This is a genomic window from Pseudomonas sp. B16120 (assembly GCF_044218845.1).
GTDB classification, from domain to species: domain Bacteria; phylum Pseudomonadota; class Gammaproteobacteria; order Pseudomonadales; family Pseudomonadaceae; genus Aquipseudomonas; species Aquipseudomonas paracarnis.
On the sequence record NZ_CP162588.1, the window covers coordinates 452062 to 565855 of the forward strand.

102 protein-coding genes, 2 tRNA genes and 4 pseudogenes (2 of these 108 running past the window's edge) are annotated in these 113794 nt (G+C 60.5%); 52 read left to right on the forward strand and 56 right to left on the reverse strand.

Annotated features, from left to right (window positions below):
* From AB4P90_RS02440 to AB4P90_RS02470, 7 genes are all read right to left on the reverse strand, one after another.
* On the reverse strand, positions 1-1061 hold the 5' portion of the coding sequence (locus tag AB4P90_RS02440) for a tyrosine-type recombinase/integrase (RefSeq protein ID WP_395605631.1). It extends 259 nt beyond the left edge of the window; 1061 of the gene's 1320 nt are visible here — the first part of the coding sequence; the start codon lies at positions 1059-1061; its stop codon lies off the left edge, out of view.
* 162 nt (positions 1062-1223) lie between these two features.
* A tRNA-Thr gene (locus tag AB4P90_RS02445) sits at positions 1224-1299 on the reverse strand.
* 501 nt (positions 1300-1800) lie between these two features.
* Complete coding sequence (locus AB4P90_RS02450) at positions 1801-2988, reverse strand: methyltransferase (protein WP_038448510.1); 1188 nt, start codon at positions 2986-2988, stop codon at positions 1801-1803.
* Positions 2969-3658, reverse strand: coding sequence for an ABC transporter permease (locus AB4P90_RS02455; RefSeq protein WP_032803763.1), 690 nt, complete (start codon positions 3656-3658; stop codon positions 2969-2971). Before AB4P90_RS02455 ends, AB4P90_RS02450 begins: the two co-directional genes overlap by 20 nt.
* 38 nt (positions 3659-3696) lie before the next feature.
* Positions 3697-4392, reverse strand: a complete 696-nt coding sequence (locus AB4P90_RS02460) for an ABC transporter permease (RefSeq protein WP_060767894.1) — start codon at positions 4390-4392, stop codon at positions 3697-3699.
* Positions 4393-4466: 74 nt separating this feature from the next.
* Positions 4467-5219, reverse strand: coding sequence for an ABC transporter substrate-binding protein (locus AB4P90_RS02465; RefSeq protein ID WP_014716503.1), 753 nt, complete (start codon positions 5217-5219; stop codon positions 4467-4469).
* Between the two features lie 13 nt (positions 5220-5232).
* Positions 5233-6006: an ABC transporter ATP-binding protein gene (locus AB4P90_RS02470; protein ID WP_010213906.1), complete on the reverse strand. Its 774-nt coding sequence runs from the start codon at positions 6004-6006 to the stop codon at positions 5233-5235.
* Between the two features lie 555 nt (positions 6007-6561).
* On the opposite strand from AB4P90_RS02470, the gene gabP reads away from it, so the two are divergent.
* Complete coding sequence (gene gabP / locus AB4P90_RS02475; RefSeq protein ID WP_019819964.1) at positions 6562-7953, forward strand: GABA permease; 1392 nt, start codon at positions 6562-6564, stop codon at positions 7951-7953.
* Positions 7954-8001: 48 nt separating this feature from the next.
* On the opposite strand, the gene AB4P90_RS02480 is transcribed toward gabP, so the two are convergent.
* Positions 8002-8931 (reverse strand): IS110 family transposase, encoded by a 930-nt coding sequence (locus AB4P90_RS02480; protein WP_395606079.1) that lies wholly within the window; start codon positions 8929-8931, stop codon positions 8002-8004.
* A gap of 306 nt (positions 8932-9237) precedes the next feature.
* A complete protein-coding gene (locus AB4P90_RS02485; RefSeq protein WP_014716505.1) occupies positions 9238-9651 on the reverse strand; it encodes a hypothetical protein in 414 nt (137 codons plus the stop codon).
* A 158-nt stretch (positions 9652-9809) separates the two neighbouring features.
* Between AB4P90_RS02485 and AB4P90_RS02490 the strand changes: the two genes are divergently transcribed.
* Both AB4P90_RS02490 and AB4P90_RS02495 read left to right on the forward strand, forming a co-directional pair.
* A complete protein-coding gene (locus AB4P90_RS02490; RefSeq protein WP_395605632.1) occupies positions 9810-10775 on the forward strand; it encodes an arsenic resistance protein in 966 nt (321 codons plus the stop codon).
* 87 nt (positions 10776-10862) lie between these two features.
* Complete coding sequence (locus AB4P90_RS02495; protein ID WP_168223953.1) at positions 10863-12470, forward strand: glycosyltransferase family 39 protein; 1608 nt, start codon at positions 10863-10865, stop codon at positions 12468-12470.
* Positions 12471-12506: 36 nt separating this feature from the next.
* Here the strand turns inward: AB4P90_RS02495 and AB4P90_RS02500 are convergent, their stop codons facing one another.
* From AB4P90_RS02500 to AB4P90_RS02520, 5 genes are all read right to left on the reverse strand, one after another.
* Positions 12507-13178: a hypothetical protein gene (locus AB4P90_RS02500; protein WP_168223954.1), complete on the reverse strand. Its 672-nt coding sequence runs from the start codon at positions 13176-13178 to the stop codon at positions 12507-12509.
* 172 nt (positions 13179-13350) lie between these two features.
* Positions 13351-13426 (reverse strand) — tRNA-Phe (locus AB4P90_RS02505).
* A gap of 103 nt (positions 13427-13529) precedes the next feature.
* Entirely contained in the window at positions 13530-13802 is a 273-nt protein-coding gene (locus tag AB4P90_RS02510) for an oxidative damage protection protein (RefSeq protein WP_014716509.1), read from the reverse strand.
* Positions 13799-14866, reverse strand: a complete 1068-nt coding sequence (mutY, locus tag AB4P90_RS02515) for an A/G-specific adenine glycosylase (RefSeq protein WP_038448518.1) — start codon at positions 14864-14866, stop codon at positions 13799-13801. Before mutY ends, AB4P90_RS02510 begins: the two co-directional genes overlap by 4 nt.
* Entirely contained in the window at positions 14863-17079 is a 2217-nt protein-coding gene (locus AB4P90_RS02520; protein ID WP_395605633.1) for an AsmA family protein, read from the reverse strand. Before AB4P90_RS02520 ends, mutY begins: the two co-directional genes overlap by 4 nt.
* Before the next feature lie 326 nt (positions 17080-17405).
* Between AB4P90_RS02520 and AB4P90_RS02525 the strand changes: the two genes are divergently transcribed.
* The 7 genes from AB4P90_RS02525 (at position 17406) to AB4P90_RS02555 (ending at position 23229) form a co-directional block, all read left to right on the forward strand.
* Positions 17406-19067, forward strand: coding sequence for an OFA family MFS transporter (locus AB4P90_RS02525; protein ID WP_014716512.1), 1662 nt, complete (start codon positions 17406-17408; stop codon positions 19065-19067).
* 291 nt (positions 19068-19358) lie between these two features.
* Complete coding sequence (gene hisB / locus AB4P90_RS02530) at positions 19359-19955, forward strand: imidazoleglycerol-phosphate dehydratase HisB (protein ID WP_003187781.1); 597 nt, start codon at positions 19359-19361, stop codon at positions 19953-19955.
* Entirely contained in the window at positions 19955-20593 is a 639-nt protein-coding gene (gene hisH / locus AB4P90_RS02535) for an imidazole glycerol phosphate synthase subunit HisH (RefSeq protein ID WP_014716513.1), read from the forward strand. The genes hisB and hisH overlap by 1 nt, the downstream gene beginning before the upstream one ends.
* Entirely contained in the window at positions 20593-20850 is a 258-nt protein-coding gene (locus tag AB4P90_RS02540) for a DUF2164 domain-containing protein (protein ID WP_014716514.1), read from the forward strand. The genes hisH and AB4P90_RS02540 overlap by 1 nt, the downstream gene beginning before the upstream one ends.
* Before the next feature lie 39 nt (positions 20851-20889).
* Entirely contained in the window at positions 20890-21627 is a 738-nt protein-coding gene (hisA, locus tag AB4P90_RS02545) for a 1-(5-phosphoribosyl)-5-[(5-phosphoribosylamino)methylideneamino]imidazole-4-carboxamide isomerase (RefSeq protein ID WP_003187784.1), read from the forward strand.
* Positions 21628-21636: 9 nt separating this feature from the next.
* The gene (gene hisF / locus AB4P90_RS02550; RefSeq protein ID WP_003187786.1) at positions 21637-22407 is read left to right on the forward strand and encodes an imidazole glycerol phosphate synthase subunit HisF; all 771 of its coding nucleotides are present in this window, start codon (positions 21637-21639) and stop codon (positions 22405-22407) included.
* 66 nt (positions 22408-22473) lie between these two features.
* The gene (locus AB4P90_RS02555) at positions 22474-23229 is read left to right on the forward strand and encodes an ABC transporter substrate-binding protein (protein ID WP_069868907.1); all 756 of its coding nucleotides are present in this window, start codon (positions 22474-22476) and stop codon (positions 23227-23229) included.
* A gap of 136 nt (positions 23230-23365) precedes the next feature.
* On the opposite strand, the gene AB4P90_RS02560 is transcribed toward AB4P90_RS02555, so the two are convergent.
* The 4 genes from AB4P90_RS02560 to gpmI all read right to left on the reverse strand — a co-directional run bounded on the left by AB4P90_RS02560 (position 23366) and on the right by gpmI (position 28566).
* On the reverse strand, positions 23366-24139 hold the full coding sequence (locus AB4P90_RS02560; protein WP_019819983.1) for a divergent polysaccharide deacetylase family protein: 774 nt from the start codon (positions 24137-24139) through the stop codon (positions 23366-23368).
* A 2-nt stretch (positions 24140-24141) separates the two neighbouring features.
* On the reverse strand, positions 24142-25455 hold the full coding sequence (locus AB4P90_RS02565) for a S41 family peptidase (protein WP_395605634.1): 1314 nt from the start codon (positions 25453-25455) through the stop codon (positions 24142-24144).
* A 30-nt stretch (positions 25456-25485) separates the two neighbouring features.
* Positions 25486-26781 (reverse strand): murein hydrolase activator EnvC family protein, encoded by a 1296-nt coding sequence (locus tag AB4P90_RS02570; RefSeq protein ID WP_395605635.1) that lies wholly within the window; start codon positions 26779-26781, stop codon positions 25486-25488.
* 258 nt (positions 26782-27039) lie between these two features.
* Positions 27040-28566, reverse strand: a complete 1527-nt coding sequence (gene gpmI, locus AB4P90_RS02575; RefSeq protein WP_288856824.1) for a 2,3-bisphosphoglycerate-independent phosphoglycerate mutase — start codon at positions 28564-28566, stop codon at positions 27040-27042.
* 151 nt (positions 28567-28717) lie between these two features.
* Between gpmI and AB4P90_RS02580 the strand changes: the two genes are divergently transcribed.
* Genes AB4P90_RS02580 through secB form a run of 3 tightly spaced genes read left to right on the forward strand, consistent with a single transcriptional unit; the run spans position 28718 to position 29909 of the window.
* The gene (locus AB4P90_RS02580) at positions 28718-29131 is read left to right on the forward strand and encodes a rhodanese-like domain-containing protein (RefSeq protein ID WP_003187796.1); all 414 of its coding nucleotides are present in this window, start codon (positions 28718-28720) and stop codon (positions 29129-29131) included.
* A 1-nt stretch (position 29132) separates the two neighbouring features.
* Positions 29133-29387, forward strand: a complete 255-nt coding sequence (gene grxC / locus AB4P90_RS02585) for a glutaredoxin 3 (RefSeq protein ID WP_019819989.1) — start codon at positions 29133-29135, stop codon at positions 29385-29387.
* A 42-nt stretch (positions 29388-29429) separates the two neighbouring features.
* Positions 29430-29909, forward strand: coding sequence for a protein-export chaperone SecB (gene secB, locus AB4P90_RS02590; protein ID WP_014716520.1), 480 nt, complete (start codon positions 29430-29432; stop codon positions 29907-29909).
* A gap of 158 nt (positions 29910-30067) precedes the next feature.
* On the opposite strand, the gene AB4P90_RS02595 is transcribed toward secB, so the two are convergent.
* Complete coding sequence (locus AB4P90_RS02595; protein WP_003171120.1) at positions 30068-30523, reverse strand: tRNA (cytidine(34)-2'-O)-methyltransferase; 456 nt, start codon at positions 30521-30523, stop codon at positions 30068-30070.
* Here AB4P90_RS02595 and AB4P90_RS02600 point away from each other — a divergent pair.
* Positions 30522-30962 (forward strand): hypothetical protein, encoded by a 441-nt coding sequence (locus AB4P90_RS02600; protein ID WP_032901813.1) that lies wholly within the window; start codon positions 30522-30524, stop codon positions 30960-30962. The genes AB4P90_RS02595 and AB4P90_RS02600 overlap by 2 nt on opposite strands.
* A gap of 446 nt (positions 30963-31408) precedes the next feature.
* Here AB4P90_RS02600 and ntrC read toward each other — a convergent pair whose 3' ends face one another.
* The 4 genes from ntrC to glnA all read right to left on the reverse strand — a co-directional run bounded on the left by ntrC (position 31409) and on the right by glnA (position 36438).
* Positions 31409-32845 (reverse strand): nitrogen regulation protein NR(I), encoded by a 1437-nt coding sequence (ntrC, locus tag AB4P90_RS02605; protein ID WP_003187806.1) that lies wholly within the window; start codon positions 32843-32845, stop codon positions 31409-31411.
* Positions 32842-33927, reverse strand: coding sequence for a nitrogen regulation protein NR(II) (gene glnL, locus AB4P90_RS02610; RefSeq protein WP_014716523.1), 1086 nt, complete (start codon positions 33925-33927; stop codon positions 32842-32844). The genes ntrC and glnL overlap by 4 nt, the downstream gene beginning before the upstream one ends.
* Positions 33928-34290: 363 nt before the next feature.
* Positions 34291-34827, reverse strand: a complete 537-nt coding sequence (locus tag AB4P90_RS02615) for a chorismate mutase (protein WP_014716524.1) — start codon at positions 34825-34827, stop codon at positions 34291-34293.
* Between the two features lie 204 nt (positions 34828-35031).
* Complete coding sequence (gene glnA / locus AB4P90_RS02620) at positions 35032-36438, reverse strand: type I glutamate--ammonia ligase (RefSeq protein WP_003187811.1); 1407 nt, start codon at positions 36436-36438, stop codon at positions 35032-35034.
* A gap of 334 nt (positions 36439-36772) precedes the next feature.
* On the opposite strand from glnA, the gene thiI reads away from it, so the two are divergent.
* Complete coding sequence (gene thiI / locus AB4P90_RS02625) at positions 36773-38227, forward strand: tRNA uracil 4-sulfurtransferase ThiI (RefSeq protein ID WP_014716525.1); 1455 nt, start codon at positions 36773-36775, stop codon at positions 38225-38227.
* Positions 38228-38366: 139 nt separating this feature from the next.
* Complete coding sequence (gene typA, locus AB4P90_RS02630) at positions 38367-40187, forward strand: translational GTPase TypA (RefSeq protein ID WP_014716526.1); 1821 nt, start codon at positions 38367-38369, stop codon at positions 40185-40187.
* A 209-nt stretch (positions 40188-40396) separates the two neighbouring features.
* Here typA and AB4P90_RS02635 read toward each other — a convergent pair whose 3' ends face one another.
* On the reverse strand, positions 40397-40831 hold the full coding sequence (locus AB4P90_RS02635; RefSeq protein WP_003187815.1) for a YkgJ family cysteine cluster protein: 435 nt from the start codon (positions 40829-40831) through the stop codon (positions 40397-40399).
* A gap of 237 nt (positions 40832-41068) precedes the next feature.
* Here AB4P90_RS02635 and AB4P90_RS02640 point away from each other — a divergent pair, with 237 nt between their 5' ends.
* A complete protein-coding gene (locus AB4P90_RS02640) occupies positions 41069-43519 on the forward strand; it encodes a glycogen/starch/alpha-glucan phosphorylase (RefSeq protein WP_020302392.1) in 2451 nt (816 codons plus the stop codon).
* A gap of 216 nt (positions 43520-43735) precedes the next feature.
* On the forward strand, positions 43736-44746 hold the full coding sequence (locus AB4P90_RS02645; protein ID WP_003187818.1) for a class 1 fructose-bisphosphatase: 1011 nt from the start codon (positions 43736-43738) through the stop codon (positions 44744-44746).
* Positions 44747-44803: 57 nt separating this feature from the next.
* Here the strand turns inward: AB4P90_RS02645 and AB4P90_RS02650 are convergent, their stop codons facing one another.
* Both AB4P90_RS02650 and AB4P90_RS02655 read right to left on the reverse strand, forming a co-directional pair.
* Positions 44804-45127, reverse strand: a complete 324-nt coding sequence (locus tag AB4P90_RS02650) for a type II toxin-antitoxin system RelE/ParE family toxin (protein ID WP_014716528.1) — start codon at positions 45125-45127, stop codon at positions 44804-44806.
* On the reverse strand, positions 45124-45396 hold the full coding sequence (locus tag AB4P90_RS02655) for a type II toxin-antitoxin system Phd/YefM family antitoxin (protein WP_003171142.1): 273 nt from the start codon (positions 45394-45396) through the stop codon (positions 45124-45126). The genes AB4P90_RS02650 and AB4P90_RS02655 overlap by 4 nt, the downstream gene beginning before the upstream one ends.
* Positions 45397-45616: 220 nt before the next feature.
* Here AB4P90_RS02655 and AB4P90_RS02660 point away from each other — a divergent pair, with 220 nt between their 5' ends.
* Complete coding sequence (locus AB4P90_RS02660; RefSeq protein ID WP_003187823.1) at positions 45617-45871, forward strand: hypothetical protein; 255 nt, start codon at positions 45617-45619, stop codon at positions 45869-45871.
* 30 nt (positions 45872-45901) lie between these two features.
* Entirely contained in the window at positions 45902-46471 is a 570-nt protein-coding gene (locus AB4P90_RS02665) for a lipocalin family protein (protein WP_014716529.1), read from the forward strand.
* Between the two features lie 126 nt (positions 46472-46597).
* On the opposite strand, the gene AB4P90_RS02670 is transcribed toward AB4P90_RS02665, so the two are convergent.
* Positions 46598-47962, reverse strand: a complete 1365-nt coding sequence (locus tag AB4P90_RS02670; protein WP_395605636.1) for a formimidoylglutamate deiminase — start codon at positions 47960-47962, stop codon at positions 46598-46600.
* 147 nt (positions 47963-48109) lie between these two features.
* On the opposite strand from AB4P90_RS02670, the gene hutC reads away from it, so the two are divergent.
* From hutC to AB4P90_RS02775, 21 genes and pseudogenes are all read left to right on the forward strand, one after another.
* Positions 48110-48820, forward strand: a complete 711-nt coding sequence (gene hutC, locus AB4P90_RS02675; protein ID WP_224796965.1) for a histidine utilization repressor — start codon at positions 48110-48112, stop codon at positions 48818-48820.
* A complete protein-coding gene (locus tag AB4P90_RS02680) occupies positions 48817-49377 on the forward strand; it encodes a HutD family protein (RefSeq protein ID WP_014716532.1) in 561 nt (186 codons plus the stop codon). The genes hutC and AB4P90_RS02680 overlap by 4 nt, the downstream gene beginning before the upstream one ends.
* A gap of 401 nt (positions 49378-49778) precedes the next feature.
* On the forward strand, positions 49779-51449 hold the full coding sequence (gene hutU, locus AB4P90_RS02685) for a urocanate hydratase (protein ID WP_038448530.1): 1671 nt from the start codon (positions 49779-49781) through the stop codon (positions 51447-51449).
* 148 nt (positions 51450-51597) lie between these two features.
* On the forward strand, positions 51598-53043 hold the full coding sequence (locus AB4P90_RS02690) for a cytosine permease (RefSeq protein ID WP_014716534.1): 1446 nt from the start codon (positions 51598-51600) through the stop codon (positions 53041-53043).
* Between the two features lie 69 nt (positions 53044-53112).
* Entirely contained in the window at positions 53113-54078 is a 966-nt protein-coding gene (locus AB4P90_RS02695; RefSeq protein WP_282399005.1) for an ABC transporter substrate-binding protein, read from the forward strand.
* A gap of 71 nt (positions 54079-54149) precedes the next feature.
* On the forward strand, positions 54150-55001 hold the full coding sequence (locus AB4P90_RS02700) for a proline/glycine betaine ABC transporter permease (protein ID WP_014716536.1): 852 nt from the start codon (positions 54150-54152) through the stop codon (positions 54999-55001).
* Positions 54998-55822 (forward strand): glycine betaine/L-proline ABC transporter ATP-binding protein, encoded by an 825-nt coding sequence (locus AB4P90_RS02705; protein WP_014716537.1) that lies wholly within the window; start codon positions 54998-55000, stop codon positions 55820-55822. Before AB4P90_RS02700 ends, AB4P90_RS02705 begins: the two co-directional genes overlap by 4 nt.
* Positions 55823-55943: 121 nt before the next feature.
* Entirely contained in the window at positions 55944-57452 is a 1509-nt protein-coding gene (gene hutH / locus AB4P90_RS02710; protein WP_032901817.1) for a histidine ammonia-lyase, read from the forward strand.
* Positions 57453-57478: 26 nt separating this feature from the next.
* Positions 57479-59017: a histidine ammonia-lyase gene (gene hutH / locus AB4P90_RS02715; RefSeq protein ID WP_093114373.1), complete on the forward strand. Its 1539-nt coding sequence runs from the start codon at positions 57479-57481 to the stop codon at positions 59015-59017.
* Between the two features lie 164 nt (positions 59018-59181).
* Positions 59182-60591, forward strand: coding sequence for an amino acid permease (locus tag AB4P90_RS02720; protein WP_014716540.1), 1410 nt, complete (start codon positions 59182-59184; stop codon positions 60589-60591).
* 15 nt (positions 60592-60606) lie between these two features.
* Positions 60607-61812 carry an imidazolonepropionase gene (gene hutI, locus AB4P90_RS02725; RefSeq protein ID WP_395605637.1) on the forward strand — a complete coding sequence of 402 codons (1206 nt, stop codon included), beginning with the start codon at positions 60607-60609 and terminating at the stop codon, positions 61810-61812.
* A 12-nt stretch (positions 61813-61824) separates the two neighbouring features.
* Complete coding sequence (gene hutG / locus AB4P90_RS02730; protein ID WP_019820006.1) at positions 61825-62625, forward strand: N-formylglutamate deformylase; 801 nt, start codon at positions 61825-61827, stop codon at positions 62623-62625.
* Positions 62626-62771: 146 nt separating this feature from the next.
* Positions 62772-62891, forward strand: a pseudogene (locus AB4P90_RS02735) (alpha/beta hydrolase); the annotation flags it as partial.
* 103 nt (positions 62892-62994) lie between these two features.
* Positions 62995-63966, forward strand: a complete 972-nt coding sequence (gene pip / locus AB4P90_RS02740; protein WP_014716544.1) for a prolyl aminopeptidase — start codon at positions 62995-62997, stop codon at positions 63964-63966.
* A complete protein-coding gene (gene dtd / locus AB4P90_RS02745) occupies positions 63963-64400 on the forward strand; it encodes a D-aminoacyl-tRNA deacylase (RefSeq protein WP_014716545.1) in 438 nt (145 codons plus the stop codon). Before pip ends, dtd begins: the two co-directional genes overlap by 4 nt.
* Before the next feature lie 267 nt (positions 64401-64667).
* On the forward strand, positions 64668-66404 hold the full coding sequence (locus AB4P90_RS02750; RefSeq protein WP_014716546.1) for a glucan biosynthesis protein G: 1737 nt from the start codon (positions 64668-64670) through the stop codon (positions 66402-66404).
* Positions 66397-68975: pseudogene (gene mdoH / locus AB4P90_RS02755) on the forward strand (glucans biosynthesis glucosyltransferase MdoH); the annotation flags it as partial. The gene AB4P90_RS02750 and the pseudogene mdoH, both read left to right, overlap by 8 nt.
* A gap of 179 nt (positions 68976-69154) precedes the next feature.
* Positions 69155-69955 carry a transporter substrate-binding domain-containing protein gene (locus AB4P90_RS02760; protein ID WP_395605638.1) on the forward strand — a complete coding sequence of 267 codons (801 nt, stop codon included), beginning with the start codon at positions 69155-69157 and terminating at the stop codon, positions 69953-69955.
* A gap of 219 nt (positions 69956-70174) precedes the next feature.
* Positions 70175-70972 carry a transporter substrate-binding domain-containing protein gene (locus AB4P90_RS02765; RefSeq protein WP_014716549.1) on the forward strand — a complete coding sequence of 266 codons (798 nt, stop codon included), beginning with the start codon at positions 70175-70177 and terminating at the stop codon, positions 70970-70972.
* A gap of 130 nt (positions 70973-71102) precedes the next feature.
* Positions 71103-72062, forward strand: a complete 960-nt coding sequence (locus AB4P90_RS02770; protein ID WP_014716550.1) for an amino acid ABC transporter permease — start codon at positions 71103-71105, stop codon at positions 72060-72062.
* Positions 72055-72789: an amino acid ABC transporter ATP-binding protein gene (locus AB4P90_RS02775; RefSeq protein ID WP_014716551.1), complete on the forward strand. Its 735-nt coding sequence runs from the start codon at positions 72055-72057 to the stop codon at positions 72787-72789. Before AB4P90_RS02770 ends, AB4P90_RS02775 begins: the two co-directional genes overlap by 8 nt.
* A gap of 113 nt (positions 72790-72902) precedes the next feature.
* Here the strand turns inward: AB4P90_RS02775 and AB4P90_RS02780 are convergent, their stop codons facing one another.
* The 12 genes and pseudogenes from AB4P90_RS02780 to ubiE form a co-directional block, all read right to left on the reverse strand.
* Entirely contained in the window at positions 72903-74810 is a 1908-nt protein-coding gene (locus AB4P90_RS02780; RefSeq protein ID WP_395605639.1) for a methyl-accepting chemotaxis protein, read from the reverse strand.
* 135 nt (positions 74811-74945) lie between these two features.
* Positions 74946-75818 carry a methyl-accepting chemotaxis protein gene (locus tag AB4P90_RS02785; RefSeq protein WP_395606080.1) on the reverse strand — a complete coding sequence of 291 codons (873 nt, stop codon included), beginning with the start codon at positions 75816-75818 and terminating at the stop codon, positions 74946-74948.
* 33 nt (positions 75819-75851) lie between these two features.
* A pseudogene (locus tag AB4P90_RS02790) lies at positions 75852-76862 on the reverse strand (methyl-accepting chemotaxis protein); the annotation flags it as partial.
* 217 nt (positions 76863-77079) lie between these two features.
* Positions 77080-77787, reverse strand: a complete 708-nt coding sequence (locus tag AB4P90_RS02795) for a 16S rRNA (uracil(1498)-N(3))-methyltransferase (RefSeq protein WP_014716554.1) — start codon at positions 77785-77787, stop codon at positions 77080-77082.
* Positions 77784-78575: a twin-arginine translocase subunit TatC gene (gene tatC / locus AB4P90_RS02800; RefSeq protein WP_003187874.1), complete on the reverse strand. Its 792-nt coding sequence runs from the start codon at positions 78573-78575 to the stop codon at positions 77784-77786. Before tatC ends, AB4P90_RS02795 begins: the two co-directional genes overlap by 4 nt.
* A complete protein-coding gene (gene tatB, locus AB4P90_RS02805; RefSeq protein ID WP_003187876.1) occupies positions 78572-78979 on the reverse strand; it encodes a Sec-independent protein translocase protein TatB in 408 nt (135 codons plus the stop codon). The genes tatC and tatB overlap by 4 nt, the downstream gene beginning before the upstream one ends.
* A gap of 10 nt (positions 78980-78989) precedes the next feature.
* Positions 78990-79268 (reverse strand): twin-arginine translocase TatA/TatE family subunit, encoded by a 279-nt coding sequence (locus AB4P90_RS02810; protein WP_003187877.1) that lies wholly within the window; start codon positions 79266-79268, stop codon positions 78990-78992.
* Positions 79269-79295: 27 nt separating this feature from the next.
* Positions 79296-79628 carry a phosphoribosyl-ATP diphosphatase gene (locus tag AB4P90_RS02815; RefSeq protein WP_003187881.1) on the reverse strand — a complete coding sequence of 111 codons (333 nt, stop codon included), beginning with the start codon at positions 79626-79628 and terminating at the stop codon, positions 79296-79298.
* A 2-nt stretch (positions 79629-79630) separates the two neighbouring features.
* Complete coding sequence (hisI, locus tag AB4P90_RS02820) at positions 79631-80023, reverse strand: phosphoribosyl-AMP cyclohydrolase (protein WP_003187884.1); 393 nt, start codon at positions 80021-80023, stop codon at positions 79631-79633.
* Between the two features lie 41 nt (positions 80024-80064).
* On the reverse strand, positions 80065-81669 hold the full coding sequence (gene ubiB / locus AB4P90_RS02825) for a ubiquinone biosynthesis regulatory protein kinase UbiB (RefSeq protein ID WP_019820016.1): 1605 nt from the start codon (positions 81667-81669) through the stop codon (positions 80065-80067).
* Positions 81666-82289, reverse strand: a complete 624-nt coding sequence (locus AB4P90_RS02830; protein ID WP_014716556.1) for an SCP2 domain-containing protein — start codon at positions 82287-82289, stop codon at positions 81666-81668. The genes ubiB and AB4P90_RS02830 overlap by 4 nt, the downstream gene beginning before the upstream one ends.
* A complete protein-coding gene (ubiE, locus tag AB4P90_RS02835) occupies positions 82289-83059 on the reverse strand; it encodes a bifunctional demethylmenaquinone methyltransferase/2-methoxy-6-polyprenyl-1,4-benzoquinol methylase UbiE (protein ID WP_395605640.1) in 771 nt (256 codons plus the stop codon). The genes AB4P90_RS02830 and ubiE overlap by 1 nt, the downstream gene beginning before the upstream one ends.
* 145 nt (positions 83060-83204) lie before the next feature.
* On the opposite strand from ubiE, the gene AB4P90_RS02840 reads away from it, so the two are divergent.
* From AB4P90_RS02840 to AB4P90_RS02850, 3 genes are all read left to right on the forward strand, one after another.
* Entirely contained in the window at positions 83205-83480 is a 276-nt protein-coding gene (locus AB4P90_RS02840; protein WP_014716557.1) for a polyhydroxyalkanoic acid system family protein, read from the forward strand.
* A gap of 104 nt (positions 83481-83584) precedes the next feature.
* Complete coding sequence (locus AB4P90_RS02845; RefSeq protein WP_014716558.1) at positions 83585-84007, forward strand: phasin family protein; 423 nt, start codon at positions 83585-83587, stop codon at positions 84005-84007.
* Between the two features lie 12 nt (positions 84008-84019).
* Positions 84020-84961 carry a phasin family protein gene (locus AB4P90_RS02850; protein ID WP_288855900.1) on the forward strand — a complete coding sequence of 314 codons (942 nt, stop codon included), beginning with the start codon at positions 84020-84022 and terminating at the stop codon, positions 84959-84961.
* 93 nt (positions 84962-85054) lie between these two features.
* On the opposite strand, the gene AB4P90_RS02855 is transcribed toward AB4P90_RS02850, so the two are convergent.
* The 6 genes from AB4P90_RS02855 to AB4P90_RS02880 all read right to left on the reverse strand — a co-directional run bounded on the left by AB4P90_RS02855 (position 85055) and on the right by AB4P90_RS02880 (position 91420).
* On the reverse strand, positions 85055-85570 hold the full coding sequence (locus AB4P90_RS02855; RefSeq protein ID WP_288855899.1) for a fimbrial protein: 516 nt from the start codon (positions 85568-85570) through the stop codon (positions 85055-85057).
* 17 nt (positions 85571-85587) lie between these two features.
* Positions 85588-86544, reverse strand: coding sequence for a fimbrial protein (locus AB4P90_RS02860; protein WP_014716561.1), 957 nt, complete (start codon positions 86542-86544; stop codon positions 85588-85590).
* Positions 86541-89105 carry a fimbria/pilus outer membrane usher protein gene (locus tag AB4P90_RS02865; protein WP_395605641.1) on the reverse strand — a complete coding sequence of 855 codons (2565 nt, stop codon included), beginning with the start codon at positions 89103-89105 and terminating at the stop codon, positions 86541-86543. The genes AB4P90_RS02860 and AB4P90_RS02865 overlap by 4 nt, the downstream gene beginning before the upstream one ends.
* A gap of 144 nt (positions 89106-89249) precedes the next feature.
* Positions 89250-90008, reverse strand: coding sequence for a molecular chaperone (locus tag AB4P90_RS02870; RefSeq protein WP_020302376.1), 759 nt, complete (start codon positions 90006-90008; stop codon positions 89250-89252).
* Between the two features lie 6 nt (positions 90009-90014).
* Entirely contained in the window at positions 90015-90788 is a 774-nt protein-coding gene (locus tag AB4P90_RS02875; protein ID WP_060767916.1) for a molecular chaperone, read from the reverse strand.
* Between the two features lie 53 nt (positions 90789-90841).
* Positions 90842-91420: a fimbrial protein gene (locus tag AB4P90_RS02880; RefSeq protein WP_014716565.1), complete on the reverse strand. Its 579-nt coding sequence runs from the start codon at positions 91418-91420 to the stop codon at positions 90842-90844.
* Positions 91421-91758: 338 nt separating this feature from the next.
* Here AB4P90_RS02880 and AB4P90_RS02885 point away from each other — a divergent pair, with 338 nt between their 5' ends.
* Positions 91759-92454, forward strand: coding sequence for a response regulator transcription factor (locus AB4P90_RS02885; protein ID WP_014716566.1), 696 nt, complete (start codon positions 91759-91761; stop codon positions 92452-92454).
* A gap of 7 nt (positions 92455-92461) precedes the next feature.
* Here AB4P90_RS02885 and AB4P90_RS02890 read toward each other — a convergent pair whose 3' ends face one another.
* The 10 genes from AB4P90_RS02890 to AB4P90_RS02935 form a co-directional block, all read right to left on the reverse strand.
* Positions 92462-93082 carry a TetR/AcrR family transcriptional regulator gene (locus AB4P90_RS02890; protein WP_020302373.1) on the reverse strand — a complete coding sequence of 207 codons (621 nt, stop codon included), beginning with the start codon at positions 93080-93082 and terminating at the stop codon, positions 92462-92464.
* A gap of 27 nt (positions 93083-93109) precedes the next feature.
* Complete coding sequence (gene phaC / locus AB4P90_RS02895; RefSeq protein WP_395605642.1) at positions 93110-94792, reverse strand: class II poly(R)-hydroxyalkanoic acid synthase; 1683 nt, start codon at positions 94790-94792, stop codon at positions 93110-93112.
* 90 nt (positions 94793-94882) lie between these two features.
* Entirely contained in the window at positions 94883-95728 is an 846-nt protein-coding gene (gene phaZ / locus AB4P90_RS02900) for a poly(3-hydroxyalkanoate) depolymerase (RefSeq protein ID WP_019820034.1), read from the reverse strand.
* Positions 95729-95893: 165 nt separating this feature from the next.
* Complete coding sequence (phaC, locus tag AB4P90_RS02905; RefSeq protein WP_103452089.1) at positions 95894-97573, reverse strand: class II poly(R)-hydroxyalkanoic acid synthase; 1680 nt, start codon at positions 97571-97573, stop codon at positions 95894-95896.
* Between the two features lie 249 nt (positions 97574-97822).
* Positions 97823-98200 carry a gamma-butyrobetaine hydroxylase-like domain-containing protein gene (locus AB4P90_RS02910; RefSeq protein WP_019820036.1) on the reverse strand — a complete coding sequence of 126 codons (378 nt, stop codon included), beginning with the start codon at positions 98198-98200 and terminating at the stop codon, positions 97823-97825.
* A 160-nt stretch (positions 98201-98360) separates the two neighbouring features.
* Positions 98361-99698 carry an ATP-dependent protease ATPase subunit HslU gene (gene hslU, locus AB4P90_RS02915; protein WP_003171208.1) on the reverse strand — a complete coding sequence of 446 codons (1338 nt, stop codon included), beginning with the start codon at positions 99696-99698 and terminating at the stop codon, positions 98361-98363.
* Positions 99699-99735: 37 nt separating this feature from the next.
* Entirely contained in the window at positions 99736-100266 is a 531-nt protein-coding gene (gene hslV / locus AB4P90_RS02920; protein WP_003171209.1) for an ATP-dependent protease subunit HslV, read from the reverse strand.
* Positions 100267-100486: 220 nt separating this feature from the next.
* Positions 100487-101188, reverse strand: coding sequence for an SPOR domain-containing protein (locus tag AB4P90_RS02925; protein WP_003187899.1), 702 nt, complete (start codon positions 101186-101188; stop codon positions 100487-100489).
* Between the two features lies 1 nt (position 101189).
* Positions 101190-102926, reverse strand: coding sequence for an arginine--tRNA ligase (gene argS, locus AB4P90_RS02930; RefSeq protein ID WP_014716573.1), 1737 nt, complete (start codon positions 102924-102926; stop codon positions 101190-101192).
* Positions 102927-103130: 204 nt separating this feature from the next.
* The gene (locus tag AB4P90_RS02935) at positions 103131-105350 is read right to left on the reverse strand and encodes a primosomal protein N' (RefSeq protein ID WP_395605643.1); all 2220 of its coding nucleotides are present in this window, start codon (positions 105348-105350) and stop codon (positions 103131-103133) included.
* A 325-nt stretch (positions 105351-105675) separates the two neighbouring features.
* On the opposite strand from AB4P90_RS02935, the gene rpmE reads away from it, so the two are divergent.
* The 3 genes from rpmE (at position 105676) to AB4P90_RS02950 (ending at position 108178) form a co-directional block, all read left to right on the forward strand.
* Positions 105676-105906 (forward strand): 50S ribosomal protein L31, encoded by a 231-nt coding sequence (gene rpmE, locus AB4P90_RS02940; protein WP_014716575.1) that lies wholly within the window; start codon positions 105676-105678, stop codon positions 105904-105906.
* Positions 105907-105920: 14 nt separating this feature from the next.
* A complete protein-coding gene (locus tag AB4P90_RS02945; RefSeq protein WP_395605644.1) occupies positions 105921-106727 on the forward strand; it encodes a thermonuclease family protein in 807 nt (268 codons plus the stop codon).
* A gap of 182 nt (positions 106728-106909) precedes the next feature.
* A complete protein-coding gene (locus tag AB4P90_RS02950; protein ID WP_014716577.1) occupies positions 106910-108178 on the forward strand; it encodes a malic enzyme-like NAD(P)-binding protein in 1269 nt (422 codons plus the stop codon).
* A 219-nt stretch (positions 108179-108397) separates the two neighbouring features.
* Here the strand turns inward: AB4P90_RS02950 and AB4P90_RS02955 are convergent, their stop codons facing one another.
* Positions 108398-110860 carry a penicillin-binding protein 1A gene (locus AB4P90_RS02955; RefSeq protein ID WP_395606081.1) on the reverse strand — a complete coding sequence of 821 codons (2463 nt, stop codon included), beginning with the start codon at positions 110858-110860 and terminating at the stop codon, positions 108398-108400.
* 233 nt (positions 110861-111093) lie between these two features.
* Here AB4P90_RS02955 and pilM point away from each other — a divergent pair, with 233 nt between their 5' ends.
* From pilM to AB4P90_RS02975, 4 genes and pseudogenes are all read left to right on the forward strand, one after another.
* Positions 111094-111750, forward strand: a complete 657-nt coding sequence (gene pilM, locus AB4P90_RS02960) for a type IV pilus assembly protein PilM (protein ID WP_032873526.1) — start codon at positions 111094-111096, stop codon at positions 111748-111750.
* Positions 111747-112298, forward strand: coding sequence for a PilN domain-containing protein (locus tag AB4P90_RS02965; protein WP_395605645.1), 552 nt, complete (start codon positions 111747-111749; stop codon positions 112296-112298). Before pilM ends, AB4P90_RS02965 begins: the two co-directional genes overlap by 4 nt.
* Complete coding sequence (locus AB4P90_RS02970) at positions 112295-113266, forward strand: pilus assembly protein PilP (protein WP_395605646.1); 972 nt, start codon at positions 112295-112297, stop codon at positions 113264-113266. Before AB4P90_RS02965 ends, AB4P90_RS02970 begins: the two co-directional genes overlap by 4 nt.
* A gap of 138 nt (positions 113267-113404) precedes the next feature.
* Positions 113405-113794, forward strand: a pseudogene (locus AB4P90_RS02975) (type IV pilus secretin PilQ) (its annotated part continues 867 nt past the right edge of the window); the annotation flags it as partial.

Genomic DNA, 113794 nt, shown 5'->3' on the forward strand with positions numbered 1-113794 from the left:
GCTCGGAACCCGTGGCCGCAGATATCCACTTTGGTGTCATAGCCCATCGTCCTTAGCGCGGCATTTACCGTGTTCTCAGACATCGGTTTCCACGGTTTGGCATCTCCCGCGAACACCAGCTCGAACTTGCCGGTGATCGCGTGGATCTGCTCAAGCAAGCCCACTGCTTGCGGCGATAAGGGTACAACGTGAATGTCTCCGGCCATTTTCGTACCCCTTGTGGAAAACGGTACGCCGTCGAGCGCCGGGCGAGTGTCGGGGATCTCCCAGATGCCGCGATTGAGGTCGAACTCGTTCCAGCGGGCGAAGCGCAGCTCACTGGAGCGTACGAACACGTGCAGCGACAGCATCACGGTAAGGCGTGTGAGTGGACGACCTTTGTAGTCGTCGATGCGTGCTTGCAGCTCTGGCAGCCGCGATAAGGGTAGTGCGGGTCGATGTGTAACCCGTGGTGCTCTGATCGAGCCGTCGAGGTCGTGAGCCGGGTTCGCGGTGATCAGCCGCAGCCGTTTGGCTTCGCGCATGATGCTTTGCAGGTAGTTCTTGATCCTAAGCGCCACGTCGATGGTGCCGCGTTTCGTCACGGCTTCTAGAGGCTGCATGAGGTCGTGGGTATCGAGCTCGACGATTGCCCTGGCACCGAGCAAAGGGAATACGTGAGTCTTCAACCGGCTGAGCACAGTCTTGGCGTGGCCCGGCGCCCACTTGGGCACCATCCCGGCATACCAATCGAGCGCGACGCTTTCGAAGGTACGGCCATTGATTACGGCTTGCACCTTGGCCTGCTGCTTGGATTGGATGGGGTCAATGCCGTTGGCGAGTTGCTGTTTGAGCTCGAAGCGCTTGTGGCGAGCGTCAGCCAGCCCGACCACCGGGTAATTGCCGAGTGAGGTCAGGCCCTCGCGACCATCGAGCTTCACGTACCTGAGCCGCCAGCCTTTGCGACCGTTGGGCTTCACGAGCAGGTAAAGGCCATCGCCGTCAAAAAGCTTGTACTCACGTTCGCGAGACTTTGCAGTGCGGCAGGCGTTGTCGGTAAGGGGAGCCGTTGTGCGAGCCATAAGGGTACTTTCCAATGTCGAATTGGTAGGTATCCTTAAAAGTACCCTTATTAGCGCTGGCTACCCTCGGAATCCGACGGAACGCCAAAACGAAAAAACCCGCCAGAAGGCGGGTTTTTCGGGGGTTCCAGAGATTTTGAAAGCTTTCTATGGAACCTTGAATGGTGCCGGCACCAGGAGTCGAACCCGGGACCTACTGATTACAAGTCAGTTGCTCTACCAACTGAGCTATACCGGCGTGTTAGGGCGACGATTATAGCGATTGGAAAGGTTCTGTAAACCCCTGAATTCTGACTATTTTTGCAAAGTCGGAGGTTTCTCGCGATTAGGGCGTTTTCCCCGTGTCTTCACAGGTTGAAGAGCGCGTGCAAAGTACGGGTCCAACTCCATGCAGTAGACGAGATCGATAGGGTTCAAGCATCCCTTGGACAGACCCCCTCGTAACCTGATGCACAACGGGCTTTACCCCTTGCCAAACGCGCCAAACAGCCCGCACAAAGAGCCCGTTATGCGTCTGGCGCCAGATGCTTATGCACAATCGGTTGGTAACGGTTGTCCCGAAACAGCCATTTTGTGCAGCAGTTCTCAACACGCTGCAACTGCCTGTTTTGTGTGCATTTTATTTTGTGAACAAAAAATAACCAGGCCGGCTTTGGGTGTGAAGTGCCTATATCTAGGGCCTCTGCAAACTATTCATCAACAGAGTTATCCACAAGGCGCTTGTAGGATTTTTTGCCCTTTATTCGCGCTCGGCCAGCACCATCAGGTTGCGAGGGGTCAACGATGGTTCGCAGAAGCTGCCGACCTCGACGTTGTAGCCCTGTTCCACCATGAACAGTGCCCGGTCCAATACCAACCATAGTTCCAATGGGCGTCGAAACAAGCCTCTCACTAACTCAAGGTTGCGCACTTCGGCCAGGCGCTGCCAGCCGTGGGCTTCCAGCGTCGTCCAATCCTGTTCACCTGTGGATAAGCCCTTGAGGCTCGCCAGTTCCTGGCAGTAGTCGGCAAAGGATTTATCCAGCCAACTGGCGGGCAGGGAGGGTGTCGGCAGGTAGTCGTCGCAGCCGCGCACTTGCCGCTGTAGTTGGTCAAAACCCAGGCGCCGCGCCATGGAGGTGTCTCGTTGTTGGCGTACACGGTTGCCGGCGGTGACGGTTTCGCTCAGGGGCAGGCCCAGGTCATCAATCGACAGTTGCAGCATGGAGGCGCGCCCGGCGGCGGAGAGGGCTTGATAACGGTCGGCGGTGATGCGGTTGTAGCAGCAGGGCGCCAGGGCCAGTTGTTTGCAGCCGGCGGCGCTGGCCCGTTGCAGCAGGCGCACGTGCAAATCGCCGCAGGCGTGCAGGGCGACCGGTGTGTGTTCGGGCTGGATCGCGACATCCGCCATCACGTCTTGCAGGTGATGGGTCGCGGGGAGGCCGTGGCGATCGCTCAAAGCTTGGCCGGAGGCGATGAGGGCGGGGTCGTACTCCAGGCAGGTCAGTTGTTGACCGGGTTGCAGCAGGCGGCGGCCTAGGTGGCCTTTGCCGGCGCACCAGTCCAGCCAGTGGGCAGGCGTTTGGGTAAAGGTCAACGCGGCGCCGAAGGCTTCAATCTGTTGCCACTTACGTCCGGGCACATCCACATTCAGCCGGTGGCGAGCGGGGTCAAGGGCGTGGACGGGTAACTTATCCACAGCACTCAGGTGCAGCGCTTGAGCGGCCAGCTGTGGAAAAGGGGCGGGTGCCGGCAGTTCATGGGGTTGGTTGTGACTGGCTTCAGCTTCGGCCAGCGAACGCTTGCGCAGCCATTGGGATAACGCTGGATGCTCGGTTTCCCAGGGCAACTGCAAATGAGTAAAGGGCCGTGGTCGCCACAGCCCTTGGTGTTCGGTCAGGAATGCATCCAGTGCCTGGAAGCGTGCCTCAACGTCCTTGGCACGCATCGACGCGCAGCCATTTTTCCAGCAGTTTGAAGCCGCGCACCAGCACGTAGGCCATCAGCAGGTAGAACAACCCCGCAGCGAAGAAAATCTCCACCGGCAGGTAAGTGCGCGCAATGATGGTGCGCGCCATGCCGGTCAGTTCCAGCAGGGTCACGGTGCTGGCCAGGGCGCTGGCCTTGAGCATAAGGATCACTTCGTTGCTGTAGGCCGGCAGGCCAATACGCGAGGCGCGTGGCAGAATGATGTAGAACAGCGTCTTGGGCTTGGACATGCCCAGGGCCCGCGCCGCTTCGATTTCTCCCGGCGGGATGGCCTGGATCGCACCGCGCAGGATCTCGGCGATATAGGCGGCGGTGTGCAGGGTCATAGTGGCGGTGGCGCACCAGAACGGGTCGCGCAGGTACGGCCACATGAAGCTGTTGCGCACGGCGTCGAACTGCGCCAGGCCGTAATACACCAGGAACAACTGCACCAGCAGCGGCGTGCCACGAAAGAAGAAAATGTAGCCGTAGGGCAGGGCACTCACGTACCAGCGGCGCGAAGAGCGGGCGATGCCGAGTGGGATCGCCAGCAGCAGACCGGCGATCACGGCGATTGCCACCAGCTCCAGGGTCAAGGTTGCGCCCTGGGCCAACTTCGGCAGCCACTTGATGATCACGGCCCAGTTCAGGCCCAGGTCAAAGTGCGATAGCCAGCTGTAGTCGCCGCTCATTGGGTGCTCCTTGCAAAGCCGAGGGCGGCGCGTTTTTCCAGGAAGTGCATGCTGGTCATCGCCAGTACGGTCAGGCCCAGGTACATGAATGCGGCGACCATGAAGAAGGTGAAGGGTTGCTTGGTCACGGTCACGCCGATCTGCGCGTGGCGCATGATTTCTTCCAGGCCGATCACCGACACCAGCGCGGTGTCTTTCATCAGGATCATGAACAGGTTACCCAGGCCCGGCAGGGCGATACGCCACATTTGCGGCATGATCAGCCGGGTGAAAATCCGAAACTTCGACAGCCCCAACGCCACACCGGCTTCGCGGTGGCCCTTGGGAATGGCGAGGATCGCGCCGCGGAACACTTCCGTTGCGTAGGCGCCGAAGCACAGGCCCAGGGCGATGACGCCAGCGGCGAAGGCGCTCAGGGACAAGTCTGGGTTGCCGAAGAACTCACCCAGGGCACGCATCAGATTGACGGTGCCGAAGTAAATCAGCAGCACCCACAGTAATTCGGGAATACCGCGAACGATGGTCGAATACGCACCGCCCAGCCATTGCAGCGGCTTGTACGGCGAAGTCTTGGCCAAGGCGCCGGCAAGGCCGAGCACCAGCCCCAGGCACAGGGCCGTGAGCGCCAGTTTGACGGTCATCAGCGCGCCGGCGGCGAGCGCCGGGCCGAATCCGTAGAGATCGAAATTCATGGTGTTTTCATATCGCGGCAGGCATTGCTAAAAGCCAGCGCGCTCGCAGGAGCGCGCCGGGCAGGCCGTTCAGATCATTCGATGCTGAACGGGAAGTACTTGTCGTTGATCTTTTTGTAGGTGCCGTCTGCCTTGATCTCTGCCAGGGCTTTGTTCAGGCGCTCGCGCAGCGGGTCGCCCTTGCGTACGGCGATACCGATCTTGTCGCTTTCTACCACCGGGTCGCCTTTGAATTCATAGGCCGAACCGTCTTTGCTCTTGAGCCATTCGTACTGCACGTACTTGTCAGCCAGGATGCCGTCGAGGCGACCGGAGGTCAGGTCGAGGTAGGCGTTTTCCTGTGTGTCGTAGAGCTTGGCTTCGGTGTCCGGCAGCTTGTCTTCCAGGTAGGTACCGGCCAGCGTTGCGCGCTGTGCACCGATCACCTTGCCTTTGAGGTAAGTGGCGTCGGTCTTGAAATCCGCAGTGGCTTTGGGCGCAATGAACTGCAGCTTGTTGGAATAGTACGGGTCGGTGAAGTCAACCGCCTGCTTACGCTCGTCGGTGATCGACAGCGAGGACACCAGGAAGTCGAACTTCTTGGCGTTCAGGGCAGGGATGATGCCGTCCCAGTCGGACACATACACTTCGCACTTCTCGACTTTCATCTTGGCGCACAGGGCGTCGCCGATGTCCTTGTCGAAGCCGACAACGTTACCGCTGGCGTCTTTATTGTTGAACGGCGGGTAGGCCGCTTCGATCCCCATTTTCAAGGTTTCTGCCATGGCCGTGGCGCTGAACGCCATCGAGACGGCCGCGGCCAGAAGGAATTTCTTATAGGTCTGCATGCATGTTGCTCCGTTAGCGGTTGCTGGACATGAATTGTTTGCAGCGCGCCGAAAGCGGGTTTTCAAACACCTGCTGTGGCGATCCTTGCTCTTCGACCAGGCCCTGGTGCAAAAACACCACTTCGCTGGATACCTGACGGGCGAAACCCATTTCGTGGGTGACCAGCAGCATGGTGCGGCCTTCTTCGGCCAGTGCGCGGATCACATTAAGTACTTCCTGAACCATTTCCGGGTCAAGCGCCGACGTCGGCTCATCGAACAGGATGACTTTAGGTTGCATCGCCAGGGTGCGGGCAATCGCCGCCCGCTGTTGCTGGCCGCCGGAGAGTTGCGCAGGGTAAGCGTGGCGCTTGTCGGCAATACCGACCTTGGCCAGCAGGGCCTCGGCCACTTCTATGGCTTCTGCCTTGCTTTGGCCGAGCACGCGACGAGGGGCCTCGATGATGTTGTCGAGGATGCTCATGTGCGGCCACAGGTTAAAGTTTTGAAACACAAACCCGATTTCGCTGCGCAGGCGGTTGATCTGCTTGCCGTCGGCGGCCATCAGTTCGCCGTTTTTCGCGGCCTTGAGCTTGAGTTCTTCGCCGGCCACCAGGATCTGGCCCTGGTGCGGGTTTTCCAGCAGGTTGATGCAGCGCAGGAAGGTGGACTTGCCGGAACCGGAGGAACCCAGGATCGAGATCACATCGCCGTCGCGAGCGGTCAGCGAGATACCCTTGAGTACCTCAAGCTCACCATAGCGTTTGTGCAAGTTGCGGATTTCAAGCGCGGGCGTGGCCTCGGCCATGTGCGGTCCTCATTGTGTTCGTTGCGATCTTCGCTGTTGGGCCGCCTTCCTGGCGAGGCGCCAAGCTAGCATAGCGTTTGGATGACAGCCAACAGCGCTGCGGACGGTTAACCGATGGTCTGCGGCAGGGTGTCGCATCGGCGCAGTAGCGTGTCGCGCCATCAACAACCTACAGACGTTTGAACCGGAAAGATCCACAGGCTTCGCGTAAAAAAGGGCGCGATGGTGCCAGCTTTGGCCGGGTGTTGGAAGGGTTAACCGGGCAAACGGTCCATATCAGCCCGTTTATGGGGCGTCACGTACTTTTTGTGTGTGTTTTTGGTGCGTCGGATTGGCTGAAAGGTGAGTCGCACGGTAACGCTATAGCGGAATGCCATGATTCTCAACGACTTGCGAGTGCTGACGAATTGTCCTACAGCCCGCGTCAACTGCGGCTCTGTTACATTTTGGCGCAAATCTTGCGTAAAAAATAAAGAACGCCCTGTTGGATTCTTTTCACGAGAAAGGCTGCAGGCCGGGCGAACCGTTTTCGCAATTCCTCGCAAAGGTGTGTCAATGAGTAGTACGCAAAGCTCCAATGACCTCGAACAGGGGCTCAAACCGCGTCACGTCACCATGCTGTCGATTGCCGGTGTCATCGGCGCCGGTTTGTTCGTCGGCTCCGGCCATGCGATCGCTGCTGCCGGCCCGGCTGTGCTGTTGGCCTATGCAGCCGCCGGTACGCTGGTGGTCTTGGTGATGCGCATGCTGGCCGAGATGGCCGTTGCGTCACCCGATACCGGTTCGTTCTCTACCTATGCCGACCGGGCAATCGGCCACTGGGCCGGTTTCACCATTGGCTGGCTCTACTGGTGGTTCTGGGTGCTGGTGATTCCGTTGGAGGCCAACGCAGCGGCGACCATCCTGCACGCCTGGTTCCCCGACGTGGCGATTTGGGCGTTTACCCTAGTCATTACGTTGTTGCTGACTGCAACCAACCTGTTCAGTGTGAAGAACTACGGTGAGTTCGAGTTCTGGTTTGCGCTGATCAAAGTCGTTGCGATCGTCGGCTTTGTGATCCTCGGCCTGGCCGCGATCTTCGGCTTCTTGCCCACCAGCCAGGTCAGCGGTGTTTCGCACCTGTTCGATACCCAAGGGTTCATGCCCAACGGCATGGGCGCGGTGTTGGCGGCGATCCTGACCACCATGTTCTCGTTCATGGGCACTGAGATTGTCACCATTGCTGCCGCCGAATCGAAGAACCCTGGCCAGCAAATCACCAAGGCCACCAATTCGGTGATCTGGCGGATTGGTTTGTTCTACCTGTTGTCGATCTTCATCGTGGTCTCCCTGGTGCCTTGGAACGATCCGACCTTGGCTGCCGTAGGTTCCTACCAGACTGTGCTGGAACGCATGGGCATTCCGAACGCCAAGCTGATTGTCGACCTGGTGGTGCTGGTTGCCGTGACCAGCTGCCTCAACTCGGCGCTGTACACCGCGTCGCGCATGCTGTTCTCCCTGGGCCGTCGCGGTGACGCACCGGCCGTGGCCAAGCGTACCAACAAGAGCGGCACGCCTTACTGGGCAGTGTTGCTGTCTACCGGCGCTGCGTTCCTGGCGGTATTTGCCAACTACGTCGCCCCGGCGGCCGTGTTCGAATTCCTGCTGGCCAGCTCCGGCGCCATTGCGTTGCTGGTGTACCTGGTGATTGCCGTGTCGCAACTGCGCATGCGTCAGAAGCGTGCGGCGGCGGGCGAGAAGATCGTGTTCAAGATGTGGTTGTTTCCTGGCCTGACGTACGCGGTGATGGTGTTTATCGTCGGTACGTTGACCATCATGCTGTTCCAGGAAGCGCACCGGGTCGAGATCATCGCCACCGGGATTCTGAGCTTGCTGGTGGTGTTGGCGGGGTTGGTGGTGGCGAGCCGTCGCAAGGCTCAAAGAGTGGGGGCTGCGGCGCTTAACTGATACGCCGCTATTCAAACTGTGGGAGATTCTATGGTTGAGGGGCAACCCTCAACCAACTTTTGGCTGATATTCGCTTTGCCCTTTCAGCAGAGCGAACACCACCCGAGCAAGCTTGCGGGCCAGTATTACCAACGCCTGTGTGGTGCTATAGCCTCGCGCCCTCTGTGCTTGATAAAACGCTTTCCATGTCTCTGTTCGGCTAGCCGCCATCGCTGCGTTATGCAGCAGGCGCCGAGCTTCTGAGTCGCCGCGCTTACTTAAACTACGACGACCATCCTTCTGTCCTGACTTGTTGACGCGCAAATCCATACCAAGAAAGGCGATAAACGCGTCCGAATTCCTGAACTCTCCCCGTTGGAAGGTGGCAATCAAACGCGCGCCAGTCAAAAAACCGATGCCTTCGACTTTCAAGCAACGCTTCAACTGACCCAGTAAACCTGCTTCTTTCAGGCAGTCACTGATCATTTTTTCGATTAACCCTTCCAGTCTCTGCATCGACTTCACCTGCTCGGCAAACGAGGGCTCGTTCGCCCAGCTTTGCGTCAGGCTGACGCGCGCCTGAACCAAGGCTGCGCGCCGACGAAACAGGCTTAGAAGATGGCGATACAGCGGTGATGGAGGTGTCCAGGGACGCAGTTCGTCTGCCTCCTTTCTCAAATAGCGGACGAGCAACTTGGCATCCAAAGCATCGGTCTTGGCCCGGATCTTCACGCTTTCGCGGTAATGCTTGAGCTCATAACCTCCAACCATGTAAACCACGCAACCAGCTTCATGAGCTAGATCAGCAAACTCCAAGTGGTAGATATTGGTGGCTTCAATTGCGATGGCCACTTTGCAGGACAAGGCCTTCAGCCATTTTTTGATAGCGGCTTTGGTGTTTGGGATTGTTTCTAACAAATCGACTTCAGCGTGATAAATCACCAGTTCATTCTTAGCGACATCGACGCCTACGATTGGCTTTGAGACAGAAACTGGCATTGCCATGGGGCTTCCTCCGGGCTAAGGTTTTGAGCACTTGAAGGGCTCACCCAGAGGCGCAGGCTTGTTCCTATCGTCGGTCATAGCCAGATGCATTCTTTATCGGCGCTTGGGTGAAAGGAGGAGGGGCGAAATCTCCCACGGTCTGTACTGCGTCAACAGTCAGAATCGGGCTTTGTCCCTTCTCCTCCCTTCAAGTCCTAGCATACAAGCGGGCTTGCTCGCGAATGCGCTAGACCAGTCAATAATTGAGTGACTGTCAGAATGCATTCGCGAGCAAGCCCGCTCCCACATTTTTATTTTGCGTCAGTCGGGGGCGTTGGCCAGCGCCTGGGACGCCGCCACGTAGTCGGCCTGGAACTGCGGCGACTCAATCCACGCCAATGCGGCGGCTTCATCATCGCTGTCCGTCGCCCACTGCCGATACTCGATCAGCGCCGCCAGGATAAAGTCGGTCGCTTCCTCTTCGCCTTCCTGCTCCAGCACCAACGCCAGCAACGGGTGCGCCAGGAACACCGCACACAGCGCCTGCTGGCTGATCTCGCCGGCGGTACGCATTTCGACGAACAGTTCAGTCAAATCCACCGACTCAAGGTCGATGCGGCTGTCGTCGCCAGCAAAAGCATCCGGCTTGTGCGCCACGGCGCGCTGGGTGCGGTTTTGCTTGGCCTTGGCTTTTGCCCGGTGGGCGCGTTTTTGCTGCTTGTTTGGCGAGGCCATGGGCTTAACGTCCTTGGGGTCTGGGTTTAGAGGGTGTATTGAAGCGCAGGTTGGGGTAAATCCCAAGGGTTTCTCGGGCGGCAATGATTGCTGTAGTGCTCGACCTTATCTGCGCGGGTACTTAGGCTGACAGTCTATGGATCCACCAGAGCCCGCCCATGACCCGTGACACCCTGGAACACCATCAGGTCCCGATCTACTTCGTTGCCGTCTTTGCGGCCGTCACGCTTGGCCTGCTCTGGCCCTTGTCGGCGCAGGGCCTCAGCCTTTGGGTGACCCCTGCCATCGCCGTGCTGATGTATGCGATGTTTTTGCAGATACCCTTTCTTGAGCTGCGCCAAGGCTTGGGCAACAAGCGCTTCATGGGGGCCTTGCTGCTGGCCAATTTCATCCTGGTGCCTTTACTGGTGTGGGGGTTGACCCGCGGCCTGGTGGAGCGCCCGGCGTTGCTGGTGGGCGCTCTGCTGGTGTTGCTGACGCCCTGTATCGACTACGTGGTGGTGTTTACCCATATCGGCAAGGGCGACTCGCGGTCGATGCTGGCGGCAACCCCGCTGCTGCTGTTGCTGCAACTGCTGCTGTTGCCGGTATACCTGGGGCTGATGTTGGGCGAGCAATCGGCCGTGGTGGTGGCTGCGAGGCCGTTTGTCGAGGCGTTCTTGGGGCTGATTGTGGTGCCGATGCTTCTGGCGGTTTTGACCAGCACTCTTGCGCGGCGGTCGAGCATAATCAGTCATTGGAACAGTGCCTGGGCGTGGTTGCCGGTGCCGGCGATGGCGTTGGTGCTGTTTGTAGTGCTTGCTTCGCACATCACGGCGGTAATGCAGGATATCAATGTGTTGCTGCCAGTTATTCCGGTCTACGTGGCCTTTGTGTTGCTGGCGCCGTTGATGGGCATTGGGGCTGCGCGCCTGTTCGCACTGCCAGCTTTGACGGCGCGGGCGGTAACGTTCAGTGCGTCGACCCGTAATTCGCTGGTGGTTTTACCGTTGGCGCTGGCCCTGCCGGAGGATGTGCGCGGCTTGGCCGCAGCGGTGGTGGTTCTGCAGACCCTGATCGAGTTGGTTGCCGAGTTGGCCTACGTTCGCCTGATCCCGGCAGTGGTGTGGCCCTCCAGTCGGTAACCGCGTGAATGTTCAGGTCTGTTCAGGCGCCATTCAGGGGCGCGTTCGGCACCATACGCCAGCGCTTCCCACCTGACAGGTCACCCGATGGATCACCGCAACCGTTTTCGCCTGGAGTCACTGGGTATTTTCCTGGTCGCTCTCTTGTTGTTCACAGTAGGCATCTGGGATCAGCAGCCCCAGGGTTTTGACGGGCGTTGGGCGCTGTTCCTGCAGGAGATGTATCGCCATGGCGCGAGTCTTTTCCCCACCACCTACGGCCAGCCCTATGCGGATTACCCAGGCACCGCGACCTTCTTCAGTTATCTATTCGCCCGCTTGTTCGACGCGCCGAACCACTTGGCGAATGTGCTGCCCACGGCGCTCGCCTCGGCGGGTGTGATCGCGCTGATGTATCGTCTGCTGGCACCCTACAGCCGTGCCTGGTCGCTGCTGACGATGCTGCTCACGCTGCTCACCGCCCAGTTGCTCGAAAAGTCGCGCTCGGTGTGCCTGGACCAGATGGTCGCATTGTTATGCGTGGGCAGTTTCTATCTGCTGCACACCGGCGAACGCCTCGGGTCACGGCTGAGGCAACTGGCGGTGTTCCCGTTGTTCATCCTGGGTTTCGCCATACGTGGGCCGCTGGGGTTGATTGAAGTCTGCGGGGTGGTGTGTGTGTATTGGGCGTTGGGCAAACCGGGGGTGCGTGTCCGGCAGATCCTGATCCACGGCGTTGTCGGCCTGGTGTTGCTCGCCGCGTGCTGGTGGTTACTGATGAAGCTTGCGCGGTTCAGTGGTGGCAATGCGTTTGCCGATGAAGTCTTCAAGATGCAAGTCGGTGGGCGTCTGGATGAGTCGGGTGAGCCGTTTTACTTTTACTTCCAACTGAGCTTGTACCGCTACTTCCCGGTGGTTCCGCTGGCGTTTGCGACCCTGTTTGCGTTGCGCCATCGCTGGCCCGAGCGTTGGGGCAATGAGCACCTGCAATTGCTGGTGCGGTTCGGGGGCTGCGGCTTGATGATTCTGCTCGGCCTGTCGGTACCGCACTTCAAGCGCGCTTATTACATTCTGCCGATGGTGCCGATGTTTGCGGCTGTCGCTGCCTATGGACTGCTGCATGCGCAAGGCTGGCTGGTGGGCGTGCGTCGTGGCTACGAATGGCTGGTCGCGGCGCTGCCGGCGTTGTGCGTGGTGGTGTTGCTTGTGTGTCGACACGCCTGGCACAAGCAGGGCTACTGGCCGGAGATTTCCTTGCCGTTGATGATCGGCGTGCTGGTGGTGCTGCAAGCCGCAGCGTTGATTGCCTGGCAGCGAGCATGGCGGTTGGTGTGGCTCAGTCTGATCGCCCTGGCGGCGCAATGGCTGTTGCTGGTGACGGTGATAGAGCCGGCCAAGGACCTGCAATTCGATACTCGGCGGTTTGTCAGCCAGGTGGAGGCGTTGCGCCAGGCGCAGCCGGGCCCTTTGGTATTTGTCGACCTGGCACGGGATACCTGGGCGGTGCGCTACATGATGAACCTGGATCACGATGAACAGCCGCTGTTTGTCGGGCGACACGAGCTTGAGAAATTGGCGGCGCTGCCCCGGCCCTCGTGGGTGATCGTGTCGCGCAAGGAGACCGCGCTGTTGAAGGGGTCGCCGGTGGAGCACTTGGCGCCGAGCTATCAAGGGCGCTTGAATGACAACCCATTGATGGTGTTTTTGCTCAGGTAAGAAGGCCCTTGAGCCAAGGGCCTGCCGAGCAGCTGATTACTTGCAACGGAAGCCTTCAGGCATCGTGACCGTATAGTTGCGCTGCACGCGATCCTGGAAATTCAGATTCTGCAAACCCTGCTGTACCAGGAAGGCTTCGACCTTGGCGGCTTGGCAGTCGTCGTTATAGGACGACGCCCGTAGCAGGTAGACAGCGCGCCTGCTCACTTCATCACGAGCGGTGACCCGGAAGGTGGTGAGCGTGGTGTAGCCGGTGCGCTCCGAGGTCCCTACCGGGCCGTAGGAGGTGTTTGGAGTGCTGGTGCAGGTTAGTTGGTCGGTCTTTTTCTTGTTCTTCTTGCATTGGGTGGTGGTGCTGTTTGCCACCTGCCCGTATTCGGTGGCGGTATAGCGATAAGTCACCTGCTTGCTGTCGACATCCAGGGTGACGGTCATTTTGATCGGTGCATGGTTCTTGGGCAGCGTGGTGTCGGTGAAGACATTGCGAAAGCCCTGATCCTGCATGGCGCGGACCATGTCACGCAAGTAGTAGCGGGCGTTGAGCGAGTTTTCGTCACTGCCGCCAGTGGAGGTCACCAGCACGGTTGCCTGTCGGTCAAAGTGGTAGTCCGGGTCAGGCGTTGCGTTGATTGCTACGTCCAACTGCGTGGCACACCCACTGAGCAGGGCGGTCAGTATGAATAGGGTGCAAAGCAAGAAGCGGGTCATGAAAAAACCTTACAACTGAGATTTGGGTAAAGGCTGAACGATTGAGTCCAGCCAAAAATAACCCTCAATCGTCTTCCTGCGACATCGTGTCCGTAAATGCGTGAGTCGTATTAAATCGCAGGCAATAAAAAACCCCAAGGAACACATTGTTCCTTGGGGTTTCTCGGTATTTTGGTGCCCAGAGACGGAATCGAACCGCCGACACGGGGATTTTCAATCCCCTGCTCTACCGACTGAGCTATCTGGGCAACGGGGCGCATTAAACGGGTTTTTCAGGGGGTCGTCAAGCAAGTTTTCAAAAAATATTTAATTATTACCGTCGCTTACGTGCCGACCCCGGTTTTTGATCAATTATTGAGCAGGTGGGACGTAGCCTTCGGCCTGGGCGTATTCCTCGCCGGAAAAGAACTTGTCCATTTCGCCCTGCAGGTATTTGCGGTCTTCGGCGTTCATCATGTTCAGGCGTTTTTCGTTAATCAGCAGGGTCTGGTGTTTTTGCCAGTCGGCCCACGCCTGGGCGGAAACGTTATCGTAGATGTCCTGGCCTTTGGCACCCGGAAAAGGGGCACGTTCCAGGGCTGGCAGTTCTTCTTTGTACTTACGGCACATAACGGTGCGGGTCATGACGAAACTCCTGCGTTCAATACGTCGGCCGCGCGCTTCAGCAGTTTTTTCACCGGGGCGGCAAGGCCCAGGCGCGGCGGGGTGGCGAGGTTATACCAGAGCCAGTCGGCCTCGGCCACGTGATGGGCGGTTTCCTCGACCTGGACCAGCCAGGGTTCGATGGCCAACTGGAAGTGGCTGAAGGTGTGGATCAGCCCCGGCAGTTCCTGATGCTTGCCCAGCGCGAGTGCATGCTGGTTGGCCAGGTGGTCAAGGTCGCCCAGGTCATCCAGCTCCGGCAAGCTCCACAAGCCGCCCCACAAGCCCGTAGACGGGCGACGGTAAAGCAGGATCGCGCCCTCGGCGTTCGCCAGCATGGGCATCAGCGTGCGCTTTTGCGGAATGGTCTTGCGCGGCTTGGGGATCGGGTAGCGCGTCTCCAGGCCGAGCATGTGGGCTTCGCAGCCTTTTTCCAGCGGGCACAACAAGCAACTGGGTTTGCTGCGGGTGCAGAGCGTGGCGCCCATGTCCATCATTGCCTGGGTGTAGGCGTTGACGCGGGTATGGGGTGTAAAGCGCTCTGCGGTGGCCCACAGCTGCTTGGCCACCTTGGGCTCGCCAGGGTAACCCTCTTGCGCGGTAAAGCGCGCCAGCACGCGTTTGACGTTGCCGTCGAGGATCGGCGCGCGCAGGCCCATACTCAGGCTGGCAATCGCGCCAGCGGTGGACAGGCCGATGCCCGGCAGCTCGGTGAGCTTTTCGACGTCGCGGGGAAACTCACCGCCGTATTCGGCGACAACGATCTTGGCGGTTTTTTGCAGGTTACGCGCCCGGGTGTAGTAGCCCAGGCCCGTCCACAGGTGCAGCACTTCGTCTTCCGGCGCGGCGGCCAGGGCTTCGACCGTGGGCAGAGACGCCATGAAACGGTCGAAATAATTGAGCACGGTGCTCACCTGGGTCTGTTGCAGCATGATCTCCGACACCCACACCCGATACGGCGTGATGCCCTGTTGCCAGGGCAGGTCGTGGCGGCCGTGGCGGTCGTACCAGTCCAGCACCGCCTGTGAAAACTGCTCGTTTTTCATCGGTTGAACAGGCCTTTCAATGCGTCTTTGAGCTTGGGATTAACCTTGTCGAGTTTCTCTTCCAGCTTCTCGTTCAGGCGATTGCCGGCCGCCTTGAGGGCGACCTGGCCGAGGCCGTCCTTGTCCAGGCGGCAGGCCTTGGCGCCCAGCTCCAGCGGGCCACGGCAACGCAGCGGTACCTCAATGCCCTGGAAGTTGGCGCCGACCTGGCAAGCCGGGTCCGGCACGTCGCGCTTGTCGCCTTCAACGATGATGCCGACGCGGTAGTCCATACCCAGCACACGTAAATCCACATCACCGTTGCCGTTGAGCGTCAGGCCAGGAATGCGCACTTTCAGGTCGGGGTTGCTGGCCACGCCGTTACGGAACGTGAGGTTGCCGCGCAGTTCCTGGAAGGGCGTGTCCTTGCCGCCTGGCGTGGTGCTCAGGGTCTTGCGGTTGAGCAGGGCGATGCCGGTACACAGTTGCTGCTCAATGTTGGCATTGAGCAGCACACCGTTGTTGATCACGAGGCTGGCGGTGCCGTTGAGGCTGTCGATCAGGGCCTTCTGGCTGTTGCCGCGGCCGCTGAGGTTGCTGTCGAGGGTGAGCTGGCCTTTGACCGGCGGAGTTTTCCCTTGGGCCTGCAGGATGCGTTCAACAGGTACCTGCTTGATGTGGCTTTGCAGGGCCAGCACTGGCGTGTCCTGGCGCACGTCGAGTGTGCCGTTGGCCTGGAACGTGCCGTTGTAGAGACCGCCGCTAAGGGTGTCGAGCTTGAGTTGCCCGTCAATGCCGGAGGCTTTAAGCACCGCATTTTGAATGGGCAATTGGCTAAGGGTCAGCTCGCCAAAGGCCAGGTCTGCATTTACGTCCAGGCTGCGCAGGCGCGTCAGCGGCAGCAGTTTGTCATTGCTCCAGGCACCTTTGGTCGGCGCCTCGGGCAATGGTGTGTTGCCGCCTGCCGCCATGGCGCCGGCCTCGCTGCTCTGTACTTCGGCCTGGCGTGCAGCGGTTGCACCTTTAGCGGCTTCGGATTTGGTCGGCAGGTAATTGTCGGCATTGAAGGTATCGCCTTTGAGCTGCACACGCAGGGACTGCTTGGCGAAATCATCCACGGCGACGCGGCCGGTGAAGGTGCTGCCATCGAGCTTCAGGTTCAGGTCTTCCAGGGCGACGCTGGTGGGCGTGCCCTTGAGGCGGCTCACCAGCTCGACCTTGCTCAGGCTACCTGGGGCCATGGCTGGCAGTGGGTGGCCGATGCTCTCAAGAAACTTGGCCAGGTCAAACTGGGCAACCGACAGGGCGCCGCTGATTTGCGGGGTTTTGTCCAGGTCATTGGCCTTCAGTTCGCCCAAGGCGCGCAATTGGTTGGCCGCCAGTTTCAGGTTGGTCCATTCGGCGACGTTGGCCGCCAGGTCCACCAGCAGTTGGCCCTGGGTAGAGAAGCTCACGGTCTTGCCTTGCAGCGGCTCGCCGGTGGCTTCACCGCTAAAGCGCATGTCTTCGAACTGGTAGCGCTTGAGGGCACGCTGGATGCGCAAGTTGCCGTTCAGCTCGGTCTTGACCCGCATCAGCGGCTGGTTGCTACCCAGGAACGCCGTGAGTTTCAGCGGAATGCTGGCGCCTTCGTGGATGGCTCCGGCGCTCAGTTGGATGCTCTCGGCACTCAATTGCTTGCCGGTCTGTTCATCGGTGTACTCAACACGAGCGTTGTTGATGGTCAGGCTGTCGATGTCCAGGCGGATCGGCTGCGGCGGCTTTTCCGGCTTGGTTTCAGCCACGGGTTCGACTGGCGCGGGAGCGGGGGTGCCTGTGGTTTCGTCGGGCAGGTTCTTGCCGATGTCTTCCCAGTTGCCGTGGCCCTGTTTGTCGCGGTTCAGGCGCAGGTTCAAGCCCTCGACACGCACATCGCTCATCTGCACTTCGCGGCGCAGCAGTGGCAGTACGCGTACCGACAGGCCGAGCATCTGCAAGTCGGCGAAAGGTTGGGTGGGTGCGGTCAGGGTCGCGACGCTGGCCTCGTGCAGTTCCAGGCCCAGCCAGGGGAAAAGGCTCCAGCCGATATCGCCATTGAGCGTCAGCTCGATGTGGGCCTTGTCGCGGGCTATCTGGCGAATTTCTTCTTTGTAGTCGTTGGGATCGAAAAGGTGGGTCAGGGCAAAGCCGAGCGCCACAATGATCAGCAACAGCCCCAGAAGTACCAGACCCAGGATTTTGCCGAACGCTTTCATGGGCGAGTCCTTGTATGTCGAATTCAAAATTTAGCCGCAGAGTATAACGCCCGAAGGCCGGCGTCAGTTCACGGATCGTTACATTGTATCCACCGGCGTGGAAATGGGATTTTGACGTCAGAAAAATACAGATAATCCAAAAAAGGTAGTGGCAGTTTGATTTTTCTGTCATCCACTGGTGCTAATCTCTGCACGTTCGTCCGCCTTCTGCGACTTAAGGTCGCGCCTAAAAGGGAGCTTCACTCAACAAAACGGCCACGCTTTGCGTGCAAGGCCGAGGGAGAGAGCGCCTGACGGACGCATACCAATAACTGGGGGAAACACCAATGAGCACTAGCACTGTGGCCGGCACTGCCGCCGCACAGCCTGCGTTCCTGTCCAAGGAGCGCATCATCGCCAAGCCGGGCTTCAACCGCTGGCTGGTTCCACCGGCCGCCCTGGCCATCCACCTGTGCATCGGCATGGCCTACGGCTTCTCGGTGTTCTGGCTGCCGTTGTCCAAGGCGCTGGGTATCACCGCACCGGTGGCCTGCGCGCCGGACATGAGCTTTATCGCCCAAGTCTTCTCGTCCCAATGTGACTGGCCCATCTCCATGCTGGGCTGGATCTACACCCTGTTCTTCATCTTCCTGGGCTGCTCGGCAGCGATCTGGGGCGGCTGGCTGGAACATGCCGGGCCACGCAAGGCCGGCGTTGTCTCGGCGTTGTGCTGGTGCGGTGGCCTGCTGATCTCGGCGCTGGGTATCTATACCCACCAGATCTGGCTGATGTGGATCGGCTCCGGTGTCATTGGCGGTATCGGCTTGGGCCTGGGCTATATCTCGCCCGTTTCGACCTTGATCAAGTGGTTCCCGGACAAGCGCGGCATGGCGACCGGCATGGCGATCATGGGCTTCGGCGGCGGCGCGATGGTGGGTGCGCCCCTGGCTGCGGCACTGATGGGCCATTTCTCTTCGCCCACCAGCGTGGGCGTATGGCAGAGCTTTGTGGTCATGGCGGCGATTTATTTCGTGTTCATGATCGGTGGCGCCCTGCTGTATCGCGTACCGCCGACCGGCTGGAAGCCTGAGGGCTGGACCGCGCCGGCGAAAAAAGCCAGCAATGCGATGATCACTCACCGTCACGTGCATGTGAATGTGGCGTGGAAAACCCCGCAGTTCCGCCTGGTATGGCTGGTGCTGTGCCTGAACGTGTCTGCCGGTATCGGCATCTTGGGCATGGCCTCGCCGCTGCTGCAGGAAGTGTTCGGCGGTAAGTTGTTGGGTGTTGATGTGCCATTCGGCCAATTGGATGCGGGCCAGTTGGCCTCCATTGCAGCCATTGCCGCTGGTTTTACCGGCCTGTTGAGCCTGTTCAACATCGGTGGCCGGTTCTTCTGGGCCTCGTTCTCTGACTACCTGGGGCGTAAAAATACCTACTTCGTGTTCTTCGCCCTGGGCTTTGCCCTGTACGCGCTGATCCCGAACCTGGGGCATCTGGGCAACGTGGCGCTGTTTGTGGCGGCGTTCTGCATCATCCTGTCGATGTACGGCGGTGGTTTTGCCACGGTTCCGGCCTACCTGGCCGACCTGTTCGGCACCCAGATGGTTGGCGCGATCCACGGTCGCCTGTTGACCGCCTGGGCCGCTGCGGGCGTGTTGGGCCCGGTGCTGGTGAACTACCTGCGTGAATACCAGTTGAGCATCGGCGTTGAACGCGCCGCGGCCTACGACATCACCTTGTACATCCTCGCCGGCTTGCTGGTGCTGGGCTTCATCTGCAACCTGCTGGTGCGCCCGGTGGCCGATAAGTACTTCATGACTGATGCAGAACTTGCCGCCGAACAGGCGCTGGGCCATGACAAAGGTGCCGATGCCACCACCGTGCTGGAGTGGAAGGCCTCCGCCGCCAGCAAGCCGCTGGCGATTGCCGCGTGGCTGGTAGTGGGTATTCCGCTGGCGTGGGGTGTGTGGGTGACCCTGCAGAAGACGGCGGTACTGTTCCACTGACACCGCAATAAGGGGGGCCCGGCTCCTGTGGGGCCGGGCTAATGTGGGAGCTGGCTTGCCTGCGATACAGGCACCTCGGTGTACCAGTTGCCTCGCAGTGATGCTATCGCAGGCAAGCCAGCTCCCACAAAAGCCAGCTCCAACATAAGCCCATGCTCACATGTATGCACATGTCTATCCCCGACATTCCTCGCTCCAACTCGTCAGTCTTATCCCCTTCGTTGTTTCTGTTTAGCGCCTGCGCCCCTATAATGGCTGCCTTTTTCGCCCAATGATTTTGCGGAGCTGGTGATGGCCGAACGTAAGGCATCTGTCGAGCGCGACACTCTGGAAACCCAGATCAAAGCCTCGATCAACCTGGATGGCACCGGAAAGGCCCGATTCGATATCGGTGTCCCTTTTCTTGAGCACATGCTGGACCAGATCGCCCGTCACGGGCTGATCGACCTGGATATCGTCGGCAAAGGCGACCTGCATATCGACGACCACCACATGGTGGAAGACGTGGGCATCACTCTCGGCCAGGCGTTTGCCAAGGCCATCGGCGACAAAAAAGGCATCCGTCGCTACGGCCATGCCTATGTCCCGTTGGATGAAGCGCTGTCCCGGGTGGTCATCGACTTCTCCGGCCGCCCTGGCTTGCAGATGCACGTGCCTTACACCCGCGCGAACGTGGGCCGTGGCTTTGACGTTGACCTGTTCCAGGAATTCTTCCAGGGCTTTGTCAACCACGCACTGGTCAGCCTGCACATCGACAACCTGCGCGGCACCAACACCCACCACCAGATCGAAACCGTGTTCAAGGCTTTCGGTCGCGCGTTGCGCATGGCTGTGGAAGTCGATGAGCGCATGGGCGGGCAAATGCCGTCGACCAAGGGCGTTCTGTAATGCAGACGGTCGCGGTTATCGATTACGGCATGGGTAACCTGCACTCGGTGGCCAAGGCCCTTGAGCATGTAGGTGCCGGCAAGGTGCTGATCACCAGCGATGCCAACGTGATTCGCGAAGCCGACCGCGTGGTGTTCCCCGGCGTTGGCGCGATTCGCGATTGCATGGCCGAGATCCGCCGCCTGGGCTTTGACAGCCTGGTGCGCGAAGTCAGCCAGGACCGCCCCTTCCTCGGTATCTGCGTGGGCATGCAGGCTTTGCTCGACAGCAGTGAAGAGAACGGCGGTGTCGACTGCATCGGGGTGTTTCCGGGCCAGGTGAAGTTCTTCGGCAAAGACCTGCATGAAGAGGGCGAGCACCTCAAAGTCCCGCACATGGGCTGGAACGAAGTGCGCCGCACCGTCGACCACCCGCTGTGGCACGACATTCCGGACATGGCGCGTTTCTACTTCGTGCACAGCTACTACATCGCCGCCGGTAACCCGCGCCAGGTGGTGGGTGGCGGGCATTACGGCGTCGATTTTGCCGCCGCGCTGGCCGATGGTTCGCGCTTTGCCGTGCAGTTCCACCCGGAGAAGAGCCATACCCATGGCCTGCAATTGCTGCAGAACTTCGCCGCTTGGGATGGTCGCTGGTAATGGCCAAGAAACCGAAGCCGCCGATCTTGAACCTCACGCCCGAGCAGGAGCGTGCGGCCACCGACAAGATCAAACGTTTCATGGAAGACCGCTTCGAGCTCAAGCTGGGTTCGTTCGAGGTCGCCGAGATTCTTGAGCTGTTCACCACCGAAGTGGCGCCGCATTATTACAACAGGGCGGTTTTCGACACGCAGACGCTCCTTAAGGAAAGGTTCGAAAGCATCGAAAGCGACTTGTGGTCGCTTGAGAAACCCTGATTTCCCAAGCATTGCTGAATATCGAATAAGGTTTGCCAGATGCTGATTATCCCCGCTATCGATCTCAAGGACGGCGCTTGTGTCCGCCTGCGCCAAGGCCGCATGGAAGATTCCACGGTGTTCTCCGATGACCCGGTGAGCATGGCTGCCAAATGGGTAGAAGGGGGCTGCCGTCGTCTGCATCTGGTGGACTTGAACGGCGCCTTCGAAGGCCAGCCGGTCAATGGCGAGGTGGTCACCGCCATCGCCAAGCGCTACCCGAACCTGCCGATCCAGATCGGCGGTGGTATCCGCTCCCTGGAAACCATCGAGCACTACGTCAAGGCGGGCGTGAGCTACGTGATCATCGGCACCAAGGCCGTGAAAGACCCGGCCTTCGTCGCCGAAGCCTGCCGCGCGTTCCCCGGCAAGGTTATCGTCGGCCTGGATGCTAAAGACGGCTTTGTTGCCACCGATGGCTGGGCTGAAATCAGCACCGTGCAGGTGATCGACCTGGCCAAACAGTTCGAAGCCGACGGCGTGTCCGCCATCGTTTATACCGACATCGCCAAAGACGGCATGATGCAGGGCTGCAACGTTCCGTTCACCGCAGCCCTGGCAGCGGCCACCAAGATTCCGGTGATCGCCTCGGGCGGCATTCACAACCTGGGTGACATCAAGTCGCTGCTGGACGCCAAGGCTCCCGGCATTATCGGCGCCATCACCGGCCGTGCGATCTATGAAGGTACCCTGGACGTCGCCGAAGCTCAGGCTTACTGCGACGCCTACAACGGCTGAGGACTGACCATGGCGCTGGCCAAACGCATCATCCCTTGCCTGGACGTCGACAACGGTCGTGTGGTCAAGGGCGTCAAGTTCGAGAACATCCGTGATGCCGGCGACCCGGTAGAAATCGCCCGTCGCTACGATGAGCAAGGTGCCGACGAGATCACCTTCCTCGACATCACCGCCAGCGTCGATGGCCGCGACACCACGCTGCATACCGTCGAGCGCATGGCCAGCCAGGTATTTATCCCGCTGACCGTGGGCGGTGGCGTGCGCACCGTGCAAGACATCCGCAACCTGCTCAATGCCGGTGCGGACAAGGTCTCGATCAACACCGCCGCCGTGTTCAACCCCGAGTTTGTCGGCGAAGCCGCGCAACACTTCGGCTCGCAATGCATCGTGGTGGCTATCGACGCCAAGAAGGTGTCCGGCCCGGGCGAAACCCCGCGCTGGGAGATCTTCACCCACGGCGGGCGCAAGCCTACCGGGCTGGACGCGGTGGAGTGGGCGATGAAGATGGAAGGCCTGGGCGCCGGTGAAATCCTGCTGACCAGCATGGACCAGGACGGCATGAAAAACGGTTTCGACCTGGGCGTCACCCGCGCCATCAGTGATGCCCTGGGCATCCCGGTGATCGCGTCGGGCGGCGTCGGCAACCTGCAACACTTGGCCGATGGCGTGCTCGAAGGCCATGCCAGCGCGGTGCTGGCGGCGAGTATTTTTCACTTTGGTGAATACACCGTGCCCGAGGCCAAGGCCTATATGGCGGCGCGCGGTATCGTCGTGCGCTAAACGCTGCTGGACACCATGGCAGGCTCGCGGCACTCTCTGCGCTTGCCATGGATTCCGGTAGCCTTCATGTTCAAACACCTGCTGCTCGCCCTCGCCAGTTCCTCCATGTTCATGGCGGCTACGGCACACGCCGAACAACCGTCTGACGCCTCCCTGGTGTTGCTGACGGAAAATTTCCCGCCCTACAACATGGCGAAAAACGGCAAGAACTTCGCCAAGGACGAGAACATCGAAGGCATCGCCGTAGACATCATGCGCGAAACCTTCCAGCGTGCCGGCATTTCCTACAACCTGACCCTGCGCTTCCCGTGGGAACGAATCTACAAGCTCGCCCTGGAAAAACCCGGTTACGGTGTGTTTGTGATGGCGCGTCTGCCAGACCGTGAAGCCTTGTTCAAATGGGTCGGCCCCATCGGCCCGGATGATTGGGTAATGCTGGCCAAGGCCGACAGCAAGATTCAGCTAGAAAGCCTGGAGCAAGCGCGCCGCTACAAGATTGGCGCCTACAAAGGCGACGCCATTGCCGAAAGCCTCGACAAGCAGGGGCTCAAGCCGATGGTCGCCCTGCGTGACCAGGACAATGCGCAAAAGCTCATGGAAGGCCAGATCGACCTGTGGGCCACCGGCGATCCTGCCGGGCGTTACCTGGCGCGGCAGGTGGGGGTAAACGGGCTCAAGACGGTGTTGCGGTTCAACAGTGCGCAGCTTTACCTGGCGTTGAACAAGGACGTGCCGGATGAGGTGGTGGCCAGGCTCCAGGCCGCATTGGATGAGTTACGCAACAGCGGCCGTATAGACGAAATCATGGCGCGTTACCTCTGAAGTCGGCAGGATGAACATGATCAACAATGTGGGAGCGGGGTTGCCCGCGATAACATTGGATCAGCCAATACCTGTGTGACCGACACTCCGCCATCGCGGGCAAGCCCGCTCCCACAGTAGATCTTTGCGATCTTCCTTAACGGTAAATACCGTCCTTGCCATGCCCGGCCATCGCCCGATTACTGCGCACGCTGATCATCAACTTGATATCGATCCACTCCACGCCCTGGGCCTTGAGCTTGGGCAATTCGCGCTCCAGCACCGCCAGCGTCTGTGGGTAAGGATGCCCGATCATGACTGCCGAACCCTGCTTATGTGCCAGTTTGATCGCGGTCTGCAGTTGCGTGGTAATCGCTGCCTCGGTGCGTTCGTCATCGAGAAATACATCCCGCGACACATGGGCCAAACCGATCTTCTGTGCCTCGGCGGCGGCGACGGTTTGCGCACTGGTGCGGCTGTCGACGAAGAACTTGTGACGCCGTTGCAACTCACCCATCAGCCAGGCCATCGCTACCGGTTGTGCAGTCATGCGGCTGCCCATGTGGTTGTTGATACCGGCGGTGTAGGGCACGGCTTCAAATGCCGCGTCCAGGCGCTTGCCCAGTTCTTCGATGGACAGCTCCGGGTGCCAGGCGAATGGGCCGGTGGCCGGGTCCATAGGCATGTGCAGGATCACGATCTTGCCAGCCTTGTGGGCCTCACGGGCGAATTCGGCGGCGTGGGGCGTGTCCGGCATGATGGCGGCGGTCACCGGGCCGGGTAGCGCAAGCACGCGACGATCCCGAGGCAGGTTTTGCCCCAGGTCGTCGATGATAAGCGTCAGGTAGGCTTTGTGCGGTTCGCCGGCAGGGGCCGCTTGAGCGACCCCTGCCAGGCTGCACAGCACAGCGAAGATCAGGGCAAAGCGCATGATCAACGGCTGCGGGTGATGCTCAAGCCCTTGAGCAGGCTGAGTGCCTGGGCCAGTTGGTAGTCATCGTCCTGGGGCATCGGCTTGGCCTTGGCGCGGCTGCCGGTTGGCTGGTCGGCGCCGCCGTTGCCATTGCTCAGGTGACCTTGCAGATCGGCCTCTTTGTAGTATTCGCCATCGATCTCGTTGGTGATCTTGGCGCGGCGTACTTCGATGTCCGGCACGATGCCCTGGGCCTGGATCGAGCGGCCGTTAGGCGTGTAGTACAGCGCCGTGGTGATCTTCAGTGCGCGTTCGTTGTTCAGCGGCAATACGGTCTGCACCGAGCCTTTGCCGAAGCTGGTGGTGCCCATCAGCACGCCGCGCTTGAGGTCTTGCAGGGCGCCGGCGACGATTTCCGAGGCCGAGGCGCTGCCGCCGTTGATCAGCACCGCCAACGGCACGTTTTCGCTCAAGTCGTTGCCGGTGGCCGAGAAGCGCAGTTCGGAGTTGGCAATCCGGCCTTTGGTATAAACGATCAGGCCCTTGGTGACAAAGTGGTCGACCACTTCAACCGCCGACTGCAACACGCCGCCTGGGTTGTTGCGCAGGTCAAGCACGATGCCGTTGAGCTTCTTGCCGTTGTCTTTGCGCAGCTTGGCCAGGGCCTTGGCCACTTCGTCGCCGGTCTTGACCTGGAACTGGGTGATACGGATGTAACCGTAGCCCGACTCCAGCAACTGGCTCTTCACGCTCTTGACCGTGATGGTCGCACGGGCCAGGGTCACGTCAAACGGGTTGCCGCCGTCGCGTACCAGGGTGAGGGTGATCTTCTGGCCGAGCTTGCCGCGCATCTTGTCGACGGCTTCGGTCATGGTCTGGCCACGGGTCGGCTGGCCATTGATCTTCACGATCAGGTCGCCGGCCTGGATGCCGGCCTTGGACGCTGGGGTGTCGTCGATGGGCGAGACCACTTTGATCTGGCCGTCTTCGGAGCCCACTTCGATGCCCAGGCCGCCGAACTCACCACTGGTGCTTTCCTGCAGCTCGGCGAAATCTTCCGGGCCCAGGTAGGCGGAGTGCGGGTCGAGGTTGCTGAGCATGCCCTTGATGGCATTTTCCAGCAGGGCCTTGTCGTCTACGGGTTCGACATACGCTGCCTTGATCCGGTCCATGACCTCGGCAAAGGTGCGCAGCTCGTCCAGCGGCAATGGCGCCTTGGTCGTCGCAGCCGTGGCAGGTGCAGCCGGTGCGGCCTGGTCGGCAAAAGCCAGAGGCGCGCCGATCACCAGAGCGATCGTCAGGGCCAGCGAAGTGAGGCGGGACAAATGCAGCATGTCGAACGAACTCCTAATGTAGATGCGACCCTATCCTTGGGACCGGCACCATTGTGCAGGGTCGCTCGGGCGGCCCTGCTGACGAATAGCAAAGTACAGCGCCGGGGTGTCCTGGCCACCACTGTTACCGACAGTGGAGATGGATTCACCGGCTTTTACAACATCACCTGCCGACTTGAGTAGTGTCTGATTGTGGCCGTAAAGGCTCAAATAGCCATTACCGTGGTCAAGAATCACCAGCAAGCCGGCGCCCCGCAACCAATCGGCGAACACCACGCGCCCACCATGCACGGCGTGGACCTGGCTGCCGGCAGAGGCGCTGATCATCACGCCGTCCCACTTGGCACGGGTGTCATCGCCACGGGTTTCCCCAAAGCGTGCCAGTAATCGACCATCAACCGGCCATGGAAGTTTGCCCCGAGCTGAAGCAAAAGGGCCACCGAAGGACTCGCCACTGCTGGAAACCAGCGGGCCAGGGGCTGCACGCGCCGGTTTGCGCGGGGCCGGAGCGTCGCTGGTGGCAGCCAGTTCGGCCTCACGCTGACGCTTTTTTTTGGCTTCCTGCTGGGCGATCAGCGCTTTTTGCCGCGCTTCTTCGGCCTCGCGTGCCTGGCGGGCCAGGGTTTCTTCGATAGTCTTGAGGACTTTGGCCAGGTCGGCCTGGTCCTGCTCGCGTGCCTGGAGCTTGGCGTCGCGGGCTTTTACGTCGCTGTTGAGCTTGGCCAGGGCCTGCTGGCGTTCCTTGCGCACCTTGTCCAACTGATCACGCTGGGTGTCGAGGGCGGTTTTCTGGTCGAGCAGTTGCGATTGCTGGTCGGCAATCTCCTGCTCGACATTGGCCAATTGGCGCAGGGTTTCGTTAAACCCCTTCAATTGCGCCAGGCGTGCCTGGCTCAGGTAGTCGTAATAGGTGAGGGTACGGGCGAATTTTTCCGGGTTCTGCTGGTTGAGCAGCAGCTTGAGGTACTCCTGGCGGCCGCTCTGGTACGCGGCACGGGCCTGGATCGCGATCAGGCGTTGCTGTTCAACGCGTGCGCTCTGGAGTTTTTTTTTCTCAGCGTCGAGTCGCTCCAGTTCCGACTCGCTCTTCTTTAGTTCTTTTTGCAGCTCCTGGACCTGCTTCTCCAGCTTGCCCATCTCGGTTTCCGTGCCGCGCAGGTCTTTCTGCACCCCGGATTTTTCTTCCTGGAGCTTGCCGAGCAGTTTTTTCAGCTCGGTAATGTCCTGACGCGTAGCGTCCAACTGTTGTTGGGTTTGTGCGCGCTCATCGGCAAATGCCGGTTGGAGCAGGCAGACAAGAGCAAGGGTGATCAAGGCGCGAAGCATAGAGGCGGGCGACACCAGGGGAAAAGGACGGCCTAGTATGCCCGCCAAGCGCTGCAAAAAAAACGCCCAATTGGGGCGGTAGGGCAAGATAGCCGCCGAGTGGCGATGGTATGGCAAAAAGACATCTATCAAACACCACAAAACCAATGTGGGAGCGGGCTTGCCCGCGATTGCGGTGGGTCAGCGACATAGATGTCGACTGATTAGCCGCTATCGCGGGCAAGCCCGCTCCGACACTGTTTTGTGGCGCACTTTGGATCAGACCAGGATCGAGGTCCCTGTCATCTCCTTCGGTTGCTCCAGCCCCATCAGTTTCAGCATGGTCGGCGCCACATCCGCCAGCACGCCACCTTCCCGCACTTTCAGGTCACGTTTGCCGACATAGATGAACGGTACCGGCTCGGTGGTGTGGGCTGTGTGAGCCTGACCAGTGGATTCGTCGGACATCTGTTCGCAGTTGCCGTGGTCGGCGGTGATCAGTGCTTCGCCGCCGACTTTTTCCAGCGCGTCGACGATGCGGCCAACACATTTATCCAGGCATTCCACGGCCTTGACCGCCGCTTCCAGGTTGCCGCTGTGGCCAACCATGTCGCCGTTGGCGTAGTTGACGACGATCACGTCGTAACGCTGGTGATCAATGGCGTCGACGATCTTGTCGGTCACTTCCGGTGCGCTCATTTCCGGCTGCAAGTCGTAGGTAGCGACTTTTGGCGACGGGATCAGGATGCGCTCTTCGCCGGGGAACGGCTCTTCGCGGCCACCGGAGAAGAAGAACGTCACGTGGGCGTATTTCTCGGTTTCGGCGATGCGCAGCTGGGTCTTGCCGTTTTTAGCCAGGTAGTCGCCCAGCACGTTTTCCAGGCTGCCCGGGGCGAATGCCGACGGGGCCGGGATGTTGGCGGCGTATTGGGTAAGCATGACGAACTCGACCTTTGGCTGGCGTGCGCGCTCGAAGTCCTTGAAGCCTTCATCGACGAACACATGGCTCAGTTCACGGGCGCGGTCGGCGCGGAAGTTCATGAACACCATGGCGTCGCCGTCTTCGACCTTCACCGGCTCGCCGATGGTGGTGGCCTTGACGAACTCATCGCTCTCGCCACGGGCGTAGGCTGCTTCCAGGCCTTCCTGGGCGTTGGCCGCGTTGAATTCGGCCTGGCCTTCGACGATCAGGTTGTAGGCCTGGGCGACACGGTCCCAGCGGTTATCGCGGTCCATGGCGAAGTAACGGCCCACCAGGCTGGCGATGCGGCCCTTGCCCAGGGCGGCGAAGGTGGCGTCGAGCAGCTCGATCGACGATTGCGCGCTTTTGGGCGGTGTGTCGCGGCCGTCGAGGAAGGCGTGCAGGTAGATCTTGTCGGCACCGCGCTTGAACGCCAGTTCGGCCATGGCGACCAAGTGATCCTGATGGCTATGTACGCCGCCGTCCGACAACAGGCCCATGAAGTGCACGGCTTTACCGGCGGCGACGGCTTTATCGACCGCCGCGCAGATGGTCGGGTTCTCGAAAAACTCACCCTCGCGGATCGCTTTGGTCACACGCGTGAAGTCTTGATATACCACTCGTCCGGCGCCGAGGTTCATGTGGCCGACTTCCGAGTTACCCATCTGGCCCTCCGGCAGGCCCACGTCCATGCCGGAACCTGAGATCAAACCGTTGGGAACCGTTGCAGTCAGGCGGTCCAGCACGGGCTTGTTGGCCGAGTACACGGCGTTGTCGTGGTGGCTTTCACTGTGTCCGAAGCCATCGAGAATTATCAGGACCAAAGGTTTAGGCGTGGTAGTCATAGATCCTCTCGCGGCGGTAATAAAGGAAGACAATGGAAAAGGGAGTGGCAGTTTAAAGCGAAGTTCCGAGCGCGTCACCGCTTTACGGGGGTTGGCCCTCCTTGGCGGCTGTGTATACTTACCGCCATTTTAACGCCCTGGAACCTCCTTGATGGTTGATCACCTGATTGCATTTGCCACTGCCCACTACCTGCTCGTGGGTGCCTTCGTCATCCTGCTGGCGCTGCTGATCGCGCATGAACTGAGCCGCGGTGGTCGCAGCCTGAGCACGTCGGAGCTGACCGCCCTGGTCAACAAGGATGAGGCCGTTGTCGTCGATATTCGCCCGGCCAAGGATTATGCCGCCGGCCATATCGTTGGTGCCCTGAACATTCCTCAGGACAAGCTGATCGCGCGCTTGGCCGAGCTGGAAAAATACAAGGCCAAGACCATTATCCTGGTCGACGCCCAAGGCCAGCACTCGGGCACCCACGCCCGCGAGATGCTCAAGACCGGCTTCACCGCCGCCAAGCTGTCGGGTGGTATCAGCAGCTGGCGTGGCGATAACCTGCCGTTGGTGAAGTGATATGAGCCAGGTTGTCGTATATTCCAGCGATTATTGCCCGTTTTGCATTCGAGCCAAGCAGCTGCTGCAGAGCAAGAAGGTCGCCTTCGAAGAGATCAAGGTTGATGGCAAGCCTCAGGTGCGCGCCGAAATGGCCCAGAAGGCTGGCCGCACGTCGGTCCCGCAGATCTGGATCGGCACCCGGCATATCGGTGGTTGCGATGACCTGTTCGCTCTGGAGCGCGCCGGTAAACTTGATGCGCTGCTGTCCGTCTGACTGCCAACCCCTTAAGAACCCCAAGATAAAGAAGGATCTGCGATGACTGATCAACAGAATACCGAAGCAGCAGAAGCTCAAGGCCCACAGTTTTCGCTGCAGCGCATCTACGTGCGCGACCTGTCGTTCGAAGCGCCGAAAAGCCCGGCGATCTTCCGTCAGGAATGGACCCCAAGCGTTGCGCTGGACCTGAACACCCGTCAGAAAGCCCTGGAAGGCGACTTCCACGAAGTCGTGCTGACCCTGTCGGTCACCGTCAAGAATGGTGAAGAGGTCGCTTTCATCGCTGAAGTGCAACAGGCCGGTATCTTCCTGATCCAGGGCCTGGACGAAGCGTCCATGAGCCACACTCTGGGCGCGTTCTGCCCGAACATCCTGTTCCCGTATGCCCGTGAGACCTTGGACAGCCTGGTCACCCGTGGTTCGTTCCCGGCCCTGATGCTGGCCCCGGTGAACTTCGATGCCCTGTACGCCCAAGAGCTGCAGCGCATGCAACAGGAAGGCGCTCCGACCGTTCAATGATTTTTTGAGCGGCGCCGATCAAAAATGTGGGAGCGGGCTTGGGTGGGAACTGGCTTGCCTGCGATAGCATCACTGCGGTGTGACTGACACACCGAGGTGCCTGCATCGCGGGCAAGCCCGGCTCCCACCCAAGCCCCCTCCCACATTTGTTTTGCGTTTTATTTAAAGCCCAGTTGTCGCCAGCCTTCGTAAACAGCGACGGCCACGGTGTTCGACAGGTTCAGGCTGCGGCAGCCTTCACGCATCGGCAAGCGCAGGCGATGGCCATCGGGCAATGCGTCGAGCACCTCGGCCGGCAGGCCCCGGCTTTCTGGGCCGAACAGGAAGGCATCGCCCTCGGCAAAGCTGGCATCGTGAAACGGCCGCGAGCCCTTGGTGGTGAACGCGAACAGCCGAGGGTGGCCCAGGCTCTCCAGGCAACTGGCCAGGTCGGCATGGCGCTTGAGGGTGGCGTACTCGTGGTAGTCCAGCCCGGCGCGGCGCAGGCGCTTGTCGTCCATGTCAAAGCCCAGCGGCTCGATCAAATGCAGGTGGCAGCCACTGTTGGCGCACAGCCTGATAACGTTGCCGGTATTCGGCGGAATTTCTGGTTGAAAAAGGATGACGTGAAACATGCACGGCTCCGAAGGCAAAGATGCGCTGCATTCTACCCCCGAAGACGACCCGAGACCGAAGCTATTGCCGAGGGTGTTGGGCTCATTGGCGATTGTCGGCTTGATGATTGGCTTGATGCTCGGTCGCTTGACCACCCCCGAGCCGCTTGAGCTGCAACAGGTAGAACCTGCGGCGGATGGTTTGGTGGTGTGGTTCAACGACGAACCCAAGCTGCACGGCGAGCATATCGACGGCACCGTGGCGTTGCTGTTTGACGCCCAGGGCAAGGCTGCCAGCGGGCAGCTCAAGGTCAATGACAAGGACGTGAATTGGCGCATACGCAAGACCGATGCTGGCCTGCTGCTGAACCTGGTGGCGGCTCGGCCGTTGCGTGGGGAGTGGAGCGGTGCAGAGGTCGATGGCCGCTGGCGGCTGGAGATCCATCTCCAAGAGCAATAAAAGAGGGAGTTCCCGGCCTGCCTGTACCAGGGCTCCCAAAACGGGGTGAAGCCTGAGGCTTCGGTGTTAAAGAGGGGATTCTCGGCCTGCCTGTACCAAGGTCCCCGAAACTGGGTAGTACTGGGGGTTATTGCAGGGGGCGTGCCAAAACCTGCAATTGCTGCTGGAAAAAAATGCCAAAAAGCGCAAAGCCCCGGAATACGGGGCTTTGTTTGTTTCTGCTGCCAAGAAATTTGTAGCGAAAGCGATAGGCGAGTTTTCTGGTCTGTGCTCAATGCCGGTTCATCGTGCATTGAAGCGGTGCACAGTCTGCAGGCATTGCACAAAACCAATGTGGGAGCTGGCTTGCCTGCGATGACGGCGTGTCAGCCCTATACTGGGTGACTGACACACCGTCATCGCGGGCAAGCCCGGCTCCCACACGGGGCCTTCAGCGGTCTTGGGGTTCAGGCTTCATCACCCTCGTCATCATCCCCACCATCCACCTTCATTCCCAATTCCTTGATCTTGCGCGTCAGGGTATTGCGCCCCCAACCCAGCAGCACGGCGGCATCACGGCGGCGGCCGGCGGTGTGTTTGAGCGCGGTCTCGATCATGATCCGCTCGAACGCTGGCACGGCGCTGTCCAGCAGGTTCGACTGGCCGCGTGCCAAGGCCTGGTCGGCCCATTGGCGCAGCGCCTGTTCCCAGTTGGTCACGGGAGCCGAGTCCTGCGGCAGGCTCAGCAGCTCCGGCGGCAGGTCGCTGATGTGCACTTCGCGCCCGGAGGCCATTACGGTGATCCAGCGGCAGGTGTTCTCCAGCTGGCGCACGTTGCCGGGCCACGGCAGATTCTTGAGGTATTCCTCGGTCTCGCTTTTGAGCAGCTTGGGCTCCACCGCCAGCTCCAGGGCGGCGCGGCTGAGGAAATGGCGGGCGAGGGTAGGGATATCTTCGCGGCGGTCCGACATGCGCGGAATGTGGATGCGGATCACGTTGAGGCGGTGGAACAAGTCCTCACGGAATTTACCCGCATGCACCAGTGTTTCCAGGTTCTGGTGGGTGGCCGCGATGATGCGCACATCCACCTTCACCGGCGTATGCCCGCCCACACGATAGAACTCGCCGTCAGCCAGCACGCGCAGCAAGCGAGTCTGAGTATCGGCCGGCATGTCGCCGATTTCATCGAGGAACAGTGTGCCGCCGTCCGCCTGTTCAAAGCGTCCGCGACGCAGGTTGGCTGCCCCGGTGAACGCGCCTTTTTCATGGCCGAACAGCTCGGACTCCATCAAATCCTTGGGAATCGCCGCCATATTCAGTGCGATAAACGGCGAGGCCGCCCGAGGGCTGTGGCGGTGCAGGGCGTGGGCCACCAGTTCTTTACCGGTCCCCGATTCGCCGTTGATCAACACGGTGATGTTGGAATGGCTCAAGCGCCCGATGGCGCGAAACACTTCCTGCATCGCCGGCGCTTCCCCGATGATTTCCGGAGTACGGGTCAGGGTCGGCGGCGCTTCCTGGTTCTGTTGTTCCTGGGCGTGCTGGTTGGCGCGTTTGACCAGCGCTACCGCCTCATCCACGTCAAATGGCTTGGGCAGGTATTCAAAGGCGCCGCCCTGATAGGACGCGACAGCGCTGTCCAGGTCCGAGTGGGCGGTCATGATGATCACCGGCAAGCGCGGGTGCTGCTCGCGAATGCGCGCCAGCAAGTCCAGGCCACTGGCCCCAGGCATGCGGATATCGGAAATGATCACGTCCGGTTGCTGACGTGCCAGGCGGCTCATCACCCCATCGGCGCTGTCGAAGCTCTGGGTGGTCATGCCTTCTTGTTGCAAGGCTTTCTCGAGGACCCAGCGGATAGAACGGTCGTCATCGACGATCCAGACAGTTTCACTACGGCTCATGTCGTGGGGGCTCCTTGTTCCAATGGCAGGAAGATCGAGAACGTGGTGTGGCCAGGGTGGCTCTCACATTCGATCAGGCCCTGGTGCTGGCTGATGATGTTCTGGGTAATGGCCAGGCCCAGCCCGGTACCGTCCGGGCGGCCGCTGACCATGGGAAAAAAGATGGTTTCCTGCAGCTCCGCAGGAATGCCGGGGCCGTTGTCGATGATCTCCACCTTGGTCACCAGGCGATGGCGCACATGGCCGATGGTGAACTGGCGCAGGGCGCGGGTGCGCAAACTGATGCGGCCCAGGCGCAGCTCGTTCTGGCTGCTGATGGCCTGCATGGCGTTGCGCACGATGTTGAGCACCGCCTGGATCATCTGCTCGCGGTCGATCAACACGTCGGGAATGCTTGGGTCGTAGTCGCGCACCAAGGTGATGCAACCTTGGCTTTCGGCCTCGACCAATTGGCAGACGCGCTCCAGCACCTCATGCACGTTGGTCATCGCCAGGGACGGCAGCTTGTTGGAGCCGAGCATACGGTCTACCAGGTTACGCAGACGGTCGGCTTCTTCGATGATGACGTTGGTGTAGTCCTTGAGGTGCTCGTCCGGCAGCTCGCGGGACAACAACTGTGCCGCGCCGCGAATGCCGCCCAGCGGGTTTTTGATCTCATGGGCGAGGCCGCGCACCAGCATCTTGCTGGTTTCCTGCTTGGACAGCTGCGCTTCCTCCTTGGTGATGCGCAGCAGGCGGTCGCGGGGGTGGACTTCGAGCAGCAGCAGGGTCGCGCCATTGCTCAGGATTGGGGTCACGGCGTAGTCGACGGTCAACGTTTGTCCGGTGAGCGCGGTGAGCATCGCTTCGCGCTTGGTGAACGGATGTGCCTGCTCCACGGCCTGGCGCAACGAACTCAAGGCTTCGGCCGACTCGGTGAACAATTCGCTGATGAACTGCCCATGGCTGCGCTGGCCGCTGATCGCCAGGAGCATCTCCGCCGCCGGGTTCATGTACTCAAGGCGCAGGTCGGCATTGAGCAGGATGGTCGCGGTGGTCAGGTTGTCGAGTAACAAACGGTGCAGTGCATCGCTGATGGTCATCGGGACCTCTTTTGGAGCAAGGCGCGGGCTTGAGGCACACGCTGATACAAGGAAAATGCAAAAACCAAACCAAGGCTCCGAAAAGAAGCGCTAATGCCCTGAAATAAGGGGTTCAGGCGCGAAACTGTGGCGTTCTGCCAGCCTCAACGGGAAGTTTCGAACCAAAATGGGCTGGGCAATTGAGAAGGGTGCAGGCTATCGCACCAATATAGTGCGGTTTTGTGAAGGTTGTTCAGCCACTGAAGATTGAAGGCAAATCGCAGTCAGTGTGGGAGCTGGCTTGCCTGCGATAGCTGTGGTGCATTCAACATCGTTATCGCAGGCAAGCCAGCTCCCACATTTTTAATTGGATTTGCAGTCCTTTTAACCTTTATAGATGCAAAGCTCGGCGGTGGCGCGGATCATCGCCAGCTGGCGCAGCGGATCATTCAGCGGTTCGTGCACGGCCTCGGCCAGCCATTGGGGGCATTTGGGGTCTGTGCGCAGGGGCGTGAAGTCAGCCAACTGCTGCAGCAGCCTTTTTTGCAGCGCGTCCAATTGCGGGCGAATCTGCTGGACCAGATCCGGGCGCGGGTCGTCGGGCGCTTTGCCCTGGAACTGCCAGTCGGACAGGTGGGTATATTGCACCAGTTTGTTGGCTTCGATCTGGGCGGCGAAGAACTGCTCGGCAGCGGCCGGGTCCAGCTTGTAGCTCGGCGCCTGGGCAGTGACGCTGGCGATCACCTCTTGTTCGCGCTTCTTGTCCTCCACGGGCTTGTGGCTGTCCCACTTGCTCAGTGCTACCTGGTCGGCAATCTCAAGGCGTTCGGCGATGCTGTTGAGCAGGGGTTCGAGCGTAGGCGGCGCAGCGCTCGCACTGGCACTGATGAACAGCAGGGCAAATACAAGTCGATATCTCAAAGGTGATCTCCTGTGGGAGCGGGCTTGCCCGCGATGGCGGTGTGTCAGTGATACAGCAGGTGGCCGGCAGTGCGCTATCGCAGGCAAGCCAGCTCCCACACTTTGATTGGGTTTGAAGAGTTGGGCTAGCGTAACGCCCAGGCAAAAAAAAGACCTCCCGAAGGAGGTCTTTTTCATCACGCTGCCTCAAGCAGCGCTACCGGATCAGCAGCTGTAGTACAGCTCGTATTCCAGTGGGTGTACGAAGGTGCGTACTTTGATTTCTTCTTCGCTTTTCAGGGCGATGTAAGCGTCGATGAAGTCGTCGCTGAAAACGCCGCCTTTGGTCAGGAACGCACGGCCCTTGTCCAGCTCTTCCAGGGCTTCTTTCAGGCTGCCGCACACTTGTGGGATCTCTTTGGCCTCTTCAGGCGGCAGGTCGTACAAGTTTTTGTCGGCGGCGTCGCCAGGGTGGATCTTGTTCTGGATACCGTCCAGGCCGGCCATCATCAGGGCGGCGAAGGCCAGGTAAGGGTTGGCAGCCGGGTCTGGGAAGCGCGCTTCGATACGACGGCCTTTAGGGCTGTTGACGTAAGGAATACGGATCGAGGCGGAGCGGTTGCGTGCCGAGTAGGCCAGCATCACCGGCGCTTCAAAACCTGGGACCAGACGCTTGTAGGAGTTGGTCGACGGGTTGGTGAAGCCGTTCAGGGCCTTGCCGTGCTTGATGATGCCGCCGATGAAGTACAGGGCGGTATCGGACAGGCCGGCATAGCCTTCGCCAGCGAAGGTGTTCTTGCCGTCTTTGGAAATCGATACGTGAACGTGCATGCCTGAGCCGTTATCGCCGTACAGCGGCTTAGGCATGAAGGTAGCGGTGCGGCCATAGGCATCGGCAACGTTGTGCACGCAGTATTTCAGAGTTTGAACTTCGTCAGCCTTCTTCACCAGCGTGTTGAATTTCACGCCGATTTCGTTCTGGCCGGCAGTCGCCACTTCGTGGTGGTGAACTTCAACGGTCTGGCCCATTTCTTCCAGTGCGTTGCACATGGAGGTACGGATTTCATGGTCGAAGTCGAACGGTGGTACTGGGAAGTAGCCGCCTTTCACGCCTGGACGGTGGCCTTTGTTGCCGCCTTCCACGTCCTGGTCGGACATCCACGAACCTTGCTCGGAGAAAATCTTGAACATGGAGCCGGAGATGTCGGATTTGAACTTCACCGAGTCGAAGATGAAGAACTCTGGCTCAGGGCCGAAGAATGCGGTGTCGCCGATACCGGTGGACTTCAGATATTCCTCGGCACGGTGGGCGATGGCGCGTGGGTCGCGGTCATAGCCTTGCATGGTCGAAGGCTCGATGATGTCGCACACCAGGATCAGGGTTGGCTCTTCGGTGAACGGGTCGAGTACGGCGGTGCTGTCGTCTGGCAGCAGGATCATGTCGGAGGCTTCGATGCCTTTCCAGCCGGCGATGGAGGAACCGTCGAACATCTTGCCGACTTCGAAGAAGTCATCTTCCAGCGCATCGCGAGCCGGCATGGTCACGTGGTGCTGAGTGCCTTTTGTGTCCGTGAAGCGCAGATCAATCCATTTAACGTCATGATCTTTGATGAGTTGAACCGACTTCGACATGGTGTCCTCCGGGTGGCTTCGGGCTTGGGTAGTGGAGTTAGCCCTTAGAATTTGGGTGATGCCGGCGCGGATACTCCGCCAAGGCAACCTGCCTCACAAGAGAGCAAATTGCATGCCAGTGCGCCAACATGGCCGTTTTGCCTCAAAATAGCCCCTATAACGGTGCAATCGGCAAAAACGGCATAAATCGCGCACTGCAATGTAGCGTTTATTTGTGTAAATGACCCGTTTTGGTGCATTGCGTAGGCAATGCATATTAACTGGTTAAACCTTGAGCGATTTCCGCTATAATCCGCGCCCCCCTTTTTCAGCAGGCCCGGCGCGCGCTGTTTCCATGAAATTAATCGTTAAAGTCTTCCCCGAGATCACCATCAAAAGCCGACCGGTACGGACGCGTTTCATCCGTCAGTTGGCCAAGAACATCCGTGCCGTGCTCCGTGACCTGGACCCGGCTGTGGTGGTGAACGGCGTGTGGGACAACCTCGAGCTGGAAACCCGCATTACCGACGCCAAAGCCTTGAAGGACATGACCGAGCGCCTGAGCTGCATGCCGGGCATCGCGCATTTCCTGCAGGTGGATGAGTACCCGCTGGGCGACTTCGACGACATCACCGAAAAGTGCAAGCAGCACTACGGCAATGCGCTTGAAGGCAAGATTTTTTCGGTGCGTTGCAAGCGTGCCGGCAAGCACCCGTTCAGCTCCATGGATGTCGAGAAATACGTCGGCAGCAAGCTGCGTCGCGAGTGCGGTGCCGCTGGAATTTCCCTCAAAGCGCCGCAAATTGAAGTGCGCATGGAAATTCGCGACCAACGGTTGTTCGTGATCCACAGCCAGCACAACAGCATCGGCGGCTACCCGCTGGGTGCCTTGGAACAGACCCTGGTATTGATGTCCGGCGGTTTCGATTCCACGGTGGCGGCCTACCAGATCATGCGTCGCGGCCTGATGAGCCATTTCTGCTTCTTCAACCTGGGCGGGCGTGCACACGAATTGGGCGTGATGGAAGTCGCGCACTTTATCTGGAAGAAGTACGGCAGCTCCCAGCGCGTGCTATTTGTAAGCGTGCCGTTCGAGGAAGTGCTGGGCGAAATTCTCGGCAAAGTCGATAACAGTCATATGGGCGTAGTATTGAAGCGTATGATGTTGCGCGCTGCGTCCCGAATCGCCGATCAATTGCAGATCGACGCCCTGGTGACCGGCGAAGCGATTTCCCAGGTTTCCAGCCAGACGCTGCCGAACCTGTCGATCATTGATTGCGTGACCGAGAAGCTGGTGCTGCGCCCGCTGATCGCCAGCCACAAGCAGGACATCATCGACCTGGCCGAGCAAATCGGCACCGCCGACTTTGCCAAGCATATGCCTGAATACTGCGGGGTCATTTCGGTGAACCCCAAGACCCACGCCAAGCGTCACCGCGTGGAGCATGAAGAAAAAGAATTCGACATGGCGATTCTGGAGCGTGCGCTCGAGAACGCCAAGCTGGTGCCAATCGATCGAGTGATCGACGAATTGGGCCAGGATGTGCAGATCGAAGAAGTCAGCGAAGCCCTGGCCGGCCAGATCATCATCGACATCCGTCACCCGGATGCCGCCGACGACGAGCCGCTGGAGATTCCTGGCATCGACGTACAAACGCTGCCGTTCTATGCATTGAACGCGCGTTTCAAGGAACTGGATGACAGCCGTCAGTACCTGCTGTATTGCGACAAAGGCGTGATGAGTCGCCTGCATGCCCACCATTTGCTCAGTGAGGGGCATGCCAATGTGCGCGTTTATCGACCGAGCTAAGAGCCCGGGGCTGTTTGCCTGTGGCCTGCGTCACCGGCCCCCCGACTCTGCCGTCAAGCTGTAACGGCAAGGCCTGACTCTACTGTTAATCGCTGCCACGACCTGTCAGCACACCGAATCCTCTGATCGAGATACACAAGTGATCGAAAATCTACGTAACATCGCCATCATTGCTCACGTTGACCATGGTAAAACCACCCTGGTAGACAAACTCCTGCGTCAATCCGGCACCCTGGAGCGCAACGAGCTCAACGACGAGCGCGTGATGGACTCCAACGACCAGGAAAAAGAGCGCGGTATTACCATCCTGGCTAAAAACACCGCTATCAACTGGAACGGCTACCACATCAACATCGTGGATACCCCGGGCCACGCCGACTTCGGCGGCGAAGTAGAGCGCGTAATGTCGATGGTTGACTCCGTTCTGCTGCTGGTTGACGCTCAAGACGGCCCTATGCCGCAAACCCGTTTCGTGACCAAGAAGGCTTTCGAAGCCGGCCTGCGTCCGATCGTGTGCATCAACAAGGTTGACCGTCCAGGCGCGCGTCCGGACTGGGTTCTGGACCAGATCTTCGACCTGTTCGACAACCTGGGTGCTACCGAAGAACAGCTGGACTTCCAAGTCATCTACGCCTCGGCCCTGAACGGTATTGCTGGTCTTGACCACACCGACATGGCTGAAGACATGACCCCGCTGTACCAGTCGATCGTCGACAACGTACCAGCACCGAAAGTCGACCGTGAAGGCCCGTTCCAGATGCAAATCTCGGCACTGGACTACAACAGCTTCCTGGGTGTTATCGGCGTTGGCCGTATCGCTCGTGGTAGCGTCAAGCCGAACACCCCGGTTGTTGCTATCGGCGCTGACGGCAAGAAGCGTAACGGTCGTATCCTGAAGCTGATGGGTCACCACGGCCTGCACCGCATCGACGTTGAAGAAGCTTTCGCTGGCGACATCGTATGCGTGAGCGGTATGGACTCGCTGTTCATCTCCGACACCCTGTGCCAGCCGGACAACGTCGAGGCGATGAAGCCTCTGACCGTTGACGAGCCAACCGTTTCCATGACCTTCCAGGTAAACGACTCGCCTTTCTGCGGTAAAGAAGGCAAGTTCGTGACCTCCCGTAACATCAAGGAGCGTCTGGACAAAGAGCTGCTGTACAACGTTGCTCTGCGCGTTGAAGAAGGCGACTCGGCTGACAAGTTCAAGGTCTCCGGCCGTGGTGAGCTGCACCTCTCGGTACTGATCGAAACCATGCGTCGCGAAGGCTTCGAAATGGGTGTTGGTCGTCCGGAAGTGATCATCCGTCAGGTTGACGGCGTGAAGCAGGAACCGTTCGAAAACGTCACCATTGACACCCCTGAAGAATCCCAGGGCAAGGTCATGGAAGAGATGGGCCTGCGTAAGGGCGACCTGACCAACATGGTGCCGGATGGCAAAGGCCGTGTGCGTCTGGAATACAACATCCCTGCTCGTGGTCTGATCGGTTTCCGTAACCAGTTCCTGACCCTGACCAACGGTGCTGGCATCCTGACCTCGATCTTCGATCGCTACGACACCATGAAGTCCGGCGACATGTCCGGCCGTCAGAACGGTGTTCTGGTATCGGTAGAAACCGGTAAGGCGCTGACCTACTCCCTGGAAACCCTCCAGGCGCGTGGCAAGCTGTTCGTTGAGCACGGTCAAGAGATCTACAACGGCCAGATCGTTGGTCTGAACAGCCGTGACAACGACATGGGCGTCAACCCAACCAAAGGCAAGAAGCTCGACAACATGCGTGCTTCGGGCAAAGACGAAACCATCGCTCTGGTTCCACCTGTTCGCTTTACCCTGGAACAGGCCCTGGAATTCATCCAGGACGACGAGCTGTGCGAAGTCACGCCTAAGTCGATCCGCCTGCGTAAGAAGATCCTGGACGAAGGCGAGCGTACCCGCGCTGCCAAGAAAGCCAAGAACTGAGTTAACTCAGGCTGAATGAAAAACGCCCCCGGTCGAAAGGCCGGGGGCGTTTTTTTATGCCTGCAGGTTTTGTGGTGACTGTGCCGTTGTGATCGTTCCCACGCTCCGCGTGGGAACGCCGCGTGGGACGCTCCGCGTCCCGCTTTCAAGAGCGGACGCAGAGCGTCCACAGCTGCATTCCCACGCAGAGCGTGGGAACGATCAAAAACTTAGAACTTGTCGAGGGTCTTGAAGTTAGTCTCGCGCACCACTTCCTTGGGCTTATACGCGCAATACCCCGGCCGCGGCCCGATTTTCGGGTGGTTGCGGCACGTATCCGGGCGTTTGTCATAAATAGTGCAAAAGCGCGTCTTACGATCCAGGTACAGGCAGTCGTTGTTGCTCATGCGCTGCAGGGTAAAAATTTCGGACTTGTTGTTGTACCGCTCGACGATGCCTTCTTTCTGCAAACGCTTGGCGATGTTCTTCGGCGGATCGCCGCGCTCGAACTCATCGACGATGCCAATGCGGATCAGGTCCTTGATCTTCACCTCAACCGGCAGGGTGCAGCAGCTGGACACGCAGCCGCCGCACATGTGGGCGGAATATTTCTGCCAGGTCTCTAAACGGTCGAGTTCCGCGGCGGCGATCAGTTGAGGCTTCATCAGGGTTCCAGGGTGGGGCGGTATACGGGCGCGGGATCATACCGGGATTGGTGGTTTTTTGAACAATATTTTGCAGGTTTCAGCTCAAAGGTTTGGCCACTGCCTGATCGGGCACGACCCCTGCATCAAATTCAGTCCATGGCGAATGAGTTAAAAAACTGCCGAACCAGCACGTCTACCGTCTGTCAGACCGACTAGGCTCTAGCAACTCCTTCAATCTCGCCCGAGGTCGCACCGATGTCTCAGGAACCGCTTGCACGAGAAGCAGAGGTAGCCGCATTCCGCGATGCTGTCTTGACCAAACTCACCTACGCGGTGGGCAAGGACCCGGATCACGCCTTCGATCATGACTGGTTCGAAGCCATTGCCCTGGCCGCCCGCGACCAGATGGTCGACCACTGGATGGACCACACGCGGCGTATTTATCGCAAAGGCCAGAAGCGTGTTTATTACCTGTCCCTGGAATTTCTCATCGGCCGCTTGCTCTACGACAGCCTGAGCAACCTGGGTGTGCTGGAGATCGCTCGCGAAGCGCTGTCGGAGCTGGGCGTGGATCTGGAGCGCATCCGCCTGCTGGAGCCCGACGCGGCGCTCGGCAACGGTGGTCTGGGCCGTCTGGCGGCGTGCTTTATGGAAAGCATGTCGACGCTGGGCATTGCGGGCCACGGTTACGGCATTCGTTATGAACACGGCTTGTTCCGCCAGGCCATTGTCGACGGTTGGCAGCAGGAGCAGACCGAACGCTGGCTGGATTTCGGCAACCCTTGGGAATTCGAGCGCGCCGAGGTGATTTACCCGATCGGCTTTGGCGGGAGCGTTGAAACCATTGCGGACGCCTCCGGCAAGATGATCCAGGTGTGGTCGCCCAACGAAACCGTACGTGCCGTGGCCTATGACACGCCGGTCGTCGGTTGGCGCGGGGCCAGCGTCAACACCCTGCGCCTCTGGCGTGCACGGGCCGTAGAAGACCTGCACCTGGAGCGCTTTAATGCCGGTGACCATTTGGGCGCCGTCGCCGAAGTGGCCCGCGCCGAAAGCATCTCCCGAGTGCTTTACCCGGCCGACAGCACCGAAGCAGGGCAGGAACTGCGCCTGCGCCAGGAATATTTCTTCGTCTCCGCGTCCCTGCAGGACTTGTTGCGCCGCCACAAGAACATGCACGGTTCGGTATTGAGCCTGGGCGAGCACGCCGCCATCCAACTCAACGACACCCACCCGTCCATCGCCGTGGCCGAGTTGATGCGCCAGCTGGTCGATTTGCATGACATTCCCTGGGAAGCCGCGTGGGATGTCACCGTCGAGACCCTTTCGTATACCAACCACACCCTGCTGCCCGAAGCGCTGGAAACCTGGCCGGTAGGTTTGATGGAACGCATGCTGCCCCGGCACATGCAGATCATCTACCTGATCAACGCCCAGCATATCGACTCGCTGCGTGCCAAAGGCATCCACGACTTCGATGTTTTGCGCGCTGTGTCGCTGATCGAAGAAGACAACGGCCGCCGCGTGCGCATGGGCAACCTGGCGTTCCTGGGCTCCCATAGCGTCAACGGCGTGTCCGGTTTGCATACCCAGCTGATGCGCAGCACGGTGTTCTCCGAACTGCACAAGCTCTACCCCGAACGCATCAATAACAAAACCAACGGCATTACCTTCCGTCGCTGGCTGTATCAGGCCAACCCCAAGTTGACCGATATGCTGGTGGAAGCGCTGGGCCCGGATATTCTCGACCAGCCCGAGCAGCGTCTTATCGAGTTGGAACCCTTTGCCGAGAAACCGGCCTTTCGCAAAGCATTTGCTGAGCAGCGCCTGCACAGCAAGCGCGCCCTGGCGCAGATCATCCATGAGCGCCTGGGCATTGCGATCAACCCGGCGGCGATGTTCGACGTGCAGGTCAAGCGCATCCACGAATACAAGCGCCAACTGCTCAACCTGCTGCACACCGTGGCGCTGTACCAGGCGATCCGTGCCGAGCCGGGCATCGACTGGGTGCCTCGGGTCAAGATCTTTGCCGGCAAGGCGGCAGCCAGCTACCACCAGGCCAAGCTGATCATCAAGCTGACCAACGACATCGCCCGCACCGTCAACAACGACCCGACCGTGCGCGGTTTGCTCAAGGTGGTGTTCCTGCCCAACTACAACGTCAGCCTGGCGGAAAGCATCATTCCGGCAGCGGATTTGTCGGAGCAGATTTCCACCGCCGGTTTCGAAGCGTCCGGCACCAGCAACATGAAGTTCGGCCTCAACGGCGCGCTGACCATCGGCACCATGGACGGCGCCAACGTGGAGATGCACGAGCGTGTCGGCGCCGAGCACATGTTTATCTTTGGCCTCAGTGCCCAGCAGGTGGAGGCCCGCAAACACGCCGGCGAGTTCAACGCCGGGCCGGATATCGCAGCCTCCCATCGTTTGAATGATGTGCTGCAAGCGATCCGTGGCGGGGTGTTTTCGCCGGACGACCCGGGCCGCTATGTGGGCCTGATCGATGGGCTGATCGACTACGACCGGTTCCTGGTGTGTGCCGACTTTGACGCCTACTGGGACGCCCAGGCGCGGGTCGAGGCGCATTGGCACGACTCCAAGGCCTGGTGGCGCTCGGCCGTGCTCAACACAGCGCGCATGGGCTGGTTCAGCTCGGACCGCACCATCCGCGAATATGCCACCGAAATCTGGAAAGCCCTCGACTGACGGCCGCGGTTAAAAATGTGGGAGGGGGCTTGCCCCCGATAGCGGTTGATCAGTCACTCATGCATTGACTGAATGACCGCAATCGGGGGCAAGCCCCCTCCCACATCAAGCCTGGTCGTGAACTCTATTGGCGTTAAATCCTCTGATTAGAGGAAATCAGCCTCGACTCGCGCTAAACTGCGCGGGTTTTCAGCCCCCCATTCTCCGGAGCCGTCCATGTCCCGCGTTACCTTGAGTCGCTATTTGATCGAGCAGACCCGCAGCAACAACACGCCTGCCGATCTGCGCTTCCTTATCGAAGTGGTGGCGCGTGCTTGCAAGGAAATCAGCCACGCCGTTTCCAAAGGCGCACTGGGCGGTGTCCTGGGCAGCATGGGCACTGAAAACGTGCAGGGCGAAGTGCAGAAGAAACTGGACGTTCTGTCCAACGAAATCCTGCTCGAAGCCAACGAATGGGGTGGCCACCTGGCCGGCATGGCGTCCGAAGAAATGGACAATGCCTACCAGATCCCAGGCAAATACCCGAAGGGCGCATACCTGCTGGTATTCGACCCACTGGACGGTTCGTCCAACATCGACATTAACGCACCGGTCGGCACCATCTTCTCGGTGCTGCGTTGCCCCAACGAATACCTGAGCCAGAACGAAGCCCTGAACGAAAAGGCCTTCCTGCAACCAGGCACCGAGCAGGTTGCTGCCGGCTACGCGATCTACGGCCCACAGACCATGCTGGTGCTGACCCTGGGCGACGGCGTCAAAGGCTTCACCCTGGACCGTGAAATGGGCAGCTTCGTACTCACCCACGAAGACATTTCGATTCCTGCTTCTACCCAGGAATTTGCCATCAACATGTCCAACCAGCGCCACTGGGAAGAACCGGTGAAGCGCTACGTCAACGAGCTGATGGAAGGCGAAGAAGGCCCGTTGAAGAAGAACTTCAACATGCGCTGGGTAGCCGCGATGGTTGCCGACGTGCACCGCATCCTGACCCGTGGTGGCCTGTTCATGTACCCACGCGACAGCCGCGAGCCGTCCAAGCCAGGCAAGCTGCGCCTGATGTACGAAGCCAACCCGATGTCGTTTTTGGTTGAACAGGCAGGCGGTGCGTCTACCGACGGCCACCAGCGCATCCTCGACATCCAGCCTGAAGGCCTGCACCAGCGTGTGGCGGTGTTCCTGGGTTCGAAGGAAGAAGTTGAGCGCGTGACGGCTTATCACAAGAAGTAAGAGCTTGCGGTAACAAAAAAGCCCCGAAATGCGCTCAGCGCTTCGGGGCTTTTGTTTTTATTGAATAAGGTTTTTCAGCAGCAACGCCTGCAGGTTTTTCCGAGTGTCGGCGATGATGTGGACGTAAATGATCGGGTCTCGAATTTCGTAGATGATCCGATTCATGCCACAGACAACCTGTCGATATTGGCTGAGATTCAACTTCTCGATCTCTTGCGGTATCGAGCCAGCATAGGGTTGAGACTCAAGCAGTCGCATGGCCTGTTTCATCGCGTCGTAGGACTGCTGCCAGGTCGATGTCGAGAACTGCCGGATGAGGTATGACTTGATATCTTTAAGGTCGCGTTTTGCCGAGTGAAGAATCACAACCTTGAATGTCATTGAGCGTCGTCCTTGTCCAGCTCGGCGAACACGTCCTCCATGTCTTGAAACTGCCCCAATTCAATCTGCCGGTTGCCCAGGGCCAATAGCTTTAACAAGGCCATGGTTTCTGCCTGCTCCTCAAAACTCTTCACATCCATCACCACCAGCTTCGCTTCGCCATTTTGGGTGATGACCAGGGGTTCGCGGCTTTCCGTGAGTGTTTTGACGATCTCGGCGGTATGACTTTTCAAGTAGCTGATCGGCTTTATCTGCGAAGAAAATTTCATGGGATGACCCCTGCTCAAGGTGTGACTGATTTTAGTCTTAATTTGGTCTTTGCTAGACAGCAACTGATGAAAGGCGGTGATTTTTCACTCGAAAACACGGTTCAAGGGGCCAGTTCACATAAAAAATAAATAGCACCCCCCATCGGGAACCAGACACCCCTTTTCCCTTCTAAGCTTCTGGCAGATACCCCAGCTGCTTTGTCTCTCCAGGAGCTTTTCCATGTCTATACGCCGTCTCGCCCTGCTGGCTTTTTGCGTGCTCTTAGCCGCTTGCAGCAAGGTCACCCAAGAAAACTACCAAAAGCTCTCAGCCGGCATGGCCAAGGCCGAGGTGGAGTCGTTGCTGGGCAAGCCAACCGATTGTTCCGGCGCACTGGGCATGTCCAGCTGCACCTGGGGCGATAAAAACAGCTTTATCAGCGTGCAGTACGCCGGTGACAAAGTTCTGATGTTTTCCGGGCAAGGCCTGAAGTAAACCGGGGCGCGAGCCTGCGGGAGAAGAAGAATGATGCGTTTTGTTTTGTTCCTTTGCGCCAGCCTGTTTTTGGCGGGCTGCGCCAGCCATTCTGGCGATGATCTGCAACCCAAGACTGCGAGCAACGTCAACCTCAAGCGTTACCAGGGCACCTGGTATGAGTTGGCCCGGTTGCCGATGTACTTTCAGCGCAACTGTGCGCAATCCGAAGCCCGCTATACCTTGCTGCCTGATGGTGACATGTCGGTGTTCAACCGCTGCCTGACGCCTGAGTGGAAGTGGCAAGAGGCCAAAGGCACGGCTACGCCGCAGGTACCAGGCAAGACCGACAAGCTGTGGGTGGAATTCAATAACTGGTTTACATCACTGTTGCCGGGCGTTGCCAAGGGCGACTACTGGGTGCTGTATGTCAGCGATGACTACAAGACCGCCATCGTCGGCAGCCCGAGCCGGCGCTATATGTGGATCCTGTCGCGCACGCCGACGGTGAGTGCCGATACCCGCGAAGACCTGCTGAGCAGGGCGCGACAGCAAGGGTATGACACCACGCGGCTGATCTGGCGTACGTCGGACAAGCAGATGGCAAAGTCCTCTCAGTAATCCTGAGTACCCTCAACCCAATGTGGGAGCTGGCTTGCCTGCGATACAGGCACCTCGGTGCATCAGTTGCACCGGGTTGATGCTATCGCAGGCAAGCCAGCTCCCACAGTTGTCATGGGTTGGCCGTTAGTTCAGCAAGTCCTTCAGGACCTGGGTGAATGCCCGGCTGCTGTCTTCTTCGCCAGCATGATGCCCATCTCGCACCACCCACTTGCCATTGACCAGTACATCGCGCACTTGCCGATCACCACCGGCAAATAGCCAGCGGTTGAGAATCTCATCCTCACTGGCCGTCGCCAGGTACGGGTCGCTACCGTCCAGCACTATCCAGTCCGCGCGCTTGCCCACTTGCAGTCGACCAATCGGCTGGCCCAGCGCTTGTGCGCCACCGTCCAGCGCAGCATCGAACAGCGTGCGACCCACCATCGGTTGGTCACTGCGATACAACCGATTACGCCGTTGATCGCGCAGGCGCTGGCCGTATTCCAGCCAACGCAGTTCTTCCACCACGCTCAGTGACACATGGCTGTCGGAACCAATGCCCATGCGGCCGCCCTGGGCGAGGAAGTCCACCGCAGGAAAAATCCCATCGCCCAGGTTGGCCTCCGTGGTCAGGCACAAACCGGCAATCGCTCGGCTGTTGGCCATGCGTGTCACTTCGTCGGCATCGGCATGGGTGGCGTGCACCAGGCACCAGCGCTCATCCACCTCGACATTGTCATACAGCCATTGCAACGGGCGCTTGCCGCTCCAGGCCAAGCAGTCGTCGACTTCTTTTTGCTGTTCGGCGATGTGGACATGCACCGGGCAGCTCTTGTCACTGGCGGCCAGCACGGTATGGATTTGTTCGGGGGTGACGGCGCGCAGGGAGTGGAAGCACAGACCCAGTTGCTGCGCCGGTTGTGCCGCCAGAATGGGCTGCAGGCGCGCTTGCAAGTCCAGGTAGTGTTCCGTGCTGTTGATAAACCGTCGCTGGCCTTCATTCGGCGCTTGGCCACCAAAGCCCGCGTGGGTGTAGAGCACTGGCAGCAAGGTCAGGCCGATCCCGCTGCTGGCGGCCGCCTGGCTGATCTGGCGGGACAGTTCCGTACAGTCGGCATAGGGCTGGCCGCTGAGATCGTGGTGCACGTAATGGAACTCGGCCACCGAGGTGTAGCCGGCCTTGAGCATTTCGATATACAGCTGGCGGGCGATGATCTGTAACTGCTCGGGGTTGATCTTGCCGACCATGCGGTACATCAAGTCGCGCCAGGTCCAGAAGCTGTCATTGGGGTTGCCGGCCACTTCGGCCAAGCCCGCCATGGCGCGCTGGAAGGCATGGGAATGCAGGTTCGGCATGCCCGCCAACACCGGGCCCCTGAGCCGTTCCGCACCTTCTGCACTGGCATTGGGCTCAACCTTTGTCAGCAGGCCATCGGTGCTGACTTCAAGACGTACATCATTGGCCCATCCATTAGGCAGCAGTGCGCGTTCGGCAAAGAAAGCGGACATGATCAAGGCACCCCGGTCGTGTGTTTATTTGTATATACATATACAGACGTTTGCCTGCTCGGTAAACTCCGGCAATCTATGCATCTTTTTCCCCTGCAAGGATTCCCTGTGCCGACTCCGCCCGCCAAGTCTTCGCTGGCTGCCCACATGGACGAAAGTCCGGCGCCCTTGTATGCCCGCGTCAAACAGATGATCAGCCAGCAGATCCTCAACGGCAACTGGCCGCCCCATTACCGCGTGCCGTCGGAAAGCGAGCTGGTCAGCCAGTTGGGCTTCAGCCGCATGACCATCAACCGCGCCCTGCGCGAGCTGACCGCCGAAGGCCTGCTAGTGCGTATGCAGGGTGTGGGTACGTTTGTTGCCGAGCCGAAAAGCCAGTCAGCCCTGTTTGAAGTGCATAACATCGCCGATGAAATCGCCTCCCGCGGGCATCGGCACACTTGCCAGGTGATCACCCTGGGCGAAGAGGCCGCCGGCTCCGAACGCGCCGTTGCCTTGGAAATGCGCGAAGGCGGGCGGGTGTTCCACTCGTTGATCGTGCATTACGAGAACGACATTCCTGTGCAAATAGAAGACCGTTTCGTCAACGCCCTGGTCGCGCCGGAATACTTGCAGCAGGACTTCACCCAGCAAACCCCGTATGCCTATTTGAACCAGGTCGCGCCGTTGACTGAGGGCGAGCATGTGGTTGAGGCGATCCTCGCCGATGCCGCCGAGTGCAAATTGTTGCAGATCGAGCCGAGCGAGCCGTGCCTGTTGATTCGCCGACGCACCTGGTCGGGTCGCCAGCCGGTCACTGCGGCGCGGTTGATCCACCCCGGTTCCCGTCACAGCCTCGAAGGACGCTTCAGTAAATGAGTGAGATCAACGTCTGGCGTGCCGCCGACTACGTGCGCATGCCGTGGAAGAACGGCGGCGGCAGTACCGAAGAAATCAGTCGCGACGCCGGCACCGGCCTGGAGGGTTTTGGCTGGCGTTTGTCGATTGCCGATATCGCCGAATCGGGTGGGTTTTCCACCTTCGCCGGCTACCAGCGCGTGATTACGGTGATCAAAGGCGCCGGCATGGTGTTGACCGTAGACGGTGAGGAGCAGCGCGGGTTGTTACCGTTGCAGCCGTTCGCGTTCAACGGCGAAAGCCAGGTGTCATGCCGTTTGATCACGGGGCCGATTCGCGACTTCAACCTGATCTACTCGCCACAGCGTTACCACGCACGCTTGCAGTGGGTGGATGGCGTGCAGCAGTTTTTCAGCACCGCGCAGACGGTGCTGGTGTTCAGCGTGGCGGATGAGGTGAAGGTGCTGGGCGAGAAGCTCGGCCACCATGATTGCCTGCAAGTGGACGGTAACACGGGCCTGCTGGATATCTCTGTCACTGGCCGCTGCTGCATCATCGAACTGACCGCACGCGATTAAAAACTGTGGGAGCTGGCTTGCCTGCGATAGCGGTATATCAGTAGCTGATGCGCTGACTGACACACCGCTATCGCAGACAAGCCAGCTCCCACCTTTGTTTTTGCATTGTTCACAAAATCTGTTTCCACTCCGCGCACCAATTTGTTACCGAATGCCCCAGCGTGACGCAAAGCTTCGCTGCCGTGACAAATTCCCCGCGCTGCAACAAACCTCCGTAAGAAATTTCATCAAGCTTTGAAGCCTTGATTTACAAGGCTCGCACGCCCCGTGCAAAAAAAACCCAACCACTCCTGGCTAAAGTTGGCCGCTCGATTGCATATGCTTGTACATACAAGTAAAGATGTGTGCGTAAGACTTTGCACCATCCCTGTTCGCGCATCGATCGCCGAGGAGTCCTAGCTGTGACCAAGCCTACAAAATACCGTGACGTCGAAATCCGCGCCGCCCGCGGTAACAAGCTCACCGCCAAAAGCTGGCTGACCGAAGCGCCGCTGCGCATGCTGATGAACAACCTCGACCCACAAGTGGCCGAGAACCCCAAAGAACTGGTGGTGTACGGCGGTATCGGCCGTGCGGCGCGCAACTGGGAGTGCTACGACCAGATCGTCGAGAGCCTTACTAATCTGAACGACGACGAAACCCTGCTGGTGCAATCCGGTAAGCCGGTCGGCGTGTTCAAGACCCACAGCAACGCCCCGCGCGTGCTGATTGCCAACTCCAATCTGGTACCGCACTGGGCCAGCTGGGAGCATTTCAACGAACTGGATGCCAAGGGCCTGGCCATGTACGGCCAGATGACCGCCGGCAGCTGGATCTACATCGGCAGCCAAGGCATTGTCCAAGGCACCTACGAAACCTTCGTGGAAGCCGGTCGCCAGCATTACAACAGTGACCTCACCGGCCGTTGGGTACTCACCGCCGGCCTCGGCGGCATGGGCGGCGCGCAGCCATTGGCCGCGACCCTGGCCGGCGCCTGCTCGCTGAACATCGAGTGCCAGCAAGTCAGCATCGACTTCCGCCTGAACAGCCGCTACGTCGACGAGCAGGCCACCGACCTCGACGACGCCCTGGCGCGCATCGCCAAATACACCAAGGAAGGCAAGGCCATCTCCATCGCGCTGCTGGGCAACGCCGCAGAGATCCTGCCAGAACTGGTCAAGCGTGGCGTGCGCCCGGACATGGTCACCGACCAGACCAGCGCCCACGACCCACTCAATGGTTACCTGCCGGCCGGCTGGACCTGGGACGAATACCGCGCTCGCGCCAAGACCGAGCCGGCCGTCGTGATCAAGGCCGCCAAGCAGTCGATGGCCGTCCACGTCAAAGCCATGCTCGAATTCCAGAAGCAAGGCATCCCGACCTTCGACTACGGCAACAACATCCGCCAGATGGCCCAGGAAGAGGGCGTGGAAAACGCGTTCGACTTCCCAGGCTTCGTACCGGCCTACATCCGCCCACTGTTCTGCCGTGGCATCGGCCCGTTCCGTTGGGCGGCGCTGTCCGGTGACCCGCAAGACATCTACAAGACCGACGCCAAAGTCAAAGAACTGATCCCGGACGACGCCCACCTGCACAACTGGCTGGACATGGCCCGCGAGCGCATCAGCTTCCAGGGTCTGCCGGCACGTATCTGCTGGGTCGGCCTGGGCCAGCGTGCCAAGTTGGGCCTGGCGTTCAACGAAATGGTGCGCAGCGGCGAGCTGTCCGCGCCGGTCGTGATCGGCCGTGACCACCTGGACTCCGGCTCGGTCGCCAGCCCGAACCGCGAAACCGAAGCCATGCAGGACGGCTCCGATGCTGTGTCCGACTGGCCGCTGCTCAACGCCTTGCTTAATACCGCGAGCGGCGCGACCTGGGTGTCGCTGCACCACGGTGGTGGCGTGGGCATGGGCTTCTCCCAGCACTCAGGGATGGTGATTGTCTGCGACGGTACTGACGAAGCGGCCGAGCGGATTGCCCGCGTGCTGCACAACGACCCGGCGACCGGGGTGATGCGTCATGCGGATGCGGGTTACCAGATCGCTATCGACTGCGCCAAGGAACAAGGCCTGAACCTGCCGATGATCAAGTAACGGGTGGCGCAGTACCTGTGGGAGCTGGCTTGCCTGCGATGCAGACGACGCGGTCTGACAGTAAGACCGCGGTGATGCTATCGCAGGCAAGCCAGCGCCCACAGAAGAGCAAGATGCATACAAAACAATCCATCAGAGGTTGAACAACATGGCTGCAAACGACACCACCCCGTTGATCGAGAAACGTTCGATCGACTACATCCCGGAAGCGGAAAGACATGGTCGTCTATTCAGTCAATTCACCCTGTGGATGGGTGCCAACCTGCAGATCACTGCGATTGTCACCGGGGCGTTGGCCGTGGTGCTGGGCGGTGATGTGTTCTGGTCGTTGATCGGCTTGCTGATCGGTCAACTGATCGGCGGTGGCGTCATGGCGCTGCATGCGGCGCAAGGGCCCAAGCTTGGCCTGCCGCAGATGATTTCCAGCCGGGTGCAGTTCGGCGTGTACGGCGCGGCCATTCCGATCGTGTTGGTGTGCTTGATGTACCTGGGCTTCACCGCCACCGGCACCGTGCTGTCGGGCCAGGCGCTGGGCCAGTTGTTCGGGGTCAGCGACAGCGTCGGCATCCTGATCTTCGCCAGTGTCATCGTGCTGGTCACGGTGCTGGGTTACCGGGTGATCCACTTCATCGGCCGGGTCGCCAGCCTGATTGGCGTGGTTGCCTTTGTGTACCTGTTCAGCCGCTTAATGAGCCAGACCGACGTTGGCGCGCTCCTGCAGATCCGCCACTTCAGCTGGAGCAGTTTCCTGCTGGCCGTGTCGCTGGCGGCCTCCTGGCAGATTGCGTTCGGCCCTTACGTGGCGGATTACTCGCGTTACCTGCCGAGCCACACGTCATCGGTGAAAACCTTTCTCGCTGCTGGCGCAGGTTCGGTCATCGGTGCCCAAGTGGCGATGGTCCTCGGCGTGTTTGCCGCGGCCATGTCCAACGGGCAGTTTGCCGGCCACGAGGTGGCGTACATCGTTGGCTTGAGCGGCACGGGGGCTACCGCTGCGTTGCTGTACTTCAGCATCGCGTTCGGCAAGGTCACCATCTCGACGCTCAACTCCTACGGCAGCTTCATGTGCATCGCCACTATCATCAGCGGCTTTCGTGGGCGTCTGGAGGTCACGCGTCTGCAGCGTCTGGTGTTTGTGCTGATGATCGTCGGCACGGCCACGCTGATCGCGTTGCTCGGCCAGCATTCGTTCCTCGGTGCATTCAAGTCGTTCATCCTGTTCCTGCTGGCGTTCTTTACGCCCTGGAGCGCGATCAACCTGGTGGATTACTACTGCATCACCCGCGAGCGTTATGACGTGCCGGCGCTGGCCGACCCGAACGGTCGCTACGGCCGCTGGAACCTGCTGGGCATCAGCGTCTACGTATTCGGCGTGCTGGTGCAGTTGCCGTTCATCTCTACCAAGTTCTACACCGGCCCCCTGGTGGCCGCGCTGGGGGATGTGGATATCTCCTGGATCATCGGCCTGGTACTGCCGGCGGCCCTGTATTACGTGTGTGCAAAAAAATGGCACGGCACGGTACCCGATCACCTGATCCTGCCAAAAGAGCAGGGCGCTTCACCCACAACAAACGGGCTGGCTGCACAAGCCTGATGGGACGTGGACAGGGCAGGACGCCTACTGACTGCCGTAATCCATTTCATGATTGGGAGCGTCACAACAATGACTATGAATAAGACCTTGCTGGCTACTTTGTTCGCAGCTGGCGTGCTGGCAAGTGCCGGCGCCCAGGCGGCTGGTTGGTGCGAGTCGGGTAAACCGGTGAAATTCGCCGGCCTGAATTGGGAAAGCGGCATGTTGCTCACCGACATCCTGCAAACCGTGCTGGAAAAAGGCTACGACTGCAAAACCGACAGCTTGCCGGGCAATTCCATCACCATGGAAAACGCCCTGGGCAGTAACGACATCCAAGTGTTCGCCGAGGAGTGGGTAGGTCGCAGCGAGGTCTGGAACAAAGCCGAGAAGGCCGGCAAAGTCGTGGGCGTCGGTGCTCCGGTGGTCGGCGCGGTCGAAGGCTGGTACGTGCCGCGCTATGTGATCGAAGGCGACGCCAAGCGCAAGCTGGAAGCCAAGGCGCCGGACCTGAAAAACATCGCCGACCTGGCCAGGTACGCCTCGGTGTTCAAGGACCAGGAAGAGCCGTCCAAGGGCCGCTTCTACAACTGCCCGGCCGGCTGGACTTGCGAGCTGGACAACAGCGAAATGCTCAAGAGCTACGGCCTGGAAAGCACCTACACCAACTTCCGCCCGGGCACCGGCCCGGCGCTGGATGCAGCGGTGCTGTCGAGCTACAAGCGCGGCGAGCCGATCCTGTTCTACTACTGGTCACCGACGCCGCTGATGGGCCAGGTCGATCTGGTCAAGCTGGAAGAAAAGCCCGGCGTGGACAAAACCGTGAGCATCAAGGTCGGCCTCTCCAAGACTTTCCACGAGCAAGCCCCGGAACTGGTGGCCGTGCTGGAAAAGGTCAACCTGCCCATCGACCTGCTGAACCAGAACCTGGGCCGCATGGCCAAGGAGCGGATCGAGTCGCCGAAACTGGCGAAAATATTCCTCAAGGAACATCCTGAAGTCTGGCACGCCTGGGTGAGCGACGACGCAGCCAAGAAAATCGACGCGGCCTTGTAGGTCAAGTGTGCACGGCTACCCTCAAGGGTGGCCGGGCGGCTGGCCACAACCCACTGGATCGAGAGCACGATATGTTCCCTGAAAGCTTTACCTTTTCCATCGCCGACTGGGTCAACGGTTGGGTGGACGCACTGGTCACCCACTACGGCGATGTGTTCCGGCACATCTCCGACACCCTGCTATGGGCCATCGTCAACCTGGAAGGCCTGCTGCGCGCAGCGCCCTGGTGGCTGATGCTGGCCATCGTCGGCGGTATTGCCTGGCATGCCACCCGCAAGGTGGTGACCACGGCGGTGATTGTCGGTCTGCTGTTCCTGGTGGGCGCGGTTGGCCTGTGGGACAAGCTGATGCAAACCCTGGCATTGATGATGGTGGCCACGGTGATTTCGGTGTTGATCGGCATCCCCCTGGGCATCCTCTCGGCGCGCAGTAATCGCCTGCGTTCAGTGTTGATGCCGCTGCTGGACATCATGCAAACCATGCCCAGTTTCGTGTACCTCATCCCGGTGCTGATGCTGTTCGGCCTGGGCAAGGTCCCGGCGATTTTCGCCACGGTGATCTACGCCGCGCCGCCGCTGATTCGCCTGACAGACCTGGGTATTCGCCAAGTCGATGGCGAAGTCATGGAAGCCATCAACGCCTTCGGCGCCAACCGCTGGCAGCAACTGTTCGGCGTGCAATTGCCGCTGGCGTTGCCGAGCATCATGGCCGGGATTAACCAGACCACCATGATGGCGCTGTCGATGGTGGTGATCGCCTCGATGATCGGCGCCCGTGGCTTGGGTGAAGACGTGCTCGTCGGCATCCAGACCCTCAACGTCGGCCGCGGCCTTGAAGCCGGGCTGGCGATCGTGATTCTCGCAGTGGTCATCGACCGCATTACCCAGGCTTATGGCCGCCCACGGCATGAGGCGAGCAAATGACGACTGTCAGCAAAATCGAAGTCAAAAACGTCTTCAAGATTTTCGGCGCACGCGCCAAGGATGCGCTGGCCATGGTCGGCCAGGGCAAGACCAAGGACCAGGTACTGGCCGAGACCGGTTGCGTGGTCGGCGTCAATGACCTGTCCCTGAGCATCGGCACCGGTGAGATCTTTGTCATCATGGGCTTGTCGGGTTCGGGCAAATCCACCCTGGTGCGCCACTTCAACCGCCTGATCGACCCCACCAGTGGCGCGATCCTGGTGGACGGCGAAGACATCCTGCAACTGGACATGGAAGCCCTGCGCCAATTCCGTCGGCACAAGATCAGCATGGTGTTCCAGAGCTTCGGCCTGCTGCCGCACAAGAGCGTGCTCGACAACGTTGCCTACGGCCTGAAAGTGCGTGGCGAAACCAAGCAAGTCTGCGCCGAACGTGCGTTGCACTGGATCGAAACAGTGGGCCTCAAAGGCTATGAAAACAAATATCCCCACCAGCTTTCTGGCGGTATGCGCCAGCGCGTGGGCCTGGCCCGCGCCTTGGCGGCCGACACCGATATCATCCTGATGGACGAAGCCTTCAGCGCCCTCGACCCGCTGATCCGCGCCGAGATGCAAGACCAATTGCTCGAGCTGCAAAAGACCCTGCACAAGACCATCGTGTTCATCACCCACGACCTCGACGAGGCCGTGCGCATCGGCAATCGCATTGCGATCCTCAAGGACGGCAAGCTGATCCAGGTCGGCACGCCGCGGGAGATCCTGCATTCGCCGGCGGATGAATATGTGGACCGGTTTGTTCAGCGGCGGGCGGCGGTGGTCTGACGGACGCCATCGCAGGCAAGCCAGCTCCCACATTTGATTGGGTTCACACAGTTCAAATGTGGGAGCCGGGCTTGCCCGCGATGACGCCGGCAATGCTGTAGAGATTATGAAGAGGTCAACGATGTCCCAGGCAACAACAATCATCATCGCCGACACCCCACTGCGCTGGCAGGACGTGGTCGCCGTCGCCCGCCACGGCGCCATGCTCGAACTGTCGGGCCACGCCTGGGCGCGCATCGACAATGCCCAAGCCATCGTGCAGCGCATCGTCACCAGCGGCGAGCGTGCCTATGGTGTCAACACCGGCCTGGGCGCGCTGTGCAACGTCTCGCTCAAGACCGAGCAACTGAGCCAACTGTCGCGCAATACGCTGTTGAGCCATGCCTGTGGTGTCGGCCCGGTGCTCAGCGATGAGCAAACCCGCGCGATCATCTGCGCGGCGATCATCAACTACAGCCATGGCAAGTCCGGCCTGCATCCGCAGGTGGTGCACGCGCTGCTGGCGTTGCTCAACCACGGCATCACCCCGCAAGTGCCGTCCCAAGGCTCGGTGGGGTACCTGACCCACATGGCCCATATCGGCGTGGCCCTGCTGGGCGTCGGCAATGTGAGCTACCGAGGCCAGATCGTCACAGCGCAACACGCGTTGCAGGCTGAAGGTTTGCAGCCGGTGGTACTCGGCGCCAAGGACGGCCTGTGCCTGGTCAATGGCACGCCGTGCATGACCGGCCTGAGCTGCCTGGCCCTGGCCGATGCACATCACTTGCTGCAATGGGCCGACGTGATCGGTGCCATGAGCTTCGAAGCCCAGCGCGGCCAGATCGACGCCTTTGACGAAGAAATCATTGCTCTCAAGCCGCATCCTGGCATGCAGCAAGTGGGTATCAACCTGCGTGCCCTGCTCGACGGCAGTGAGGTGATTGCCAGCAGTAAAGGTATTCGCACCCAGGATGCCTTGAGCATTCGCTCGATCCCGCAGATTCACGGCGCGGCCCGCGATCAGGTGGAACACGCCACGCGCCAGATCGAGACCGAACTCAACAGCGCCACCGACAACCCGCTGGTGCTGGGCACGCCAGACAGCTACCGCGTGGTGTCCCAGGCCAACCCCCACGGGCAGTCCGTCGCGATGGCGGCCGACATGCTCGCCATCGCCATGGCCGAGATCGGTTCGGTGGCCGAGCGTCGCCTGGACCGCCTGGTCAACCCGCATGTCAGCGGCCTGCCAGCCTTCCTGGTGAGCAACCCGGGGGTCAACTCCGGGATGATGATCGTGCAGTACGTCGCCGCGTCCTTGTGCGGGCAGAACCGCCAGTTGGCGCAACCCGCGGTGCTCGACAATTTCGTCACCTCGGGCCTGCAGGAAGACCACTTGAGCATGGGCACCAACGCCGCGCTCAAGCTGCACCAGGTGCTGGTCAACGTCACCCAGATTCTTGCCATCGAGTACCTGCTGGCGGCCCAGGCTTTCGAGTTTCTCAAGGACCAGCGCTTCGGTGCCGGTACCGACCGCGCCTGGCGATTGCTGCGCGAAGTGGTCCCTGCTTATGAACAGGACCGCTGGCTGGCGCCGGATATTGCCGCCGCTGCCCAGCTGCTTAAAGACACCGCATTACCGAATTTGCACTGAACACCTAAGAACAATTCACAAGGAGAATGAATGTGACTGCGCTAAACCTGATTCCAGGCCAACTGAGCCTCGCCCAACTGCGTGCCATCTACCAGCAGCCAGTAACCCTCAGCCTGGATGACAGCGCCTCGGCCCAGATCGAAGCCAGCGTTGCCTGCGTGGAGCAGATTCTCGCCGAGAACCGCACCGCCTATGGCATCAACACCGGTTTTGGCCTGTTGGCCTCGACCCGCATCGCCAGCGAAGACCTGGAAAACCTCCAGCGTTCCCTGGTGCTGTCCCACGCCGCCGGCGTCGGTGAGCCGATCAGCGATGCGCTGGTGCGACTGGTCATGGTGCTCAAGGTCAACAGCCTGAGCCGTGGCTTCTCCGGGATTCGTCGCCAGGTGATCGACGCGTTGATCGCGCTGATCAACGCCGAGGTGTACCCGCACATCCCACTCAAGGGTTCGGTCGGCGCCTCTGGTGACCTGGCGCCGTTGGCGCACATGTCCCTGGTACTGCTTGGCGAAGGCAAGGCACGCCACAAGGGCCAATGGCTGGAAGCCACCGAGGCGCTGAAAATCGCCGGCCTCACGCCGCTGACCCTGGCCGCCAAAGAAGGCCTGGCCCTGCTCAACGGCACCCAGGTGTCCACGGCCTATGCCCTGCGTGGCCTGTTCGAAGGCGAAGATCTGTTCGCCGGCGCCCTCGCTTGCGGCGGCCTCACTGTGGAAGCGGTACTGGGTTCGCGTTCGCCGTTCGATGCGCGTATTCATGCAGCGCGTGGCCAGCGTGGCCAGATCGACTCGGCAGCGGCCTATCGCGACCTGCTCGGTGAGAGCAGCCAGGTGTCCCAATCGCACCAGAACTGCGACAAGGTGCAAGACCCGTATTCCCTGCGTTGCCAGCCGCAGGTCATGGGTGCGTGCCTGACTCAATTGCGCCAGGCCGCCGAGGTGCTGGTGGTAGAAGCCAACGCAGTGTCGGATAACCCCCTGGTCTTTGCCGCCGAGGGTGACGTGATTTCCGGTGGCAACTTCCATGCCGAACCCGTGGCCATGGCCGCCGACAACATGGCGCTGGCCATTGCCGAAATCGGCTCCCTGAGCGAGCGCCGGATCTCGTTGATGATGGACAAGCATATGTCGCAACTGCCGCCGTTTCTGGTGGGCAATGGCGGGGTGAACTCCGGCTTCATGATCGCCCAGGTGACCGCCGCGGCGCTCGCCAGCGAGAACAAGGCGCTGGCCCATCCCCATAGCGTCGACAGCTTGCCGACTTCGGCCAACCAGGAAGACCACGTGTCCATGGCCCCGGCTGCGGGCAAGCGTTTGTGGGAAATGGCCGAGAACACCCGGGGCATCCTCGCGGTGGAATGGCTCGCGGCGTGCCAGGGCCTGGACCTGCGCGACGGCCTGAAGACCTCGCCCAAGTTGGAAAAAGCCCGTGGCATCCTGCGCGACAAGGTGGCGTTCTATGACAAGGACCGCTTCTTCGCCCCGGACATCAACGCCGCCAGCGAACTGCTCGCCAGCCGCTGCCTGAATGAGCTGGTGCCGGCCAGGTTGCTGCCAAGCCTCTGACCGCGACTCGGTCTGTGCCTGATCATTCCCACGCTCCGCGTGGGAATGCATCCTGTGACGCTCTGCGTCACCGCTCTTAAAGCGGACGCGGAGCGTCCAGGTCGGAGTTCCCACGCCGAGCGTGGGAACGATCTTCTCCTCATAAGAATAATTAGGGACGAGAAATGCACCAGCCAGAAAAAGGTTTGAAACGCGGGCTCAACGCCCGACATATTCGCTTCATGGCCCTGGGTTCCGCGATCGGCACCGGGCTGTTTTATGGCTCCGCCTCCGCCATCCAAATGGCTGGCCCTGCCGTGCTGCTGGCCTACCTGATCGGCGGCGCTGCTGTATTCATGGTGATGCGCGCCCTCGGTGAGATGGCCGTGCACAACCCAGTGTCTGGCTCCTTCGGCCACTATGCCAGCACCTACCTGGGGCCCATGGCCGGGTTTATCCTCGGCTGGACCTACGCCTTTGAAATGATCATCGTCTGCCTCGCCGACGTCACCGCGTTCGGCATCTACATGGGCTTCTGGTTTCCCGAAGTGGCCCGTTGGGTCTGGGTGCTGGGCATCGTGTTTTTGATCGGCGGCCTGAACCTGTGCAACGTCAAAGTCTTTGGCGAGATGGAGTTCTGGCTGTCGTTGCTCAAGGTCGGTGCCATTGTGGCGATGATCCTCGGCGGCTTTGGCATCATGTTGTTCGGCATTCACTCGGCGGGCGAAACCCAGGCCAGCGGACTGAGTAACCTGTGGGCCCATGGCGGCTTCATGCCCAACGGCATCGGTGGGCTGATCGCCTCGTTTGCCGTGGTCATGTTTGCCTTTGGTGGCATCGAAATCATCGGCATCACCGCCGGTGAAGCCAAGGACCCGCAGCGGGTGATCCCCAAGGCGATCAACGCGGTGCCGCTGCGTATCCTGTTGTTTTACGTGCTGACCCTGTTCGTGTTGATGGCCATCTACCCGTGGCCGCAGATCGGCAGCCAGGGCAGCCCGTTCGTGCAGATCTTCAGCAACCTGGGGATTGGCTCGGCGGCGACTATCCTCAACATTGTGGTGATCTCGGCGGCGGTGTCGGCCATTAACAGCGACATTTTCGGCGCCGGCCGCATGATGTACGGCCTGGCTCAACAAGGGCAGGCGCCGAAGGGCTTCGCGCAATTGTCCAAACAAGGCGTGCCATGGATGACCGTGGTGGTCATGGGCGCCGCTTTGCTCGGCGGTGTGGTGCTCAACTACCTGATCCCGGAAAACGTGTTCCTGCTGATTGCTTCGATTGCCACCTTCGCCACGGTGTGGGTATGGCTGATGATCCTGTTTACCCAGGTCGCCATGCGCCGCTCGATGACCAAGGCGCAGGTCGCCGAACTGAAATTCCCGGTGCCGTTCTGGCCCTATGCGCCGGCAGCGGCCATTGTGTTCATGCTGTTTGTGTTTGGTGTACTCGGTTACTTCCCGGATACCCAGGCGGCGTTGATGGTGGGCGCCGTGTGGATCGTGCTGCTGATCATCGCCTACTGGCTGTGGGTCAAGCCTGCCGCCGGGCAAACGGCCAAGGTCGATTACGACCCGGTTTTGTCTCATCGATAACTTAGGGAGGCGTTGATGAAAACGCTTTGGCAACACTGCCACGTCGCAACCATGGCCAACGGCAAATACTCGATCATCGAGGATGCCGCCATGGTGACTGCCGGCTCGCTCATCGAGTGGGTCGGCCCCCGCAGCCAGGCGCCAACCGCGGATTACGCCCAGGTGCATGACCTGCAAGGCGCGTGGGTCACCCCCGGGCTGATCGACTGTCACACTCATACGGTGTTTGGTGGCAATCGCAGTGGCGAATTCGAGCAGCGCCTCGAAGGTGTCAGCTACGCCGAGATCGCGGCCAAGGGCGGCGGCATTGCCAGCACGGTGCGCGCAACCCGTGCGGCGAGCGAAGATGAGCTGTTCTCGAGCGCTGAAAAGCGCCTGCGCAGTTTGCTGCGTGACGGCGTGACCACGGTGGAGATCAAGTCCGGCTACGGCCTGGACCTGGCCAACGAACGCAAGATGCTGCGTGTGGCCCGACGCCTGGGTGAAGCACTGCCGGTCAGCGTGCGCGCCACCTGCTTGGCCGCCCACGCGTTACCGCCGGAGTACAAGGACCGCGCCGACGATTACATCGAGCACATCTGCAGCCAGATGCTGCCGGCCCTGGCCGCTGAGGGGTTGGTGGATGCGGTCGATGCCTTCTGTGAATACCTGGCGTTTTCCCCCGAGCAGGTTGAGCGGGTATTCAAGGTCGCCCGGCAACTTGGCCTGCCGGTGAAGCTGCACGCCGAGCAACTCTCGTCGTTGCATGGATCAAGCCTGGCGGCGCGCTACCACGCGTTGTCGGCCGACCACCTGGAATTCATGACTGAAGAGGACGCCATCGCCATGGCTGCGGCCGGTACCGTCGCCGTGCTATTGCCGGGCGCGTTCTACTTCCTGCGTGAAACCCAGCTGCCGCCGATGGAGGCCCTGCGCAAGCACGGCGTGAAGATCGCCATCGCCAGCGACCTCAACCCCGGTACTTCACCGGCGCTGTCGGTACGGCTGATGCTGAACATGGCCTGCACCCTGTTTCGCATGACCCCGGAAGAAGCCCTGGCCGGTGCCACGCAACACGCGGCCACCGCGTTGGGCCTGGGCGATACCCATGGCTCCCTGGAAGTGGGCAAGGTCGCGGACTTTGTCGCCTGGCAGATCGACCGCCCCGCCGACCTGGCCTACTGGCTGGGTGGCGAGCTGGATAAACGCGTTGTGCGCCACGGCGCCGACGTCACTGTTTGAGAGGATGCAGTTGTGGATAAGGTTCTGACATTCAAGCAAGGCCGCGTACCGCTGCTGATCAGCATGCCCCACGCCGGCCTGCGCCTCACCCCTGCGGTGGAGACTGGGTTGATCCCCGAGGCGCAAAGCCTGCCGGATACCGACTGGCATATCCCGCTGTTGTATGACTTTGCCGAAGAACTGGGCGCCAGCACCCTGGCTGCGGAGTACTCGCGGTTTGTCATCGACCTCAACCGGCCCTCCGACAACACGCCGCTGTATGCCGGCGCTACGACGGGCCTGTACCCCGAGACGCTGTTCGATGGCGTGCCGTTGTTCCGGGAAGGGCAAACGCCCTCCGAGGAGGAGCGGGCCAGTTACCTGCAAAAAATCTGGGGGCCGTACCACCGTCAACTGCAAGAAGAACTGGCACGTCTCAAGGCCGAGTTTGGCTATGCGCTGCTGTTCGACGCGCACTCGATCCGCTCGGTGATCCCACACCTGTTTGACGGCAAATTGCCGGACTTCAATTTGGGTACCTTCAACGGCGCTGCGTGCGACCCGCAGCTAGCCAGCCAGCTGGAAGCCATCTGCGCTCAGCATCCGCAATATACCCATGTGCTGAACGGGCGCTTCAAGGGCGGCCATATTACCCGTCATTATGGCAACCCCGCGCAGGATATCCACGCGGTGCAGCTGGAGTTGTGCCAGAGCACCTATATGGAGGAGTTCGAACCGTTCCGTTATCGCCCGGATTTGGCCGAGCCGACTCGGGTGGTGTTGAGGCAGTTGCTTGAAGGGCTGTTGGCTTGGGGACAGAAGCACTACCGGTAATTGTTGGTGCTGCTGCAATAGCTTTCGCGAGCAAGCCCGCTCCCACACTTGACCGCGCTCCATCATGGAATGCGCTCGAAATGTGGGAGGCTGGCTTGCCTGCGATAACGGTGGTTCAGCAACACGTTTATCAACTGACACACCGCCATCCCGGCAAAGGGCTGGCCCACGGTTGTTTGCGGGCACGCGGCCAGGTGCAGGAGGTGGATCGGCTGTATGACTATCTGCTCGGTTATCTGAGGTGCGAACTGCTGACACAGGTCTAAGTGCTCAAGGACATGCTCATTGCACAATTCGGGTTTATGATGCCAGACGGCAAAATAATAGACGTCCCCCCAGGGATGAACCCGACACCCTACGGAGCACGCAATGCAGACTTGGTACCCGCAGATCAAACCCTACGCCCGGCACGATCTGGCTGTCGATGACACCCACACCCTGTATGTCGATGAAAGTGGCTCCCCCGAAGGCTTGCCTGTCGTGTTCATCCATGGAGGTCCCGGTTCCGGTTGCGACGCCCAGAGCCGCTGCTATTTCGACCCGAACCTCTACCATATTGTCACCTTCGACCAGCGTGGCTGCGGCCGCTCTACGCCAAGGGCCAGCCTTGAGAACAACACCACCTGGGATCTGGTCGCCGACCTTGAACGCATCCGCGAGCATCTGGGCATCGACAAGTGGGTGCTGTTCGGCGGCTCCTGGGGCTCAACCCTGGCCCTGGCCTACGCGCAAACCCATCCCGAGCGTGTGCTCGGCCTGATCGTGCGCGGCATCTTCCTTGCCCGCCCCCAGGATATTCGCTGGTTCTACCAGGAGGGCGCGAGTCGCCTGTTCCCGGATTACTGGCAGGACTACGTGGCACCGATCCCGGTGGAAGAGCGCCACGACATGATCGCCGCTTACCACAAGCGACTGACCGGCAACGACCAGATCGCCCAGATGCATGCGGCCAAAGCCTGGTCGGGCTGGGAAGGCCGTATGTTGGGCCTGTGCCCGAGCCCGCAGCATGTGGAACGGTTTTCCGAGCCGCAGCGCGCCTTGTCCATCGCACGTATCGAGTGCCATTACTTCACCAACAACTCCTTCCTGGAACCCAACCAGCTGATTCGCGATATGCACAAGATCGCCCATCTGCCTGGCGTCATCATCCATGGCCGCTACGATATGATCTGCACGCTGGATAACGCTTGGGAGCTGCATCAGGCCTGGCCCAACAGCGAGTTGCAGGTGATCCGCGAAGCCGGGCATGCGGCGTCCGAGCCGGGCATTACCGACGCGCTGGTGCGTGCGACCGGCGAAATGGCCCGGCGCCTGCTCGACCTGCCGCCTGAAGAAGCATGAAGGGCCTGTTGCAGCGGGTGCGTGGCGCCCGGGTTGAGGTCGCAGGGGAGGTGGTAGGCTCGATTGACCAGGGTTTGCTGGTGCTGGTGGCCGTCGAGCCTTCAGATACGCCCGAAAGCGCCGACAAACTGCTGCACAAGCTGCTTAACTATCGGGTGTTCAGTGACGAGGAGGGCAAGATGAACCTGTCCCTCAAGGACATCGGCGGCGGTTTGCTGCTGGTGTCGCAGTTCACCCTGGCGGCGGATACCAAAAGCGGGCTACGGCCCAGCTTCTCCACAGCGGCTCCTCCGACCCTGGGAGCGGCGCTTTTTGAGCACTTGTTGTTACAAGCGCAACAATTGCATGGCAAGGTGGCTTCGGGGCGTTTTGGCGCGGATATGCAGGTGCACTTGGTCAATGATGGCCCTGTGACCTTCCTCTTACAGACATGAATGTATGAAAAACGACGTTAATGCCTAAAAACGCAGGGTTTCGCTACAAATACTTCACTGTCCCTGATGCGTTGTCTCGCGGGCTACTAGATAATCGCGCGCTACGGGGATCAGCGTTGTTTGGTCCATTTTTGACTTAGGTAGAGCCTTGTCCGACAACCGCATGGGGAATCATTTTGCCCCAGAGGAGTCGGAACATTGCTCGCCAACCTGGCATATAGATAGCTGGCCGTTGGTTTTTTGATCTGTTTTCGGCGAGGGTTGCTCGTGATTGTTAGTCCCTGTAATGCACCAAAATTGTCTGCCAAACGGTTACGAAACGCACTGGTGACGGGCTCTGCCCTGTTTTGCCTGTTCGGCGCGGGTCAACTGTGGGCGTTCAGTCTGGATGATGTGTCGGCCAAGGCAAAAGAGCTGGCTGGGCAGAAGTACGAAGCTCCGCGCAGCAATCTGCCGAACGAATTCCGCGAAATGAAATTTGCGGATTACCAGAAAATTCGTTTCCGCAATGAAAAAGCCGAGTGGGCCGATCAGAACACCCCGTTCAAGCTGTCCTTCTATCACCAGGGGATGCATTTCGACACCCCGGTGAAAATCAACGAAGTCACCGCCGATAGCGTGCACGAAATCAAGTACGACCCGACGCGTTTCGATTTCGGCGACGTGAAATTTGATCCTAAAGCCACCGAACAGCTGGGTTACGCCGGTTTCCGTGTGCTTTTCCCGATCAACAAGGCCGACAAGCAAGACGAAATCATGACCATGCTCGGCGCCAGCTATTTCCGCGTCGTAGGCAAGGACCAAGTGTATGGCCTGTCTGCCCGTGGCATGGCAATCGACACCGCGTTGCCGTCTGGCGAAGAATTCCCGCGTTTCACCGAGTTCTGGATCGAGCGTCCAAAGCCGGGTGACAAGCATTTGGTGATTTTCGCGCTACTGGATTCGCCACGCGCCACTGGCGCTTATCGTCTGATCCTGCGCCCTGGCACCGACACCGTGGTGGACGTCAAATCCCAGATGTACCTGCGTGACAAGGTCAGCAAGCTGGGCGTTGCGCCGTTGACCTCGATGTTCCTGTTCGGCGCCAACCAGCCGTCCAAGGTCCTCAACTACCGTCGCGAGCTCCACGATTCCAGCGGCCTGTCGATTCACGCCGGCAATGGCGAGTGGATCTGGCGTCCGCTGAACAACCCTAAACACCTGTCGGTCAGCAACTTCAGCGTCGAGAACCCGCGTGGGTTCGGCCTGCTGCAGCGTGGCCGCAACTTCAGCCACTACGAAGACCTGGACGACAACTACGACAAGCGCCCGAGCGCCTGGATCGAGCCTGAAGGTGACTGGGGCAAAGGCTCCGTCGACCTGGTCGAGATTCCGACCGCCGATGAGACCAACGACAACATCGTGGCCTTCTGGAGCCCGGCCGAGCTGCCGGAAGTCGGCAAGCCGCTGGACGTGGCTTACCGTCTGCACTGGACATTGGACGACGCGGCCTTCCATTCGCCGGACAGTGCCTGGGTCAAGCAGACCCTGCGTTCTACCGGTGACGTGAAGCAATCGAACCTGATCCGTCAGCCCGATGGCAGCGTGGCCTACCTGGTAGATTTCGAGGGCCCGTCCCTGAAGAAACTGCTGCCGGACGCTCCGGTACGTAGCCAGGTGAGCGTGGGTGATAACGCTGAACTGGTCGAAAACAGCGTGCGCTACAACGAACACACCAAAGGCTGGCGCCTGACCCTGCGTATGAAGATCAAGGACGCAAGCAAACCGACCGAAATGCGTGCGGCATTGGTGCAGGATATCGTGCAGCCTGAGCCTGAGTCGGTTTCCAACCATGTGCTCAAGGCCGACAAAGTCTTGGCCAAGCAGCATGAGAAGCAGGCCAAGAAAGACGCCAAGGACAAGGAAGCCAAACAGCCTGAGGCTGCCCCAGCCACACCGGAGCCGATCAAGACCGAGCAAGTCCTGACCGAAACCTGGAGCTATCAGTTGCCTGCCGATGAGTAATTCTCAAGTCAAGCCAGAGACTCTGTCCGAGTACCTGGCGCATCTACCCATGACGGCTGAGCAGCGCGCCGAGCTGGCGGGCTGCAAGTCCTTCAGCGAGTTGCACGAACGTCTGTCGTCCAAGACCTTCGACGCACCGACCGACGCTGCCCAAGCGTCGGTCGGCCGCCGCTTGACCCTCAACAGCGCCGAAGAGCTGCAAGACGCCGAGATGCTGGCGCTCGATGCCAGCGGTCGTGTGTGTCTCAAGGCCACGCCGCCGATTCGTCGGACCAAAGTGGTGCCCGAGCCTTGGCGCACCAACATCCTGGTGCGCGGTTGGCGCCGGATGACCGGCCGCACCAACCCGCCCAAGCCACCGAAAGATGAGCGGGTATTGCCGGCTGCGCGCTGGCGTACCGTGGGCTCGATCCGTCGTTACATCCTGCTGGTGCTGATGCTGGGCCAGACCATCGTGGCCGGCTGGTACATGAAAGGCATCATGCCGTACCAGGGCTGGTCGCTGGTCGACTTCGACGAAATTCGCAACCAGACCCTGCTGCAAACCGCTACCCAGGTACTGCCTTACGCGCTGCAAACCAGCATCCTGATCATGTTCGGGATTCTGTTCTGCTGGGTGTCGGCCGGTTTCTGGACTGCGCTCATGGGCTTCCTGGAGCTGCTGACCGGTCACGATAAATACCGTATTTCCGGTAAAAGTGCCGGTGACGAGCCGATTCCGAAAGATGCGCGCACCGCCCTGGTGATGCCGATCTGTAACGAAGACGTGCCGCGTGTATTCGCCGGCTTGCGTGCAACGTTCGAATCGGTGGCCGCGACCGGTGACCTGGATCGCTTCGATTTCTTCGTGCTCAGCGACAGTAACGACGCCGACATCTGCATCGCCGAACAGCAAGCCTGGCTCGACGTATGCCGCGAAGCCGGTGGCTTCGGCAAGATCTTCTACCGCCGTCGTCGCCGCCGCGTTAAGCGCAAGAGCGGCAACCTCGACGACTTCTGCCGTCGTTGGGGCGGTGACTACAAGTACATGGTCGTTCTCGACGCAGATAGCGTGATGAGCGGCGAGTGCCTGACCAGCCTGGTGCGCCTGATGGAAGCCACGCCGGATGCCGGGATTATCCAGACCGCGCCGCGTGCGTCGGGCATGGACACCCTGTATGCGCGCATGCAGCAGTTCGCCACTCGCGTGTACGGACCGCTGTTTACCGCCGGCCTGCACTTCTGGCAGTTGGGTGAATCCCACTACTGGGGCCACAACGCCATTATCCGTATGAAGCCGTTTATCGAGCACTGCGCCCTGGCGCCGCTGCCCGGTAAAGGCGCGTTTGCCGGTGCGATCCTCTCCCACGACTTCGTTGAAGCCGCGCTGATGCGCCGTGCCGGCTGGGGCGTGTGGATTGCCTACGACCTGCCGGGCAGCTACGAAGAACTGCCGCCGAACCTGCTGGACGAACTCAAGCGTGACCGTCGCTGGTGCCACGGTAACCTGATGAACTTCCGCCTGTTCCTGGTTAAAGGCATGCACCCGGTGCACCGTGCGGTGTTCCTGACCGGCGTGATGTCTTATCTGTCGGCGCCGTTGTGGTTCTTCTTCCTGGTGCTGTCCACGGCCTTGCTGGCGGTGAACACGCTGATGGAGCCGCAGTACTTCATGGCCCCGCGCCAGTTGTACCCGCTATGGCCACAATGGCACCCGGACAAGGCGGTGGCGCTGTTCTCCACCACCATCGTGCTGCTGTTCCTGCCTAAACTGCTCAGCATCATCTTGATCTGGGCCAAGGGCGCCAAAGAGTTCGGTGGCAAGTTTAAGGTAACCCTGTCGATGCTGCTGGAGATGTTGTTCTCCATGCTGCTGGCGCCGGTGCGGATGATTTTCCACACCCGTTTCGTCCTCGCCGCGTTCCTCGGTTGGGCCGCTACCTGGAACTCGCCGCAACGTGACGACGACTCCACGCCCTGGAGCGAAGCGGTCAAGCGCCACGGTCCGCAAACCGTGCTGGGCTTCCTGTGGGCGCTGCTGGTGGTGTGGCTGAACCCGAGCTTCCTGTGGTGGCTGGTGCCGATTGTCGGCTCGCTGATGCTGTCGATCCCGGTGTCGGTGATTTCCAGCCGGGTCAAGTTGGGCCTCAAGTCCCGCGACGAGAGCCTGTTCCTGATCCCTGAGGAATACAACCCGCCGCAGGCCCTGCTGTCGACCGAGAAGTACACCCACGAAAACCGTTGGCACGCCCTCAACGACGGCTTTGTGCGTTCGGTGGTCGACCCGCAGCAGAACGCTCTGGCCTGCGCCTTGGCGACCTCGCGGCACCGTGAGGCCGAGCCCATCGAGTACCTGCGCATGGAGCGTGTTCGCCACGCGTTGAAAGTCGGCCCGGCTGGCCTCAACAACAGCGAACGCCTGGCCTTGCTCAGCGATCCGGTGGCCTTGGCTCGTCTGCATGAGCAGGTGTGGAGCGAAGGTCACGCCGAGTGGCTAGGCGCTTGGCGTGCCTCGATCAAGGCCGATCCGCACGCGCCATTGCTGCCCCTGCAACCACAGTCGCCCCAGGCCCAGCCGGCCTGATTCAGGCACCCCCGAAGGCTCACTTCGGGGGGTGTTTCAAACGTTGGTCCTACAGCGTTTTTAGCCTCTTCCTTTTATCGCTAACTCCTTGTTATTTCGAAACAAAAGACCTTTGTTCGAAGCGTATTGCCGTGCCTGCGGCTGGGTTAGGATCGCCCCCCAAATTGGACTCGCTGCGGGGGCATTCATGATCAAAAGGTATTGTTTGGCATTGCTGATGGGCTTTTTCCTGGGGGGACAGGCAGGCCTGCTTTACGCCGGCGCGCTGGACAATGCTGTGCACCGCGGCGTGCTTAAGGTCGGCACCACCCCCAATAACGTGCCCTTCGAAATGCTCGATAAGCAGGGGCGCATCGTCGGCTTTGAAATTGACTTGCTCCACGCCATGAGCCGCGCGCTGGGCGTAGAGCTTGAATTGGTAGCGGTGCCCTACACGGAGTTGTTGTCGGGGCTGATGGCGAACAAGTTTGATCTGATTGGCAGCGGCATGACGGTCACTCAGGAGCGCAACCTCAAGCTCAACTTCAGTGACTCGTTTATCGTGGTGGGCCAGACTGTGCTACTGCATCCGCGCTTGGGCGGGAAAGTGTCCAGTATTGAAGAGCTGGACGATCCCAGTTACCGCGTCGTTGCAACCCAAGGCACCACCGGCGAAGCCGCGGCACAGCGCTTTCTCCTATCAGCGCGGCTCAACAGTGTGGCCAACCCGGAAGAAGGCGTGCGGCAGGTGGTGGAAGGCAAGGCCGATGCTTTTATCCATGATGCGCCCTACAACCTGATCGCGATGAGTCGGCCGCAGAACAGTGCATTGTTGGTACTGGAGCATCCCTTCACCTTTGAGCCTTTGGCGTTTGGCCTGAAAAAAGGCGATTACGACAGCCTCAATTGGATCAACCATTTTCTCAACCAGATCGCCCAGGACGGCACCTACGATCGCCTGCATGACAAGTGGTTCAGGGACACGGCCTGGATAGCCGAGATCGACTGATCGTCATAACTGCTTACACATCCATCCCTAATCGAGAGGTCGCGCGCAAGCGTCTGCCTCTGTGCCTGGCCGGCTCGCTGTCAGTGTTTTGCGACACACGCCGATAACATTTACCGGTGAAACCTTTGTGGCGGACAACGAGTGGGTTAGGATCGCACCCCGAAATGGCGCAGCCCTTCTGTGCGCCCACCTTATAAGAATCGTTCAGGGGTCTTGATGATGAAAAAGTATCTTTCGATGCTGATGTTCGGTGTCACCGCGCTGGTCGCCGCCACTGCGGCCCAGGCCGGCGCCATTGATGAGGCGGTCAAGCGCGGCACGTTGAAAGTCGGTATGGACCCCACCTACATGCCGTTCGAAATGACCGACAAGCGCGGCGAAATCATCGGTTTCGAAGTGGACATCCTCAAGGCTATGGCCAAGTCCATGGGCGTCAAGCTGGAGCTGGTGTCCACCGGGTACGACGGCATCATCCCGGCCTTCCTGACCGGCAAGTTCGACATGATTGGCAGCGGCATGACCCTGACCCAGGAACGCAACCTGCGCCTGAACTTCAGCGAACCCTTCATCGTGGTCGGCCAGACGCTGCTGATCCGCAAGGAGCTGGAAGGCACCATCAAGTCCTACAAAGACCTGAACGACGAGAAATACCGCCTGACCTCCAAGCTCGGCACCACCGGTGAGATGGTTGCCAAGAAGCTGATCTCCAAGGCCAAGTACCACGGCTACGACAACGAGCAGGAAGGCGTGCTCGACGTGGTCAACGGCAAGGCTGATGCGTTCGTCTACGACGCACCGTACAACGTGGTGGCCGAAAAGAAGGTCGGGAACGGCAAGCTGGTGTTCCTGGAAGAACCCTTCACCTTTGAACCTCTGGCGTTCGGTTTGAAGAAAGGCGATTACGACAGCATCAACTTCATCAACAACTTCCTGCACCAGATCCGTAACGACGGCACCTACGATCGCATCCATGACAAGTGGTTCAAGAGCTCCGAGTGGCTCAAGGACATGGAATAAGGCCTGACACCGAGTTGCCTGCATCGCAGGCAAGCCAGCTCCCACATTTGACTGTATTCACACATCAACCTGTGGGAGCGGGCTTGCCCGCGATGGCGGCCTATCAGGCGACACCTATGCGGAAAGTGAAATGAAACATAAAAAAGCCCAATGGCCCTGGCACCTGCTGACGGTGGTGGTGCTGGTCGGCCTGGCGGGTGCCTTGTACTACGCCACGTCGTTGATGTCCTACGAGTGGCGCTGGAACCGCGTCCCCCAATACTTCGCCTATCAAGCCGAAACCTCCCAGCGCGCCGCGGATATTTCCACCGTGGTCGAGTTGGTGCGCAAAGGCGATATGGCCGAAGTCACCCTGCGCAACGACGCCGGAGTGGAACAAAAGCTCACAGTCGCCGATAACAGCCTGCAAGTGGCGCGCGGCGATGATGTGGCTGAAGGCGATGTGGTCGGCGTGACTCGGCAATGGGCACTGGGGCCGTTGATGTGGGGCTTGTGGACCACGCTGTGGCTGTCGGTGGTGTCCGGCATCCTGGGCTTGGCGATTGGCTTGGCGACCGGGCTGTGCCGGCTGTCGAAAAACCCCACCTTGCGCGACCTGTCGACAATCTACGTCGAGCTGGTGCGGGGCACGCCGCTGCTGGTGCAGATCTTCATTTTCTATTTCTTTATCGGCACGGTGCTCAACCTGTCCCGGGAGTTTGCCGGGATTGCCGCGCTGTCGTTGTTCACGGGTGCCTACGTGGCAGAAATCGTGCGCGCCGGCGTGCAGTCCATCACCCGTGGCCAGGACGAAGCGGCGCGCTCCCTGGGCTTGAGTGCCAGCCAGTCGATGCGCCACGTGGTGCTGCCGCAGGCCTTCAAGCGCGTGCTGCCGCCCCTGGCCGGGCAATTTATCAGCCTGGTCAAGGACACGTCCCTGGTGTCGGTGATCGCGATTACCGAGTTGCTCAAGAGCGGCCGCGAAGTGATCACCACCTCGTTCTCGCCGTTTGAAATCCTGTTTTGTGTGGCGGGCTTGTACCTGCTGATCAACCTGCCGCTGTCGAAGATGGCCAGCCGGCTTGAGCGGAGGCTTGCCCAAAGTGATTGAAGTACGCGATCTGGTAAAGGTCTTCGATACCCGTGGGCAGGTGGTGCGCGCGGTGGATCATGTCACCACCCAAGTGGCCAAGGGCGAGGTGCTGGTGGTGATCGGTCCCTCGGGTTCCGGCAAGTCCACCTTTCTGCGCTGCCTTAACGGCTTGGAGGAATTCGACTCGGGTTCGGTGAGCATCGACGGCCTGCAACTGGCCGACCCGAAGACCGACGTGAATGCCTACCGCCGTGAAGTCGGCATGGTGTTCCAGCACTTCAACCTGTTCCCTCACATGACCGTGCTGGAAAACCTGTGCCTGGCGCAAAAGGTCGTGCGCAAGCGCGGCAAGCAAGAGCGGGAGGCCAAGGCCCTGGCGCTGCTGGAAAAGGTCGGTATAGCGCAGAAAGCCCGCGAGTTTCCATCGCGCCTGTCTGGCGGCCAGCAGCAGCGGGTTGCCATTGCTCGGGCCCTGGCCATGGATCCCAAGGTGATGCTGTTTGACGAGCCCACCTCGGCCCTCGACCCGGAAATGGTCGGTGAAGTGCTGGACGTGATGAAGACCCTGGCCCTGGAAGGCATGACCATGGTGTGCGTCACCCACGAGATGGGCTTTGCCCGGGAAGTGGCAGACCGGGTGTTGTTTTTCGATCACGGCAAATTGCTGGAAGACGCCGCGCCGGCGGAGTTCTTCAATGCGCCAAAAGACCCACGCGCCCAAGCCTTCCTGCGCCAGGTGCTATGACTGTAGGAGCGAGCTTGCTCGCGAAAAACGTCAACGAGAACGCCACGCACCCTGAATGAACGCGGCGGCCTTGGGTTTATCGCGAGCAAGCTCGCTCCTACAGTGGCGGTGTTTCAGAGCTTGAATTTGTCGACCAGCGTCTGCATGTCCAGGCTCAACCTCGCCAACTGAACACTCGCCGCCGCCGTTTCCTCGCTGGCGGCGGCGGTTTGTTCCGACACGTCCCGTACCTTCAGCACACTGCGGTTGATCTCCTCGGCTACAGCGCTTTGCTGTTCCGCTGCGGCGGCGATCTGCGGGTTCATTTCCTGGATGATCGACACCGTGCGGGCAATGGCGATCAGGGCGTCGCCGGCGTCGCGGGTCAGGGTGACGCTGTTATCGGTCAGGTTACGGCTGCTGTCCATGATATCCGCCACCTGCTGGGTGCCGTTATGCAGGCCGAGGATCAGCCCTTCGATCTCCTCGGCCGATTCCTGAGTGCGTTGGGCCAGGCTGCGCACTTCGTCGGCGACCACCGCAAAGCCTTGGCCGGCAGCGCCCGCACGCGCCGCTTCAATGGCTGCGTTCAGGGCCAGCAGGTTGGTCTGCTGAGAAACAGACTTGATCACATCCAGCACACTGGCGATTTTCTGGCTCTCTTGTTGCAGCGCGAGCATCGCACGGCCCGACAGCGCCATTTCACTGGCCAGGTTGCCAATCTGCTCCATAGCCTGGGTGACCACCTGCTCACCGGCGCCGGCCTGATGGTCGGCTTCTTGGGCCGCCAGCGAGGCGCGTTCGGCGTGGCGCGCCACTTCCTGGGCAGTGGCGAGCATTTCATTCATTGCCGTCGCCACCTGGTCGGTTTCATCTTTCTGCTCGTTGAGCCCGCTGCGGGTCTGCTCGGTGACGGTGGATAACTGCGTGGCCGCTCCGGCGATCTGCCGGGCGCTGTCACCGATACTGCTGATCAGGCTACGCAGGCTGCGGGTCATTTGCCCGATGCTTTGCTGCAACTGGCCGAGTTCATCGCGACGGTCGACCGCCATGTCGTGGCTGAGGTCGCCTTCGGCAATGCGGCGTGCGGCGCCAAGGATCTCCCGCAGTGGTACCGCAATCTGCCGGGCGATCCACCAGGCGGCCAGCGCGCCCAGGGCCAGGGCGGCCACTGTCACGCTCATCAGCAATGTGCGGGTGTGGTCTGCCTCGCTGTTGCGCTTGGTGTTCTGGCTTTGGCTCAACTGGTTACTGTTGTCGCGCAGGTCATCGAGTTGCTGTTCGAAGCGGTTTTGCACGGTCTCCACGTTGAGCTGGGCTTCCTTGAGCTCGATCAACTGCTCGCGATAGTTAGCCAGGTCGGTCTTGAGCAGTGCTGAGTCCACGGGCAGCGCTGTTACTGCCAGTTGCGCGGTCTCCAGGGCGTCAAGGGCCTTGCCGATGGCCTCTGTATACATTGCCAGCGATTGCGCGGCCCAGGCGGGGCTCTGGGCGCGATCTTCGGCCAGCTCCATGGCCTGCCGCAGTTGCTCAATGGCATCAAGGGCCTTTTCGTCGTTCTGATCAGGCAGGTCACTGGCAAATTGGGCGAGGGTATCGCTGGCTTGCAGGGCGACTTTTTTCAGCACCGGGCGGATGCGCTCACGCTGTTCGACCAAGGGCGGAAGTTGCGTCAGGGCCGCCTTGAAGTGGCTTGCAAGGCTCTTGGCTTCTTCAAGTCGCTGCAGGTCAGCCGGGTCTTTCAGGCGGTTTGATAGGTCGGCCAAGTGCTGGTCCATCCGTTCAATCTTCGCGGCCATTTTGCTCAGGCTATCGCTGTCTGTCAGGGTGCGGTACACGATGCGGTCGGCGCGCATGGCCTCGGCGTCAACGGCCAATTGACCCAGGGTCGTCAGGCTATTGGATCGGTAAAGCACGGCGTTCAAGGCTTGCCAGCCCGTAGCGGCGATCAGGAAACTGAGGATCAGCACTTGGCCAAAACCCAGGGCGAGCTTGAGGCGGACGCTGGCATTGACCAGCACGCGGGTTAGCCGAGAAAACATGGTGAACCTCCGAATCAGAGAAAGCATTTCGCAACACATGAAACGCTAATTCGATTCGGGGCCGTGGAGGGCTGATAACTGCGTAGGAAATTTCACAAGTTACGGCGGCTTTGGTAAGCCGCCGTGTAGGGTAATTCAGACCCGGAAGCGCCCAACCAGGGTCTGCAGGTAGATCCCCAGGCGCGCCAGTTCGGCACTGGAGGACGCAGTTTCTTCGCTGGCCGACGAGGTTTGTTCGGAGATGTCGCGCACATTCAACACGCTGCGGTTGATCTCTTCAGCCACGGCGCTTTGTTGCTCGGCGGCGGTGGCGATCTGCGAGTTCATGGCCTGAATGGTCGAGACGGTGCGGGTGATATTGCCCAGCGCGTGGCCAGCGCGGCGCGTCAGCTCAACACTGCTCTCGGTCAGCCCGCGGCTGTTGTCCATGATGGTTGCCACCTGCTGGGTACCACTTTGCAGGCCGACGATCAGCTCTTCGATCTCTTCAGTGGACTTCTGCGTGCGCTGGGCCAGGCTGCGCACCTCGTCGGCCACCACGGCAAAGCCACGGCCGGCCTCACCGGCACGCGCGGCCTCAATGGCGGCGTTAAGGGCCAGCAGGTTGGTTTGCTGGGCCACGGATTTGATCACGTCGAGCACACTGCCGATCTTGTCGCTCTCGCGCTTGAGTTCACCCATGGTCACTGTGGAATTACCCACCTCGGTGGCCAGGCGCTCGATCTGGGCGATGGCTTCACCCACCACCTGGTCGCCTTCACGGGCTTGCTGGTCGGCAGCCACGGCGGCTTCCGAGGCCTCTTCGGCATTGCGCGCCACTTCCTGCACGGTGGCCGCCATCTCGTTCATGGCGGTGGCCACCTGGTCGGTCTCGACCTTCTGGCTGTTGACCCCGGCGCTGGTTTGTTCGGTCACGGCCGACAACTGCTCGGCGGCGCTGGCGATCTGGGTGACCCCGTCGCTGATCCCGCCGATCAACTCGCGCAGGCCTACGGTCATGCTTTGCATGGCACGCTGCAATTGACCCAGTTCGTCCTGGCGGCCCGATTCCAGGTTGTGGCTCAGATCGCCGGAGGCCACACGCTCGGCGACTTTGAGGGTCTGGTTCAGGGGGATGACGATCTGGCGGGTGATGGCCCAGGCTGCGAAGATGCCGACGATCAGCGCCAGCACGGTGGCAAGCAGCAACAGGTATTTGGCCTGCGCGGCATCTGCGTCACGCACGGCGGTCTGGGAGACGGTGAGTTTTTCGCTGTGGCCCAGCAGGATGTCGCCTTGGGCGATCATGGTTTTCAGCGCAGCCGCGCTGGCGACCTGGGAATCGCGATACTGGCTGACGGCGGCGCGGTAGGCTTGCAGTGAAGCCCCGGCTTCTTGCAGGTTGGCCTGGTATTGGGCCGGCAGCTGGCCTTGCAGTTCGGTGATTTTCTTCAGGGCGTTGTCGATAGCATCCAGGGCCGGTTGCTCGGCTTCGACCTTGCCGCTGTAGGTGTAGCCGCGTACTTGGAAGCGCGATTGCTGGATCAGCTTGCTCTGCTCCACCACGCTGTTGAACTGGGTGACGCTGTCACCTTGCAGCAGGGCTTTTTCGATTTCATTGATCTTGGCGACAGCATTGTCGGCAGTGTCGCCGAGCTTGCTGCGAGCACCCTCACGCTTGAGGCCCGCCTGGACCATGGCCGCGAAGGCCTTTTTGTATTGGTTCAAGGCTTCCTGCTGTTGCTCGACCAGGGCTTTGTCGTCAGGTTGCTCGATCAGCTCGGCGGCGGTCTTCAGGCCGCTGTCGAGGTGGGCGAGCAGGCCGTCGACCTTGTCCGTGCCTTGCTCGCCACGGCGCATATCGAAGTCCAGACGTGCCAGGCGCAGGTCTTTGGTCAGGCCATTGAGGCTGGAAATGAAGCCCAGCTTGTCGCCGCGGCTGATCACATCCCCCAGGCCGGTCCAGCCGGTAAAGGTGATCAACAGCGTCAGGACCAATACCAGGCCAAAGCCGACGCTCAGCTTGCGGTTGACGCTTACATTCCCCAACTTCTCGGCTAACCAACGATACATGCTGCGAACTCCCCTGGAACAAGGCTTGGACTTATTCAAAGGCTATCGGCACGGGCGCGAGATTCTGTAGCTATGCACATGATCGTTCCCACGCTCTGCTGATCGTTCCCACGCTCTGCGTGGGAATGAATGGCGTGACGCTCTGCGTCACAAGGGCGGACGCAGAGCGTCCTGAGCGGCATTCCCACGCAGAGCGTGGGAACGATCAGTCGGGGGGTTAGAACAGGCGGGCGAGCAGGGCCGTTACGGCGGTTTCGACGCGCAAAATACGTGCACCCAGTTGCACCGGCTGCAAACCGGCCTTGGCCAGCAAGTCCACTTCATAGGGAATCCAGCCGCCTTCCGGGCCGATCGCCAGGGTCACCGGTTCCTCGAGGGCTCGGGGGCAGGCTGGGTAATCGCCCGGATGGCCGATCAGGCCCAGGGTGCCAGCCGCCATGGCCGGCAGCCGATCTTCCACAAACGGCTTGAAGCGTTTCTCGATAATGATCTCGGGCAGCACCGTGTCCCGCGCTTGTTCCAGGCCGAGGATCAATTGCTCGCGCACCGCTTCCGGCTCCAGGAACGGGGTTTGCCAGAAGCTTTTTTCCACGCGGTAGCTGTTGACCAGCACCACCTTGGGCACGCCCATGGCCGCCACGGTTTGCAACACCCGGCGCAGCATCTTCGGGCGGGGCAGGGCCAGCAGCAAGGTCAGGGGTAATTTGCTCGGTGGCGGTTGGTCGAAGCTCACTTGCAGTTCGGCTTCAGCGGCTTCCAGGCGCAGCAGTTGGGCATTGCCCATCAGCCCGCCAATCCGGCCCACGCGCAGGGAGTCACCGACGGCGGCGCGGTGAACCTCCTGCATATGCACCAGGCGCCGATCGCGCAGCACTACGCGGTCGGCCGCGATAAAGTCGGCCTCTTCGAGCAGCAGCAGGTTCACGGCTGGGTCGCAGGCGGCTGGTCGTCGTCGACAGGCGCGTCATCCGGGTGTTCGCCACGCTTGCTGATCAAGCCGCTGAACAGGATGCCCACTTCGAACAGCATCCACATCGGCACGGCCAACAAGGTCTGGGAGAAGATGTCCGGTGGCGTGAGGATCATGCCGACCACGAAGCAGCCGATGATCACATACGGGCGGATCTTCTTCAGGTACTTGACGTCGACCACGCCGATCCACACCAGCAACACTACCGCTACCGGAATTTCAAACGCCACGCCAAAGGCGAAGAACAGCGTCATCACGAAATCGAGGTAGCTGGTGATATCGGTCATCATTTCCACACCGGCTGGAGTCGCGGCGGCGAAGAACTTGAAGATCAGTGGGAACACCAGGAAATAGGCGAAGGCCATGCCGGTGTAGAACAGCAGGATGCTCGACACCAGCAACGGCACGGCGATGCGCTTCTCATGCTTGTAGAGGCCTGGCGCGATAAAACCCCAGATCTGATGCAGGATCACCGGGATCGCCAGGAACAGCGAGACCATCATGGTCAGCTTCAAGGGCGTCAGGAACGGCGACGACACATCGGTGGCGATCATCGTCGCGCCGGCCGGCAGGTACTGGCGCAGGGGCGTCGAGACGAAGGTGTAGATCTGCTGGGTAAAGGCGAACAGCCCGGCAAAGATGATGAAGATCGCCGCCACGCAACGCAGCAGGCGGGTACGCAGCTCGGTGAGGTGCGAGACCAGCGGCATATGCTGGTCGTTTTCCGGTTTATCAGCGCTCATGGGGCTCGCGGCGGCAATGTAGGGTCATGGGGTGCGGGCGACGCAACGGGCGTCGGCGCGGGCGTCGTAGGAGCGGGCGCTGCCGGTGCGGCGTCGGCCACAGGGGCTGGCGCGATGCTGTGCTCGGCCACCGGCGTTACCGGCTTGGCCGGCTCTTGCACCGGGGAAAGAATCTTGCGGGCTTCCTGCTCCAACGAGAGGATGTGCTCGTTGTGCAATTGCCGACGGATTTCGTCGGCACCGATTTCCCGTTCAACTTCCTGTTTGATCGCGTTGAAACTGCGCTTGAGGCGCCCGATCCACAAGCCGGCGGTGCGTGCGGCACCGGGCAGGCGTTCCGGCCCCAGTACCAGCAGGGCCACCAGGCCGACGAGCAGCAGTTCAGAGAAGCTGATACCAAACATTAGTCAGTGCTCACGAGTCTTTGCGGGTCGGCTCTTGGACCTTTTCAGCCTGCACGTCGAAGGTACGGCGCTCGGTGATCGGCTGGGTGGCCTGCGGGTGAACAGGCTGGGCCGGTGGCACCGGGTTGGCGCTTGGCTCGGCTGGCTTTTCATCATCGTTCATGGCTTTGCGAAAGCCCTTGATCGACTCGCCCACATCGGTGCCCAGGTTCTTGAGCTTCTTGGTGCCGAACACCAATACCACCACCACCAGAATGACGATCCAGTGTTTCCAGTCAAAAATGCCCATGCTTCAAATCCTCAAGTCTTACGTTATTCAGGCGGACGGGCGCGAGGCCTTCTCGGCGTGCCCGGACAAGCCGAAGCGACGGTCCAGTTCATCCAGCACGGCCTGTGGGTGCTGCCCCAGTTGGGCGAGCATCACCAGGCTATGGAACCACAAGTCTGCGGTCTCATAGATTACATCGCTGTAATCACCGCTGATTTGCGCGTCCTTGGCCGCAATGATGGTCTCGACGGATTCTTCGCCGAGTTTTTCCAGAATCTTGTTCAGACCCTTGTGGTACAGGCTGGCGACGTAGGAGCTGTCGGCATCCGCGCCTTTGCGGTCTTCCAGCACCTGGGCCACACGGTTCAGGGTATCGCTCATGTTCAGTGTCCTGCTGGGTAGATGGCGTGCGGGTCTTTGAGCACCGGCTCCACAACCTTCCATTCGCCATTCTCGAACACGCGATAGAAGCAACTGTGGCGGCCAGTGTGGCAGGCAATGCCGCCGATCTGCTCGACCTTGAGGATCACCACGTCGGCATCGCAGTCCAGGCGCAGCTCGTGCAGGGTCTGCACGTGCCCGGATTCTTCGCCCTTGCGCCACAGTTTGCCACGCGAACGTGACCAGTAGATGGCGCGCTGCTCGGCGGCGGTGAGGCTCAGGGCCTCGCGGTTCATCCAGGCCATCATCAGCACGCGCCCGGTCTTGTAGTCCTGGGCAATGGCCGGCACCAGGCCGTCACTGTCCCACTTGATCTCATCCAGCCAGTCTTTCATGTTCGGCTCCGGCAATTTGCGACAGTGTATAACCGGATGGGCTATCGACGCACGATCAGATAAACACCCACGGCGACCATGATGCCGGCTGGCCAGTGGCCCAGTTGGTTCAATGGCCCACCAATCGCCAGCATCACACCGCCCACCAGGTGCGCGGCGCCGAGCAGGCGCAGGAACCAGTCGTCCTTGCGCTTGCGCCACGGTGGCTCAGGGTCCTTGGCGTGGGGCTGGGACATGCGCTCCAGCAGGTCGCGGGTCATGTTGGCCAGGTGCGGCAGCTGTTCGAACTGGCTGTGCAGGTTGCCCAGCATGGTTTTGGGGCTCATGCGCTCGCGCATCCAGCGCTCCAGGAAGGGTTGCGCGGTGTTCCACAAGTCGAGGTCCGGGTACAGCTGGCGGCCCAGGCCTTCGATGTTCAGCAGGGTCTTCTGCAACAACACCAACTGCGGCTGTACTTCCATATTGAAACGCCGCGCGGTCTGGAACAGACGCATCAGTACCTGACCGAAGGAAATATCTTTTAACGGTTTTTCAAAGATCGGCTCGCAGACGGTACGGATCGCCGCTTCGAATTCGTTGAGCTTGGTTTCCGCCGGCACCCAACCCGAATCAATGTGCAGCTGCGCCACACGACGGTAGTCGCGCTTGAAGAAGGCAAACAGGTTGCGCGCCAGGTAATCCTGGTCTTCCGGGGTGAGGCTGCCGACGATGCCGCAGTCGATGGCGATGTACTGCGGGCTCCACGGGTTGACGGTGCTGACGAAGATGTTGCCCGGGTGCATGTCGGCGTGGAAGAAGCTGTCGCGGAACACTTGGGTGAAGAAGATTTCCACACCGCGCTCGGCCAGCATCTTCATGTCGGTGCGTTGGTCGGCCAGGGTCGCAAGGTCGGTGACCTGCACGCCGTAGATGCGCTCCATCACCAGCACTTTGGGCCGGCACCAGTCCCAATACACCTGCGGCACGTACAACAGTTGCGAGCCTTCGAAGTTGCGTCGCAATTGGCTGGCGTTGGCCGCTTCGCGCAGCAGGTCGAGTTCGTCGTAGATGGTTTTTTCGTAGTCGGCGACCACGTCCACCGGGTGCAGCAGGCGCGCATCGGCAGAGAAGCGTTCGGCCGCGCGGGCCAGGATGAACAGCCATGCCAGGTCCTGGCCGATGATCGGCTTGAGGCCTGGGCGAATGACTTTCACCACCACTTCTTCGCCGGTCTTGAGCTGCGCGGCGTGCACTTGCGCCACCGACGCTGAGGCCAGGGGCTCGACGTCGAAGCGGCTGAACACCTCGCTGATCTTCTGGCCCAGCTGTTCTTCGATCAGCGCCATCGATTGCTGCGAATCGAACGGCGGCACGCGGTCTTGCAGCAGCATCAGCTCGTCGGCGATGTCTTCGGGCAACAGGTCGCGGCGGGTGGAGAGGATCTGCCCGAACTTGATGAAGATCGGCCCCAAATCCTGCAACGCCAGGCGCAGGCTGGCGCCACGGCTCAACGGTGACGGTTTGCGCGGCAACCAGCGCCACGGCAGCACATAACGCACCGCTAGCAGGAACCATGGCAAAGGCAGGGCAAACAGCAGGTCATCGAGACGGTAGCGGATTACGACGCGCTGGATACGAAACAAACGGCGGACGGCGAGCAGCTTCATGCGTTATCGCTTGGATCAAGGGAACGGCTCAAGCGCTCGAAGCGGGCCTCGAGGCGTTCCAGGTCGATTTTGGCCTTGTCGAGCTCGCGAAAGCGCGCTTGCGCTTCCCGTTGCCCGACCAGGGTGCGCGATTCTTCGCTCAGGTATTCGGCAAGGTTCTGGTTGAGGCTGGCGAACCCTTGCTGGTACCAGCGCGAGCGGCTGCGCAGGTGCCCGCTGATCAACTGGGTGGCGACGGGGCCAATCCAGCGCGACAGTTCGTATTCCCAGTCCAGCTCCAGGTCTTGCAGCACGGCGGCCAGGTCCATCAGCACCGCACTGTCGCCTTCCAGTTCCACCTCGGGGCCGTGGAGGATGGCGGTCTTGTTGCGGCTCAGTGCCAGGTGCAACAGGCTTGAGGCTGGCGCACGCAGAGTGCAATCGGCCTCAGCGGCCCATTGAGTGGCGAGCAGCAGGCCTTCATCGCTGGGCAGGATAAACAGCTGCAAGGCGGGGCTACGGCAGTCGACGGCAATGACTTTGCCGGTCAGGTGCGCGAGCCGCGCCAGGGCGGTGCTGTCCAGGCGCAGTACACGGTTGAGGCCGTGCTCGACGCTGGCGAGAAGACCTTGCAGCAGCATCAGGGCTTGATGCCGCGGTGCAGGGCGACGATGCCGGACGTCATGTTGTGGTAGGTCACGCGGTCGAAACCGGCCTCCACCATCATCGACTTCAGGGTTTCCTGGTCCGGGTGCATGCGGATCGACTCGGCCAGGTAGCGGTAGCTCTCGGCGTCGTTGGTGATCAGCTTGCCCATCAGTGGCATGAAGGCGAACGAATAGGTGTCGTAGACCTTGGACATCAGCGCGTTGGTCGGCTTGGAGAATTCCAGCACCAGCAGGCGGCCACCCGGCTTGAGTACGCGCAGCATCGAGCGGATCGCGTCTTCCTTGTGAGTCACGTTACGCAGGCCGAACGCGATGGTCACGCAGTCGAAATGGTTGTCGGGGAAGGGCAGCTTCTCGGCATCGGCCTGAACGAACTCGATATTGCCGGCCACGCCTTTGTCGAGCAGGCGGTCGCGGCCAACCTTGAGCATCGAACCGTTGATATCGGCCAATACCACCTGGCCGGTGGGGCCAACCAGCTTGGAGAACTTGGCCGCCAAATCGCCCGTGCCACCGGCGATGTCCAGCACCCGGTTGCCGGTGCGTGCGCCCGACAACTCGATGGTGAAGCGCTTCCACAGGCGGTGCATGCCGCCGGAGAGCACATCGTTCATCAGGTCGTACTTGGCCGCCACGGAGTGGAACACCTCAGCGACTTTTTCCGCTTTCTGGCTTTCCGGGACGTTCTTGAAGCCGAAGTGAGTGGTGGGTTCGGCATCGCTGCCTTTGCGCTGATCAGTCATATCGCTGTCACCAAAAGAGAATGCGGGACATGATAATCCCCAAGGCCTACTTTGTCTTGGCAAGGCTGCAGGTAAGATAGGCGCTCATCGAGACCTTTTGCCGCATGGCGGGTGTTCTGAGTCGTTATATAGAGGAGTCATTGCAATGGCCCGTATTACCGTTGAGCGTGAACATACCCTGGGAAAAGAACAGGCGCGGGCCAAGGCTGAGCAATTGGCGCGCAAACTCGAGGATAAATATGGGGTGGAGTCTTCATGGGCTGGCGACACCCTGAAGCTCAAGCGCTCCGGGGTTAAAGGCACGGTTGCGGTGGCCGACAACTCACTGCGCATCGATGTCGAACTCGGCCTGTTGATGTCGGCCATGAGTGGCACGATAAAGTCCGAAATCGAAAAGGCCTTGGATAAAGCGTTGGCCTGACCTGGCTGCTCTTAGGGTGCCGATTCTAATTTTAAACCCTACTTTGTGCCCAAGCCCTCAACTCCTGCGGGCCGTCCTCCCCCCCTTTTTGTGTGAGGTGCACCATGGCCAAAGTTATTTTGAAGAAAAAAATCGACGTTCAAACCACTCCCCTGAGTGAGGTTAAAAGCTATGCCCGCAAGATCTGGCTGGCGGGTCTTGGTGCCTATGCGAAGGTCGGCAGTGAGGGCAGCGAGTACTTCAAAGAGCTGGTTAAGAGCGGCCAACATGTTGAAAGTAAAGGTAAAAAAGTTGTAGTTGAACAACTTGATGCCGCCAACAGTCAGATTGACCAGGTAAAGAGTAATGTCTCCGGCGTCAGGAGCCTGGTTGAAGTTCAGCTGGATAAAGTTGAAAAAGCTTTTGACACGCGTGTTGCAAGTGCCTTGAATCGAATCGGCATTGCGTCTAAACATGACGTGGAGACACTCTCTGCTAAGCTCGAAGAGCTGACGGCATTGCTCGAACGTGTCGCGCGTAAACACTAAGGAGACATCGGGATGGCTGTTAAAAAGACTACTCAGAAAGAAGGCAGCTCGTGGGTCGGGGAAGTTGAAAAATATTCCCGCAAAATCTGGCTTGCTGGTTTAGGCGTGTACTCGAAGGTTAGCAGTGACGGCGGTAAATACTTCGAGACTCTGGTCAAGGACGGCGAGAAAGCCGAGAAGTTGACCAAGAGTACAGTGGGGAAAAAAGTTGATGCGGCCAAGGCAACGGCCGGTTCCGCCAAGTCGAGCATTTCTGACACGTGGGGCAAGTTGGAAGAAACCTTCGACAAGCGCCTCAACAGTGCTATTTCGCGACTGGGCGTGCCTAGCAAGGCTGAGTTGAAGACGTTGCACAGCAAGGTCGATACCTTGACCAGGCAAATCGAAAAACTCACTGGCGCCAAAGCGGCTCCAGCCAAGACTGCCGCGGCAAAACCTGCGGCAAAACCAGCGGCCAAAACTGCAGCTGCAAAACCAGCAGCCAAAGCCGCTGCCAAGCCTCTGGTTAAAGCTGCCGCTAAACCGGCTGCAAAATCTGCGGCCAAGGCGCCAGCCAAAGCCGCGACGAAACCTGCGGCCAAGCCAGCGGCCAAAACAGCTGCTGCCAAACCGGCCAGCAAACCTGCCGCCAAGCCAGCGGCTGCTAAAGCAGCAGCGAAACCTGCGGCTAAACCGGCTGCTGCCAAATCCGCTGCCAAGCCAGCTTCCGCCAAACCCGCTGCCAAGCCAGCTGCGGCAAAATCCGTCGCGAAACCAGCAGCAGCCAAACCGGCGGTAAAACCTGCGGTGGCCAAAAAACCTGCCGCGGTGAAAAAGCCAGCAGCGCCAAAGCCTGCCGTGGCGGCCAAGCCGGCTCCGACTGCTTCTGCAGCCAATTCGGTGTCCGCGCCGTCGCCCACCGCTGCTACCCCGACTGCAACGCCGGTAACCCCGACGCCATCCAGTCAGTCCTGATTTTTGCGGGACCAGAAAATGCCCGGCCTATAAAGGTCGGGCATTTTTTATGGGCCACAGCAATCAGGCGTCGCGGGCGCTACACCAAGCCCATCAGTTATAAGTGATCGAAACGGTGACGGCACTGGCCAGCGTGCCGTGGGAAATCACCGCGCCGGTTTTGTGGTAAGCCGCTTTGAGCGCCAGTACCGCCTTGCTGCTGCTCGTTGCAACCGTACGGCTACGCTGGGCCTCAGTACCGTTGGCGGGGATGATGCCTGCGCTGGCCAGCCAAAGAGCGGTGCCGCCCGAAGTTCCCGTATTGGCAAAGAGCTCTGCGTTGCCGGCGGAGGGTGTGCCAGCGAATTGAAAGATCACGTTCTTGACGTCAGAGTCGCAGTCAGCGGCAAGCTCGAAATCGTGTTCTCCAGCGGAGTCGGCACTATCGAAGTCCGACACTTTGACGGGCGGTAGAGTGATGGTGCGGTTTACATCGCCGGCGATCAGGTTGCACGTGCCCGCGTTGACCACGCCTTGGAAGGTCAGGGTGCCGGTGGTAGCAGCGAAGGCGACAGGAGCGCCCAGGCTGGCCGTGAACGCCAATAGCAGGGGCAGTATTGAGAGACGCATCGTTAATCCTCAGGGTTTCAGTTGTAGGTGATGTTGACGGTAGCGGTACTGATCAGCGTGCCTTGGCCGACCGTGCCGCTTTTGTGGTACGCAGCGCCGAGTGGCAGTACCGCGCGATTGCCGCTCACAACCAGCGTGCGTTCGTTGTCGCTGCCATTGGCAGGGATCGTTTGATTCGTTCCGTTGATACGTGAATACAGCCACAGCGCCACGCCTCCAGCGGTGCCTGTATTGGCGAAGAGCAGGTCATTTTCAGGCGAGGGCGGGCCGGAAAAACGAAAGGTGACGTTGGCGGCATCGCTGCAATTGGCCGTCAGCTCAAAGTTGTGTGCGCCAGCGTAGGGGCTGCTGTTGAAAGCACTGACCTGCACCGGGTCGAGGGCGATGGAGCGGTTGACGTCGCCTGCTTCAAGGTTGCAGGTAGCAACAGGGCTTACGAACCTGACCGAGTTGTTGAGGTTGAGCTCAAAGCGGCCCAGGCGCTGGCCTATACGGGTCATCATTGTGTATTTGTAGATGCTTCCCGCCGGCACTACCCCTCCGGTCACCGGGCCGGTTTTGTAGAAGATCGCCTCGGCATTGGTGAAGATGGGATGGCGTCCAGTGGGCAGCTGATTGGTAATATTTTCAAGCGCGTAGAAGTTGGTCACTCCTCGGGCATCGGTAATTTTTATGCGGATGCCGATGCCAGGAGCCTCAGTGGAATAGATCAGGCTTGGCAATAGTTGCGGGTACCTGCGGGAGGTGACCTGTCTGAGGGTCAAGCTGTGGCAATTGAAGAAACGGCCGGGAACCACTCCACTGAATGGCTGCTGGGTGATGATGCTGCCATCGGGCAGGTTGGCCGGTACCGTAATAGTGGCCGGAAGGGAAAGGCCGTGCTCGGAGTCCATATAGCTATCGCACTCCGCCTGGGCCGCGATGGGCAGGCCAAGCACCAGCAGGGTCAAGAGGCGCGAGATCGACGGCTTCATTGTGAACTCCGTATTGTCATGGGGCTTTTGGCGGTAGGCGCTTGCGGCGCATGCTGGCAGGCACCTGCGTTCAGGTGACGCAAGCGGTTGGTGCTCTCGGCAGTGAAACCTGTGCTCACGTCATAGCGCAGCGTGCACAGGGTCGTGGCGTCCGGGCCCCACTTGACCGTCAACTGCCCCTGCCCGCGTGACACACGCGCAAAGGCTTTGCCACCCTGGCCAACGATCCCGACGCTGGCGCCGCTTTCATCGAACACATCCGCGCCGAACGGCAATGGCGTGCCATCCTCCCGCAGCGCCGTGATCAACATGGCCTGCCCGCTGACGGTCTCGAATTGCAACTGCACCACCGAGCCGGCTCGTGGCGCGACGTTCTGAGCGGCGGTCTTGAGCTCGACATCCGTGGACAGATCCTTGGGGTCCAACTCGACCACGTTCTGGCGGTAAGGCGTGAGATTCGGCACCACGGCGAAGCCGCTTTTGCCGATCTGCGCGCTGTGGTTGCCATTGATCCGTGCGCCGAGGGCGTCGGGAGCCTGGACGATGCCGATGGTGTCGCCCAACTCTGGGGCGAAGGTCACACCGCCACGGTGGGCGACGATGCCACCGGTCATGCCCAGGGAGGTCGATTGGTACGCGTTGCTTTGGCCGTAGCTTGCCGACAGCACGCCTTGAGAGGTCTGGTATTTCATGTCGGCGCTAGTGGCATAGCCGCTGCCTTGAGCACGGCTGCTGCTCAGGCCGTAGCTCAATTCATTGCGCCCGCCAAGCGTACCGCCCAGGCTCAGGCGCTCGCCGCTGCTTTGATCGCCACGGTAGACGGTGGTGGTCAGTGTGGGCGAGCGTGCGCCGCTGCCCAGTGGCAGGCTGACGGTAAAGTCCAATTGCTTGTCGACGCGTTCGCTCAGCAAGTCCCGGGTGCGCTGCGCGCTGACGGTGTAATGCAAACCCTTCCACGTACTGCTGTAGCCGGCGGTAAACGTCAGGTTGCCATTGTTGCGGTTCCAATAGTTTTGCGAGGAGCCGGTCAGGTACACCGAGCCGTCGCCGACGCTTTGGTTGAGGCTGATGTCCATTCGGTCACGCAGGCGCGAAACGGTGTCGAGCTTGAGCCCGTCCAGCGCAAGGTCGCGGATGTGTGCTGCGTCGCTCACGCTCAAGAAGCCTTCGGTGGAGTAGCGGTAGGCGCCCAGCGCGAAGTGGGTGCCCGTATTCGCGAAGTTCTTGCTGTAGCGCAGCTGTACGCTTTGACCCGCGCGTGAACCATGCCCTGGCAGATGCGCGTTCGACTGGGTCAAGTCCAGAGAAAGTGCGCCCAACGGTGTGTTGAACGCGGCCCCCAGCAACTGTGAACGGTAATCCTCACCCATCACGGCACCGGTATAACCGGTCAGCAGATTACTCAGGCCATGCTGGTAAGTCGCTTGCATCAGCCTGGGCGGGTGGTGCAGGCCGACTTCATCGAGCAGGCCGGCACTCAGCGAATAGCGGCTGTAGCCGGGGCGCAGCAGGTTGGCGTTGGCGGCAAACGGTACGATGAACTCACGGGTACGACCGTCGGCTTCGGTGACGGTGACATTCAGGTCGCCGCCGTAACCGGTGGGGAACAGGTCCTTGAGCACGAACGGGCCGGGCGCGACGGAGACTTCATCCAGCAACACACCGCGTTGGCGCACAGTGACCCGTGCGTTGGTCTCGGCAACCCCGCGCACTACCGGGGCAAAGCCGGTCAGTGAATCGGGCAGCATCCGGTCATCGGAAGACAGGCTGGCGCCGCGCAGACGCACGCTGTCGAACAGTTCGCCGGGGGTATAGAGTTCGCCAAGCACCAGTTGGGACTTCAAGGCACTCAAATCCCGCTGCACATAGGTGGCGCTGCTTTGGTACCCCGAGACGGTATGGGTGCGGCTGTAGCTGCCGTTGTGGCGCCAGTGCCAGTCCCCCAGGTTGAGGCCGGTGTTCAGGCCGAGGTAGCTGGAGCCCTGGGTGCGCCCGCCGGTCCGCGTGGTGAAGGTATTGGTGTTGTAACGCACGAACGCGGCATCCACGCCGCCATCCCAGTGTTGCGGGTCGACGTAGCCGCGTGGCTGGCGCGCCAGGTATATCTGTGGAACTTGCAGGTCGAGGCGACTTTCACCCGAATCGAACTGGCTGCTGGCGCCGGGCAGGTAGCTGGCGATGTCGGCACAGCTGGAAAGGGCTGCTGCCTCGACGCTATCGACGATAACGCCAAACCTGAGCAGCGCCTGGGGCTCCAGGCACAGCTGGGCGGTGTCATGGCCCGCGATCTTGGAAAAGGACAGGGTTTCACGCCCGATCCACTGGCCGTTAAGGTGCACATCGGCGCGATAGCTGCCAGGCAGGACGACGTTGCCTTGGTTGAACTTGGCGATATCGACCTGCAAGCCCGCCTTGCCACCCGGAAAGAAAGCCGGATTGAATTCGACCTGTTCGGCACTCTGGGCGCTGACGGCTTGAGCGCCGCTGATCAACAGCAGGCTATGCAGGGTCCGCTTGAAGCGATGACGTGCTTTTACGCCGGTTGGCGTGTTGAAACTCATGTTCAGCATTCTCGAAAAACAGGTGTCGGTCGACTGTCGGCATAGGGCGTCCCTACCCGCGTCAGTGGGCATCGACATGAAAAAGTAGGGGCGTGGTAGCGCCAGTCAGGGCGCCCTACGCTGGAAGGTCTGTTCTGGGGGCTGTCATGGCGGGGCCTTGGCGCTATGGACGGCCTTCACGCCATAGTCATCGAGTGTCTGGAACTCTACGGTCGCCTCGGTATTGGCCGATGCTTTGAGCGTGGGCAGCTCAAAGCGCAGGCGGCCGCCGGGTAGTACCATGTTTTCACTGCCCGACGACGCGGTTTTACGCGCATGTCGTTGCCCGGACTCCAGCACCTCGACGGCTTCAAAGGTCACGTGATAGGGCGTCGGGTTGAAGACTTCCAGGCCCTGGCCCTGTGCGCTTGAGATGCGTCGCCATTGCAGTTTTCCGGGTGCCGTTTCGACTCCGTAGAGCAGGTTATGCGGACGGAAGAACAGTTTGATCCGCGAGCGAAACGCCAGCTGCAGTTGGTTGCCCTGTTGCGCATTTGGAGATTGCGCAGGCACTTCCAGCAAGTTGAACCAGAACAGGCTTTCCTGTGCGGTCGGCAAGGATTCGCCGGTATAGGCCACGCGCACCACCTGTTGCTTGCCCGGTTCCATACGGAAGATGGGCGGGGTCACCACAAAAGGAATGCCGCCCACCTGTGGCGTCGACTGCTCATCGCCATTATCCAGCCAGGTCTGGACCAATACCGGTGCCTGGTTCTTGCTCTCCAGCCTGACGGTGACCTCTTTGTCGTTCTGCGGATAAACCACGCGCGTGCTGTTGATGATCACGCTCGCCTGCAGCGCCGTTGCGCCCACCAGCGTGCAGGTCAGCAAGGTGGTCTGCGCAAAAATCGAAAATACATTCATGGTGGTTTATCCCGTGCAGCCAGGCAGCGCTGCCGAATGCCGTACGCGGGCACCGAAATCGCTGACGCTGGTGAACTCAACCTTGGCCGGGGTACGCGGACATTCGCGCAACAGCGGCAACGCAAAGCGTTTTACATCGCCGGCCGGCAGCAGCAGGCTGTCGTTGGCGCTCTGGTTCGGCGCTTTGGCAAAACGCTGGCCGGCGCTGAGCAGTTCGATAGAGGCAAGCGAGACGTGATAGGGCGTCGGGTTAGTGGCTTGCAGGGCGTAGCCGCGATCGTGGGCGATCAGTTTCCATTGCAGTTTCGAGGCTGCGTTTGCCACCGGATAAGGCAACGCTTGCGGGCGCAGGAATACGCGCAAGCGGGTGCGAAATGCCAATTCGATCTGGTTATTCTCGTCACCCTTTGCGGCACTCGGCGGCACTTCCAGTACGTTGAGCCAAAACAGGCTTTCACGATCGGCAGGCAAAGGCTCGCCCGAGTAGCGCAGGCGCAACGCCTGTTGCTGGTGCGGCTCAATGCGGAAGATTGGGGGGGACGTACTCAGCGGCGCTTTTGCAGTGGCGGCTGTTGAGTATCGGTCGCCGTCGTCCAGCCAGGTTTGCACCAATGCCGGGCGATTGCCCTTGTTTTCCAGGCGTACGATCACTTCCTGCCGTTCGGCAGGGTAGATCACCCGTGTGCCGTGGATGATGACGCCTGCCTCGGCGGCAAGTATGAACAGCAGCATTGCACCAGACACACCGGCGACAAATGTAAGACGGGCCTTCGTTTTCATCGTCTGGTCTCTTTACCCAGGGAGGAGCCCGCCTTCGCAGGCTCGCTCGCGCTTTACTCGGCGTACTCGATCATGAACCCGACCCGGGTGTTGACCTTGCCTTCGGTGGCCGGGCCGCTGGCGTACAGTTGTGCAGCCAATGGGATGGTTGCCTGGTTATCGGCGATCACCACGCCTTCGGATTTTTCGGTGTACACGTTGATCGGCGTGCCGCTGCGGCTGGTGACCTCCACCTGGACGTTTTTGGCGTTGGTGGTATCCGATGGATCGTCGTAACCATCAATGTTCAAGCGCCCAGTGGCCACGTCGATGGCCGGGCTGGTCGGATCGAAGGCAACCATGGCGGTGCGTCCGTTGGTGCAACTGCCCTCACCCGGTGCGCCGATGCGAATGGTGAAGCCGGTCAGGTTGGCACGGCTGCCTGCCGTGGCCAGGCGTGCAGCAGAGACGCCACCCAGGTTCACGTCCTTGACCACAGCCCCCGTGCCCGGAGCCGCGCCTTCGACGGTGCAGGTCACGTCGGTCACCAGTCCACTGAAGTTGATCACGCCGTCCGCGGCGTACACCGATGACGTCATCGTGGCGCTCAAGGCCAGGGCGGTTGCAACGGCAGGTAAAACGTTGGCTTTCATTCTGTTTTCGATCTCGAGTTATTGAAGTTATCCGCCGCAGGTTTAAGCGCAGTGCCTGAGGTTCTTGTCGAATTTTTTTCATGGGGCGGGCTGGCATAATTTGTATCTAAAAGTGAATGCGCTCTATAGCGAAGTCTCGAGTTTTGGTTCGTGATTGTTCGAAAGCGTTTTGTTTTGTTTAGTTTTTTCGTATGGATTTTTGGTTGGGTAAAGTTTCCTCAGTTGTTTCTGTAGGAAGTTGCCGTAAGTAAATGTAGTACTGTTGTGTCTGCTTATTGAACCCTGCATAAGGCTGGTCTATAGCGTGCAGTACTGCATTGATTTATGCGGGGCTCGTTATGACAACTTCACCATTGGCCATCTGTACCGTCATGCTGCTGGATGACCACGAGATGGTTCGCCAAGGTATCGCACTGGGATTGAATGCCGAGGCCGACATTCAGGTGACCGGCTCCTACGGTACGGGCCGGCAACTGCTGGAGGCGCTGGCCCGTCAGCGGGTCGATGTGGTCGTCATGGACTTCGTGCTGGCGCCGTCAGACATCGACGGCCTCAGTCTGCTCCAGACGCTGGGCAGGCGTTTCAGCCAGTGCCGGGCATTGATCGTTTCCTCGGATTATTCGCCTGCGACAGTCTCGCTGGCGCTCAAGGCTGGATGTTGGGGCATTCTGGGTAAGACTCAGAATCTGACCGAGCTGATCACGGCTATCCGAACTGTCGCTCAAGGGCGGCTTTATATACAACCTTGTATGTTGGCGACATTACAGGGCAAACACTCTGCGTTTGATCTCGTCACCGTGAAGTCGACGGTCAATGTTTCAGCGACGCTGTCATTGACTTCCGGGCTCACACCCAAAGAGCGCGAAGTGTTGCGCTGTTTTCTCGATGGCATGTCAGTCAGTTCGATTGCGGCAAAGTTCTCCCGCAGTGCAAGTACTATCAGTACGCAGAAACAATCGGCTTATCGGAAGTTGGGCGTGCGCAATGACAGTGAACTTTTCAAATTCATTCAGCAATTCGGCGGGCCTGAGTAAGCACCGGTCAAAGCGGATCATCCAGGTAGCGCAAGGCCCAGCGTTCGGTGGCCTGGCGTGCAGGTGACAGCAGGTGCGGCGCTACCAGCATCATGACCTGGTACACCACCACTCGTACCTCGCCTTCACGGTCTAGTACGCGTTGGTAATCGAGGGAGAACAGCAGAGTCATGGTGATCTGTTCCACCAACTGCCCCAGTGCCTGGGTGTCACTGACCAGTTGCCCCGCAGCCTTCAACCGCGCCAACAAGGAGGCCAGGGTACGTTTGAGCGCGGTAAGCAGATTGCGGATCCCCTTGGCCAGCTTCGGCAGGCGCCCGGCCAGGTTCGACAGGTCCTGGAAGAGGAAGCGATAGTGGGCCATGCGCTCGACAATCAGGTGCAAAAACAGCCAGTAGTCCTCAGCCTCCAGTTGCGCATCGGCAGGCGGGTCGAGCAGCGGCGCCAGCTCGCATTGAAAGCGCTCGAACAGCCCCAGTACCAACGGCTCCTTGCCATGGAAGTGGTAGTAGAGGTTACCGGGGCTGATCCCCATTTCATTGGCCACCTCCATGGTCGACACGTTCGGTTCGCCCTTGTGGTTGAACAACTGCAAGGCACATTCAAGGATACGGTCGCGGGTCTTCATCCAGTCTTCTTAATGTGATGTTTGAGCTCATCGCACGCGCACGTAAGTGCCCGGCGCCGCTTCCATCGGTGGGTAATTCTGGTTGCCCAGAGCGGTGAGGGTTTCGCGTTGTACACCGGAGCGTTTTTGCACCCACTCCAGCCACTGCGGCCACCAACTGCCTTCGACGTGCTGGGCGTCGTAATACCAGGCGCGCGGGTCGCTGCTCAGCTTGAGGTTCTCGACGTAGTTGGCCTTGGGGTTACCCGGTGGGTTGAGGATGCTCTGGATATGCCCGCTGTTGGACAGCACGAAGCGCCGCTCGCCACCCAGCAGTTGCGTGGAGCGGTACACCGCGTCCCACGGCGTGATGTGATCGTTGATGCCGGCCACGCTGAAGCTGTCCACCGCGACCTTGCGCAAGTCGATGGGCGTGCCGCATACCTCCAGGCCGCCAGGGTGGCTCAGGGGGTTGTGCTTGAAGAAATCCAGCAGGTCGCCGTGCAAGGCGGCGGGCAGGCGCGTGTTGTCGTTGTTCCAGTACAGGATGTCGAACGCCGGCGGTTCCTTGCCCAGCAGGTAATTGTTGATCCAGTAATTCCAGATCAAGTCGTTGGGGCGCATCCAGGCAAACACCTTGGCCATGTCGCGGCCATCCAGCACGCCTTGCTGGTAGGAGCGGCGCTTGGCGGCCTCCAGGGTTTGTTCGTCGGCGAATAGGGTTGCGGGGCTATCGATCTGGCTGTCGAGCAGGCTTACCAGGTAACTGGCGCTGGAGATGCGCCGCAACTGGCGCTTGGCTTGCAGGTGGCCTTGCAGCGCGGCGATGGTCAGGCCCCCGGCGCAGGCGCCCATCAGGTTGACCTCGCGGGCGCCAGTGATGGCCCGGCACACGTTGAGCGCTTCTTCCAGCGCCGCCACGTAGGTGGACAGGCCCCATTCGCGATGCCGCACGTCCGGGTTACACCAGCTGACCATAAAGGTCTGCAGGCCGTTTTTGAGCGCGTATTGCACAAAGCTGTTGGCCGGGCTCAGGTCGAAAATGTAGTACTTGTTGATTTGCGGCGGCACCACCAGCAGTGGCTTGGCGTACTGTTTTTCGCTCATGGGCTTGTATTGGATCAGCTCCAGCAGCTCATTGCGAAACACCACCGAACCGGGGGTGGTCGCCACGGTCTTGCCCACTTCGAAAGCGTGCTTGCTGACCTGGCGCGGCAAACCGTTGTTGTGCAGCAGGTCTTCGAACAAATTACTCACGCCACGCACTACGCTGTTGCCGCCGGAGTTGAGCAACTCCTTGATCGCCAGCGGGTTGAGCAGGGTGTTGGAAGGGGACACGGCATCGTTGAGCAGGGCGAAGGCGAACTGCGCGCGGGCGCGATCATCGTCACTGAGGGCGCTGTCATCGATCCACTGCCGTGTCTGTTTTTGCCAGCTCAGATAGGCTTGCAAGCTGCGTCGGTACAGCGGGTTGAGCTTCCAGGTGGGGTCGCTGAAGCGATGGTCCCTGGGGTTGGGTTCGTGCACGGTCTCACCCAGCAGCACACGGCCCAGCTGGCCGCCCAGGGCCAGGGCGTGGCGAGCGGTGTGCACCGGGTTGCGCAGGCCGTGCGCGGCGACGGTACGCAGGGTCGACAGCAAGTCCCGGCCGCGCAGGCCGGTGATCGCATTTTGCGCGTTGATGAACGCAGCGGGGGTGGGCGCCGGGTTCGTCACGGGTCTTTCTCGCATGAGCCAACACTCCTTCGTCAAGTCATCAAGCAGGCACGCCAATCCAGAACCATAGTCGGTTCCTGGCAAGTTGCGCGGTGGTGTGGTCCTTCACACCGCCGGTCGCGGATGTATCACGGCACGCAGGCGCTCCTCCTCCAGAAACTTCATGATGATCGGCGCCACGGCTTCGGCCCGGGTGATCAGGAACAGGTGGCCGTCGTCGATGATGTGCAACTGCGCATTGGGGATGCGCCAGGCGAGCATGCGCATGTTGACCAGCGGGATCAGCGGGTCATCGTCCCCGGCCAGCACCAGGGTGGGCTGGCGGATCTTGTGCAGCCAGTGAATGCTGGTCCAGCCCAGCCCGGCAAACAGTTGCCAGTAGTAACCCAGCTTGCCGGCCGAGCGCACTTTGCTGGCGTGCTCGGCGGCCAGTTTGGAATCTCGGCGGAACGAGCCGCCATAAATCATCGGTGCAATGCGCACCACGTGGGACGGCTGGATATAACGCCTGGGGCTTGCCATCAGCCACAAGACCTTCGGTTTGCCCGGCACCATGAAGGCCCCGGCCGCGGTGGCCGCCAGGATCAATTTCTTGCAGCGCTCGGGGTAGTCATACGCAAATTGCTGGGCCAGCGCTCCGCCCCAGGACACGCCCACGGCATTCACTTGGCCGTAGTCGAGGTAATCGAGCATACGTGCGGTGAGCTTGGCCAGGCCGGGGAAGCGATAGGGTCGGTTCGGCGTCGAGGATCCGCCCACGCCGGGCACGTCGAAGGCGATCACTTCCAAGTCCGGGTCCAGGGCCTGGACGAACGGAAACACCAGCTCAAGGTTGGCGCCGATGCCGTTGAAGATTAGCAGCGGGGTCAAGTGCGGCTTGCCCGGGCGTACCGCCGTGCGGATGGTCTGGCCATCCAGGTCGATGGTACGGAAGATGAACGGTTGCGCCATGCTCAAGCCCTGTGAAGTGGTGCTATTGGTCTGTAGGAACTCGGTCAGTGTGGGAGCTGGCTTGCCTGCGATGGCATTCTTTCAGGCCGCGATTAGTGAGCAGGCCCATTGCTATCGCAGGCAAGCCAGCTCCCACATCTGATCTCATTTCAATCACAAGAATGCCTAGCGTTCATGTACATATGTACCCGGCGCCGCTTCAGCGGCTGCATAGGTTTTATTGCCTAATGTCGTCGGGGCTTTTTTCAACTTTCCCGCCCGCTCCGCCTGCCACACCTGCCAATGCAGCCACCACGAATCGGTGTGCTTGGTCGCATCTGCCTGCCACTCCAGCGCACTGCCGGCCAGGCCCTCGCTGGTCTGGTAGCGCGCTTTGGGGTTGCCCGGCGGGTTGAGGATGCTCTGGATATGCCCGCTGCTGGACAGTACAAACTCGACCTTGCCGCCGAACAACTGCGCTGACTTGTAGCAGGACTGCCACGGCGTGATGTGGTCGTTGGTGCCGGCCAGGGAATAGATATCGGCAGTGACCTGCTTGAGGTCGATGGGCGTGCCGCACACTTCCAGGGCGTTGGCCCGTACCAGTGGGTTGTTTTTGAACAGTTCGATCAGGTCGCCATGGAACGCGGCCGGCAAGCGTGTGGTGTCGTTGTTCCAGAACAGGATGTCGAACACCGGCGGCTCGTTGCCCAGCAGGTAGTTGTTGACCCAATAGTTCCAGATCAAGTCGTTGGGGCGCATCCAGGCAAAGACCTTGGCCATGTCGCGACCTTCCAGCACGCCGGCCTGATAGGAGTGGCGCTTGGCCGCTTCCAGAGTCTGCTCGTCGACAAACAGCGCCACCTGGGTGTCCAGGGTGGTATCCAGCACGCTCACCAGCAGAGTCAGGGCGTTGACCTTCTTCTGCCCCAGCGCCGCGTAGTGGCCCAGCAGCGCCGTGCAGGTGATGCCGCCTGAGCAGGCACCGAGCATATTCACGTCTTTGCTGCCGGTAATCGCCGTGACCACATCGACCGCTTCCTTCAGCGCCTCGATATAGGTGGATAGCCCCCATTCGCGCTGGGCCTTGGTGGGGTTGCGCCAACTGACGATAAAGGTCTGCTGGCCATTACGCAGGCAGAAGCGCGCCAGGCTTTTATCCGGGCACAGGTCGAAGACGTAGAATTTGTTGATCTGCGGCGGCACCACCAGCAGCGGGCGCTCATGCACCTGCTCGGTAATGGGCTTGTACTGGATCAGCTCCAGCACGTCGTTGCGAAACACCACCGCGCCTTCGCTGGTGCCCAGGGTCTTGCCGACCTCAAAGGCGCCCATGTTGACCTGGCTGGGCATACCGCCGTTGTGCACCATGTCCTTGGCCAGGTGGGAAAGGCCGTCGAGCAGGCTTTTGCCGCCGGTTTCAAAGAAGCGCTTGACCGCCGCCGGGTTGGCCGCGCTGTTGGTGGGGGCCATGGCTTCGGTCATCAGGTTGATCACGAAGTGGCCGCGGCTGATGTCTTGTGCCGACAGGTTGCTGTCGTCGATCCAGTCGTGAAGCTCCTTGCGCCACGCCAGGTAAGTCTGCAAATAACGTTTGTAGAGCGGGTTCTGGCTCCAGGCTGGGTCGTTGAAGCGACGGTCGTCGCCCTCGGGCACCAGTGCGGATTTGCCGAACATCACATTCTTCAATTCAACGCCAAAGTGGGCGACGTGTTTGACGCTGTGCAACGGTTGCTTGATGGCTTGGGTCAGCACCATCTTGGCCGAGGCCAATAAATCCTTTTTGCGTAACGCGATGATCGGGTTCAACCCCAGGGTGTTTTCCGAGGCCTGGCGTTTCAAGTCATCGTTATTCTTGTTACTCATCTACGACGCTCCATTGTCCGAAAGACGAGTACCGGCGATTGCTGCGCACCCAATTTCGATACACGACACCAGCCTGGTACTGCGACTCGGGTGACCGTTGATACCGCATCGTCAAATGCAGGGAACTTGCCAGCTCCATTGGTTACCCGAGTTTATTTTTTTTCGCAAGCGGGCCAATCGTTGGCCACGCGACAGGGCATTCAAGCAGATGAAATTAGAAAATGCGCTCTAAACAGCAAGACCGTTGAGCTAGAGCATCAGCCGCACGACCGACTCACTCGGATCGCGGGTTTTACCAGCGGCTTTGAGCTCGGCCAGGTAGTCGGCCCACAAAGCGTCCTGACGTACGGCCAACTGATAGAGGTAGTCCCAGGTGAACAGTCCGCTGTCATGACCGTCGTCGAAGGTCAATTTCAGTGCGTACTGGCCGGCCGGTTCCAGCTTGATCAACCGGACGTTGAGCTTGCCGAATTGCAGGATGGGTTTGCCGTGGCCCTGGACCTCGGCGGAAGGGGAGTGCACCCGCAGGAATTCGGCGGGTAGTTGGTAAACCTCGTCGGGCCCGTAGGTAAGGCCGAGGGTGTTGGAGGTTTTATGCAGGTTTACTGCGGTAGGAAATTTCGACATTGGAGATAACCCTGAAGGAACCGGCCCAAAATGTGGGAGGGACCAATGTGGGAGCCGGGCTTGCCCGCGATGCCGGCACCTCGGTGTTTCAGGAACACTGAGGTGATGCTATCGCAGGCAAGCCAGCGCCCACACAAGCCACTCCCACATTGAGTGAGGCTTACAGGATATAACGAGACAGATCTTCGTTCTGCGCCAATTCGCCCAGGTGGCTGTTCACATAATCGGCATCGATCTTGATCGCTTCGCCATTCTGCGCACCGGCCATGTCGCCGGCGCTGAACGACACTTCCTCAAGCAGGCGCTCAAGCAAGGTATGCAGGCGACGGGCACCGATGTTCTCGGTCTTCTCGTTGACCTGCCAGGCGATCTCCGCCAGGCGCTTGATACCGTCAGCCTGGAATTCGATACCCAGCCCTTCGGTTTTCAGCAGCTCGCGGTACTGCTCGGTGAGCGAGGCATGCGGTTCGCTGAGGATGCGCTCGAAGTCGCCCGGCGTCAGTGCCTTGAGCTCCACCCGAATCGGCAGGCGGCCTTGCAGCTCGGGCACCAGGTCGCTGGGCTTGCTCAGGTGGAAGGCACCGGAGGCGATAAACAGGATGTGGTCAGTCTTGACCATGCCCAGCTTGGTATTGACCGTGCAGCCTTCGATCAGCGGCAGCAAATCGCGCTGCACGCCTTCGCGGGAGACATCCACGCCGCCGGAGTTACCACGCTTGGCCACCTTGTCGATCTCATCGATAAACACAATGCCATGTTGCTCGACCGCTTCCAGGGCCTTGGCCTTGAGTTCTTCCTCATTGACCAGGCGCCCGGCTTCTTCGTCGCGCACCAGCTTGAGCGCTTCTTTCACCTTGAGCTTGCGGCTTTTCTTCTTGCCCTTGCCCATGTTGGCGAACAGGTTCTGCAACTGGCTGGTCATTTCTTCCATGCCAGGCGGGGCAGAGATATCCACGCCGGACACTTCGGCCACTTCGATCTCGATTTCCTTGTCATCCAACTGGCCTTCACGCAGGCGCTTGCGGAACAGCTGGCGGGTGTTGGAATCCGACGAAGGTGCGGCGTCTTCGTTGAAACCCATGCGTGCCGGTGGCAGCAGGGCGTCGAGGATGCGCTCTTCAGCGGCGTCTTCGGCGCGATGGCTGACCTTGGTCACTTCCTGTTCGCGCAGCATCTTCAGGGCGGCGTCAGCCAGATCACGAATGATCGACTCGACATCGCGGCCCACATAGCCAACTTCGGTGAATTTGGTCGCTTCGACCTTGATGAACGGTGCATTGGCCAGTTTGGCCAGCCGCCGAGCGATCTCGGTTTTGCCGACGCCGGTAGGGCCGATCATCAGGATGTTCTTGGGCGTTACTTCAACGCGCAGTTCTTCTGGCAGTTGCATCCGGCGCCAGCGGTTACGCAGCGCAATGGCAACGGCGCGCTTGGCATCGTCCTGGCCGATGATATGGCGGTTGAGTTCATGGACGATTTCGCGGGGAGTCATGGACATAGTGTTTGGCGGCCTCAAGCCTGAATAAGCCCAGGGCTTATTCGGCGAGGTCCTGCTCCTCAATGGTCTGATTGTGGTTGGTGAACACGCAGATATCGCCAGCGATACCCAGGGCGGTCTCGACGATTTCACGGGCCGACAGGTCGGTTTTCTTCAGCAGCGCGCTGGCCGCAGCCTGGGCGTAGCCGCCACCTGAACCCATGGCGATCAAGCCATGCTCGGGTTCAACCACGTCGCCGTTGCCGGTGATGATCAGGGAAGCGTCTTTGTTCGCAACCGCCAGCATAGCCTCCAGGCGGCTGAGGGAGCGGTCGGTGCGCCATTCTTTGGCAAGCTCTACAGCGGCGCGCACCAGGTGGCCCTGGTGTTTCTCAAGCTGGCCTTCGAAGCGTTCGAACAGGGTAAAGGCATCGGCGGTCGCGCCTGCGAAGCCGGCAAGCACCTGGCCGTGGTACAGGCGGCGCACTTTCTTGGCGTTGCCTTTCATCACGGTGTTGCCCAGGGAAACCTGGCCGTCGCCGCCCATGACAACTTTGCCGTGGCGACGTACTGAAACGATGGTGGTCAAGGGGAGAGTCTCCACGCAGCGGGGCGAAAATGCCCTGATGGAAACTCATATGGGGGTGGCGAGGGGGATTTCAACCGTAGGGAGGCAGTGCGGACGAGTGGTGATCGTTCCCACGCTCCGCGTGGTAATGCCTCCTTGGGCGCTCTGCGCCTGCTCTGTGACGCAAAGCGTCAAGGGGCACGTTCCCACGCGGAGCGTGGGAACGATCAGTGGGTATGCGTCAGCGGCTCTGGCGTTGTTGTAACAACAGGTTGCTAAACCCGGCGCCGGCCAATTGCTTTTGCGCCACGGTCAGCTGTTCGCGGTTGCTGAACGGCCCCACCAATACGCGATACCAGGTCGCGTCCTTCACCGTGCCGGACTCAACCGATACCGATTGGCCCAACAGAATGATCTGTGCGCGTACACGGTCCGCATCCGCCTGTTTCGGGAACGAGCCCGCTTGCAGGAAGAACTTGGTCACCGGCGCCGCCTTGGTTGCAGCCACCGGCGGTGCTGGCGGCGGCGTGATACCGGCCAGCGCGGCCTGGGCGCGCGCCGTGTCGATTTTCGCCGCTTCCGCTGGGGTTACCGGCGTGGTCGGCACTTGTGGCGTCGGCAGGGTTTTTTCCGGCACGGCGTCAGGCGGCACGATCACTTCCGATTCCGGCAGCAGCGTGTAGAAGTCGTACTTGGGCTTTACCGGTGCGGTCGGGCTCGGCGCGGTCTTGTTGGCTTCGGCGATCTTAGTGGCCTTTTGCTGCTCCTGTTTGACGCGCTTGACGTCATCGCCCTGGCCGGGCTCCAGCTTCATCAGAAACACGATAAATGCGCCGACCGTAAGGCCGATGGCCATCCACAACCAACCCGGAATCGGTTGCTTCGCCGGGGCCTGGTAGCGGCTGGCGCCGCGCTTGGGTGCAGGTTTTTTCTTGGCAGCCAACTTACATACGCTCCAGAGTTTCCAGGCCCAAGAGTTCCAGGCCTTGCTTGAGGGTGCGTCCAGCCAATGCGGCAAGGCGCAGGCGACTTTGTTTCTGGGCTTCGTCGTCGGCGGTCAGGATCGGGCAGTTCTCGTAGAAGCTGGAGAACAGGCCGGCCACTTCGTACAAATAGGTGCACAGGATGTGCGGCGTGCCTTTTTCGCCAACGCTGTTGAGCACTTCGCCAAATTGCGCGAGCTTGGCCGCCAGTTCCTGTTCGTGGGCGGCGTCCAGCGCGATCTGGCCTTCGACTTCGCTGAAGTCCTTGCCCAGCTTGCGGAATACCCCGGCCACGCGGGTGTAGGCGTACAGCAGGTACGGCGCGGTGTTGCCTTCGAAGTTGAGCATCAGGTCGAAGTTGAAGCTGTAGTCGCTGGTGCGGTGCTTGGACAGGTCGGCGTATTTCACCGCGCCAATGCCCACCACGCGGGCAATATTACGCAGGTCGGCCTCGGCCAGCTCTGGGTTCTTTTCCTTCACCAGGTTGTAGGCACGTTCCTGGGCTTCGGTCAGCAGGTCGATCAGCTTCACGGTGCCGCCGTCGCGGGTCTTGAAGGGGCGGCCATCGGCGCCGTTCATGGTGCCAAAGCCCATGTGCTCCATGTGCATCGGGTGGGTGACGAAACCGGCGCGACGGGCCACTTCGAACACCTGCTGGAAGTGCAGGGCCTGGCGCTGGTCGACGAAGTACAGCGCACGATCAGCCTTGAGCACGCCACTGCGGTAACGCACGGCGGCCAGGTCAGTGGTGGCGTAGAGGTAGCCGCCATCGGCCTTGACGATGATCACCGGCAGCGGCTCGCCGTCGGCGGTCTTGAATTCTTCGAGGAACACGCACTGGGCGCCGTTGCTTTCGACCAGCAGGCCCTTGGCCTTGAGGTCGTTGACCACGTTGATCAGGTCGTCGTTGTAGGCGCTTTCGCCCATCACGTCGGCCATGGTCAGTTTCACATTGAGCAGCTCGTAGATTTCCTGGCAATGGGACAGGGAAATTTCACGGAAGCGGTTCCACAGCGCCAGGCACTCTTCGTCGCCGGCTTGCAGCTTGACCACCAGGCCCCGTGCGCGGTCGGCGAACTCTTCAGACTCGTCAAACCGCTTTTTGGCGGCGCGGTAGAAGTTTTCCAGGTCGGCCAGCTCGTTGCTGGTGATCGGGTTTTCCTGCAGGTAGGCCATCAGCATGCCGAACTGGGTACCCCAGTCGCCCACGTGATTCTGGCGGATCACGGTGTCGCCGAGGAATTCCAGCACCCGTGCCACGCCGTCGCCAATGATGGTGGAGCGCAGGTGGCCCACGTGCATTTCCTTGGCCAGGTTCGGTGCCGACAGGTCAATGACCACGCGCTGGCTGTCGCCGGCCTTGCGCGCACCGATGCGGGCATCGGCCAGGGCGGCATCCAGGCGTGACGCCAGGGCCTGGGTGTTCTGAAAGAAGTTGATAAAGCCTGGGCCGGCGATTTCGGCCTTGGTGACACTGGCGTCAGCCGGCAGGGCTGCGATGATTTTTTCTGCCAGGTCACGCGGCTTCATGCCGGCCGGCTTGGACAGCATCATCGCGATGTTGCTGGCGAAGTCGCCATGGGTCTTGTCGCGGGTGTTCTCCACCTGGATCGCCGGCGACAGGCCTTCAGGCAACACACCTTCGTGGACGAGTTGGGTGAGGGCTTGTTGGATCAGCTGGCGAATGGTGTCTTTCATGGTGTTCTCTTTCGACCGCAAGCGGCGGCGCGCGATGCGCAGGTGGAAAAACTGGGCATTATCCGTGGCGAGGGCGGGCTTGCCAACCGTTCAGACTATATGGCGGACCTGCGGGCCTCTTCGCGGGCAAGCCCGCTCCCACATTTAAGGGGGTTTATATTTCATAATGTGGGAGCTGGCTTGCCTGCGGTGACGTAATTACCCTCAATACAAATCTACCGGGTCTACATCCAACGACCATCGCACCTGCCGACCGCTTGGCAGTTGCTCCAGCTCAAGCATCCAGCGACTTAATAGCCGATGCAGCGGGGCGCGGGAGGTTGCCTGCAAGAGTAGCTGAGCGCGATAACGTCCGGCGCGCCGCTCCATGGGCGCTGGCACCGGGCCGAGTAGTTCGATGCCACTGAGGGCCAGTTCGCCCAATAAACGCTCAGCGGCGCTGCAGGCCTCATCAAGAAAGCCTTCGGCCTGCCCGGGTTTGTGAGCTTCGGCACGCAGCAGCGCCAGGTGCGCAAAGGGCGGGAGGCCGGCGGCGCGGCGTTCGCTCAAGGCCTGCTCGGCGAAGGCAAAGTAGCCTTGTTCCGTCAGTTGAATCAGCAGCGGGTGGTCGGCCAGGTGCGTCTGGATAATCACCCTGCCTGGCTCTTCGGCCCGCCCGGCGCGCCCTGCCACCTGCACGATCAACTGCGCCATGCGTTCGCTGGCGCGAAAATCCCCGGAGAACAGCCCGCCATCGGCATCCAGGATCGACACCAGGGTCACCCGTGGGAAGTGATGCCCTTTGGCAAGCATCTGCGTGCCCACCAGAATGCACGGTTGGCCCTTGTGGATGGTGGTGAACAGTTGGTTCATAGCGTCTTTGCGCGACGTGCTGTCGCGGTCGACCCGCAGCACCGGGTAATCCGGGAACAGAATGCCCAGGCGTTCTTCGGCGCGCTCGGTGCCGGCGCCCACGGGCCGCAGGTCCACCTTGCCGCACTGCGGGCAATGGCGCGGTACCCGTTCCACATGGCCGCAGTGATGGCAGCGTAACTCGCCGTGGCGCTGGTGCACCGTCATGCGCGCATCGCAGCGCTCGCAGCCGGACATCCAGCCGCAGTCATGGCACAGCAGTGTCGGCGCAAAGCCGCGGCGGTTGAGGAACACCAATACTTGCTGGCCCGCGGCGAGGGTCTGGCCAATGGCCTGTTGCATCGGCCCGGAAATGCCGCTGTCCAGCGGGCGGCTTTTCACGTCCAGGCGCAGGAAACGCGGTTGTTTGGCGCCGCCGGCGCGCTCGTTCAGGCGCAGCAGCCCGTAACGGCCGGTGTAGGCGTTGTGCAGGCTTTCCAGGGACGGCGTGGCCGAGCCCAGCACAATCGGGATGTCTTCCTGGCGGGCGCGCACGAGCGCGAGGTCGCGGGCGTGGTAGCGCAAACCTTCCTGCTGTTTATAGGAGCCATCGTGCTCCTCGTCGACGATGATCAGCCCGGGGTTTTTCATCGGCGTGAACAGTGCTGAGCGCGTGCCGATAATAATGTCGGCCTCGCCGTCCCGCGCCGCCAGCCACGACTCCAGGCGTTCACGGTCATTGACCGCTGAGTGCACCAGGGCGATCCGGGCATTGAAGCGTTGCTCGAAACGCGCCACGGTCTGCGGGCCCAGATTGATCTCGGGGATCAGCACCAGTGCCTGCTTGCCCGCCTGCAGGGTTTCGCGGATCAGTTGCAAATAGACTTCGGTCTTGCCGCTGCCGGTGACGCCGGCTAGCAGGAACGCGTGGAAACTGTCGAAACCGGCGCGAATCGCCTCATACGCGGCGCGTTGCTCGGGGTTCAGCGGCAACTCCGGCTGGGCCAGCCAGTGTTCGTGGCGGGGGTCCGGGGCGTGCTTGCGGATTTCCACCTGCACCAGGCCCTTGGCCAGCAGCAGGTCGAGGCTGTCTTTGCTCAGCATCAGCTTGCTTAATAGCTGATGGGCCACGCCGTGTGGATGCTGCGCCAAGGTGGCCAGGGCCTCACGCTGGCGCGGGGCGCGGGCGATGCGCGGGTCGTCGAGGCGTGCTCCGGGCGCCATCGACCAGAAACGCTCCTGGCGCGCTTCGGCCAGTTCGCCCTGGCGCAGCAGCACCGGCAGCGCCCAGCTCAAGGTATCGCCCAGGCTGTGTTGGTAATACTGCGCGGTCCACAGGCACAGCTTGAACAGCGCGGGCGGCAGCGGCGGTGTGGCGTCGAGCAGGGCAATAGCCGGCTTGAGCTTTTCGGCAGGCACTTCGCTGTGGTCGGTAACTTCCACCAGAATGCCGATCATTTCCCTGCGCCCGAACGGCACGCGCACGCGCATGCCTGGCTGCAACTGCGCACGCGACACGCCGGGCGGGGCCCGGTAATCGAACAGGCGGCGCAGGGGCGAGGGCAGGGCTAGGCGCAAAATGGCGTCGGGCACGCGAGGAGTCTCATCTATTAAGGCAGCGGTGGCGCAGGGGCGGGAGCCTAGCAGACCGGGGTTGTCACGTCTCCAGTACTGGAACCGGATCTTGTGGGAGCTGGCTTGCCTGCGAAAGCGCTAGTGCAGTGACTGACACACCGTCTTCGCGGGCAAGCCCGGCTCCCACATTGTCGGCGGTGTGTCAGGAATATCTGATGAAAGGGAGCTTTCGGCCATTACCGCCGCTTGCGCGATTAAAAAGGTCTGGTAGAATCCGCGGCCTAATTACGTGCGGTATTCGACAATAGTGTCGAGTGGCGGCACGCTAGCCTGAGGAAGTGCCATGAAAGCCGATATCCATCCAGCGTACGAAACCATCCAAGTCACCTGCAGCTGCGGCAACAAGTTCGAAACTCGTTCGAACCTGTGCAAGCCACTGGGTACTGACGTATGCAACGAGTGCCACCCGTTCTACACCGGTAAGCAGAAAACTCTGGACACCGGCGGCCGCGTACAGCGCTTCGCAGATCGCTTTGGTGCTTTCGGCAAGAAGCCTGCTACTCCAGCAGAGTAAGGTTCAAGAGCCTTATGGGCTTTTACCCGCTGTTGAAAAAGGCGTCCCTTGTGGGCGCCTTTTTTGTGCCTGGAATTTGGCTGGTGACCGCTGAGGCCGATGCATTCTGCCCCGCCCCGGCAGCTATCGCCCGCGTTGAGGTGCAGCGTGTGGTGGATGGCGACACAGTACGCCTCAAGGATGGTCGCAGCGTACGTATGATCGGCCTCAATGCGCCGGAAACCGGCAAGAAGGGCCGTCCAGACGAGCCATTTGCCGTCGCCGCACGCCAGCGCCTGCAGGCGTTGGTCAAGGCCAGTGATGGGCGTGTCGGCCTGGTGCCGGGGCGCGAAGGCAAAGATCATTACGGGCGCACCCTGGCTTACCTCTACGGCGCCAATGGCGAGAACCTGGAGGCGCAACTGCTGGCCGAGGGCCTGGGGTACCAGGTGGGCGTGGCGCCGAACGTGGACCTGGTGGCCTGCCAGCAGGCGGCCGAAAACAGCGCCCGCCAGTCACGGCTCGGCCTGTGGCGCCAATCGCCGGTGCAAAACGTGGCCAATCTCAAGCGCTCCGGGTTTGCCCTGGTGGCTGGTCGGGTCAGCAAGATCGAGCGCAATCGCGGCGGAATCTGGATTGAATTGCAGGGTTCACTGGTATTACGCATTGCGCCCGAGCTGATCAGCCAGTTCGATACGGCCATGCTCAATGGTCTGCAAGGCCGCACCCTTGAGGCGCGTGGCTGGGTGCGGGATCGTTCCCGCCGTGGCGGCCTGAAAAAAGGCCAAGCACGCTGGCTGTTGCCAATAACCGACTCTCGCATGCTGAAATCGACGCTTTGAATAAAAAATTGTAGACATTTTTTATTTCGATTGTGAACAGTTGAGCCCTTGTATCCCGTGGCTCTTGGCCAAAAGTCGTAGCCCAGGGCCCTTGACACCTGTGACTGCCCAGTCTTGTAGGGACTTTACGACACGCGTATCCTCGGCGGTCCGTCGACCAACAGTAAAAGCGGAATGCCGATATGTCTGATTTGAAAACTGCCGCTCTCGAATACCATGCCAATCCTCGTCCAGGAAAGCTGAGTGTAGAGCTCACCAAAGCCACTGCCACTGCCCGCGACCTGTCGCTGGCCTACAGCCCTGGTGTTGCCGAACCCGTACGTGAAATCGCCCGTGACCCAGAGCTGGCGTACAAGTACACCGGCAAAGGCAACCTGGTTGCAGTGATTTCCGATGGCACCGCGATTCTGGGCCTGGGTAACCTCGGCCCATTGGCTTCCAAGCCAGTCATGGAAGGCAAGGGCGTGCTGTTCAAGCGCTTTGCCGGCATCGACGTTTTCGACATCGAAGTCGATTCCGAAAGCCCGCAGGCGTTCATCGACACCGTCAAGCGCATTTCCATCACATTCGGTGGCATCAACCTGGAAGACATCAAGGCACCTGAGTGCTTCGAGATCGAAAAGGCCCTGATCGAGCAGTGCGACATTCCGGTATTCCACGATGACCAGCACGGCACCGCGATCGTTACCGCAGCCGGCATGATCAACGCCCTGGAAATCGCTGGCAAAACCCTGGGCGAGGCGAAAATCGTCTGCCTGGGCGCCGGTGCCGCGGCCATTTCCTGCATGAAGCTGATCATCAGCATGGGCGCCAAGCTGGAAAACATCTATATGGTCGACAGCAAGGGCGTGATCCAGTCCGAGCGTACCGACCTGAACCAGTACAAGGCGATGTTTGCCCATCCGTCCTCCAAGCGCACCCTGGCTGACGCCCTCGACGGTGCCGACGTGTTCGTTGGCCTGTCCGGCCCGAACTTGCTGAGCGCTGAAGGCCTGAAATCCATGGCGCCGAACCCTATCGTGTTCGCCTGCTCCAACCCGGATCCGGAAATTTCTCCTGAGCTGGCCCACGCCACTCGCAGCGACGTGATCATGGCCACCGGCCGTTCGGACTACCCGAACCAGGTCAACAACGTATTGGGCTTCCCGTTCATCTTCCGTGGTGCCCTGGACGTTCGCGCCAAGCGTATCAACGAAGAAATGAAAGTGGCCGCTGCCAACGCCCTGCGTGAACTGGCCAAGCTGCCGGTACCTCAGGACGTGTGCGACGCCTACGGTGGCGCCAAGCTGGAATTCGGTCGTGAGTACATCATTCCAAAACCAATGGATAAGCGCCTGATCACCCTGATCTCCGATGCCGTGGCCAAGGCCGCGATCGAGACTGGTGTGGCTACCCTGCCGTATCCAAAGAACTACCCGCTGCAGAGCGTGGATGATGTGTTCAACGGCTAAGCCGTTATAGCGCACCAACAAAAAGCCCCGGCTGAGTGATCAGTCGGGGCTTTTTTGTGGGTAGCGATTCACGAGAGGCTTTGGCTGATCATTCCCACGCTCTGCGTGGGAATGCCCACCTGGACGCTCCGCGTCTGCTTTTGAGGTCGTGACGCAGAGCGTCACAGGATGCATTCCCACGCGGAGCGTGGGAACGATCGGCCGATCAGCGTGATCAGGTCAGAACAAATCGATCGGCGCGCCTTCATCCGCCGGCAGTGGGCTGCCCGGCATTGCGCCGTTGCCCAGTTCGTTGACCGACGGCGGTGTGTCTTCGCTCTTGAACAGCTCGAAGTACGCATTCGGCGTGCTCGGTGAAGCTGCGCGGCCACTGATCGGGTCGATGCGCAGGCTGAGGATGCCTTCCGGCTCTGGCTGGGTATGCAGCGGCTTGTCCTTGAGCGCTGCGCCCATGTAGCTCATCCAGATCGGCAGGGCGACGGTGCCACCAAACTCGCGGCGGCCCAGGCTTTCAGGCTGGTCATAGCCGGTCCACACGGTGGTCACGTAGTCGCCGTTGTAGCCGGAGAACCAGGCGTCCTTGGATTCGTTGGTGGTACCGGTCTTGCCAGCGATATCCGCGCGGCCCAGGGCCAGTGCGCGGCGGCCGGTGCCCTTCTTGATCACGTCTTGCAGGATGCTGTTGAGGATGTAGGTAGTACGGCCATCCACGATGCGCTCGGCAACCGCTGGCGCTTGCGGTTCGGCCGGTGCGCTGGCGTTTGCGGCCGACGGCGTGCCTGGCGTCGGCTCGATGGTGATACCGCCGTTGCTCGGTGCCGCAAGGCCGTCGGTTGCCGCCACGCCATTGACCACATCACCCGGTACCTGTGGCGGATTGGCAGTAAACAGGGTGTCGCCATTGCGGCTTTCGATCTTGTCGATCAGGTAAGGCGCGATCTTGTAGCCGCCGTTGGCAAAGGTGCTCCAGCCGGTGGCGATTTCCATCGGCGTGAGGGTTGCGGTACCCAGGGCCAGGGACAGGTTCGGCGGCAGGTCCGACTTGGCGAAGCCAAAGCGCGTCATGTAGTCGATGGTCTTGCCTACGCCCATCGCCTGCAACAGGCGAATCGACACCAGGTTGCGCGACTTGTACAGCGCCTCGCGGATACGGATCGGGCCGAGGAACGTGTTGGTGTCATTCTTCGGGCGCCAGACCTTGTCCAGGTATTCGTCGACAAACACGATTGGCGCGTCGTTGACCAGGCTGGCGGCGGTGTAGCCGTTGTCCAGTGCGGCACTGTAGACGAACGGCTTGAAGCTGGAGCCTGGCTGGCGCTTGGCCTGGGTAGCGCGGTTGTAGTTGCTCTGCTCAAAGGCAAAACCGCCGACCAGCGCACGGATCGCACCGTTCTGCGGGTCCAGGGACACCAGGGCGCCCTGGGCGAGCGGCACCTGGCTGAATTTGAGGCTGTCATCCTTCTGGCGTTGCACGCGGATCAGATCACCCACCTGGGCCACGTCGGAGGGCTGCTTGGGCATCGCGCCCATGCTGTTGGTGTTCAGGAACGGGCGCGCCCACTTCATGCTGTCCCAGGCTACATGGGCTTCGCCAGAACGGGTCAGCACTTGGATGCCGTCTTTCGATACCTGGGTAACGATGGCCGGGTCCAGGCCGCTGATCGAACGCTGTTTGCTCAATTCGGTGGTCCAGGCACTCAGGGTCTTGCCCGGCAGGCGCGACTCGGGACCGCGGTAGCCGTGACGCTGGTCATAAGTAATCAGGCCTTCATGTACCGAATGGTTGGCGATTTCCTGCAAGTTGCTCGGCACCGTCGTGGTGACGCGGAAACCTTCGGTGTAGGCCTCGCTGCCATAACGGCCAACCATCTCGGCGCGGGCCATTTCAGCGATATAGGGTGCATTCACTTCGGGCGTCGGCACGTGATAGCTGGCATTCAGCGGCTCGGCCACGGCGCTTTCATAAGCGGCCTGGTCGATCTTGCCCAGCTTGTACATGCGGCCCAGGATCCAGTCGCGGCGTTCTTTGCTGCGCGCCGGGTTGGCCAGCGGGTTGAAGCGCGAAGGTGCCTTGGGCAGGCCAGCAATCATGGCCATCTGCGCCAGGCTGGCGTCACGAATCGACTTGCCGTAATAGACCTGGGACGCGGCCTCGATGCCGTAGGCGCGGTTGCCCAAGTAGATTTTGTTGACGTACAGCTCGAGGATTTCATCCTTGGTCAGCTGGCGTTCGATCTGCAGCGCCAACAGGATTTCGGTGGCCTTGCGGGAAAAGCTGCGCTCGCTGGTGAGGAAGAAGTTCTTCGCCACCTGCATGGTGATGGTGCTGCCGCCCGATTGAATGTGTCCGCTTTTTACCAGTTGTGTGGCTGCACGCACCAGGCTGCTGGGGTCTACGCCGTAGTGGTTGGCGAAATTATCGTCTTCGGCGGACAGCAATGCGCTGATGAAATTGGGTGGAATATCGGCGAAACGGATCGGTGTGCGGCGCATTTCGCCGAACTCCGCGATCAACTTGTCATCGCTGCTGTAGACCCGCAAAGGAATCTGCAACTGGATACTTCTGAGGGCCTCTACGGAGGGCAAACCCGGACTAAGGTAGAGGTAGGCCCCGCTGAACACGAGCAGCAGCCCGCAGACGATGGCGACAATGGAGTACCCGAAAAACTTCAGCAGACGAATCAAGGCTTTTGGATTTCCAGAGAAAAGAAAGAGTTACGCGTCGGGGCATGCATGGCAAACGATGGATCGACCCGGGCAGCAGATAAAAAGCGGGAAAAAACGCTGGGCATTAAAGCATTTTTCGGCTTGGGGCGTCATTCGCGAGCCTTGAACAAGCCGACCGAATGCAAGGTGCCTGGCAGCAATCAGGCGAGATGACAGCCGGTATGACAGGGAAAGTTTTGGGGAGTTTTATGGGAAAGGGATTTTTCAGGCGAAAAGTCGACACGGTGTTGGGGGTCGATATCAATGACAGTGGCATCAAGCTGATCGAACTGGGCCGTTCATCCGGCGGTTTCAGCGTCCAGGGCTACGCCACGCAAGTGCTGGCGCCCCACGCGGTGGTCGACGGCACCCTGCTGGACCTTGAGGGTGTGGGCCGGGGGCTGCAACAGGCGCTGTCGCGCCTGGGTACCTCGGCCCGGTACGCCGCCGTGGCGGTTGCGGGCCCGTCGGTAATTACCCGGCTGATTGACATGGACGCAGGCCTCAGCGACGAGGAAATGGCCTGGAAGATCCAGATGGAAGCCGACCAGTTCATCCCTTATCCATTGGATGAAGTGGCCATCGACTTTCAGGTTCAAGGGCCATCGGCTCAAGGCCCACAGTGGGTGGAGGTGATGCTGGCGGCGTGCCTGCGCGAGCAGGTCGAAGCGCGCGAGGCGGTTTTGGCCCTGGCGGGGCTGGTGCCGCGGGTGGTTGATGTAGAAGGGTTTGCATTGCAGCGCGCTTGCCTTCAGGATTTTGCCAGCTTCACGCCGGGTCACAGAGTCGATGGTGCACAATGGGCCTTGGATGCCCAAGGGATGGGAGTGGCTTGCGGGCTGGCCCTGAGGAGTTTCGCTGGATGACACGAATCAATCTTTTGCCTTGGCGCCAGGCCCTGGCGGAGCGCAGGCGCAAATACCTGTTGGTGCTATTGCTGGCGTTTGCCTGCATGGCGCTCGCGGCATTGTGGTTGGCTGATCAAGTGATCGACCAGGCGATAGACCGGCAGGTAAGCCGCAACAGCCGCCTGGAAGAGCACATCGCCACCCAGGACTCGCGCATCAAGACGATCGACGATCTTCAGGAGCGAAGCCAGCAACTGGCCGAACGCATGAAGGTGGTTCAGGACCTGCACGATGCCCGCTCTTCCGGGGCTCGATTGTTCGAGCAATTGGCGCGTGCGGTGCCTGAAGGTGTCCATCTGCATGAGGTGGTCGCAAACGGCGACACCATCAGCATTCGCGGCACGGCTGAAAGCAACCAGGATATCGCCCGTTTGATGCAGCAGCTCAAGCCAGCCCAGGGTTCCAGTTCGACCCGTCTGCAGCGCGTGCAGGCCGAAGGTGCGCGCGGCGAAAGCGAATTTCAGCTGATGGTGCGCCAGGGAGAATCCAGCGAGGCGCAACCATGAGCCTGCCCAGGCTCGATTTTTCCACGCTCTCTTACAACGCTGCTAAATGGTCCCTGCCGGGCAAGGTGCTGCTTGGCTGTGCGCTGGCCGGCCTGGTGCTGGTGCTGGGCGAGGTTTCGCATGGGGGGCCGCAGCGGGAGCGATTGCACGGGCTTGAGGCGCGGGAGCAGGCGCTGCAGCAGCAACTCACAGAAAAGTCCGACCTAGCCGCGAGCCTTGAGCTGCGCACCCGGCAAGTCCGGAGCATGGAAGACAACCTTGCCAGCCTTCTAGGGCAATTGCCCGGCGAGTCCGAGCTGCCTGCCGTGCTGGAAGACATCGCCCGGCTGGCGGCTGCCCATGGGGTGTGGGTCGAAGGCATCACCGTGCTGGATGAAGCGCCTCGGCAGCTTTATATCGAACAACCCATGCAGGTAAGCGCCTCCGGGGCTTACCACGACCTGGCGACGTTTGTCAGTGCCTTGGGTGGGCTGCCGCGGGTAGTCACCGTGCAGGACGTTACGCTTGGGCATCAGGGCGCCTTGTTACGGCTGAACATGCTCGCCAAGACCTATCGCAGCACCCTGCAAAACGGCAAGGCCCGTCCGGTGCTCGACCCAGGGCCGCTGTTTGTCTACGAGCCCTCGTCCTTGCGCGACCCGTTCACGCCGCCCGCCTTGCAGGCAGCCCACGTTCCGGGCCGCCCGGCCCATGCCCCGGATTTCACCCGGCCACGGGGACTGTTGGAGGGTATGCGTCTCGACCAGTTCGAAATGGTCGGCACGTTGTCCCGTGGTGCGCAGGCCTTTGCCTTGTTGCGGGCTGGGGCCAGGGTGTATCGGCTGGCGGTGGGTGATTACCTGGGGCCGGACCATGGCCAGGTCACGGCCATTCAAGACGCTGCTGTCGAGCTGGTGGAGCTGTTTCCCGATGGACAGGGTGCCTGGCTGGAACGCCCGCGAACCCTTGTGCTGAACGTCAACTCATAACGGAATCAAACAATGAAAAGGACCTTCTCGTCCTTCGGTGTGGCGCTATGGATAGCGTTCACGGCACCGATGGCTGCTGCTGTGCCCAATCGCCTGGACCTTATCCAACTGCCGCCGCCCGACAGCGCCCCGCCGGTCAGCTATACAGGCGCCAAACTGACCCTGAATTTCCAAGACATCGACTTGCGTGCGGTATTGCAGCAAATCGCCGATGTCGCCGGGCTCAACCTGGTGACCAGCGATGAGGTGCAGGGCTCGATCACCCTGCGGCTCAAGGATGTGCCCTGGGACCAGGCTCTGGACCTGGTACTGCAAACCAAGGGCTTGGACAAGCGAGTCAAGGCGGGCGTGCTGCTGGTGGCGCCCGCCGATGAATTGGCTGCCCGAGAGCTGTTGATGCTGGAGTCGCGCAAGCAGATGGCCGAGCTGGCGCCCTTGCGTCGGGAGCTGCTGCAGGTCAATTACGCCAAGGCCGCCGACCTGGCCAAGCTGTTTCAGTCGGTGACCGGCTTTGAGGGCGCCACCGAT

Excerpts from the sequence above, each read along its gene's own strand:
- AB4P90_RS02450 (WP_038448510.1), bottom strand. The coding sequence starts at position 2,988 with ATGCGTGCCAAGGACGTTGAGGCACGCTTCCAGGCACTGGATGCATTC.
- AB4P90_RS02460 (WP_060767894.1), bottom strand. The coding sequence starts at position 4,392 with ATGAATTTCGATCTCTACGGATTCGGCCCGGCGCTCGCCGCCGGCGCG.
- AB4P90_RS02465 (WP_014716503.1), bottom strand. The coding sequence starts at position 5,219 with ATGCAGACCTATAAGAAATTCCTTCTGGCCGCGGCCGTCTCGATGGCG.
- AB4P90_RS02470 (WP_010213906.1), bottom strand. The coding sequence starts at position 6,006 with ATGGCCGAGGCCACGCCCGCGCTTGAAATCCGCAACTTGCACAAACGC.
- gabP (WP_019819964.1), top strand. The coding sequence starts at position 6,562 with ATGAGTAGTACGCAAAGCTCCAATGACCTCGAACAGGGGCTCAAACCG.
- AB4P90_RS02480 (WP_395606079.1), bottom strand. The coding sequence starts at position 8,931 with ATGCCAGTTTCTGTCTCAAAGCCAATCGTAGGCGTCGATGTCGCTAAG.
- AB4P90_RS02485 (WP_014716505.1), bottom strand. The coding sequence starts at position 9,651 with ATGGCCTCGCCAAACAAGCAGCAAAAACGCGCCCACCGGGCAAAAGCC.
- AB4P90_RS02490 (WP_395605632.1), top strand. The coding sequence starts at position 9,810 with ATGACCCGTGACACCCTGGAACACCATCAGGTCCCGATCTACTTCGTT.
- AB4P90_RS02495 (WP_168223953.1), top strand. The coding sequence starts at position 10,863 with ATGGATCACCGCAACCGTTTTCGCCTGGAGTCACTGGGTATTTTCCTG.
- AB4P90_RS02500 (WP_168223954.1), bottom strand. The coding sequence starts at position 13,178 with ATGACCCGCTTCTTGCTTTGCACCCTATTCATACTGACCGCCCTGCTC.
- AB4P90_RS02510 (WP_014716509.1), bottom strand. The coding sequence starts at position 13,802 with ATGACCCGCACCGTTATGTGCCGTAAGTACAAAGAAGAACTGCCAGCC.
- mutY (WP_038448518.1), bottom strand. The coding sequence starts at position 14,866 with ATGAAAAACGAGCAGTTTTCACAGGCGGTGCTGGACTGGTACGACCGC.
- AB4P90_RS02520 (WP_395605633.1), bottom strand. The coding sequence starts at position 17,079 with ATGAAAGCGTTCGGCAAAATCCTGGGTCTGGTACTTCTGGGGCTGTTG.
- AB4P90_RS02525 (WP_014716512.1), top strand. The coding sequence starts at position 17,406 with ATGAGCACTAGCACTGTGGCCGGCACTGCCGCCGCACAGCCTGCGTTC.
- hisB (WP_003187781.1), top strand. The coding sequence starts at position 19,359 with ATGGCCGAACGTAAGGCATCTGTCGAGCGCGACACTCTGGAAACCCAG.
- hisH (WP_014716513.1), top strand. The coding sequence starts at position 19,955 with ATGCAGACGGTCGCGGTTATCGATTACGGCATGGGTAACCTGCACTCG.
- AB4P90_RS02540 (WP_014716514.1), top strand. The coding sequence starts at position 20,593 with ATGGCCAAGAAACCGAAGCCGCCGATCTTGAACCTCACGCCCGAGCAG.
- hisA (WP_003187784.1), top strand. The coding sequence starts at position 20,890 with ATGCTGATTATCCCCGCTATCGATCTCAAGGACGGCGCTTGTGTCCGC.
- hisF (WP_003187786.1), top strand. The coding sequence starts at position 21,637 with ATGGCGCTGGCCAAACGCATCATCCCTTGCCTGGACGTCGACAACGGT.
- AB4P90_RS02555 (WP_069868907.1), top strand. The coding sequence starts at position 22,474 with ATGTTCAAACACCTGCTGCTCGCCCTCGCCAGTTCCTCCATGTTCATG.
- AB4P90_RS02560 (WP_019819983.1), bottom strand. The coding sequence starts at position 24,139 with ATGCGCTTTGCCCTGATCTTCGCTGTGCTGTGCAGCCTGGCAGGGGTC.
- AB4P90_RS02565 (WP_395605634.1), bottom strand. The coding sequence starts at position 25,455 with ATGCTGCATTTGTCCCGCCTCACTTCGCTGGCCCTGACGATCGCTCTG.
- AB4P90_RS02570 (WP_395605635.1), bottom strand. The coding sequence starts at position 26,781 with ATGCTTCGCGCCTTGATCACCCTTGCTCTTGTCTGCCTGCTCCAACCG.
- gpmI (WP_288856824.1), bottom strand. The coding sequence starts at position 28,566 with ATGACTACCACGCCTAAACCTTTGGTCCTGATAATTCTCGATGGCTTC.
- AB4P90_RS02580 (WP_003187796.1), top strand. The coding sequence starts at position 28,718 with ATGGTTGATCACCTGATTGCATTTGCCACTGCCCACTACCTGCTCGTG.
- grxC (WP_019819989.1), top strand. The coding sequence starts at position 29,133 with ATGAGCCAGGTTGTCGTATATTCCAGCGATTATTGCCCGTTTTGCATT.
- secB (WP_014716520.1), top strand. The coding sequence starts at position 29,430 with ATGACTGATCAACAGAATACCGAAGCAGCAGAAGCTCAAGGCCCACAG.
- AB4P90_RS02600 (WP_032901813.1), top strand. The coding sequence starts at position 30,522 with ATGCACGGCTCCGAAGGCAAAGATGCGCTGCATTCTACCCCCGAAGAC.
- AB4P90_RS02595 (WP_003171120.1), bottom strand. The coding sequence starts at position 30,523 with ATGTTTCACGTCATCCTTTTTCAACCAGAAATTCCGCCGAATACCGGC.
- ntrC (WP_003187806.1), bottom strand. The coding sequence starts at position 32,845 with ATGAGCCGTAGTGAAACTGTCTGGATCGTCGATGACGACCGTTCTATC.
- glnL (WP_014716523.1), bottom strand. The coding sequence starts at position 33,927 with ATGACCATCAGCGATGCACTGCACCGTTTGTTACTCGACAACCTGACC.
- glnA (WP_003187811.1), bottom strand. The coding sequence starts at position 36,438 with ATGTCGAAGTCGGTTCAACTCATCAAAGATCATGACGTTAAATGGATT.
- thiI (WP_014716525.1), top strand. The coding sequence starts at position 36,773 with ATGAAATTAATCGTTAAAGTCTTCCCCGAGATCACCATCAAAAGCCGA.
- AB4P90_RS02635 (WP_003187815.1), bottom strand. The coding sequence starts at position 40,831 with ATGAAGCCTCAACTGATCGCCGCCGCGGAACTCGACCGTTTAGAGACC.
- AB4P90_RS02640 (WP_020302392.1), top strand. The coding sequence starts at position 41,069 with ATGTCTCAGGAACCGCTTGCACGAGAAGCAGAGGTAGCCGCATTCCGC.
- AB4P90_RS02645 (WP_003187818.1), top strand. The coding sequence starts at position 43,736 with ATGTCCCGCGTTACCTTGAGTCGCTATTTGATCGAGCAGACCCGCAGC.
- AB4P90_RS02650 (WP_014716528.1), bottom strand. The coding sequence starts at position 45,127 with ATGACATTCAAGGTTGTGATTCTTCACTCGGCAAAACGCGACCTTAAA.
- AB4P90_RS02655 (WP_003171142.1), bottom strand. The coding sequence starts at position 45,396 with ATGAAATTTTCTTCGCAGATAAAGCCGATCAGCTACTTGAAAAGTCAT.
- AB4P90_RS02660 (WP_003187823.1), top strand. The coding sequence starts at position 45,617 with ATGTCTATACGCCGTCTCGCCCTGCTGGCTTTTTGCGTGCTCTTAGCC.
- AB4P90_RS02665 (WP_014716529.1), top strand. The coding sequence starts at position 45,902 with ATGATGCGTTTTGTTTTGTTCCTTTGCGCCAGCCTGTTTTTGGCGGGC.
- AB4P90_RS02670 (WP_395605636.1), bottom strand. The coding sequence starts at position 47,962 with ATGTCCGCTTTCTTTGCCGAACGCGCACTGCTGCCTAATGGATGGGCC.
- hutC (WP_224796965.1), top strand. The coding sequence starts at position 48,110 with ATGGACGAAAGTCCGGCGCCCTTGTATGCCCGCGTCAAACAGATGATC.
- AB4P90_RS02680 (WP_014716532.1), top strand. The coding sequence starts at position 48,817 with ATGAGTGAGATCAACGTCTGGCGTGCCGCCGACTACGTGCGCATGCCG.
- AB4P90_RS02690 (WP_014716534.1), top strand. The coding sequence starts at position 51,598 with ATGGCTGCAAACGACACCACCCCGTTGATCGAGAAACGTTCGATCGAC.
- AB4P90_RS02695 (WP_282399005.1), top strand. The coding sequence starts at position 53,113 with ATGACTATGAATAAGACCTTGCTGGCTACTTTGTTCGCAGCTGGCGTG.
- AB4P90_RS02700 (WP_014716536.1), top strand. The coding sequence starts at position 54,150 with ATGTTCCCTGAAAGCTTTACCTTTTCCATCGCCGACTGGGTCAACGGT.
- AB4P90_RS02705 (WP_014716537.1), top strand. The coding sequence starts at position 54,998 with ATGACGACTGTCAGCAAAATCGAAGTCAAAAACGTCTTCAAGATTTTC.
- hutH (WP_032901817.1), top strand. The coding sequence starts at position 55,944 with ATGTCCCAGGCAACAACAATCATCATCGCCGACACCCCACTGCGCTGG.
- hutH (WP_093114373.1), top strand. The coding sequence starts at position 57,479 with ATGAATGTGACTGCGCTAAACCTGATTCCAGGCCAACTGAGCCTCGCC.
- AB4P90_RS02720 (WP_014716540.1), top strand. The coding sequence starts at position 59,182 with ATGCACCAGCCAGAAAAAGGTTTGAAACGCGGGCTCAACGCCCGACAT.
- hutI (WP_395605637.1), top strand. The coding sequence starts at position 60,607 with ATGAAAACGCTTTGGCAACACTGCCACGTCGCAACCATGGCCAACGGC.
- pip (WP_014716544.1), top strand. The coding sequence starts at position 62,995 with ATGCAGACTTGGTACCCGCAGATCAAACCCTACGCCCGGCACGATCTG.
- dtd (WP_014716545.1), top strand. The coding sequence starts at position 63,963 with ATGAAGGGCCTGTTGCAGCGGGTGCGTGGCGCCCGGGTTGAGGTCGCA.
- AB4P90_RS02760 (WP_395605638.1), top strand. The coding sequence starts at position 69,155 with ATGATCAAAAGGTATTGTTTGGCATTGCTGATGGGCTTTTTCCTGGGG.
- AB4P90_RS02765 (WP_014716549.1), top strand. The coding sequence starts at position 70,175 with ATGAAAAAGTATCTTTCGATGCTGATGTTCGGTGTCACCGCGCTGGTC.
- AB4P90_RS02770 (WP_014716550.1), top strand. The coding sequence starts at position 71,103 with ATGAAACATAAAAAAGCCCAATGGCCCTGGCACCTGCTGACGGTGGTG.
- AB4P90_RS02780 (WP_395605639.1), bottom strand. The coding sequence starts at position 74,810 with ATGTTTTCTCGGCTAACCCGCGTGCTGGTCAATGCCAGCGTCCGCCTC.
- AB4P90_RS02785 (WP_395606080.1), bottom strand. The coding sequence starts at position 75,818 with ATGCAAAGCATGACCGTAGGCCTGCGCGAGTTGATCGGCGGGATCAGC.
- tatC (WP_003187874.1), bottom strand. The coding sequence starts at position 78,575 with ATGAGCGCTGATAAACCGGAAAACGACCAGCATATGCCGCTGGTCTCG.
- tatB (WP_003187876.1), bottom strand. The coding sequence starts at position 78,979 with ATGTTTGGTATCAGCTTCTCTGAACTGCTGCTCGTCGGCCTGGTGGCC.
- AB4P90_RS02810 (WP_003187877.1), bottom strand. The coding sequence starts at position 79,268 with ATGGGCATTTTTGACTGGAAACACTGGATCGTCATTCTGGTGGTGGTG.
- AB4P90_RS02815 (WP_003187881.1), bottom strand. The coding sequence starts at position 79,628 with ATGAGCGATACCCTGAACCGTGTGGCCCAGGTGCTGGAAGACCGCAAA.
- hisI (WP_003187884.1), bottom strand. The coding sequence starts at position 80,023 with ATGAAAGACTGGCTGGATGAGATCAAGTGGGACAGTGACGGCCTGGTG.
- ubiB (WP_019820016.1), bottom strand. The coding sequence starts at position 81,669 with ATGAAGCTGCTCGCCGTCCGCCGTTTGTTTCGTATCCAGCGCGTCGTA.
- AB4P90_RS02830 (WP_014716556.1), bottom strand. The coding sequence starts at position 82,289 with ATGCTGCTGCAAGGTCTTCTCGCCAGCGTCGAGCACGGCCTCAACCGT.
- ubiE (WP_395605640.1), bottom strand. The coding sequence starts at position 83,059 with ATGACTGATCAGCGCAAAGGCAGCGATGCCGAACCCACCACTCACTTC.
- AB4P90_RS02840 (WP_014716557.1), top strand. The coding sequence starts at position 83,205 with ATGGCCCGTATTACCGTTGAGCGTGAACATACCCTGGGAAAAGAACAG.
- AB4P90_RS02845 (WP_014716558.1), top strand. The coding sequence starts at position 83,585 with ATGGCCAAAGTTATTTTGAAGAAAAAAATCGACGTTCAAACCACTCCC.
- AB4P90_RS02850 (WP_288855900.1), top strand. The coding sequence starts at position 84,020 with ATGGCTGTTAAAAAGACTACTCAGAAAGAAGGCAGCTCGTGGGTCGGG.
- AB4P90_RS02855 (WP_288855899.1), bottom strand. The coding sequence starts at position 85,570 with ATGCGTCTCTCAATACTGCCCCTGCTATTGGCGTTCACGGCCAGCCTG.
- AB4P90_RS02860 (WP_014716561.1), bottom strand. The coding sequence starts at position 86,544 with ATGAAGCCGTCGATCTCGCGCCTCTTGACCCTGCTGGTGCTTGGCCTG.
- AB4P90_RS02865 (WP_395605641.1), bottom strand. The coding sequence starts at position 89,105 with ATGAGTTTCAACACGCCAACCGGCGTAAAAGCACGTCATCGCTTCAAG.
- AB4P90_RS02870 (WP_020302376.1), bottom strand. The coding sequence starts at position 90,008 with ATGAATGTATTTTCGATTTTTGCGCAGACCACCTTGCTGACCTGCACG.
- AB4P90_RS02875 (WP_060767916.1), bottom strand. The coding sequence starts at position 90,788 with ATGAAAACGAAGGCCCGTCTTACATTTGTCGCCGGTGTGTCTGGTGCA.
- AB4P90_RS02880 (WP_014716565.1), bottom strand. The coding sequence starts at position 91,420 with ATGAAAGCCAACGTTTTACCTGCCGTTGCAACCGCCCTGGCCTTGAGC.
- AB4P90_RS02885 (WP_014716566.1), top strand. The coding sequence starts at position 91,759 with ATGACAACTTCACCATTGGCCATCTGTACCGTCATGCTGCTGGATGAC.
- AB4P90_RS02890 (WP_020302373.1), bottom strand. The coding sequence starts at position 93,082 with ATGAAGACCCGCGACCGTATCCTTGAATGTGCCTTGCAGTTGTTCAAC.
- phaC (WP_395605642.1), bottom strand. The coding sequence starts at position 94,792 with ATGCGAGAAAGACCCGTGACGAACCCGGCGCCCACCCCCGCTGCGTTC.
- phaZ (WP_019820034.1), bottom strand. The coding sequence starts at position 95,728 with ATGGCGCAACCGTTCATCTTCCGTACCATCGACCTGGATGGCCAGACC.
- phaC (WP_103452089.1), bottom strand. The coding sequence starts at position 97,573 with ATGAGTAACAAGAATAACGATGACTTGAAACGCCAGGCCTCGGAAAAC.
- AB4P90_RS02910 (WP_019820036.1), bottom strand. The coding sequence starts at position 98,200 with ATGTCGAAATTTCCTACCGCAGTAAACCTGCATAAAACCTCCAACACC.
- hslU (WP_003171208.1), bottom strand. The coding sequence starts at position 99,698 with ATGTCCATGACTCCCCGCGAAATCGTCCATGAACTCAACCGCCATATC.
- argS (WP_014716573.1), bottom strand. The coding sequence starts at position 102,926 with ATGAAAGACACCATTCGCCAGCTGATCCAACAAGCCCTCACCCAACTC.
- rpmE (WP_014716575.1), top strand. The coding sequence starts at position 105,676 with ATGAAAGCCGATATCCATCCAGCGTACGAAACCATCCAAGTCACCTGC.
- AB4P90_RS02945 (WP_395605644.1), top strand. The coding sequence starts at position 105,921 with ATGGGCTTTTACCCGCTGTTGAAAAAGGCGTCCCTTGTGGGCGCCTTT.
- AB4P90_RS02950 (WP_014716577.1), top strand. The coding sequence starts at position 106,910 with ATGTCTGATTTGAAAACTGCCGCTCTCGAATACCATGCCAATCCTCGT.
- pilM (WP_032873526.1), top strand. The coding sequence starts at position 111,094 with ATGGGAAAGGGATTTTTCAGGCGAAAAGTCGACACGGTGTTGGGGGTC.
- AB4P90_RS02965 (WP_395605645.1), top strand. The coding sequence starts at position 111,747 with ATGACACGAATCAATCTTTTGCCTTGGCGCCAGGCCCTGGCGGAGCGC.
- AB4P90_RS02970 (WP_395605646.1), top strand. The coding sequence starts at position 112,295 with ATGAGCCTGCCCAGGCTCGATTTTTCCACGCTCTCTTACAACGCTGCT.